This is a genomic window from Bradyrhizobium sp. CCGB20, from assembly GCF_024199855.1.
Taxonomy (GTDB): domain Bacteria; phylum Pseudomonadota; class Alphaproteobacteria; order Rhizobiales; family Xanthobacteraceae; genus Bradyrhizobium.
In genome coordinates, this window is record NZ_JANADN010000001.1 from 2,511,264 (window position 1) to 2,620,547 (window position 109,284).

General features: G+C 60.6%; 124 protein-coding genes, 1 tRNA gene and 6 pseudogenes (1 of these 131 cut by a window edge). 64 read left to right on the forward strand and 67 right to left on the reverse strand.

Going from position 1 to position 109,284, the window contains the following annotated elements; translation table 11 throughout:
- Positions 1-587: 587 nt before the first annotated feature.
- Both NLM15_RS11530 and NLM15_RS11535 read right to left on the reverse strand, forming a co-directional pair.
- On the reverse strand, positions 588-1,310 hold the full coding sequence (locus tag NLM15_RS11530) for a helix-turn-helix domain-containing protein (protein ID WP_254117071.1): 723 nt from the start codon (positions 1,308-1,310) through the stop codon (positions 588-590).
- Positions 1,311-2,087: 777 nt separating this feature from the next.
- Positions 2,088-2,273, reverse strand: a complete 186-nt coding sequence (locus NLM15_RS11535; protein ID WP_254117072.1) for a hypothetical protein — start codon at positions 2,271-2,273, stop codon at positions 2,088-2,090.
- Between the two features lie 542 nt (positions 2,274-2,815).
- Between NLM15_RS11535 and NLM15_RS11540 the strand changes: the two genes are divergently transcribed.
- Both NLM15_RS11540 and NLM15_RS11545 read left to right on the forward strand, forming a co-directional pair.
- On the forward strand, positions 2,816-3,019 hold the full coding sequence (locus tag NLM15_RS11540; protein WP_309143592.1) for a hypothetical protein: 204 nt from the start codon (positions 2,816-2,818) through the stop codon (positions 3,017-3,019).
- A 690-nt stretch (positions 3,020-3,709) separates the two neighbouring features.
- Positions 3,710-3,913 carry a hypothetical protein gene (locus tag NLM15_RS11545; protein WP_254117073.1) on the forward strand — a complete coding sequence of 68 codons (204 nt, stop codon included), beginning with the start codon at positions 3,710-3,712 and terminating at the stop codon, positions 3,911-3,913.
- A 45-nt stretch (positions 3,914-3,958) separates the two neighbouring features.
- On the opposite strand, the gene NLM15_RS11550 is transcribed toward NLM15_RS11545, so the two are convergent.
- Both NLM15_RS11550 and NLM15_RS11555 read right to left on the reverse strand, forming a co-directional pair.
- A complete protein-coding gene (locus NLM15_RS11550) occupies positions 3,959-4,225 on the reverse strand; it encodes a hypothetical protein (RefSeq protein ID WP_254124211.1) in 267 nt (88 codons plus the stop codon).
- Positions 4,222-4,386 (reverse strand): hypothetical protein, encoded by a 165-nt coding sequence (locus tag NLM15_RS11555; RefSeq protein WP_254117074.1) that lies wholly within the window; start codon positions 4,384-4,386, stop codon positions 4,222-4,224. The genes NLM15_RS11550 and NLM15_RS11555 overlap by 4 nt, the downstream gene beginning before the upstream one ends.
- 704 nt (positions 4,387-5,090) lie before the next feature.
- On the opposite strand from NLM15_RS11555, the gene NLM15_RS11560 reads away from it, so the two are divergent.
- From NLM15_RS11560 to NLM15_RS11570, 3 genes are all read left to right on the forward strand, one after another.
- Positions 5,091-5,414 (forward strand): hypothetical protein, encoded by a 324-nt coding sequence (locus tag NLM15_RS11560; protein WP_254117075.1) that lies wholly within the window; start codon positions 5,091-5,093, stop codon positions 5,412-5,414.
- Between the two features lie 164 nt (positions 5,415-5,578).
- The gene (locus NLM15_RS11565; RefSeq protein WP_254117076.1) at positions 5,579-5,752 is read left to right on the forward strand and encodes a ribbon-helix-helix domain-containing protein; all 174 of its coding nucleotides are present in this window, start codon (positions 5,579-5,581) and stop codon (positions 5,750-5,752) included.
- 572 nt (positions 5,753-6,324) lie between these two features.
- Complete coding sequence (locus NLM15_RS11570; RefSeq protein WP_254117077.1) at positions 6,325-6,576, forward strand: DNA-binding protein; 252 nt, start codon at positions 6,325-6,327, stop codon at positions 6,574-6,576.
- Positions 6,577-6,643: 67 nt separating this feature from the next.
- Here NLM15_RS11570 and NLM15_RS11575 read toward each other — a convergent pair whose 3' ends face one another.
- From NLM15_RS11575 to NLM15_RS11585, 3 genes are all read right to left on the reverse strand, one after another.
- Positions 6,644-7,801 (reverse strand): sensor histidine kinase, encoded by a 1,158-nt coding sequence (locus tag NLM15_RS11575; protein ID WP_254117078.1) that lies wholly within the window; start codon positions 7,799-7,801, stop codon positions 6,644-6,646.
- A gap of 841 nt (positions 7,802-8,642) precedes the next feature.
- Positions 8,643-8,849 (reverse strand): hypothetical protein, encoded by a 207-nt coding sequence (locus NLM15_RS11580; protein WP_254117079.1) that lies wholly within the window; start codon positions 8,847-8,849, stop codon positions 8,643-8,645.
- Positions 8,846-9,409 carry a cysteine hydrolase family protein gene (locus tag NLM15_RS11585; protein WP_375166835.1) on the reverse strand — a complete coding sequence of 188 codons (564 nt, stop codon included), beginning with the start codon at positions 9,407-9,409 and terminating at the stop codon, positions 8,846-8,848. Before NLM15_RS11585 ends, NLM15_RS11580 begins: the two co-directional genes overlap by 4 nt.
- Before the next feature lie 650 nt (positions 9,410-10,059).
- On the opposite strand from NLM15_RS11585, the gene NLM15_RS11595 reads away from it, so the two are divergent.
- Positions 10,060-10,590, forward strand: a complete 531-nt coding sequence (locus NLM15_RS11595; protein WP_254124212.1) for an alpha-ketoglutarate-dependent dioxygenase AlkB — start codon at positions 10,060-10,062, stop codon at positions 10,588-10,590.
- Complete coding sequence (gene ligD, locus NLM15_RS11600; RefSeq protein ID WP_254117082.1) at positions 10,590-11,525, forward strand: non-homologous end-joining DNA ligase; 936 nt, start codon at positions 10,590-10,592, stop codon at positions 11,523-11,525. The genes NLM15_RS11595 and ligD (NLM15_RS11600) overlap by 1 nt, the downstream gene beginning before the upstream one ends.
- A gap of 354 nt (positions 11,526-11,879) precedes the next feature.
- On the opposite strand, the gene NLM15_RS11605 is transcribed toward ligD (NLM15_RS11600), so the two are convergent.
- Positions 11,880-12,416 carry a DUF4142 domain-containing protein gene (locus NLM15_RS11605; protein ID WP_254117083.1) on the reverse strand — a complete coding sequence of 179 codons (537 nt, stop codon included), beginning with the start codon at positions 12,414-12,416 and terminating at the stop codon, positions 11,880-11,882.
- Positions 12,417-13,298: 882 nt separating this feature from the next.
- On the opposite strand from NLM15_RS11605, the gene NLM15_RS11610 reads away from it, so the two are divergent.
- The 4 genes from NLM15_RS11610 to NLM15_RS11625 all read left to right on the forward strand — a co-directional run bounded on the left by NLM15_RS11610 (position 13,299) and on the right by NLM15_RS11625 (position 16,302).
- Complete coding sequence (locus tag NLM15_RS11610; protein ID WP_254117084.1) at positions 13,299-13,811, forward strand: ferritin-like domain-containing protein; 513 nt, start codon at positions 13,299-13,301, stop codon at positions 13,809-13,811.
- Positions 13,812-14,850: 1,039 nt separating this feature from the next.
- A complete protein-coding gene (locus tag NLM15_RS11615; protein ID WP_254117085.1) occupies positions 14,851-15,165 on the forward strand; it encodes a hypothetical protein in 315 nt (104 codons plus the stop codon).
- 12 nt (positions 15,166-15,177) lie between these two features.
- Positions 15,178-15,804, forward strand: coding sequence for a hypothetical protein (locus NLM15_RS11620; RefSeq protein ID WP_254117086.1), 627 nt, complete (start codon positions 15,178-15,180; stop codon positions 15,802-15,804).
- A gap of 264 nt (positions 15,805-16,068) precedes the next feature.
- A complete protein-coding gene (locus NLM15_RS11625) occupies positions 16,069-16,302 on the forward strand; it encodes a hypothetical protein (protein ID WP_254117087.1) in 234 nt (77 codons plus the stop codon).
- A 1,158-nt stretch (positions 16,303-17,460) separates the two neighbouring features.
- Here the strand turns inward: NLM15_RS11625 and NLM15_RS43485 are convergent.
- From NLM15_RS43485 to NLM15_RS11645, 5 genes and pseudogenes are all read right to left on the reverse strand, one after another.
- Positions 17,461-17,583, reverse strand: a complete 123-nt coding sequence (locus NLM15_RS43485) for a hypothetical protein (protein WP_256565426.1) — start codon at positions 17,581-17,583, stop codon at positions 17,461-17,463.
- A gap of 13 nt (positions 17,584-17,596) precedes the next feature.
- Positions 17,597-17,919: pseudogene (locus NLM15_RS11630) on the reverse strand (hypothetical protein).
- A gap of 71 nt (positions 17,920-17,990) precedes the next feature.
- Positions 17,991-18,449, reverse strand: coding sequence for an Hsp20 family protein (locus tag NLM15_RS11635; RefSeq protein ID WP_254117088.1), 459 nt, complete (start codon positions 18,447-18,449; stop codon positions 17,991-17,993).
- 178 nt (positions 18,450-18,627) lie between these two features.
- The gene (ligD, locus tag NLM15_RS11640; RefSeq protein WP_254124213.1) at positions 18,628-19,548 is read right to left on the reverse strand and encodes a non-homologous end-joining DNA ligase; all 921 of its coding nucleotides are present in this window, start codon (positions 19,546-19,548) and stop codon (positions 18,628-18,630) included.
- A gap of 2 nt (positions 19,549-19,550) precedes the next feature.
- Positions 19,551-19,895: a hypothetical protein gene (locus NLM15_RS11645; RefSeq protein WP_254117089.1), complete on the reverse strand. Its 345-nt coding sequence runs from the start codon at positions 19,893-19,895 to the stop codon at positions 19,551-19,553.
- A gap of 265 nt (positions 19,896-20,160) precedes the next feature.
- On the opposite strand from NLM15_RS11645, the gene NLM15_RS11650 reads away from it, so the two are divergent.
- The 3 genes from NLM15_RS11650 to NLM15_RS11660 all read left to right on the forward strand — a co-directional run bounded on the left by NLM15_RS11650 (position 20,161) and on the right by NLM15_RS11660 (position 21,285).
- Positions 20,161-20,346, forward strand: a complete 186-nt coding sequence (locus NLM15_RS11650) for a hypothetical protein (RefSeq protein WP_254117090.1) — start codon at positions 20,161-20,163, stop codon at positions 20,344-20,346.
- 84 nt (positions 20,347-20,430) lie between these two features.
- Positions 20,431-20,718 carry a hypothetical protein gene (locus NLM15_RS11655; protein ID WP_254117091.1) on the forward strand — a complete coding sequence of 96 codons (288 nt, stop codon included), beginning with the start codon at positions 20,431-20,433 and terminating at the stop codon, positions 20,716-20,718.
- 339 nt (positions 20,719-21,057) lie between these two features.
- Positions 21,058-21,285 carry a hypothetical protein gene (locus tag NLM15_RS11660; RefSeq protein WP_254117092.1) on the forward strand — a complete coding sequence of 76 codons (228 nt, stop codon included), beginning with the start codon at positions 21,058-21,060 and terminating at the stop codon, positions 21,283-21,285.
- 183 nt (positions 21,286-21,468) lie between these two features.
- Here the strand turns inward: NLM15_RS11660 and NLM15_RS11665 are convergent, their stop codons facing one another.
- From NLM15_RS11665 to NLM15_RS11675, 3 genes are all read right to left on the reverse strand, one after another.
- Positions 21,469-21,684, reverse strand: a complete 216-nt coding sequence (locus tag NLM15_RS11665; RefSeq protein ID WP_254117093.1) for a hypothetical protein — start codon at positions 21,682-21,684, stop codon at positions 21,469-21,471.
- A gap of 336 nt (positions 21,685-22,020) precedes the next feature.
- Positions 22,021-22,287 carry a hypothetical protein gene (locus tag NLM15_RS11670; protein WP_254117094.1) on the reverse strand — a complete coding sequence of 89 codons (267 nt, stop codon included), beginning with the start codon at positions 22,285-22,287 and terminating at the stop codon, positions 22,021-22,023.
- A 486-nt stretch (positions 22,288-22,773) separates the two neighbouring features.
- The gene (locus NLM15_RS11675; RefSeq protein ID WP_254117095.1) at positions 22,774-23,112 is read right to left on the reverse strand and encodes a hypothetical protein; all 339 of its coding nucleotides are present in this window, start codon (positions 23,110-23,112) and stop codon (positions 22,774-22,776) included.
- A gap of 373 nt (positions 23,113-23,485) precedes the next feature.
- On the opposite strand from NLM15_RS11675, the gene NLM15_RS11680 reads away from it, so the two are divergent.
- The 3 genes and pseudogenes from NLM15_RS11680 (at position 23,486) to NLM15_RS11690 (ending at position 24,344) form a co-directional block, all read left to right on the forward strand.
- Positions 23,486-23,746 (forward strand): hypothetical protein, encoded by a 261-nt coding sequence (locus NLM15_RS11680; RefSeq protein WP_254117096.1) that lies wholly within the window; start codon positions 23,486-23,488, stop codon positions 23,744-23,746.
- The gene (locus NLM15_RS11685; RefSeq protein WP_254117097.1) at positions 23,743-24,048 is read left to right on the forward strand and encodes a hypothetical protein; all 306 of its coding nucleotides are present in this window, start codon (positions 23,743-23,745) and stop codon (positions 24,046-24,048) included. Before NLM15_RS11680 ends, NLM15_RS11685 begins: the two co-directional genes overlap by 4 nt.
- Before the next feature lie 18 nt (positions 24,049-24,066).
- Positions 24,067-24,344, forward strand: a pseudogene (locus tag NLM15_RS11690) (DUF1488 family protein).
- A gap of 18 nt (positions 24,345-24,362) precedes the next feature.
- Here the strand turns inward: NLM15_RS11690 and NLM15_RS11695 are convergent.
- The 3 genes from NLM15_RS11695 to NLM15_RS11710 all read right to left on the reverse strand — a co-directional run bounded on the left by NLM15_RS11695 (position 24,363) and on the right by NLM15_RS11710 (position 25,649).
- On the reverse strand, positions 24,363-24,518 hold the full coding sequence (locus tag NLM15_RS11695) for a hypothetical protein (protein ID WP_254117098.1): 156 nt from the start codon (positions 24,516-24,518) through the stop codon (positions 24,363-24,365).
- A 311-nt stretch (positions 24,519-24,829) separates the two neighbouring features.
- Positions 24,830-25,000: a hypothetical protein gene (locus tag NLM15_RS11700; protein ID WP_254117099.1), complete on the reverse strand. Its 171-nt coding sequence runs from the start codon at positions 24,998-25,000 to the stop codon at positions 24,830-24,832.
- Between the two features lie 439 nt (positions 25,001-25,439).
- Positions 25,440-25,649 carry a cold-shock protein gene (locus NLM15_RS11710; protein WP_254117100.1) on the reverse strand — a complete coding sequence of 70 codons (210 nt, stop codon included), beginning with the start codon at positions 25,647-25,649 and terminating at the stop codon, positions 25,440-25,442.
- Positions 25,650-26,074: 425 nt separating this feature from the next.
- Between NLM15_RS11710 and rpsU the strand changes: the two genes are divergently transcribed.
- The 3 genes from rpsU (at position 26,075) to NLM15_RS11725 (ending at position 29,836) form a co-directional block, all read left to right on the forward strand.
- Positions 26,075-26,350, forward strand: a complete 276-nt coding sequence (rpsU, locus tag NLM15_RS11715) for a 30S ribosomal protein S21 (protein WP_254124215.1) — start codon at positions 26,075-26,077, stop codon at positions 26,348-26,350.
- Between the two features lie 435 nt (positions 26,351-26,785).
- Entirely contained in the window at positions 26,786-27,850 is a 1,065-nt protein-coding gene (locus tag NLM15_RS11720) for an IS110 family transposase (RefSeq protein WP_254117101.1), read from the forward strand.
- Positions 27,851-29,587: 1,737 nt separating this feature from the next.
- Positions 29,588-29,836, forward strand: a complete 249-nt coding sequence (locus tag NLM15_RS11725; protein ID WP_254117102.1) for a hypothetical protein — start codon at positions 29,588-29,590, stop codon at positions 29,834-29,836.
- Here NLM15_RS11725 and NLM15_RS11730 read toward each other — a convergent pair.
- On the reverse strand, positions 29,833-30,195 hold the full coding sequence (locus NLM15_RS11730) for a hypothetical protein (RefSeq protein WP_254124748.1): 363 nt from the start codon (positions 30,193-30,195) through the stop codon (positions 29,833-29,835). The two genes, NLM15_RS11725 and NLM15_RS11730, sit on opposite strands and share 4 nt — an antisense overlap.
- A gap of 412 nt (positions 30,196-30,607) precedes the next feature.
- Positions 30,608-31,870 carry a site-specific integrase gene (locus NLM15_RS11740; protein ID WP_254117104.1) on the reverse strand — a complete coding sequence of 421 codons (1,263 nt, stop codon included), beginning with the start codon at positions 31,868-31,870 and terminating at the stop codon, positions 30,608-30,610.
- A 493-nt stretch (positions 31,871-32,363) separates the two neighbouring features.
- On the opposite strand from NLM15_RS11740, the gene NLM15_RS11745 reads away from it, so the two are divergent.
- From NLM15_RS11745 to NLM15_RS11760, 4 genes are all read left to right on the forward strand, one after another.
- Complete coding sequence (locus NLM15_RS11745) at positions 32,364-32,540, forward strand: hypothetical protein (protein ID WP_254117105.1); 177 nt, start codon at positions 32,364-32,366, stop codon at positions 32,538-32,540.
- A 1,162-nt stretch (positions 32,541-33,702) separates the two neighbouring features.
- A complete protein-coding gene (locus NLM15_RS11750) occupies positions 33,703-33,921 on the forward strand; it encodes a hypothetical protein (protein ID WP_254117106.1) in 219 nt (72 codons plus the stop codon).
- A gap of 124 nt (positions 33,922-34,045) precedes the next feature.
- Positions 34,046-34,291: a hypothetical protein gene (locus NLM15_RS11755; RefSeq protein ID WP_254117107.1), complete on the forward strand. Its 246-nt coding sequence runs from the start codon at positions 34,046-34,048 to the stop codon at positions 34,289-34,291.
- Positions 34,292-34,700: 409 nt separating this feature from the next.
- Positions 34,701-34,940: a hypothetical protein gene (locus tag NLM15_RS11760; protein WP_254117108.1), complete on the forward strand. Its 240-nt coding sequence runs from the start codon at positions 34,701-34,703 to the stop codon at positions 34,938-34,940.
- A gap of 46 nt (positions 34,941-34,986) precedes the next feature.
- On the opposite strand, the gene NLM15_RS11765 is transcribed toward NLM15_RS11760, so the two are convergent.
- Together NLM15_RS11765 and NLM15_RS11770 are read right to left on the reverse strand one after the other, a co-directional pair.
- Positions 34,987-35,409 (reverse strand): hypothetical protein, encoded by a 423-nt coding sequence (locus tag NLM15_RS11765; RefSeq protein ID WP_254117109.1) that lies wholly within the window; start codon positions 35,407-35,409, stop codon positions 34,987-34,989.
- 21 nt (positions 35,410-35,430) lie between these two features.
- A pseudogene (locus tag NLM15_RS11770) lies at positions 35,431-35,649 on the reverse strand (hypothetical protein).
- Between the two features lie 525 nt (positions 35,650-36,174).
- Here NLM15_RS11770 and NLM15_RS11775 point away from each other — a divergent pair.
- Both NLM15_RS11775 and NLM15_RS11780 read left to right on the forward strand, forming a co-directional pair.
- The gene (locus tag NLM15_RS11775) at positions 36,175-36,399 is read left to right on the forward strand and encodes a hypothetical protein (RefSeq protein ID WP_254117111.1); all 225 of its coding nucleotides are present in this window, start codon (positions 36,175-36,177) and stop codon (positions 36,397-36,399) included.
- Positions 36,400-36,594: 195 nt separating this feature from the next.
- The gene (locus NLM15_RS11780) at positions 36,595-36,807 is read left to right on the forward strand and encodes a hypothetical protein (RefSeq protein WP_254117112.1); all 213 of its coding nucleotides are present in this window, start codon (positions 36,595-36,597) and stop codon (positions 36,805-36,807) included.
- 180 nt (positions 36,808-36,987) lie between these two features.
- Here the strand turns inward: NLM15_RS11780 and NLM15_RS11785 are convergent, their stop codons facing one another.
- The gene (locus NLM15_RS11785) at positions 36,988-37,902 is read right to left on the reverse strand and encodes a LysR family transcriptional regulator (RefSeq protein ID WP_254117113.1); all 915 of its coding nucleotides are present in this window, start codon (positions 37,900-37,902) and stop codon (positions 36,988-36,990) included.
- A 296-nt stretch (positions 37,903-38,198) separates the two neighbouring features.
- Between NLM15_RS11785 and NLM15_RS11790 the strand changes: the two genes are divergently transcribed.
- The 5 genes from NLM15_RS11790 to NLM15_RS11810 all read left to right on the forward strand — a co-directional run bounded on the left by NLM15_RS11790 (position 38,199) and on the right by NLM15_RS11810 (position 42,321).
- A complete protein-coding gene (locus NLM15_RS11790) occupies positions 38,199-38,756 on the forward strand; it encodes a flavin reductase family protein (RefSeq protein ID WP_254117114.1) in 558 nt (185 codons plus the stop codon).
- On the forward strand, positions 38,753-39,157 hold the full coding sequence (locus NLM15_RS11795; RefSeq protein ID WP_254117115.1) for a nuclear transport factor 2 family protein: 405 nt from the start codon (positions 38,753-38,755) through the stop codon (positions 39,155-39,157). Before NLM15_RS11790 ends, NLM15_RS11795 begins: the two co-directional genes overlap by 4 nt.
- Positions 39,158-39,178: 21 nt before the next feature.
- Positions 39,179-40,759, forward strand: coding sequence for a 4-hydroxyphenylacetate 3-hydroxylase family protein (locus NLM15_RS11800; RefSeq protein ID WP_254117116.1), 1,581 nt, complete (start codon positions 39,179-39,181; stop codon positions 40,757-40,759).
- Between the two features lie 233 nt (positions 40,760-40,992).
- Positions 40,993-41,856, forward strand: coding sequence for an intradiol ring-cleavage dioxygenase (locus tag NLM15_RS11805; protein WP_254117117.1), 864 nt, complete (start codon positions 40,993-40,995; stop codon positions 41,854-41,856).
- Between the two features lie 398 nt (positions 41,857-42,254).
- Positions 42,255-42,321: transfer RNA gene (locus tag NLM15_RS11810), tRNA-Glu, on the forward strand.
- A gap of 9 nt (positions 42,322-42,330) precedes the next feature.
- Here the strand turns inward: NLM15_RS11810 and NLM15_RS11815 are convergent.
- Both NLM15_RS11815 and NLM15_RS11820 read right to left on the reverse strand, forming a co-directional pair.
- On the reverse strand, positions 42,331-43,410 hold the full coding sequence (locus NLM15_RS11815) for a tyrosine-type recombinase/integrase (RefSeq protein WP_254117118.1): 1,080 nt from the start codon (positions 43,408-43,410) through the stop codon (positions 42,331-42,333).
- A 447-nt stretch (positions 43,411-43,857) separates the two neighbouring features.
- Positions 43,858-44,061, reverse strand: a complete 204-nt coding sequence (locus NLM15_RS11820; protein WP_254117119.1) for a hypothetical protein — start codon at positions 44,059-44,061, stop codon at positions 43,858-43,860.
- Between the two features lie 334 nt (positions 44,062-44,395).
- On the opposite strand from NLM15_RS11820, the gene NLM15_RS11825 reads away from it, so the two are divergent.
- The 3 genes from NLM15_RS11825 to NLM15_RS11835 are packed head-to-tail and all read left to right on the forward strand — an operon-like array spanning position 44,396 to position 45,721.
- On the forward strand, positions 44,396-44,668 hold the full coding sequence (locus tag NLM15_RS11825) for a hypothetical protein (RefSeq protein ID WP_254117120.1): 273 nt from the start codon (positions 44,396-44,398) through the stop codon (positions 44,666-44,668).
- A 25-nt stretch (positions 44,669-44,693) separates the two neighbouring features.
- Positions 44,694-44,873, forward strand: coding sequence for a hypothetical protein (locus NLM15_RS11830; RefSeq protein ID WP_254117121.1), 180 nt, complete (start codon positions 44,694-44,696; stop codon positions 44,871-44,873).
- The gene (locus NLM15_RS11835; protein ID WP_254117122.1) at positions 44,873-45,721 is read left to right on the forward strand and encodes a nucleotide-binding protein; all 849 of its coding nucleotides are present in this window, start codon (positions 44,873-44,875) and stop codon (positions 45,719-45,721) included. Before NLM15_RS11830 ends, NLM15_RS11835 begins: the two co-directional genes overlap by 1 nt.
- A gap of 69 nt (positions 45,722-45,790) precedes the next feature.
- Here NLM15_RS11835 and NLM15_RS11840 read toward each other — a convergent pair whose 3' ends face one another.
- Complete coding sequence (locus NLM15_RS11840; RefSeq protein ID WP_254117123.1) at positions 45,791-46,042, reverse strand: hypothetical protein; 252 nt, start codon at positions 46,040-46,042, stop codon at positions 45,791-45,793.
- 551 nt (positions 46,043-46,593) lie between these two features.
- Between NLM15_RS11840 and NLM15_RS11845 the strand changes: the two genes are divergently transcribed.
- Entirely contained in the window at positions 46,594-48,243 is a 1,650-nt protein-coding gene (locus NLM15_RS11845; protein ID WP_254117124.1) for an arylsulfatase, read from the forward strand.
- Between the two features lie 161 nt (positions 48,244-48,404).
- On the opposite strand, the gene NLM15_RS11850 is transcribed toward NLM15_RS11845, so the two are convergent.
- Genes NLM15_RS11850 through NLM15_RS11885 form a run of 8 tightly spaced genes read right to left on the reverse strand, consistent with a single transcriptional unit; the run spans position 48,405 to position 53,704 of the window.
- The gene (locus NLM15_RS11850) at positions 48,405-48,932 is read right to left on the reverse strand and encodes a hypothetical protein (protein ID WP_254117125.1); all 528 of its coding nucleotides are present in this window, start codon (positions 48,930-48,932) and stop codon (positions 48,405-48,407) included.
- Entirely contained in the window at positions 48,929-49,393 is a 465-nt protein-coding gene (locus NLM15_RS11855; RefSeq protein ID WP_254117126.1) for a hypothetical protein, read from the reverse strand. Before NLM15_RS11855 ends, NLM15_RS11850 begins: the two co-directional genes overlap by 4 nt.
- Positions 49,390-50,862 (reverse strand): phage portal protein, encoded by a 1,473-nt coding sequence (locus NLM15_RS11860; protein WP_254117127.1) that lies wholly within the window; start codon positions 50,860-50,862, stop codon positions 49,390-49,392. The genes NLM15_RS11855 and NLM15_RS11860 overlap by 4 nt, the downstream gene beginning before the upstream one ends.
- Positions 50,859-51,245 carry a hypothetical protein gene (locus NLM15_RS11865; protein WP_254117128.1) on the reverse strand — a complete coding sequence of 129 codons (387 nt, stop codon included), beginning with the start codon at positions 51,243-51,245 and terminating at the stop codon, positions 50,859-50,861. Before NLM15_RS11865 ends, NLM15_RS11860 begins: the two co-directional genes overlap by 4 nt.
- Positions 51,245-52,651, reverse strand: a complete 1,407-nt coding sequence (locus NLM15_RS11870) for a hypothetical protein (protein ID WP_254117129.1) — start codon at positions 52,649-52,651, stop codon at positions 51,245-51,247. The genes NLM15_RS11865 and NLM15_RS11870 overlap by 1 nt, the downstream gene beginning before the upstream one ends.
- On the reverse strand, positions 52,552-53,037 hold the full coding sequence (locus NLM15_RS11875; RefSeq protein WP_254117130.1) for a hypothetical protein: 486 nt from the start codon (positions 53,035-53,037) through the stop codon (positions 52,552-52,554). Before NLM15_RS11875 ends, NLM15_RS11870 begins: the two co-directional genes overlap by 100 nt.
- The gene (locus NLM15_RS11880; RefSeq protein WP_254117131.1) at positions 53,037-53,345 is read right to left on the reverse strand and encodes a hypothetical protein; all 309 of its coding nucleotides are present in this window, start codon (positions 53,343-53,345) and stop codon (positions 53,037-53,039) included. Before NLM15_RS11880 ends, NLM15_RS11875 begins: the two co-directional genes overlap by 1 nt.
- Positions 53,342-53,704 (reverse strand): hypothetical protein, encoded by a 363-nt coding sequence (locus tag NLM15_RS11885; protein ID WP_254117132.1) that lies wholly within the window; start codon positions 53,702-53,704, stop codon positions 53,342-53,344. The genes NLM15_RS11880 and NLM15_RS11885 overlap by 4 nt, the downstream gene beginning before the upstream one ends.
- A 121-nt stretch (positions 53,705-53,825) precedes the next feature.
- On the opposite strand from NLM15_RS11885, the gene NLM15_RS11890 reads away from it, so the two are divergent.
- Positions 53,826-54,143, forward strand: a complete 318-nt coding sequence (locus NLM15_RS11890) for a hypothetical protein (RefSeq protein ID WP_254117133.1) — start codon at positions 53,826-53,828, stop codon at positions 54,141-54,143.
- A 9-nt stretch (positions 54,144-54,152) separates the two neighbouring features.
- On the opposite strand, the gene NLM15_RS11895 is transcribed toward NLM15_RS11890, so the two are convergent.
- The gene (locus NLM15_RS11895; RefSeq protein ID WP_254117134.1) at positions 54,153-54,836 is read right to left on the reverse strand and encodes a recombinase family protein; all 684 of its coding nucleotides are present in this window, start codon (positions 54,834-54,836) and stop codon (positions 54,153-54,155) included.
- A 1,340-nt stretch (positions 54,837-56,176) separates the two neighbouring features.
- On the opposite strand from NLM15_RS11895, the gene NLM15_RS11900 reads away from it, so the two are divergent.
- Complete coding sequence (locus NLM15_RS11900) at positions 56,177-56,335, forward strand: hypothetical protein (protein ID WP_254117135.1); 159 nt, start codon at positions 56,177-56,179, stop codon at positions 56,333-56,335.
- A 25-nt stretch (positions 56,336-56,360) separates the two neighbouring features.
- On the opposite strand, the gene NLM15_RS11905 is transcribed toward NLM15_RS11900, so the two are convergent.
- From NLM15_RS11905 to NLM15_RS11925, 5 genes are all read right to left on the reverse strand, one after another.
- A complete protein-coding gene (locus tag NLM15_RS11905; RefSeq protein WP_254117136.1) occupies positions 56,361-57,095 on the reverse strand; it encodes a hypothetical protein in 735 nt (244 codons plus the stop codon).
- Positions 57,092-57,550 carry a hypothetical protein gene (locus NLM15_RS11910; RefSeq protein ID WP_254117137.1) on the reverse strand — a complete coding sequence of 153 codons (459 nt, stop codon included), beginning with the start codon at positions 57,548-57,550 and terminating at the stop codon, positions 57,092-57,094. The genes NLM15_RS11905 and NLM15_RS11910 overlap by 4 nt, the downstream gene beginning before the upstream one ends.
- Before the next feature lie 947 nt (positions 57,551-58,497).
- A complete protein-coding gene (locus NLM15_RS11915) occupies positions 58,498-58,965 on the reverse strand; it encodes a DUF2971 domain-containing protein (protein WP_254117138.1) in 468 nt (155 codons plus the stop codon).
- Between the two features lie 53 nt (positions 58,966-59,018).
- On the reverse strand, positions 59,019-61,382 hold the full coding sequence (locus NLM15_RS11920) for a PAS domain S-box protein (RefSeq protein WP_254117139.1): 2,364 nt from the start codon (positions 61,380-61,382) through the stop codon (positions 59,019-59,021).
- A gap of 284 nt (positions 61,383-61,666) precedes the next feature.
- Positions 61,667-62,014 carry a response regulator gene (locus NLM15_RS11925; RefSeq protein WP_309143593.1) on the reverse strand — a complete coding sequence of 116 codons (348 nt, stop codon included), beginning with the start codon at positions 62,012-62,014 and terminating at the stop codon, positions 61,667-61,669.
- A 126-nt stretch (positions 62,015-62,140) separates the two neighbouring features.
- Between NLM15_RS11925 and NLM15_RS11930 the strand changes: the two genes are divergently transcribed.
- The 3 genes from NLM15_RS11930 (at position 62,141) to NLM15_RS11940 (ending at position 64,519) form a co-directional block, all read left to right on the forward strand.
- Positions 62,141-63,394: a GAF domain-containing sensor histidine kinase gene (locus NLM15_RS11930; protein WP_254117140.1), complete on the forward strand. Its 1,254-nt coding sequence runs from the start codon at positions 62,141-62,143 to the stop codon at positions 63,392-63,394.
- A 447-nt stretch (positions 63,395-63,841) separates the two neighbouring features.
- Positions 63,842-64,051, forward strand: coding sequence for a cold-shock protein (locus NLM15_RS11935; RefSeq protein ID WP_254117141.1), 210 nt, complete (start codon positions 63,842-63,844; stop codon positions 64,049-64,051).
- 228 nt (positions 64,052-64,279) lie between these two features.
- Entirely contained in the window at positions 64,280-64,519 is a 240-nt protein-coding gene (locus NLM15_RS11940; protein WP_254117142.1) for a hypothetical protein, read from the forward strand.
- A gap of 1,109 nt (positions 64,520-65,628) precedes the next feature.
- Here NLM15_RS11940 and NLM15_RS11945 read toward each other — a convergent pair.
- From NLM15_RS11945 to NLM15_RS11965, 5 genes are all read right to left on the reverse strand, one after another.
- On the reverse strand, positions 65,629-66,159 hold the full coding sequence (locus NLM15_RS11945) for a VOC family protein (protein ID WP_254117143.1): 531 nt from the start codon (positions 66,157-66,159) through the stop codon (positions 65,629-65,631).
- Between the two features lie 102 nt (positions 66,160-66,261).
- Positions 66,262-67,110 (reverse strand): alpha/beta fold hydrolase, encoded by an 849-nt coding sequence (locus NLM15_RS11950; protein ID WP_254117144.1) that lies wholly within the window; start codon positions 67,108-67,110, stop codon positions 66,262-66,264.
- A 46-nt stretch (positions 67,111-67,156) separates the two neighbouring features.
- Positions 67,157-67,981 carry an oxidoreductase gene (locus NLM15_RS11955; protein ID WP_254117145.1) on the reverse strand — a complete coding sequence of 275 codons (825 nt, stop codon included), beginning with the start codon at positions 67,979-67,981 and terminating at the stop codon, positions 67,157-67,159.
- Positions 67,982-68,017: 36 nt separating this feature from the next.
- On the reverse strand, positions 68,018-68,350 hold the full coding sequence (locus NLM15_RS11960; protein ID WP_254117146.1) for an NAD-binding protein: 333 nt from the start codon (positions 68,348-68,350) through the stop codon (positions 68,018-68,020).
- The gene (locus NLM15_RS11965; protein WP_254117147.1) at positions 68,328-68,876 is read right to left on the reverse strand and encodes an NAD(P)-dependent oxidoreductase; all 549 of its coding nucleotides are present in this window, start codon (positions 68,874-68,876) and stop codon (positions 68,328-68,330) included. The genes NLM15_RS11960 and NLM15_RS11965 overlap by 23 nt, the downstream gene beginning before the upstream one ends.
- Positions 68,877-69,014: 138 nt before the next feature.
- Between NLM15_RS11965 and NLM15_RS11970 the strand changes: the two genes are divergently transcribed.
- The 3 genes and pseudogenes from NLM15_RS11970 (at position 69,015) to NLM15_RS11985 (ending at position 71,322) form a co-directional block, all read left to right on the forward strand.
- Positions 69,015-69,875 (forward strand): LysR family transcriptional regulator, encoded by an 861-nt coding sequence (locus NLM15_RS11970; protein ID WP_254117148.1) that lies wholly within the window; start codon positions 69,015-69,017, stop codon positions 69,873-69,875.
- A gap of 426 nt (positions 69,876-70,301) precedes the next feature.
- A pseudogene (locus tag NLM15_RS11975) lies at positions 70,302-71,095 on the forward strand (Ku protein); the annotation flags it as partial.
- A 38-nt stretch (positions 71,096-71,133) separates the two neighbouring features.
- The gene (locus NLM15_RS11985) at positions 71,134-71,322 is read left to right on the forward strand and encodes a hypothetical protein (protein WP_254124750.1); all 189 of its coding nucleotides are present in this window, start codon (positions 71,134-71,136) and stop codon (positions 71,320-71,322) included.
- A 277-nt stretch (positions 71,323-71,599) separates the two neighbouring features.
- Here the strand turns inward: NLM15_RS11985 and NLM15_RS11990 are convergent, their stop codons facing one another.
- The 4 genes and pseudogenes from NLM15_RS11990 to NLM15_RS12005 form a co-directional block, all read right to left on the reverse strand.
- Positions 71,600-71,923 (reverse strand): hypothetical protein, encoded by a 324-nt coding sequence (locus tag NLM15_RS11990; protein ID WP_254117149.1) that lies wholly within the window; start codon positions 71,921-71,923, stop codon positions 71,600-71,602.
- Positions 71,924-71,996: 73 nt separating this feature from the next.
- Entirely contained in the window at positions 71,997-72,455 is a 459-nt protein-coding gene (locus NLM15_RS11995) for an Hsp20 family protein (RefSeq protein ID WP_254117150.1), read from the reverse strand.
- Positions 72,456-72,635: 180 nt separating this feature from the next.
- A pseudogene (gene ligD, locus NLM15_RS44020) lies at positions 72,636-73,553 on the reverse strand (non-homologous end-joining DNA ligase).
- Between the two features lie 3 nt (positions 73,554-73,556).
- Positions 73,557-73,907: a hypothetical protein gene (locus NLM15_RS12005; protein WP_254117151.1), complete on the reverse strand. Its 351-nt coding sequence runs from the start codon at positions 73,905-73,907 to the stop codon at positions 73,557-73,559.
- A 114-nt stretch (positions 73,908-74,021) separates the two neighbouring features.
- On the opposite strand from NLM15_RS12005, the gene NLM15_RS12010 reads away from it, so the two are divergent.
- Positions 74,022-74,246: a hypothetical protein gene (locus NLM15_RS12010; RefSeq protein WP_254117152.1), complete on the forward strand. Its 225-nt coding sequence runs from the start codon at positions 74,022-74,024 to the stop codon at positions 74,244-74,246.
- A 750-nt stretch (positions 74,247-74,996) separates the two neighbouring features.
- Here NLM15_RS12010 and NLM15_RS12015 read toward each other — a convergent pair.
- The 5 genes and pseudogenes from NLM15_RS12015 to NLM15_RS12035 all read right to left on the reverse strand — a co-directional run bounded on the left by NLM15_RS12015 (position 74,997) and on the right by NLM15_RS12035 (position 78,205).
- Complete coding sequence (locus NLM15_RS12015) at positions 74,997-75,200, reverse strand: hypothetical protein (protein WP_254117153.1); 204 nt, start codon at positions 75,198-75,200, stop codon at positions 74,997-74,999.
- A gap of 926 nt (positions 75,201-76,126) precedes the next feature.
- Positions 76,127-76,393, reverse strand: a complete 267-nt coding sequence (locus NLM15_RS12025; RefSeq protein ID WP_254117094.1) for a hypothetical protein — start codon at positions 76,391-76,393, stop codon at positions 76,127-76,129.
- 438 nt (positions 76,394-76,831) lie between these two features.
- Positions 76,832-77,182: a hypothetical protein gene (locus NLM15_RS44025; RefSeq protein ID WP_375166836.1), complete on the reverse strand. Its 351-nt coding sequence runs from the start codon at positions 77,180-77,182 to the stop codon at positions 76,832-76,834.
- 214 nt (positions 77,183-77,396) lie between these two features.
- Positions 77,397-77,654, reverse strand: a pseudogene (locus NLM15_RS44030) (glutathione S-transferase N-terminal domain-containing protein); the annotation flags it as partial.
- Positions 77,651-78,205 (reverse strand): DUF4440 domain-containing protein, encoded by a 555-nt coding sequence (locus NLM15_RS12035; protein ID WP_254117156.1) that lies wholly within the window; start codon positions 78,203-78,205, stop codon positions 77,651-77,653. The gene NLM15_RS12035 and the pseudogene NLM15_RS44030, both read right to left, overlap by 4 nt.
- A 134-nt stretch (positions 78,206-78,339) precedes the next feature.
- On the opposite strand from NLM15_RS12035, the gene NLM15_RS12040 reads away from it, so the two are divergent.
- Positions 78,340-79,326 carry a LysR family transcriptional regulator gene (locus NLM15_RS12040; RefSeq protein WP_309143594.1) on the forward strand — a complete coding sequence of 329 codons (987 nt, stop codon included), beginning with the start codon at positions 78,340-78,342 and terminating at the stop codon, positions 79,324-79,326.
- Positions 79,327-80,193: 867 nt separating this feature from the next.
- On the opposite strand, the gene NLM15_RS12045 is transcribed toward NLM15_RS12040, so the two are convergent.
- Entirely contained in the window at positions 80,194-81,477 is a 1,284-nt protein-coding gene (locus NLM15_RS12045; protein WP_254117158.1) for a hypothetical protein, read from the reverse strand.
- A 710-nt stretch (positions 81,478-82,187) separates the two neighbouring features.
- Between NLM15_RS12045 and NLM15_RS12050 the strand changes: the two genes are divergently transcribed.
- Entirely contained in the window at positions 82,188-82,451 is a 264-nt protein-coding gene (locus NLM15_RS12050; protein ID WP_254117159.1) for a hypothetical protein, read from the forward strand.
- A gap of 683 nt (positions 82,452-83,134) precedes the next feature.
- Here NLM15_RS12050 and NLM15_RS12055 read toward each other — a convergent pair.
- The 5 genes from NLM15_RS12055 to NLM15_RS12075 all read right to left on the reverse strand — a co-directional run bounded on the left by NLM15_RS12055 (position 83,135) and on the right by NLM15_RS12075 (position 86,334).
- Positions 83,135-83,386 (reverse strand): hypothetical protein, encoded by a 252-nt coding sequence (locus NLM15_RS12055; protein ID WP_254117160.1) that lies wholly within the window; start codon positions 83,384-83,386, stop codon positions 83,135-83,137.
- Positions 83,387-83,932: 546 nt separating this feature from the next.
- The gene (locus NLM15_RS12060) at positions 83,933-84,103 is read right to left on the reverse strand and encodes a hypothetical protein (protein WP_254117161.1); all 171 of its coding nucleotides are present in this window, start codon (positions 84,101-84,103) and stop codon (positions 83,933-83,935) included.
- Positions 84,104-84,142: 39 nt separating this feature from the next.
- Positions 84,143-84,310, reverse strand: a complete 168-nt coding sequence (locus NLM15_RS43730) for a hypothetical protein (protein WP_309143595.1) — start codon at positions 84,308-84,310, stop codon at positions 84,143-84,145.
- An 86-nt stretch (positions 84,311-84,396) separates the two neighbouring features.
- Entirely contained in the window at positions 84,397-85,044 is a 648-nt protein-coding gene (locus tag NLM15_RS12070) for a hypothetical protein (protein WP_254117162.1), read from the reverse strand.
- A gap of 402 nt (positions 85,045-85,446) precedes the next feature.
- On the reverse strand, positions 85,447-86,334 hold the full coding sequence (locus NLM15_RS12075; RefSeq protein ID WP_254117163.1) for a VOC family protein: 888 nt from the start codon (positions 86,332-86,334) through the stop codon (positions 85,447-85,449).
- 180 nt (positions 86,335-86,514) lie between these two features.
- Between NLM15_RS12075 and NLM15_RS12080 the strand changes: the two genes are divergently transcribed.
- A complete protein-coding gene (locus NLM15_RS12080; RefSeq protein WP_254117164.1) occupies positions 86,515-87,702 on the forward strand; it encodes a CaiB/BaiF CoA-transferase family protein in 1,188 nt (395 codons plus the stop codon).
- 10 nt (positions 87,703-87,712) lie between these two features.
- Here NLM15_RS12080 and NLM15_RS12085 read toward each other — a convergent pair whose 3' ends face one another.
- Entirely contained in the window at positions 87,713-88,963 is a 1,251-nt protein-coding gene (locus NLM15_RS12085) for an MFS transporter (protein ID WP_254117165.1), read from the reverse strand.
- Positions 88,964-89,051: 88 nt separating this feature from the next.
- Positions 89,052-90,404, reverse strand: a complete 1,353-nt coding sequence (locus NLM15_RS12090; RefSeq protein ID WP_254117166.1) for a glycosyltransferase — start codon at positions 90,402-90,404, stop codon at positions 89,052-89,054.
- 412 nt (positions 90,405-90,816) lie between these two features.
- On the opposite strand from NLM15_RS12090, the gene NLM15_RS12095 reads away from it, so the two are divergent.
- The 17 genes from NLM15_RS12095 (at position 90,817) to NLM15_RS12175 (ending at position 105,122) form a co-directional block, all read left to right on the forward strand.
- On the forward strand, positions 90,817-91,767 hold the full coding sequence (locus NLM15_RS12095) for a c-type cytochrome (protein ID WP_254117167.1): 951 nt from the start codon (positions 90,817-90,819) through the stop codon (positions 91,765-91,767).
- A 437-nt stretch (positions 91,768-92,204) separates the two neighbouring features.
- Positions 92,205-92,930, forward strand: coding sequence for a response regulator (locus NLM15_RS12100; RefSeq protein WP_254117168.1), 726 nt, complete (start codon positions 92,205-92,207; stop codon positions 92,928-92,930).
- Positions 92,931-93,036: 106 nt separating this feature from the next.
- A complete protein-coding gene (locus NLM15_RS12105; protein WP_254117169.1) occupies positions 93,037-93,678 on the forward strand; it encodes a DUF1127 domain-containing protein in 642 nt (213 codons plus the stop codon).
- A 256-nt stretch (positions 93,679-93,934) separates the two neighbouring features.
- The gene (locus tag NLM15_RS12110; protein ID WP_254117170.1) at positions 93,935-94,861 is read left to right on the forward strand and encodes a cytochrome-c peroxidase; all 927 of its coding nucleotides are present in this window, start codon (positions 93,935-93,937) and stop codon (positions 94,859-94,861) included.
- Positions 94,858-97,359 (forward strand): two-component system VirA-like sensor kinase, encoded by a 2,502-nt coding sequence (locus tag NLM15_RS12115; protein ID WP_254117171.1) that lies wholly within the window; start codon positions 94,858-94,860, stop codon positions 97,357-97,359. Before NLM15_RS12110 ends, NLM15_RS12115 begins: the two co-directional genes overlap by 4 nt.
- A 128-nt stretch (positions 97,360-97,487) precedes the next feature.
- Positions 97,488-97,772, forward strand: coding sequence for a hypothetical protein (locus NLM15_RS12120; protein WP_254117172.1), 285 nt, complete (start codon positions 97,488-97,490; stop codon positions 97,770-97,772).
- A gap of 96 nt (positions 97,773-97,868) precedes the next feature.
- Positions 97,869-98,057 carry a hypothetical protein gene (locus tag NLM15_RS12125; RefSeq protein WP_254117173.1) on the forward strand — a complete coding sequence of 63 codons (189 nt, stop codon included), beginning with the start codon at positions 97,869-97,871 and terminating at the stop codon, positions 98,055-98,057.
- Between the two features lie 15 nt (positions 98,058-98,072).
- Positions 98,073-98,240: a DUF2934 domain-containing protein gene (locus NLM15_RS12130; RefSeq protein ID WP_254117174.1), complete on the forward strand. Its 168-nt coding sequence runs from the start codon at positions 98,073-98,075 to the stop codon at positions 98,238-98,240.
- A gap of 130 nt (positions 98,241-98,370) precedes the next feature.
- On the forward strand, positions 98,371-98,673 hold the full coding sequence (locus tag NLM15_RS12135) for a hypothetical protein (RefSeq protein WP_254117175.1): 303 nt from the start codon (positions 98,371-98,373) through the stop codon (positions 98,671-98,673).
- 9 nt (positions 98,674-98,682) lie between these two features.
- The gene (locus tag NLM15_RS12140) at positions 98,683-99,297 is read left to right on the forward strand and encodes an isochorismatase family cysteine hydrolase (RefSeq protein WP_309144965.1); all 615 of its coding nucleotides are present in this window, start codon (positions 98,683-98,685) and stop codon (positions 99,295-99,297) included.
- 88 nt (positions 99,298-99,385) lie between these two features.
- A complete protein-coding gene (locus NLM15_RS12145) occupies positions 99,386-100,462 on the forward strand; it encodes a flavodoxin family protein (RefSeq protein ID WP_254117177.1) in 1,077 nt (358 codons plus the stop codon).
- An 81-nt stretch (positions 100,463-100,543) separates the two neighbouring features.
- Complete coding sequence (locus NLM15_RS12150; RefSeq protein ID WP_254117178.1) at positions 100,544-100,873, forward strand: four-helix bundle copper-binding protein; 330 nt, start codon at positions 100,544-100,546, stop codon at positions 100,871-100,873.
- Positions 100,874-100,895: 22 nt separating this feature from the next.
- Complete coding sequence (locus tag NLM15_RS12155) at positions 100,896-101,069, forward strand: hypothetical protein (protein ID WP_254117179.1); 174 nt, start codon at positions 100,896-100,898, stop codon at positions 101,067-101,069.
- 36 nt (positions 101,070-101,105) lie between these two features.
- On the forward strand, positions 101,106-101,321 hold the full coding sequence (locus tag NLM15_RS12160) for a hypothetical protein (protein WP_254117180.1): 216 nt from the start codon (positions 101,106-101,108) through the stop codon (positions 101,319-101,321).
- Positions 101,322-101,480: 159 nt separating this feature from the next.
- Entirely contained in the window at positions 101,481-102,536 is a 1,056-nt protein-coding gene (locus NLM15_RS12165; protein ID WP_254117181.1) for a LacI family DNA-binding transcriptional regulator, read from the forward strand.
- Positions 102,537-102,735: 199 nt separating this feature from the next.
- Complete coding sequence (locus tag NLM15_RS12170) at positions 102,736-104,094, forward strand: ABC transporter substrate-binding protein (RefSeq protein WP_254117182.1); 1,359 nt, start codon at positions 102,736-102,738, stop codon at positions 104,092-104,094.
- Positions 104,095-104,186: 92 nt separating this feature from the next.
- Positions 104,187-105,122, forward strand: a complete 936-nt coding sequence (locus tag NLM15_RS12175) for a dihydrodipicolinate synthase family protein (RefSeq protein WP_254117183.1) — start codon at positions 104,187-104,189, stop codon at positions 105,120-105,122.
- Here NLM15_RS12175 and NLM15_RS12180 read toward each other — a convergent pair.
- From NLM15_RS12180 to NLM15_RS12195, 4 genes are all read right to left on the reverse strand, one after another.
- Positions 105,119-106,267 carry an amidohydrolase gene (locus tag NLM15_RS12180; protein WP_254124217.1) on the reverse strand — a complete coding sequence of 383 codons (1,149 nt, stop codon included), beginning with the start codon at positions 106,265-106,267 and terminating at the stop codon, positions 105,119-105,121. The two genes, NLM15_RS12175 and NLM15_RS12180, sit on opposite strands and share 4 nt — an antisense overlap.
- A 168-nt stretch (positions 106,268-106,435) precedes the next feature.
- Complete coding sequence (locus tag NLM15_RS12185; RefSeq protein ID WP_254117184.1) at positions 106,436-107,524, reverse strand: mandelate racemase/muconate lactonizing enzyme family protein; 1,089 nt, start codon at positions 107,522-107,524, stop codon at positions 106,436-106,438.
- A 101-nt stretch (positions 107,525-107,625) separates the two neighbouring features.
- Positions 107,626-108,819 (reverse strand): M20/M25/M40 family metallo-hydrolase, encoded by a 1,194-nt coding sequence (locus NLM15_RS12190; protein WP_254117185.1) that lies wholly within the window; start codon positions 108,817-108,819, stop codon positions 107,626-107,628.
- Positions 108,820-108,851: 32 nt separating this feature from the next.
- On the reverse strand, positions 108,852-109,284 hold the end of the coding sequence (locus NLM15_RS12195; RefSeq protein ID WP_254117186.1) for an MFS transporter. It continues 815 nt past the right edge of the window; 433 of the gene's 1,248 nt are visible here — the last part of the coding sequence; the start codon falls outside the window, past its right edge — the gene reads right to left on this strand; the stop codon is at positions 108,852-108,854.

Sequence of the window (109,284 nt, forward strand, 5' to 3'; positions counted from 1 at the left end):
ACGCGGTGGCATCCTCACGGATAGGAACAAGGTAGAAGCCAGCCGCTTGAAATACGTCCGTCGTCCTCGCATGCCGGCGGCAAGTCCAGCTCGGCTGGAGCCGTCGAAAGCCCATACGAAAAGTCGGTATCAATGCCACGCTTGACAGCTGTGTCCTGGACCCCTGAACAACTCGAACAGTTGCAGAAGCTGGCTGGCGAAGGGGCATCGGCCGCGAGAGCAGCGGTGGCGCTCCGACGATCTATGCAATCCGTAAAGAGCAAGGCGCGCGACCTGGGAACACCGTTCCCTAGGCAGAAAGCGTTCCGAGCGCGTCAGCAAATACCACAGGCAGATGCCCCCAACTGAGGTGGCCTCAATTCATCTTGCGGCGTAGCTTTAGGATGATCTCGCGAAGGTCATTCGCGTACTCCTCAATGATCCGGCGAGCCTCCTCCAAGCGCGTTGGCTTGGGCTCGGGCTGATCGGTTTCCGACGGCTTGCTCATGGCAGAGCCTTGAACCCAGATCGCCGGAAAACCAATGATCTACATCAACGGACTAATCGCTTTAGCTCGCTCAATAAGCAGTCGCGGTCATGTGGAGGAGCTAGGTAGTCATGTCGTCGCTGAACGATAATCCGGATTGTGCCGGTCCTTGCGGATCGTAATCGGCAAGCCGCTGCCTGTCGTTTAAGATGATTTCTCGCTGGTAGTGGTCGAGGAACGTAAGGACGCCCGCTTTACGCAAATGAGATAGCGCGCGAGAAACCGTCTCGAGTGTCAAGCCGAGATAGTCCGCTATGTCGCGGCGGCTCATGGGGAGCGACATCTTGTCTGCTCCAGTCCGGCAATCCATTTCAAGCAGGAAGGCAGCGACCCGTTCTACCGCGGTCTTGCGGCCCAGGAGCAGCATATGGTTTTCTGCGTGCTCTAGGTTGCGCGTCGTCATACTAAGCAGGTTGCGCGAGACAACCACGTCTTTTGCGGCCATCAATTGAAGGCTCTCGCGCTTAATCAGGCGCACGATGGTTTCGACGACCGCCTCTGCGGTAAAGCGATGCTTGTCGCTGTTCTCAAGTCCGAAAATATCGCCCGCTAAATGAAAGGCGCCGATTTGGCGCCGACCGTCTAAAAGCAACTTATAACTTCGCACCGCACCAAGCTTAACTTGGTAGACGTACATAGCCGGTTCTTCTTCGCCGAAGATTTCGGTGCCTTTCCGATATGTGAATTCATTTAGGCTGATAAATGGGTCAGATGCACCCGATAAACCAAATTCATCGATCGTATGAGGCCGAGGTCGTTGATCCGTCGTGATACGCACGTACATGGGTCATTCCTCTTCCGTATTCAAGTTTCTTGAATAATCCTCTCGTGCCTCACGTCGTTCGACCGACCAACGTAATCAATGCTTGTCTCTTTGGTCATTGTACTAAGGGACAATGTTAGGTTGCAACAGCGTCGCAGAAGCCGACACTTCACGAAGTCCCCAAGGGCCCAACAAGCGACATCCGCGCGGCAGACAGCATGGCCTTCCTCATCTTCTCAGGCCCGTCCACTTCTTACATGCACGATCACTGGCAGCTTCTCCATTGCCTTCGCAAGCACGCTGCCGGTGGTCCGGTCCAGCTCTGCAGCAATCTTCATGAGTGGCATGGTGCCAGCCAGAGACCTCAGCTTTTCAACTTCTTCTGTGGTCCAATCCTGCCTCCAGCGCGCCATGTTCGTCCCAACGATGAAGCTTCCCCATAGTATGACTGAAATTTTGCAAGTTTCGCTGACTCTGATGATTTCAGCAGCGGCAAGGGGCTTTCCGTTTACGCCACATCGAATGGCACAAACTGCACTTGTCTGTGACGGGGCTCGTCTCAGTGTCGTCGGTTCATCCGTCCGACGATGTCATTCCTCCAGAAGCTGCTCGGTACCGGGGGAGCGACGGCTCTGGCGCTCTATCAGCCCCCAGCCCCAGCGCCGGGGCCGTTCTTCTGAAAAGTTGGTCAGCCAGGACGATGGACGGAGAGCGCTCGCAGGCGCGCGATGTGCGGGTGGAAAAAGCCAAGAGAGCCGACAAGCGGGCGCCGCCAGTGGGGGGTGATCGTCGGTTGGATTACTTCCTCTTGAGCAGATCGGCCAAGTCCATCTCGAATATTTGCTGTGTCTGTTCGAACAGTTTTAGGAGGTCGATTGAGGCTGACGTCCGGTGGCAAGCAACAATCGCTTGCTGGTGCTCAATGATGATCCTGCCCCGATCAACGTGGCGCTGTGCCAGAGCGATCTTTTCATCCAGCGTCATTGGCGGTTTCTACCGGAACCAGCCTGCACCAAGAAATCAAAACAGGCCAGTTACAAAGAGGGCGGCCCCGGCTGCAGGTGGGGGTCCAAGGGGTGGCCGGGGCCGCTCCGCCAGCTCGGCGGCGAGCCAGCGACGTCTCAAATATTCTCCCGCCCTTGCGGTTCCTTTGTGCTAGCGCAGAGGGCGTGTCGCACCGATCGTGCGGATTGTCGCAGCACAGGCCGCAGGAGCTGTCTTAGGGGCGGCGCCTGCGGCTTCTAACTTGGCACCTTCCATTGGCGGCCGCATTGTACGCGATGGACGACGCCGATTTTGCGAGATACCTGCGTCAAGCGAAGAATTGCCTGGACGAGGCTGAGAAGGCGACGAGCGAGGTCGACAAGGAGGCGTGGCTGAAGCTTGGGAAAGAGTGGATAGACATGGCCCGCAAGGCTCGGAGAGAAAGGCCCTCGGAACACTAGCTCTTGTGGTGTCGGTTCAATTTTAGGAACGGAACTTACCTAGGGGCCGTTAGGTGAGTCTTCCCGGCTTAGGAGTTTGCCGTGACCCTGAAACGCCGCAGAGTGAAACAGACCCGCTCCCTTGAAGACCGAATGGCCGAACAGGCCACCAAGCTCAAAGCACTGGCCGATCAGATGCCCGCAGGCGCCGAGCGCGAGACGCTGCTTAAGCGAGCCAGGATCGCCGAGACCGGCGCGCATCTCAGCGACTGGCTACGCTCGCCCGGCTTGCAGCCGCCGAAGTAAGTCTGATTTTTCAATGTTTCCTGATGACGTGATTTTAGATCGGCTTTAAAATCGTTCCTGCTTTGGAACGCGGCGGGTTTTGGAGCTGGGTCATGCGAGGCTTTCGTGCTTATCTAATCGGCGAAGACGGTCACATAGTGTCTCGAGTTGACATTGAGGCGCAGGACGAAGCGGTTGCGAGAGAGCGAGCCAAGCAGCTGGTGGACGGGCACGCCGTAGAGCTTTGGGAAGGTGCGACCAGGCTCGCTAGGTTTGAGCCCATTACGAAGCACTAAATGCGTTAAGGCCGCCAGTTGGCCCGGAGGGACTACCGCCGAATCTTCCAGTGCGGATTTTACGGGTTGGGTGTAATTACACGGGATGGAGCGGACACCGGAAGAGCGTTGGGAACTACAGTTCTCTCTGATCACGAAAGTGGAGCAGTGCCGAAGGCTTGCGCGCCAAATCAACGATCCGGTTATTGCCCAGCGCCTACTTGCTCTCGCTGACCAATACGTTCGCCAAATCAAAATCGGTAGCGACGAGTAAGCCGCTGTTGGCGGCTGTTCCCGCGGAGAGGCCCTCTTTATCTCACGAGAAGAACGTCGCCAGGCGGAAGCAGCTTCAGGTAGTGGCCTGTTTCCGACGCTAGTGGCCAATTTTAATTTTGCAGTGGCCTGTTTTGACTTAGCTTAGGTCATGGACAGGGTAATGAAGCTTCGCCATCTGGAACTAGCCGAGCGGCACATTGCCCAAGGCGAGCGTCACATTGCAGAGCAGGAAGAGCGGATCGCGCACCTTGCCCGCCTCGGAGCCGACACGACCGAGGCGCAAAGGCTTCTAAACAGCTTCTTCGCGACTCAGATGCAGCACATTCAGCACCGCGAGCGCATTTTGAACGAGCTAGAAAAGTAAAAAAGTTTGCCCAGTTTGGCGGCCATGACCGGCGCGAGAGACAAGCTACCGAGCGAGAAGATCCTCGCCAAGTGGAAGCAGCTTCACATATGTGCCGCTCTCGTGGAGCATCAGCCAGCCGCGATCGACGGCGTACCGAATGCCGGCGCCGAACTCGCTGCCGCTGGCGTTCAGCGTGAATAGAAAGGGCGCGTTGATGCGCTCGATATAGATGCGGCCGTCCTGCACCGGCTCGATGCTCGCGGCAAGTTCGACGAGCTTTCGCGCGGCCGCTTCCGGGTCGGCGTAGGGGCGGGCCTCGACGTGCTTCACCAACGAACCTTTCCTTCAGCGTGCGCGGCATAGATGTGCCCGCGATGCGGATAGCTCTCTTGCGGCTTCCAGCTGTCGAACAGGGTGCCGCAAACGCAGTGCATCAGCGTGTTCGGGATCTCGCTGTCGAGCTTCTCACCCCGGGCGCGTTTGGCTGCCATTCGGCGCGCCAGTCGCGGTCGTGGCGCCACTCGGCGAAGGCGCTGTCCGGGATCGTCGGTGACAGCTGGGACCAAGCGGTCTCGAAGGCCTCCCGGGCGGTTTCGAAGGTCTCGGCCGCTCCGTTTCGGTGCTGGCCGGGCTCCAGACCAGGATAGAATCCGCACGACCAAGCCCACTGACCGGCGGTTGTAGGCACGCCGGCGCGCGTGCCGATCGGGCCGACACGCACGTCACCGAAGTAGATCTGCCACCCCTTCTGGTGTGGATTGTCGCTGCGGCGGCGGGTGAGGGTGGGCTCTGTCATGGGGCGGCTTATGGCACGTGAACGCAGCGAGAACAAACATTGCGGCGGACTGTGACACCAACTGTGTAACAGCGATTCTTCGCCATTCTTAACCAATTGAACTTGCATTGATATTTTTTGGGCTTTGGCGCGGTGGCGCTCCTTAGCGGAATCGAAACCATCGGCGTTGTGCCTCCTGAATAGCTGGTAGAGCGAGCTAGCGGGTCGTGTTCGACTGGAGCGGCGGCGAACTACAGTTTTCGTATGCTCGGCCAGAAATCAACTCTGCGGTCTATCTTCCGTGTAGGATGCTGGCTGTCGGTAAGATTTAACCGAATTGCGCGTTGACTGCGAAGTAAGCTTGCGCGGCCTCAAAGAGAGGGCTTAGCTCACCTTTTGGCATTTTTTGCGCGCGGTTATATGAAGGCTTTTTTTGTCATCATCGGCATTTGGCTACTGATCAACGTCCTGTTTGTCGTTGTGATGACCCCGCCTCGGAAACCGCGGAGAGCGGAGGGGTCTAACTCCGCAGGTCTCTCTCCTGTACAAGTTGATCAGAACAGCCATCATTTCGCCGACGATGACCGAGTTTCGATCCGTCACACCATCATAGCCGTTGCACTAGGCGCATTCTTCTCATTGACGCCGCCCCTGATCGAGGCCGTTGATCAGATCAAGCGACTGACGAAGAAGCGTCGGAAGGCGGCCGGTACTAGAAACCATGACGGCGAAGACCAGACCTAAATCGAGCGCGCGAGCTACTGCCGGTCGTGGAGTGGAGAACTGATGCTGGCGGGCGTCCCTGCTTCTTGAAGCAACTCTTATCGTGCTCTCCATGAGAAAGAGGCCGCCAACTGAGGCGGCCTTACTCATCGGAACTTTGACGATATATTTCGCATTTCGTTCACATGGGACAGCGCAGCCTCACCATCCGCCTTCAAGTCGAGCTATCGAAAGAGGAGCTGCAAGCCATTGATGACTTCTGGTTTGCGGAGCGGCTTCCGAGCCGCGCGGCGGCAGTTAGGGAGTTGCTACGACGCGGGCTGACTGTCCAAAAGTGCACCGCGAATGTGGACAGTTGAGGCGGCCTTACTCGTCGCTGAGGGTTTTGATTTGGCGAACGTATTGGTCAGCGAGAGCAAGTAGACGCTGGCCAATAACCGGATCGTTGATTTGGCGTGCAAGCCTTCGGCATTGCTCCACCTTCGCGACAAGGGCGAACTGTAGTTCCCAACGCTCTACTGTTTCCGGCGACATTCCCGTATCATTACACCCACCCCGTAGAAACCGCATTAAGAGCGTCGTCGGCCGGAATGGCTAGGCCACTTCGAGATGCGTCCTGGCGATCGCATCGAGTGCGTACGCGATGCAGATGGACACGTGGTCGACGTCCTTAGTGTGTGGTGAGGGCGGCGCGGTACCCCGTGGGGTGTTCGATGGCTCTAAAATAATCGTTTCTAGGACACCGGCGGTCCCCAAAAATGCGCGCATCTGCAATTCAGAATATGAGGGCTATCCGCCAAGACGTCGACATGGGCCTCGTGCGCGTGAACTTTCGTTGGGGCGGCCCGACCATCGCGAGTTACTGAGTGGCTTCATCAAAAGAACAAGGGCCGGCTCAAAGAGCCGGCCTTCTTCTTTGCGAGGCTTGAAAATGACAAAAGCTTACAGGCCGGTCATTTCCTCGCGGCTCGCTGATGAGCTAAACGACGCGTTCGCTTCGGCTGAACCAAATACCATATGCAAGGCCGTCGGTGAGGCACGCGGCGACTTCAACATTTCGGAAATCGCAAGGCAAACCGGCTTGCAACGCACGAGCATCTATCGTGCTTTCGGCGACGAACAGCTTCCGAAGTTTTCAACTGTTCTCAGTGTGCTCCCGCCATGGGCTTTCAGCTCAGGATAGTTGCAAAAAAGACGACGCCCTAGAACCGCGCCGCGGGTAGCCGGCTTCCTTCAGCAGTCCCCCTTTATCATGTTATCAGCGGAAATGTGAGCGTTGTTGTTGTGCCGGCGTCGCCGCTGTTCTGGTCGACGGTCCCGCCAATCTGTCTCGCAAGAGAGGCAATCAACTTAAGGCCCGACCCGTTTTCGTTAGGGTTTTGAATGCCGCGTCCGTTGTCGGACACTGTCAAACGGGCTTCGCCAAAGCCGACGCCTCCTACCAAGTTCACTTTAATCCTGCCGCTCTTTGCGCCGAACGCATGCTTAATGCTGTTCATCGCAGTCTCATTCAAGATGAGGCCAACCGGCAAGGCGCGGTCGATGGTCAATTCGAGTTCATCGCACTCAACATCGATTTCGATTTCCTCAACTTGATTGCGGATCGCGCTGCACAGAGCCCGGATGTAATGGGAGAGTCTGACAATCTGTCCTTCTTGACGAGGAGCAAGCTGATCATGTGCCAACGAGATGGCGTTGATGCGGCTCGCCACGTGGTCCAGAGCGCGGTGGGACTCTGGATCAGGATAGCGGCGCTTTTGGATGGAGATCGACGACAGAACAAGCTGAAAGTTGTTTTTGACCCGATGTTGCATTTCCCGAAGCAGAATCTGCCCCTTTTGAGCTTCGGCGATCGCAGCCATAAGGCGCGCATGTTCATCCGGCCGCGCGTCGCGGCGCAGCGCCGCTCCGATCAGCGCGGCGGCGGCGGTCAGAAACTCGGTCGTATCCTGCGAGAAGTCTCTCGGTTTGGTGCTATCGACCTCCAACACGCCCCATGCCGCGCCGCCGATCAGCACCGGGACATTGCTGACGGCGACAATGCCGTGCTCCGCCAAAAGCTCGGAGCGAACGAACTCCTCCTGCTCGCCGAAATCTCTGATGCTGACAGGTTCAGCCGTTTGGAATGCGCGACCAGGCGGCGACCGAAAGTCAACCGAGAGGGTCGCGGTGCGGACGACACCCTTTTTCCAGCCGACACCCGCCATCAACAGTAGGTCGGACGTGTCTGGACGATATTGAAGAATTTTTACGTGATGGATTTCCACGGCCCGGGCAATTTGGAGCACAGCTTTGTCCAAAAAGCGCTCGATATCGGCGTCTTCCATTGAAAGACGACCAATATCGACCAAAATGCGGATGTGGCGCCGGAGTTTATCCAGGACGTCGCTCTTCGATTGAGCGCTCATCCATTGGCTTCTAGCTTGCAATGGTGCCTAAGGGGCTGACAGGGCTAAGGCCACTTGGTGACGCTGCTCCAGGAGCGGGACCGGTCAGAGAGACAGGCCGGCGAGCCATGGCTAACGAGTTGGTCTCTTCTGCCAGTCATCCCGGCGCTGCGCTGCCTCCGTATTTCGGTCGAGCTGCGCACTCTCGCTCCGACTCAACCTTCCCGTCCTCAGGACACCGCCACCCAAAATGAAGGCACCGATAAACTGTATCCAAAGAGCTGTTACCGACGTATCGCCGAGCAGCATTCCGACGCCGCTGTTTCCCATTTTCGCTCTCGCTATTTTCTTGTCGATAACTAAACCCAGATCATAGGGTAGGTTCCTCCCATGCATCCCTCCCTGCTATTTTTCGGTGACGGCACAACCTCACTTGCAGGCAAGACGGGTGACCGTCTGCGATAGGAACGAAACAACAAGAGGCTGCTTGGTCGCTAAAGGAATCGCGATATGAAGTCTCCCGCTTCGCTCTTGCTTTGGCAATTTTCCTTCCCTGCACTGCTTTAGCTCAAGGCGGAGGTGGCGGTGGGGGAGGAGGAAGTGGTGGAGGTGGAGGCGGCGGGTCTGCCGGTGGAAGCGCCGGGGGCGCGGCCTCGTCTGGGGCGGGAGGCACCTCCGCAATGTCTCCTTCAACCGCGGGCTCTGCGGGAGCTGCCGGCACCGGCGTAAATTCAAACTCGAACGGCGGAATGTCTGGTGCGACCGACAGCCCAACCAGCACCGCGACCGCACCTGGAGCAGCCCCCTCCGGCGCTAACTCTCTCGCGCATCGTGCGCCAGAAAGCGGGGCGAAGACGCTCCGTCATGACCTCGACGACGGCGATCGCATCGCGCTCTGTGCCGCCGTCGCCGCGCCACAACCTTCTCCGGGTGCCCGCACGAAGCTCGTCGCTCCGCCGAACTCATCGGTCAGCTCCTTGAAAAGCTTATCGAACCAATCCTTCGTTATCTTCTCGCCATCGCCCGCCTCTTTCGGGACGAGTATTTGCACAAGATAGGCGGCACTCATCGCAGGACCCACGCACGGGCGCTTGCCGACCAGTGGGCTAGAAGCGTTTCCGTCGCCACGCACTCCACCTGCTGTCCGAACCGGTTCATGTAGATGTTCATCATGGAATCGTGGGTCTCGTCGGCGGAGCTGCAGAGCGCATCGGTGACGAGGATGACCCGGAAGCCCCAGTCGACGGCTCCCAGCACGGTGGCCAGGACGCAGACGTCCGTCTCGCCGCCGGTGACGATGATCGTATCGACGCGCGCCGCGCGCAGCTGCTCGTGAAGATCGCTTCCCGTCCAGGGGGAGTAGACATGCTTGTCGAAGACGCGTGCGGGTGGAACGAACTGCGCAAGCTCCGGGACAAGCCCGATCATCTTCGAGCCGAGCGCATCGATGGTCATCGATCCCCAGCGCTTGTAATAACGCCGCCACATGCCGGCGCCCTGGCCGGGCTTCTGCGCCGGGATGAAGCGCGTGAAGAGCGTCCTCTCGGGCTGGGCCGCCGTCACGGCAACAATATTGGGCAGGACGCGCGGTAGCCACGGCATCTGCCATGCCGTGCTTTCCGCGAACATCCTCTGCATATCGACGCAGATATGAACCGCGTTCTCTCCGGGCGCCCCATAGCGGAGCTCAGCGTTCTTTGACATCGGCGCCGTCCTCGAAAGTGAGCTCCAACGGAGCGATCCGGCCTTGGTTCCTGTCCTGAAAAGGGTTGCAACCAGCAACCCGGCTAGCGACGCGGCATCGAGCGGGGAAAGGCGGTCAATGGTGCGGCGACGCACCGCGCTCGCGCGGGCTTTGCCCTTGACGGCTGAAGGGGCGGCAGCCCCTTTTTCGCGCGAGAAGCCCGGGCGCCGGACTGCAGGGGACGGGCTAGAGGCCGGTCGGCTGCGCAGCAGGCGGACGCGCCCGAAACGGAACCGTGCGCCTTTGCGGAAAGTTGGGATACCAGCAGACCAAACCGGGAGACCTCATGAAGCGAATTACGAAATGGCGGGCGGGCGATATGTTCGCCGCGATGCGAAAGGCCGTATCAAGGAAAGCGATAATGTGAGCCGGTCGCTTTCTCAGGATCGCCGCAAGACGGCGAAGATAAAAGTGAAAGCGGGGCAGGGTGGCCGGGGCGACCGCAAGCCCGTCAACTCCAAGGCGCGGAGACAATCGAGTGCCCGCAAGTAACGCCACACTTGATCTCTTCGGAGGCGGTTTCCTTCCGGAAGGTATGAAGTATGAGGCGGAGTTTCTCTCTGCCGAGGAGGAGCGTCAGTTATTAACTGATGTCGAAAAGCTCCCCTTCCGGGAGTTTGAATTCCGCGGTTTCACGGGAAAGCGTCGCACCGTTTCTTTCGGGTGGCGCTATGATTTCAATGGCGGCGGCCTCACAAGAACCGAAGACATGCCCGAATTCCTGACGGCGCTCCGCGCCCGTGCCGAAGCCTTTGCCGGCCTTGCGCCTCACGGCTTCCAGCAGGCCCTCGTGACCGAATACGCGCCTGGGGCCGGGATCGGCTGGCATAAAGACCGCTCCGTCTTCGGCGATGTTGCGGGCGTTTCCCTGTTGTCGCCTTGCACCTTAAGGTTGCGCAGGCGGACTGAAAAGGGCTTCGAGAGGAACACTCTCGTTGCCGAGCCGCGCTCTGTTTACCTTCTCCGCGGTCCATCGCGCACCGAATGGCAGCACAGCATTCCCCGATTCGAAACCCTGCGCTACTCGGTCACTTTTCGGAACGTCCTCGAAGGGGGTGCATCGTAATGGCGTTGCCAAAGCGGCTCCAGCCGATGCTTGCAACGCTGACCGACGCGCCGTTCGACGATAAGGGCTGGATATTTGAGGACAAGTATGACGGCTTCCGCATGGTCGCTAAAATCGACTGCGGCAAGGTGACGCTGTATAGCCGCAACGGCAAGATCATCAGCCATAGCTATATCGAAGTCGCACAGGCGCTCGAAGGTGTCAGAGGCGATGCCGTCATCGACGGAGAACTCGTCGCGATCGGCAAGGATGGCGTGTCGCATTTCCAGCTTCTGCAGAATGCCCTTCGCCATGAAGCAAAACTGCAGTACTTCGCGTTCGACCTGATGTTTCAAGATGGCGAAGATCTTCGTGGCCTGCCGCTCACGGAGCGTAAGCAGCGCCTTAATGCTATCCTGCCGAAAAATAAGCTCATCGGGTACAGCCGCAACCGGAAGACTTTTGGTGTGCAATTCTTCGAGGAGGCCGAACGCAAAGGACTTGAAGGCATCATGGCAAAACGCGCCGACAGCAAATACCTGTCAGGCGCGCGAACCCACGACTGGCTGAAAATTAAAACCTCGAAACGCCAGGAAGTGGTGATCGCGGGATTTACGGCGCCGCGGAGGACGAGACCGTTTTTCGGAGCGCTTACACTTGCGTTGCGGGAAGGAAATGGCTGGCGCTATATCGGGCATGTCGGGACGGGCTTCAGCCACGATACTCTCGAAGAGCTCCACAAAAAGATGATCAGGCTCAAAGCCGCCAAATCTCCCTTCGGCAAAAAGGTAAAGGACGAAGCAGTCACCACCTGGGTGAAGCCGCAACTCGTTGCCGAGGTGAAATTTACCGAGTGGACGAGCTCCGGCGAGATGCGGCACCCCGTTTATCTCGGCCTGAGAAAAGACAAGGACGCAAAAGACATCGTCATGGAACGCGAAAAGCCGCGCCGGTGACGACTGCATGTCAGCCCCGGCTGACTGGTGAGCATCTTGGCCTCGTTAAGCCCAGTGAATAGGTGAGCACCTTCGCGCATGATTGTCATCATCCACGAAGTGAAAGGACGTCGTTCACATGGCAGACGAGCAGAATCCCAACAAGCAACAGGCCCTTGGACAGCAGAACCGGCAGGGCAACCAGGGTGGCCAGTAAGGTCACAACCCGAATCAGAAGCCAGGCCAGCAAAAACCAGGACCCTGGCCAAAACAAGCAAGATGGCGAACAGGGCCGGCAGCAGGGCGGCCAGAAGCCGTAAAGTAAAAACAAAAGCCCGGCTTCGGCCGGGCTTTCTTTTGCATGCGAATGCTGGACTACTTACGATTCTTGTCGAGTGCCTGCGCCATTTCGAGATGGTGCTTGAGCGCCGGCAGGGTTTTACCCGCCCAGTCCTTCAGCTTGGCATCGTCGCCGCCATTCGCGTAACGCTCGAACAGCGACACTGCATCCTTATGAGCGCTTACCTGCATGGGGTCGTATTCCGACGCGAAATCCTCGGGCTTGGCGTCGCGCAACTTTGCAATCTTCTTCTGTGACGCGTCATCAAGCGAGGCGGGGATCGCCGCTTTCAGATTTTCGGGGACCATGGATTTGAGTTCGCTGCTGGTCTTCGTGTGATCCGCGACCATCATCTCGGCAAACTTCTTCTCGTCGGCATTGCCCTTCTCCTGCGCGATCTTGGCCGCCTCGATCTCGGTCTGGTCGCTCATGGCGGCTTCCTTGATGAAGTCTTCCGTTTTGGGCGCGATACCCAGTGCCGAGTTGACGCCCGTCTTTTCGCCGACCGACTGTGCGAAGGACGGTGCGGTAAATAGGGCGAGTATAGCGAACGCGAGAGCTGCTTTTTTCATGAGACGTTTCCTTGGGTGAAAATCGCGCGGTCAACCGTCCGTCAGGATCAAAGTTCCTGCGCCCCCTAGATGTCGGACACGGCACGGCCCCGGCCTGAGAGGAGGTAGACCGGGACCGCTTTGCCGGGGCAACGGCGTGCCGGAGTGCACCGGCACGAGAAGAAAGCACGCCGGATGTCGGCCGTTCATACGCTTCGTGAAAGCATCGGCTATGTACACTTTTACACGGTCATGCCCGGGCGGATCGATCATCTTGTGTCGGTGATTCTGCGAGCGATGACATTCCGTGCCTACGCCGCCCTCTGCGAAGTGCGTGCGCATAATGACACATGCGCGGTGGGATGGAGTGGGTGGAAGGAGGCAACGCTGGATCGGCACGCCCTCGAGGATGCGGCAGCTCTTGAACGGCCGCCTGCGCCACGCGATAGCGCCGTCCGGCAGCGGCCTCGCATTGGCGCGATAGTCAGCTTCTTCCTCGCCCGTCCAGGTTTCAATCGCGTCCGTCAGGCGGTCGTGGAGGATAGCCGGTTCTGCCGGGTCGAAGCCGGACATCGGTCTGAGAGAATTCGTCAGCATTAAAGATCCTCCCGTATGCCTAGATCGGATGCCGGACATTTCCTCCGTGACGCGTAAAAAATTTGACTGATTGGTTGGCGATGTGAACCTGCGCCAGGTATCGGCAGGTTCTGCAAATCCGGGATAGGGAGCTTTGATGCCCTGCGCCGGCCTGTTTACTCCGTAACGCTACCGCAACTCCTACTACCGAAAATATCGGGGAAATGCCCGTTTGTCCCATGCGGCCAGAGCCACGGCGAAAACGTTCCGCTTAGGACCGGCCTGTTCATCAATTGTTGTTGTGCGCATTCAACGAAGGGATAAGCCGTGGCAAAAAAAACCAAGAAGCTCGAAGACCTTTTTCATGAGACGCTCAAGGACATATACTACGCCGAAAACAAAATCTTGAAGACACTTCCGAAAATGGCCAAAGCGGCCCAGTCCCAGGAGCTGAGGGCGGCGTTCACGCTGCATGAGAAAGAGACCAGAGGGCAGGTAAAGCGCCTCGACCGTGTGTTCAGGATTATCGGTAAGCCGGCAAAGGGCAAGTCCTGCGCAGCCATCAACGGTATCACCGAAGAAGGCTCGGAGATTATGAAGGACTTCAAGGGAGCGCCTGCGCTCGATGCCGGCCTTCTCGCTGCGGCTCAGGCAGTGGAGCACTACGAGATCTCCCGGTACGGGACGCTATCTACCTGGGCGGAAGAACTGGGTTATGATGAAGCTGTGACGCTGCTGGATGCGACGCTGGCCGAAGAAAAGAACACCGACAAGACTTTGACGGGCATCGCAAAGCTAGTCGTGAATGTCAAGACAGAGTCTGAGGACGAAGAGGAATAGCGCCGCAGGAGCTGTGAACCTGCCCCGTTGGATATCCATGAACTCGACGTACTCCTTGCTCCCTTCCACCGGGGCCTCGCCGACCAGCGCATCGAAGCCGCGAAGTGCCGCCTCTACCGTATTCCTTCTCGCCATCGTAGGCGGCTGGACCGCGACACGTGGTACTTCGTCGCTTCGCTCCATAAAGAGCGCTTGCATCAGGGAGCGCTCGTTGCCGGCGCGAGAGCTTCTGGCCCATAGCAGACGCGTGACAGCTGTCTGCACCGACGTCGCCTCATGGCCTATGGCAGGCCGCCTCAGTTGGCAGGCGCGTTAACGGGTGGAATTGGCTTGGTCGGGTGGATGACCAGCTGATGCGGTCGTGAGAACGCGACCGCCAGCCCCAACAATCCGATTGTGATTATGATCATGCCCCGCATCGGGTGATTTTATAGCAAACCCAGCCAGAACAATATGGAAATGCGTCGGTTTCAAACCATTTCCTTATTCCGATGTTTTGTTGACGTCGGTAGGAAACATGCACGATTGCGAGGATTCCCGGACTTCAAGCGCCCCTAAATCGTTGTCGGGAGCTTTCACAGCAATTCCGTACAGGCCTTACGCCGCCATGGTCGGTGATCTGGAGTAGCAATACCGGAGCAAATCCACTGCTGCCAAGGGTTACTCGTGTGTAGTGCTGAGGAGTGTCGGAAACTCGCCCGGCAGTAGCAGAAACAAGCTGACCAGATCGGCAAATTGCCAAAGGATGGCACGGAACTTTGTCGAACTCGCCAACGACTCTGCAGTGCAGTCACTCATGAGGGGCGGCGCCAGCCGATGCAGTAAGGCCACTTCGGTCCGGCGGCTTCGTTCAACGCCAGCGCTTTGGCTTTGGCCCGATCGCCCGATGATGTGGGTCAACAGCTGGAGGGCAAACGGGTCATCGGGCAATCGTTCCTAACTGCATTTAAAGCCCGCCAGCTGCCGCACTTCCCCGCCGTAGCAACCAGTTCGACTGTCAATTGTTGTCGCCAGCACAACCACTTGGAGGAAACAAGGCATGTCACGTCTAACTTTGCTGGCGGCAACGTTGTTGCTGCTCGCATCTGCGGCCGCGCAGTCGCAGCCCGCGCAAAGCGGTCCTGGCAACAACGCCGTGAACAGCTCCGAAAAGAACAATTCAAACGCGCCAGTCTCGGGCCGCAACAGCTTCACCGAGGGCCAAGCGAAATCGCGGATCGAGGAGGCAGGATATTCCAACGTCTCCGGCCTGCAGAAGGACAATGAAGGCGTCTGGCGCGGCAAGGCCGACAAGGCGGGCACCAAGACCGACGTCAGCGTCGACTTCCAGGGCAACGTCAATCCCACAAAATAAGGAGCAGATCGCATGACGACCACCATCTCTCGGCTCTACGACAATTATTCCGATGCAGAGCGGGCCGTCACTCGGCTCGAGAGCGCCGGTGTGCCGCACTCCGACATCAGCATCGTCGCCAACAATTCTGACAGCTGGTACGGCTCGCAGAGGGGCACAGTCGACCGTGACCGCGACGGCGTCGACGATCGCGCCGAAGGGGCCGGCGCGGGTGCCGGCATTGGCGCCGGCCTCGGCGGCGCGGCAGGCCTTCTCGCCGGCCTCGGCCTGTTGGCCATTCCCGGTCTCGGGCCGGTCGTGGCTGCGGGATGGCTCGCGTCGACGGCCGCCGGCGCGGCCGCAGGTGCGGCCACAGGCGGCATCGTCGGCGCGCTCACCCAAGCCGGCGTCTCCAGGGAAGACGCATCTCGCTATGCGGAAGGGGTTCGCCGTGGCGGCACCCTCGTGTCCGCGAAGGTGCCTGACAACGATCGCACACGCTTCGATGCGCTTCTCCATGAGAGGTCTGTCAACCTTCAGGAGCGCAGCTCCGCTTGGCAAAAGGCTGGCTGGACCGACTTCGATGCCGCAAGCCCGCCATTGTCTCCCGAGGACATCGGCCGCGAGCGCGAGCTTTACGGCGCGGGAGGGAGGCGATAGGTCTCGTCCGCCTCACAAGGGCCCCGCACTGCGGGGCCTTTTTTGATAGCAAACCGGTACACTTGGCAGGGGCCTCGGCGAACCCAAGCGAGATGACGTCAACTTCTGGCCCGAAGCGGAACAGCCGTTAAGTAGTTGTCACGTTGCCAATAGAAGCAAACAGATCGTCGGTCCATGCTCAGCCTCTTGCCGCTCCTGTCCCTGAGTGGGCTTTTACCAGGTGCATCGGGAACGTGATATGGTCGGTGCCAAGCAGGAGATCAAATGAGCATTGTAAAACTTCATCTGGCGGAGCAAGAAGAGCGTCTGGTTTTAATCGAGGAAATTTGCATCGATAAGGGAGCGCTTGTCCTGGATACGGCCACAGACGAAGTCTACTTTTCTGCAGACGAGGCGGCCTACAAGAGCGCCTACGTCACGGCGTTTCAGGCCTGGACCAAGGGCACGATCAAGGGCAACAGCGGAACAGATATTCGAGGCTACGAAATCCATTCTTGAGTACTAGAGGCAGCCGCTAGAGCCGAAAACGTCGAGGTAATAACATGTCATATGCCTATAAGCTAAATGAAGAGGTTCGCCACCAACCTCAAGGCCCACAAGGACGTGCTGCAACTGAACCGCAGATGATCTACACGATCGTACAGCACATGCGATCGAGTCCGATGGACGAGTAAGATACCGTATCAAGTGCAAGTCCGAGAACATCGAGCGGATCGTTACGGAAGATCAGCTTTCGTATTTTCAGTGAGTTCTCGTGTCCTTCGCAAGCGTCCATCAGCATTCCGCAGTTTGGGAGGCAGCTAGGAGGAGAAGTGTCAGACCGGCGGGAGCTCTATCGGAGCCCAAATGGCGACACGTGGTTCATCGCACGCGAGCCTGCTAACGGTTACGCTTTTATCTTTCACCAGCCCAATGCGCCCTCTGGTGGCCGGCTATCTCACATCGAGTTGGGCGAGTTATTGCGTGATGGGAAGGGACCCGAACAGCAAGCATTGTTGCGACTGATCGGAACCCTGCTCGAGATACCGCCGTTTGCGTAGGAGCCTTACACCCATCGACCATCACGGCACTACTTTATAGCGCAAAAGGCCTTTGAAATCGGGTTGAAAAATTCTTTCTTTGTATGCCGACAAGTCGGACTTCGGGTCGCGAGAGCTTTCCGCTAGGGGCGGTTGTTGGCATTACGAGCAATCCGGCTGGCGTGTCATTACGCGTGAGTGCTTGGGGTCACTTGCGAACATCGCTGCCACTAGCACCCAAATGCCCACACCGGCGAGTTACGGAAACCGGGAGAGCCCCTCAGGGAGTGGCGCCTACCTGGGTGCCCCGGGCCGGTCAGGAAGGACATTATGGCGCCAACGGCCCCGGATCGATTAATCGGGCTCCGGTTGCGACTAATAGAAACATCGCCTGATAGCTGCGATATCTCGCGGCCATTCGCGTCCTTTCACGGCCCTTATCCAGGACATTGCCAGACTGGTCGCAAACTCGCCATTCCCAACCACGACGATTGCGATCGATCAACATAATCTCCAGCATTGAAGCTAAGCTACCCTGTATGCTGCACCGGCGGTGGACTGTCGAGATTCAAGGAAAATGGGAAAGTCGTCGTCGATAGCGCATCAATAGCGATTTGCTCCTCCGAGAGTCGCTTAATCAAGAACGCGCGCTCGAGATCTGAGAGCCGATGCTCAGCAGGCGGCGGTAGCGGTGGAGCGGTAGCGGTGGAGATTTGTCGTGATGGAAGCGAAGCCGCGCCAGTTTTTCGTCCATCATCATCTGACCTCCGAAACTACGCCGCCGCAGCCGCACGTTCGGTCGAGCGGAGACGGTAAAGCTTTCCGCCGGGTGGCGTCCGGGGGCCACCGTCCAAGGCGCACACGCGTCCAAGATCTCGTCGATTGACACCGGCTTCTCGAGGCCGGCAGCGGCGCGCAAGGACGGGCAAAAAGCGATCGCGGACGCGTCGGACGCCCATGATGCCAGGATTGCGCGCTTCTCGGCCAACGTCAGGGCCGGATGATCCAGCACGTCTCTCGGTGCTTCAAACACCGTGCCGGGATGAAGAAGAGCGTTGAAGTCGAAAACATTGTCGTCAGCGGTCGTCGGCCGCATGGTCTTCTCCTTTTCATTGACGAATGGGTGGGAGCCGCACGATTTGTCGCACGGCTCCAAGGGCGCCAGCGCTATGCGGCAGCTTTGGCTTCCAGCCTACGCATGTTGCCGGCCGAGACATCGCCGATCGCAATCCGGCGGGGCTTCATGGCTTCCGGGATCTCGCGAACGAGTTCGATGGTCAGCAAGCCGTTGTCGAACGCGGCGCCTTTCACCTGGACATATTCTGCGAGGTTGAACTGCCGCTTGAAACTGCGGGTCGAGATACCGCGATAGAGGAAATCACGCTCAGTCTTGTCGGATTTGCTGCCTTCGACCGTCACCACGTTCTGCTCGGCGGTGATGACGATGTCGTCGGGCGAGAAACCCGCCACCGCGAGCGAGATCTGATAGCGATCATCCACCAGCCGTTCGATGTTGTAAGGCGGGTAATTGTCCTCGCTGGCCCGCTGAGCGGTTTCTGCGAGGTCGAAAAGGCGGTCGAAACCAACGGTCGAGCGCCAGAGCGGGGCGAAATCGTAGGTGCGCATAGCAAATCCTCCTAAGAGCAAGATGTCTACGAGCCGACCCGGACACAATCGGTGCCCGATTCTTGGCCCGGGCCCCATCAGGCGCCCGGATGCCATCGTCTGATGGCGACAAAAAAATTAGCAAAGCCGGCTTTGGTTTCAAGAGGGGTTGAAAAAATCTTGCCACCGATCACCGCCGTTACAGGTCCTCGCGCAACCCCTTGAAGAAAGGATGCCGTACTTTCCCCTCGGCCGACTTAGCGCGGTACTCTATCTCGGCAAGCAGCTTCGGCTCGACCCATATGCCTTTGAGTGCGATCCGCTTGGCGTAGGGCTGTGTCTTTCGGACGAGCGGTTGAAGCTTCTTACGCAACTCGGCGGCTGACGTTTTGTCGAAGCCGTGGTCGACCTTGCCGGCATAAACCAGGTCCTCGCCCTTGCGCCTACCGAGATATATGCAGTCCCATTTGCCCTCATCGAGGGCGAAGCCGGCGATGGTGAGCGTCTCGCGCTGGGAGCATGTTTTCTTGACCCAATTATTGCTGCGGCCGACCGGGTAGACGCTGTCGCGCACCTTGGAGACGACGCCTTCCAGCCCGACTTTGCAGGCATGGGCGAACATCTCGCCCCCGTCGATCTCAAAACTCTCGCTAAATTGGACGTCGCTGCCGGCGATAATCTTCTTCAGCGCGGCCTTGCGCTGGAGCAGGGGGACTTTCCGTAGATCCCGGCCGTTGAGGTAGAGCAGGTCGAAGGCGACGAGTACGATCTTGGTCGAGCGGCCCTTTAGCTCGTTCTGCAGGACGGAGAAATCGGTGCTGCCATCGGCGGCCGGTACCACGACTTCGCCGTCGATGATGGCCGAGCTCGCCTTAATGTGCCAGGCGTCGTCGGCGACCTTCTTGAAGCGTTTGGTCCAGTCGTGCCCCCGGCGGGTGAATACGGTGACGGCTTCGTTAGCGAGATGCACCTGGACGCGATACCCGTCGAACTTGATCTCATGAAACCAGCGCTCGCCGGATGGCACGCGATCGATCGAGGCTGCCAGGGCCGGCGCGATGAAGCCGGGAAAGGGCGCCTTGATGCCCAGCGTTTCGTGCTTTTTCCGTTGAAATGCCACGGCTAGACCAAGCGCGAGCTGTATTGCCGCGTGTCTTGGGCAGCGTAGCGATCGACGAATTCCTGGAGATTCGAAGGAATGTCGGTGAGCTGCAGATTGCACTGATGCTGGATCTCGCGAGCAACGTCCTCGGAAACGTCTTCTGACCAGCGCTCCGACGTGTTGAAGGCAACCCTGCTCGGCCGTCGATACTCGCCGGCGAGAAGATCTTGAAGGACCGTCTCGAGGTCTGCCGATTCCATGTCGGTTTCGCGCCAAGCGCTCCCTGCGCGCCCGAAGTCGTCCGCCACCAGATAGATGTCGCGGTCGAGGCGGTCGGCCGGCACGATTGAGGGCGAGGAACGCATAGGCTACTCCGATACAGCAACGGCGGAGAGACGGCCCCGGCTCGCAGAGGCTTGGGGTTAAGGCCGGGGCCGCTCCGTCAGCTCTGCAGGGAGCTGGCGACGATTCAACTGTCCGCGCGCCGCTGTCGTTCCTTTGGCGCGACTGGGAGGCCTTGGCGGTATGGGGATCGTCAGGCGCCGCGAGCCTAGGAAAAACTGGCAATCTGTTCTGTTCACTCGTGAACATTGGCTATAGAGTTCGGTTGGCGGGACTGGAGTAGCTGCAATGAAAGATATGCGGGCTCAGTTGGAAAAGCTCCGCACGGATGCGGCCGAGTGTGCGCTGATCCGAGATCTGGCAAGCGATCCAAAGAAGCGAGAACTATTTACCCGGCTGGCAGATCATCTGAGCGTGCTTGCTGCCGAGGTCGAGCATGCGATTGCGGAAGGTATGAAGCGCAGCGACGGGTAACACCACTGGCAGTAGCTCGCGCGCGCATCCCGCCGCTAGGAATCGATAATTTGACTCTGCCTTGCGCCGCGTTTCGATGTCGGCATGCCTCGCCCTGTCCGCCGCCATACGCCCACGCACCCCGACGGCCGGCCGATGAAGATCACGTTCGGCGAGATGCGCGAGATGGGCCTGCGCGGCGTCCTGGTCTATTGCCACTGTGGCCATCACGTCGCCCTGGACGCTGACTGCTGGCACGACAGCGTCGGGCTCTCGGATCTTGAGCCGCGGTTCGTCTGCCGGGTTTGCGGTAATCGCGGCGCCGAGATTCGGCCAGACTTCGAGCGGGGCAACCAGCGGCTTGCAATCAATGGCTCTCGAAACGCCCGATAGCCGCGCCAAAGACAAGGCCCCAGCCAGGGGGGCGGCTGGGCCTCTCGACCGTCCGGCACGCAGGGGGGAGCATGGGTGCCGAAGCAGAGCACCAATCCAGACGCTTGCCACTTGTTCCTAAGGAAGAGGCTGAGGCGCCTTGCGAGAACCGGCCCATCGCCAAACGCGCGTCCGGACGATGGGCCGTCCCGGGTGGATGTCGCGAAGCTGGAGTCTGGAGTGATCCAGGTATCGCGCCACAGACCGAAATCTTAATCCTCTCCGCTGGAGACTCGTTCCTTGTGCCAGCAGAGGCGGGCTACGTTTTGGAACATCAGCAAGTCGTGCGCATAATGCGTTATGGCAAGTGTGTCGGAAATCCACCTGGTACGGGTCACGACCGACGACCGGGAGCATAAGCTTTGGGTTGTGGCGGCCCCTCGCGACGAAGCGGTTGAGGCGGTCTTGGATATCATTCCGGAAGGATGGAGTGCGGCCCTGCTCGACAATCAGTTGAGCAAGCAGGAGGCGGAGGCCCTGAACCTCCGGCCGGGTGACGTTCGCGAGATCACGTCGCAATCAAATTAGCAAAGAGGCCGCCAATTGAGGGGGGCCTTAAAGCGCGAACAAGGCTACGGCAGTTAGCACAACCGGCAAAGTGCCCAACACAATCACAGCGATCTTGTACGCGACATCTAGACCCATGGTTGATTATAACATCGGTTGGTGCCGTTGTGATGTGCAGCTTGTGCCAAACCGCCAGCGGAGGCCTTACTTCGGGGGACGTAGCTCACCCTTGAGCCAACCAGCCACCCGTTCATTTTTTAAGGGGTCGGGTTTGAACGTTCCGATCTTGCGACCGAATTGCCACAGTTCGATAACTCGATCATCTGCTAGTACTTTAGCCCGCTCTTTTGCGGCGTCATCGTTTGCACACATCAAGTCGAGGCGCAGGCTAATGTTGCCATCTTCGCCGATCGCGTACACCCGATACTCTGGCATCTGGCGGCCCTCAGCCGCAGTCGATGGAACCCATTAAGCGCTCAAAGCCGTGCTAAGGCAAGAAAGTTCCGCTAGGTTCCTCTGGGGCCGTGGCGAAATTCAACTTCGGCCACTGACGGAAACAGGCCAGGGTGAGCCGACGGGGGTGTCACACACCTGTGGCACGGCCATTGCAAAGTTGAAGCCAACTGGGATTTCAGAGCTCAGTTAGAGAATAAGACGCTGCCGGGACGTGTATTTCGAGCCCGGCAGCGTTCTAATTTGGGACCAGTGGGACACCCGCCGCCTCGGTCGGAGCGCGTTCGCGCCGGAGAGGCCCTCCTATCGCGCGAGAAGATCCTCGCCAGGCGGGAGCAGCTTCACATATGTGCCGCTCTCGTGAAGCATCAGCCAGCCGCGTTCGACGGCGTACCGAATCCCAGCGCCGAACTCGCTGCCGCTGGCCTTCAGCTTGAATAGGAATGGCGCGTTGATCCGCTCGATGTAGATGCGGCCGTCCTGCACCGGCTCGATACTGGCCGCGAGTTCGACGAGCTTTCGGGCAGCCAACTCCCGGTCCGCATAGGGTCGTCCTTCGGCGTGCTTCATGCGCAGCTTTCCATATTTGATCCAGTCTTCCTAACTCCAAATTTGGAGTTCTGCCTAATTCAGCTAGGGTTGCCATGCAACCAACGCGCATTGTTGTGCTTGTAGGCCCATGAAGGGTTCATTTGGTGCGGGTGATAACTGACAGCGGCGAGCGCCAGATCTGGCTTGCAGCGACGGAGCGCGACAACGCTGTCGACTACGTGCTCGATGCGATCCCCGAGGGCTGGAGGGCCAGCCTAGTCCAGCGGGAGTTGAGCGCCGAGGATGCGGCGGCCTTGCAAATGAAGCCAGGAGAAGTCCGCCAGCATCGACTGTCTTGATAGCCTTGCGGGTGCGCTAGGGTGTACTCATAAACCCGAATCAGCCTTGCGCGGAGGTAGGGCCCGTGTCCGTTTAGTCTTCAAGACCGGACATCGCCAGTTGGCACCAGCTAGTGACGATCGACAGGATGCACCAAAGGTAGGCTATTGGCCGGACAGCCCTTCATTATTTTTTCTTCAACGGCCCGAAATCCGGCTGCCGAGCGGCCTCCTTACGGCTTGGCGCCGCAGCGATCACCGTAGCCTTCTCTTTCTTCGGTTTATTGACTTCGCGATTGCCGCGTTGCTCTCCCTTGGCCATGTAAATCTCGTCTTGAGGCTTCGCTTGGGGTTTGAGTTCGTCTAGTTCGTCAGATTGCAGCACGCGGCCGCGCGGCGTGCAGACGCGCACGTCAATGTAACCGTCGCGCAGCAGTTTTCGCGCAAGCCGCAGCGCGAGGGTCGCGCTGCCGCGCCCGTGATTGGCGCAGCCGTATTCGTTCGTTCCAGAGACGAGGTAGAGCACGCGGATTGGCCTAGCCATGGAAGAGCGCCGCTGCAGCGACAAGCAGTAGAAGTAACAGCGGAACGATGACGGGCGGAACGACCCACTCCGAGGCTCGAAAACGCGGCATTGCATGCTCCTGCACGAGCACGACGAAGTCGTGCTTCAGTGACTGGTTTCTCGGCGGGAGCGCACGTGACCCTCAGTCACCGGTCGATGCCGTAGTGGAACATGCGGTGATGCGGATGACCTTATGCCTGCATCACGCCGATAGCGAGGACTAAAACGCCGCGCGCCCGGTGGCCTCGATAGTGCTGGCTATTGCCCTGCTTAAGGCGCATGGTCGTGATCGCCGGTGTCGGTTGAGGCCGTTCTCACAAGAAGGCAGGCGCACATGACCATCCGTTCGCGGCAGGAAACCGTCACATTCAAGCATCCGTTCCACATCCGCGGCATCGCGCGCAAATTGCCGGCAGGCCCCTACGAAGTCGTCACCGATGAGGAAATGATCGATGGGCTGTCGTTTGCGGTCTGGCGCCGTGTCGCCACCCTGATCACGGTGCCGTCGGAAGCCGTCCAGGGCGCGACGGAGGTGCGCTCGATTGGTTCGGTCGACCTCGCGGACGCCCGACGCGCCGATATGAACCACCGATGACCGATATTCCCGTCGATCTCGACAAGCACCGCGGCATGGCCGCTCAGAAGGCGACCGATTTGCGCCGCGCGCTGGCCGAGGTCGAGAACAATGTCAGGGAATTGCGCGAACGCGAGTCCGATCTCGAAAACCGCCTGATGACGGTGCCCGCCACCTCATGGCCTGAGGCGGCAGTGAAAGCGCGCTATCTGCTCAACCTTTACGTTGCAAGCCTACCCGCCGAGGACACGCGCCACCGCGCCCTGGTATCGGCACTGTTTGATGATTTCCTCCGGCTCGGCGGAGAGGGTTGTGGCGACTAATGCGTACTGGAGCAGGCTATGACATTGACCCGCGGCCGCTTTATCGGTCACGAGTATGACCGGATGATCGTACGGTTCTCGATGCACGACGGTGCCAAGGAGATTCCTTGTGCGATAACCACCTCTGCGATGGACTATTTGAGCGCCTCCCGCAAGTCAGGCCCGAGCAGCGAGAAGCCAAGTTCATCCGCCTGCCGGGCCGCATTGAAGCAAGCACGGCAATTAAATATCGCGCGACGGAGTTCGAAGGCACCCCGCCCGGCATCGTGCTGCGAGGCATCGATTTTAGGACTTAGGGGAGTAAGCGGTCGCGCTTAGGTATGCGGGCAGCCTTGCCGCCTAAGGGTCGCCTTGTCGGCTTCCAGCAATTCGATGGCGCACTGGATCATCGCCAGGCTTAGGGCGTCCATCCCAGATAATGTCAACACGCGAAGATTTTTGATCTCGTTGTTTATCAGCACTTTTTTCACTTGTGCATCCCGCGGTTTCGAGCGGGAGCAACAAGCTCTCGGTCACCGATCGTGCCCAGGGATTCGGAAAGGTGATTAAACCCAAAGTTGGTCTTCGAGCGGCGTTCCTGGAAATATGCAGAAAATACTCTCGACTGCTGGACGACCCCTCCAATGGCTTACTAGCTCAAAGCAAAAACTCCGCCCGCTTAAATCAAGCGCAGGCGGCGGCTTACCAGCCCCGGGAGGGTGAGAGTAAAATCCCGATAGAGGTTTGTCTCCAATTGGCAGGCTGAAGGTCAACACGTCGGACAAGAACGAGACCACAAAATTCAAGATGGCGGTCGTAAGCCCGGTGAGAACAGCCAATTGTTGATCTCCCCGGCGACGTCGATCTGCCGCGCCTTGCGCAAAAGTTCCGAACGACGGATGCCTGCGGGCATGCCCTTCGCCTGTAAGCGGAGATTGATCGCCTCTTGCGCCAGGCGGTATTCGAAGGTCATAGGTTGTACTGGAGAACGTCTAGCAACTTGCGTTCACATCACCGATAGATGCTAAGGGCCGCTCGGTGGTAGCAGACAGTGCGCCTTTATGTGCCGATAGCGAGCGCTTTGTTCGGATCTCGCTCGCTTCTTGGCCGCTGGTGTCGGCAATGTCGCCGCAAGGGCCGCGTCCGCGGCTTCTTTGGCCTCGCGCAGCTCGCGGAGCCGTCTCATGTTCTTGCGAACGTCGATCGCATGCTTTTCGACATCTGCGATTGCCCGCACGCCTTCTTCGGCAGCCAAGCGCTGACGATCAGCGCGAGCTATTGCTTCAGGTGAAAGTATGGCCGATTTTCTCGTGCTCATCATTCATCCGTTCAAAACCGGCAAACCCGCTCAATCCGGGGATCGAGCGGGCAGCATCGCCGCTCCAGTACATCCGTGAAACGGCGCTTCGAGATTAGGCCAGCGAGAGATTCTCTGCGCTGACCTTGCCCCGCATCTTGTCGGTCTTGAGCTCGTAATTGACCTTCTGGCCTTCGGCGAGACCCGAAAGACCAGCACGTTCAACCGCGCTGATGTGCACGAACACATCGCTGCTGCCGTCGTTCGGCTGGATGAATCCGAAGCCCTTTTGGCCGTTGAACCACTTCACTGTACCTGCCGTCATGTTTCTTCTCCAAAGCGCGCAAGCGCATGCCGCGCGACAATCACGCGGTCGTTTCAACTTCGTCGATGTCTTTGGAAAAGGAGCCCGCGGGCGCGTTCAACAAGGCACAGCGGCTGATCGAATACGCCCAATATACATATCTTTCGGTTTTTTGCAAGGCAGGCACCCACATTGTTCTCGGCGCATGGATTCAGGCAGTTCCGGAGAGGCCATCTGGGAACGAAAGGGCGTTATCGATTGACTTGGCCGAGCTGGGGTGTTCACCTCGCATCCACTGTGCCGCGCATCGCCGCGATGAGTCAACGCTCGTTCGAGACAGGCGAAGACTCCGCAGTCGCGCTCACTTTATCCCATTCGCAACGAACTCCCTGCGCATTTGGCTGCGTGTAGGATCGTCGTATTTCGCAGCCAGCAAGGAGTTTCAATTGCAGGTTCTTGTCCGCGACAACAATGTCGATCAAGCGCTGCGTGTTCTGAAGAAGAAGATGCAGCGCGAAGGCGTCTTTCGTGAAATGAAGCAGCGTCGCGCCTATGAGAAGCCTTCCGAAAGAAAGACGCGCGAAAGGGGCGAAGCCATTCGCAGGGCCCGCAAGCTCGCACGCAAGCAGGCAATCAGGGAAGGTTTGCTGCCAGCGCCGCCAAAAAAGAAACTTCCTGAGCGCAAGCCTCCCCTCCCGCAGACGTCCGCTACCGCTCGCTGAAGTGTCCAAACTCAAGCAAGCGACAGGCGTGCTGTCCCGATCGGAGCGCCAAAGGCAACAAGGCGCCCAGTGACGCGCTATAATTTCAGACATCTGGGACGATACGGGGCTCTATTCCGGCGAGGAGGGGATGGAGTTCCGAACTCAGCTCGAAGCCGAGCTGGAAGCGATCGAATCGCTGGCCAGTCTGGCGCGCGACGTTTGACCCAGGGATGAACTGAAAGACGTCGCCATTGAGGTGCAAATCGTTCTTAATCGAGTTTTCGAAGCAGCGCTATCTTCAGCAGGAGCAGAACGGGTCAAGAAAGCCGGCTGGCTGTGGCGTAGCCCTCTCGCGTGGATCCAACTCACTTCCGCTAGTGGGATGGTCCGGCCGTGCTCCCGCCCAGCCAGCGATGGAAGCTGGTAAGGGGCGCCAAAGACGAGGAGCACGTCATGTCCCAACAGATCAATGCTCGAACTGCCATTGTTGGTATCGATATCGGTAAAAACTCCTTCCACATTGTCGGTCAGGACACGCGCGGGGAGATTGTCCTGCGGCAAAAGTGGTCGCGGGGCCAGGTGGCAGCACGGTTCGCGAATATGCTGCCCTGCCTGATTGGCATGGAGGCCTGCGTCGGGGCGCATCATCTCAGTCGCAAGCTCCAAATACTTGGCCACGACGCCCGCCTGATGCCGGCGAAATACGTGCGCCACTATTCGAAGGGACAGAAGAATGACTTCCGAGATGCGGAAGCCATCGCCGAGGCGGTTCAACGCCCGACCATGAAGTTCGTCGCGACCAAGACCGACGATCAGCTCGACCTTCAGGCGCTGCACCGCGTCCGCGATCGATTGGTCGGTCAGCGTACCAGCGTCATCAATCAGATCTGTGCGTTCCTGCTGGAGCGGGGCATCGCCGTGCGGCAAGGCCTGCATGCCCTACGGTCCGAGTTGCCGGGTATCTTGGCGACACGCACCGATGTGCTCTCGCCTCGCATGTTGCGCATCATCGAGGGTCTGGCGGAAGATTGGCGCCGGCTGGATGAGCGTATCGAGGGACTATCGAGCGAGATCGAAACGCTGGCCCGTCAAGATCAGGCCTGCCAGCGATTAATGACGGTGCCTGGCATTGGCCCGATCATCTCGAGCGCAATGGTGGCCGCAATCGGCGCGGGAGACGTGTTCTCGAAAGGCCGCGACTTCGGCGCCTGGCTTGGACTGGTGCCGAAGCAGATATCGACTGGCGACCGCACGATCCTCGGCAGCATCTCAAGGCGCGGCAATCGCTACCTGCGTGCGCTGTTCGTGCAAGCCGCGTGGGTTGTGCTGGTCAAGGTCAAGTGCTGGGAGCGCTACGGCCTCAAATCTCGGATCGAAGCCGCCAAGAAACGATTGCACCACAATGTGCTGGCGATTGCGCTCGCCAACAAGCTCGCCCGGATCGCCTGGGCGGTCCTCAACAAGGAACGCGCCTTCGCGTGCGTCCAGACGGAGGAGACTTCGTCCCGACCTGCTTGATCCTCGCGCCGTGCTCCGGGGGGCCCTCAAGGCGCGGCCTGGCAGCAGGGAGCGCATGACGCCGGGGCAGCACGACGGCCGGCCCTTGACGGCCCCTTGCGCGCGGCGCGTCTGCGCGCGCAGGCCGGGACGAAGGAACGACCGCCAGGCACGAACAAAGGAACAGCGCGAACTGAGGAGCTATCGATGACGTAACCAACATCCTTTACCCGCCAAGGTCTGCGAGACGACGAGACGAAATGGAGGATCGGTCTTCCCGGCGCATGCGAACACTGGTGACCCGAATGGCCCGGTCGAGGCCTGTCCGCTAATCAGCTCGCACGCGCGCTGATATCCATGATGGCCCGGAGTACTGCGTTCCAAGCAGAGGCCGGATACATTGATGCAAGACCGCATCTGCTGATCGTCGAAATCTTCTTGCACCGCACGGCCGGACCATACATTGGGTCACAAGCCGCCGACCACGCTCAAGCTGGCAGACTTCCCCTTTGTGTTGGTAAGCGGACGTTTATGAATCGCGCACCTTGCCCGCCTCGGAGCCGACACGACGGAGGCGCAAAGGCTTCTAAACAACTTCTTCGCCACTCAGATGCAGCACATCCGGCCTCGCGAGCGCATCAAAAAAGAGCTGGAAGTGTAAGGCGGACTGGCACTGTCCGCATTAACCCCAATGTCCTAACTGGATTTGGAAACGGCCTAATTTGTAGCAACCCACGTGCCCCGGCGCGGTTTCCACCTCATGTCACCCAAGGTGGACGAATATCGTCGCAAAGCGCGAGAATCAGCTCTCGGCGCTAGGGTATCTTGACGCGCAGGGCAGCGAGCTAAGCCGAGGCGGCTTGCGGGTGTGCGTTCGATGAACGCGAAGCGAGAGCTTCAACTTCGAAGCTTCCACCATGACAGCACCTTCGCTCCGGCTCAGTTTAGCGGCAATCTGACCAACTGGCATCTTCCCCGCCAGGCTCTTGAGCTCGGAGATATCTTCTTCACTCCACCGCCGATGTGACTCGGGCATCTGCGATACTCCTCCTGCAATACCTCCCTGAAAACTCCTTAAAATGGACTTTAAGAAAGGTTCCGTGCGGAGGCATGCCACCGTAGCGCGTCACCCACGAGGGTGGGGCGCATGCTCTTTTTTTTTGAGTTACCAGCCAGCGTAAATTGGACGTCCCCATCCGCCATAGTACCGAGGACCGTAGTACCCGCCCCATGCGTAAGGCCGGTAAAAAATGCGGGGGCGGTAATAGCGGGGGCCATAATAGCCATACGGCGGGCCGTAGTAGCCTGGATAATAGCCTGACCCATAGTAGTAGGGAGATGCCGCAGCGGCGGCGCCAAAGGCCAGTGCTCCAGCGGCAAGGCCAAAGCCAATTCCTGGACCCCAGCCGCCATGCCATCCGCCATGCCACCGGGCTTCGGCCGGAGCGACAGCGGTGAGGGAGATCGCGCCGGCAGCCAAGGCTGCAAGTGCAATTTTTCGCATTCATACCTCCATGTTCGAGTAGGCCGACAAAGAAATGCAATGCGATGATGGCTCGTTCCTACGACTTTCGCCTGCGGCGGGTGGGAGCGCCGGTCGCGCTATAATCGCGCGAGCGCGAGCCGAGCGCGCAGCATGCCGCAGCGCAAGTTGAGGCGGGCTGCCGCTTTCCCAAGAGCCTTTCATTTACGGAACCGTGATTTCGATTGTCCCTTTTGAGTAGGGCGCGCTAAGCGTGTCCCAACAGGGGGCGTCACATGTCAGACAAGGCCCGCGAGTTCATCGATTTCTGGGCGGAGAACTGCATTCATGCGGTCGAGCAGTACCAGGCAGCGGGCGCGTCGCAGGATGTAGCAGAACTCACGCGTCGTCTCATCGAGGCTGCCAAGGGGCAGGGCATTTCGGAGGCCGACTTGCGGGCTGCGATTGGCGACATCGCCGCGTACATCGAGGAGCTTCTGAGAGCCGCGAACATGGCTGAAAGCGAAAGGCGGAAGACAACTTAAGCTTGGTCCAGCCTGTAAACATCCCCGGGCGCGAGGCGAAGCTCCTCAAAGGTCCGCTGTTGCGTTGGCGTCAGAGCCACATCCAACACTTCGGCCGTCCAGCCCTCAGGCACGGCTGCCAGCACCAAAGTCAGCGCCTGGCTTGGTTTGGCTAGCGCAACCCAAATTTGCGTTGTTGTGTCGTCACCTGTCGCTTGAACGACGGTAAATGAACTGCCGAACGACTCTGCCATTTCGTTCAATGCGGCAACTAGCGCACGGGTTTCTAATCTGAGCCGACTCGATCTCGCTTTGCCGGTCTTCCTTCCTGCATATTCTCCAGCGCGGTCGGCGGTTGTAAGCCCGGCGATGTCAGCCATTCATTGATGTGAGCGGCGGTATCGGCCTGGCGGGCTCGTCTAAGATATAGCTCGCGCTGGGTGCCGGGCGGCGATTGGGCTGCAGCCTCCCTGAACCGCGCAGCCTCCTCGGCCAATCTCTCTTCAAATGTTTTCGTATGCTTGGTTCGGTTGCGACGCTTGATCATGCGCTGCACCTTTCCGTCAGAGGAAGGCGGGAGCGCATTGTCGCGTTCTCATCACCGATGTTTGCCACATACCGCGCGGTGATGGCAATTAAACTAACCAGGGTCCTGGTTGCTTTCTATATCCTTTGTTAAGCCATTGATTTATTTTGAGAACTACTCAATTGTGCTAACTGCTCATTTTACTGCAACACAACATTACCGCGGCCCCCGCGCCCTGGCCCGCTCACGAAAGAGGGGCGGGCGCTCTACTTCCCGCCATTCATGGCGTCGGAGATCTGCCCAGCGATAAGATCCGCTGCCCGCTTGGCAGGATCGATCGCAACGTGCGAATAGCGCGCGGTGGTGGCGGCCTGAGTGTGTCCCAGCAGGCGGCCGATGATTGGTAGTCCGAGACCGGAGCCCGCGCCAATGGCGCCAAATGAATGCCTCAGGTCGTGTATGTGGACGTCCTCGATGCCGGCGTGCCTGCGGATCGCGCGCCATGGCCGGTTGAGATCGTGGCGTGGACGCTCGTCTTTCTGGCCGGCAGACTCGGAGGCAACCACATAGGCGCCAATCCGAGGTAGTGTATCTAATATGGTTATTGCGGGCGCGGACAGCACAACAGTCTTTCGTCCGGTTTTGCTGGTGGGCAAGAAGAGCAGCCCGCGACCTGCGTCATACTCGGACCAGCGGACGTGCAGGATTTCCCGTAGTCGACAGCCGGTGAAGAGCAATAGGCGGATTGCCGCTGCCGCATGCTGATCAATCTTGGTGAAACGGTTTTCCGTCTTCCGGGCGTGCTTCGACTGCTTGGTCTGGTCGACAACATGGGGGAGGCCAGTCGTTTCGGCTTCTCGGAGCGTATCACCCAAGCGTTGCAGTTCTTCCTCCGTGAGGTACCGTTCTCGCGGTTGCTCGTCGAACATCTTGATGCCTGCGGCGGGGTTTTTGATCGTCTCCGGAATGCTGCCGTGCTCGATCGCGTGGTTATAGGCGGCCTTGAGCGCGACAATCGCCCGGTTTGCCGTTACTGGCAGCGTCTTACCGATCGCTCGGTGAAGGTTGGCGACGTCGCCCTTGGCAATCGTTGTCGACTTTTTGTGTCCAATTGCCGGCCGGATGTGCTTGTCGAAATAGATCTTCAGCAAGTCGGTGCTAGACGCCTTGAGATGCGGCGTGGCGTGCTCTCTGATGTACGCATCGAGAATATCGTTGACGGTATCCGCGCGGCGGGCCTTGGCGCGCTCGGCCGCCGGATCGCCTCCCAGCTTGACTTCCGCGAGTAGCCTCTCCGCGGCCTCGCGGGCCTTCTCTGGGGATAGGGTAGACGGCGTTCCGATGACCATGCGGCGCTTTTGAACGCCCCTGCCGCCCTCGCCAGGGCGATACTCGACGATCCAGGACTGGGCGCCCGTGGGCATCGCCTTGATGCCAAACCCTTTAAGGTCAGAATCGTAAAAAATGGTTGGCTTGCTGACGGCCGGCAGGCTTGAGACCGATCGGCGGCCCAGCTTCAATATCGGCATCGCTTTCTCCCATGAGTAGCCACCGAGTAGCCACGGGATTATCTATTCAGCGGAACCGATTGGAAAGCAATGGAAATGAGAATACAGATTTTTCTGTACATTTTCAAGCAGTTATATATATGACGAAATCCAGCGGAAGCCTGCGGCATCAATTGGAAAATAGTCAGATCAGTCTGGGAGACTAGGGGTCGGAGGTTCAAATCCTCTCGCTCCGACCATTATTCCAAATCATCTGTCGGGTGGATTGATCGTGGCGTGTCTCGCCCGCCTTCGCCTGAGCGCTCGCTGAGCGGCACGTACGTGACGCTGCTGACGCTGGGCAAGGAATTACCGACGAGATAGGAGCGCGCCACAGATCGGTTTGGTTGCGATGCGAAAACGGAAATCGCCCCTGAGCAAAAAGATATTATGGTCCATAACGATGTTCGCACCGACCTAATTCGGCGAATATCTTTCGCGTCCCTTTTAGTAACGAGTTTTGGGGGAACGCCACATGATTGGTTTTCAAGCCAAACTGGAACGTTTTGAAAGCCTCGCAGCTGAATGCGAATTGATCGCCAAACAATCGGATGGAAGTAATCGCGAGTTTTATCTGCGTGCAAGCGAACACTATCGCGGGTTGGCCAAAGACCTACGTACCCTGATCGCATCGTTCGACGTCGCCGCGTAAGTGCCGGCCAATCTTTGAAAGCTTCGCATTCTCGCGGTGAAGCAAAAAGCGGCCGCCAACTGAGGCGGCCTGCATGTCTGTCAGGCCATGGTGATTTCCAAATTAGGCCGCTGACGCCGGAATTACCGCTTGTCGAACGCCTTCGCATGCGGGAAGAGCACGGTTTGAAGTCTGGTGATGATCAACTTGTTCAACGTCTCACAATTGTTCGGTGACAGGTGAGGAAGCTGGCGCGAAGTCTTCCACGGCGGCGGTGACCGCGGAGCAACTCGTCATCAATCGGGCTTGTCATCAGACGATCCCAATGCGATGGCTCAGCTTGGCGCCTTTTGCAAGGGTTGCCTCAGCGCGGGCGGCAACTGAGCAAATGACTTCCCACTCTTCCTACTCGCTCGCCCCCGCTGTTTTTGAAAGCGCTGCAAGCGAGCGTAAACAGCTTGTCGGGTGCGGCGCAGCCGCTCGCCGACCTCCTCAGCAGTGGCACCAGCGGCAAAGAGCGAGAGCAATTCCGCCTCTTCGTCAACCGACCACGGACGCGTCGATGTACGATCGTTCGTCATTCGCGATCTACAACAGCTAAATACGCGGCGGCACAGGCCGCCGCGGTGGGTCGGGAAAGCGAGCCGGCCGCTCTGAGCGCGGCGGCGAGCGTAGCTTCGCCTGAGAGCTGGAACTAACCAAGCCGCCGATGCGTCCTCGTGATCCATGCCGCAGAACAATATCCATGAACCATTTAGAAAAGATTTCCGGGCCGTTCCCGATCCGTAACTGCTCGTAAACGATGCGATGGCAACAAGCGGCCATGGAAACCGAACGCCCGCTTGAAACGATACGTCAAGACATCGCGAAGGCGTCGAATATCTTATGATCGAAGCTGGTCTGACAGAACTTAGCCGCCTCCGATAACCAAGGGTGGGAACGACGAACGTGTCAAAGGCCATGGAACTAATCGTCGCCGGCTACGTGAAAGTACAGGACCGACGCGCTCTGGCCGACTTGCTGGCACATCGTCGCAAGGTGCTCGCCCAGCTGCAATCCGTGTCGGTATCAACCCAGAGAACGCGGCCAAAGCAATCCAAGAAGAATTGGCGTTGATCGAAGCCGGCCTCGAAGAACTTAAACCCCCGCCCGGTTCGCTGCCTGAGAACGAGTGGAGCTAGCGATGCGCGTTAACAAGATCAATTGGGACAAAATCGGCCGAGCGACCGAGCCTGGTCGATACAAGTGCTTTTTCGGATATCTGACGGTCACTTCAGAAGACATTCAGGTTTGGACGCGCTACCCCGATGCGACGTTCACTTTGATCGCGCAGCCGACGACTGAGCAATCGGTCGCTGAAGACTACCGCCTTGGCGCGTTCGACATCGGCGGTCTTCAATAATAGGCCCGTTGTGCGACTCGGCCTAAGGACTGAAGCATTGCAGCCCCCATAGGAACTTTGCCACGCAGGGTCGGTTGGTTAGGGTGTACCGTTCGGCGGCCCTTTGCCAACTCAGGAGATGAAGATGGCAAAAGCTTTAATTTCAAAGGGGGACCTCGAACGCATTGCGCTTCAGGACATCCGTAGTTTCCCCGGCTCCGAACATGTCGTCTCAGTAGAAGTCGAATACGAGGCCCGGCAAGCACAGGACACCAACTGGCAATTGTGTGTCATAGCGAACGACGGAGGCGATCTCGACCGCATTCAATATGCCGCCAAGGTCACAAGCGATCGGTTGAAGCGCCGATACGATCTTCGGCTGGCCTCCTAGGCAGCACGATCAGCCGTAGCCTCCAGTTGGAAATCGGCTTGCGAAAAGGCGCCCCCGCAACGGTTGCGATGATTGAAGTCAATGGCACGCTAATGCCGGAAGTCCCTCGGCGCACCTTCTACTTCTTTGATGATCCCCTCGGCGTCGGCCGATCGGCCATATTGCACTTGCAAGGCATGCCGGCGCCACGCTGGCATGCTGCCGCGCGACAGCAGCGCTTGTTCCAGATTTAACTTTCCGCGACGACATCAAGCTTAATCCGGGTCTTTGATTGCACCAAAGCTGCGGAGCGCTAACCTCTCTGCACCGGACATTGCCCCCGCCCGGGGTCACCATGGCGAGGTCGTCGGGCCACGATACTCGGGGCGGCGGCTTCGTAAAACTTCTAGCCACGAACGCGAGTTTTCATTTGAAAGAGCAGCCGCATCATGAGACCATCGATCTGATTGAGATGCGTCGGCAACTCACGGCTTTGCGTTCGCAACATTCCGACAATCTTCAAATTGCGTCTTTGCTGAACCGCTTTCTCGTGACGATTGCATTCCTGGCAGCGCCAACAGACCTCGCCCATGAGCAGTATCTCCGATCGGAATTCGAGCGAGCGCTGCAAAGGGTCAAAGAGATCAGTGCGCGGACCAAGTCCGATTGAGCCACACAGCCGCCGCCCTAAGCGGCCGCCCCGCCCATGAGCAGGACTAATAGGCGCGCCGCACCATTCGGGGCCGCGAGGGCGGTCTCGGAGAAACCCGGTTTGCAAGCGCGATCACTGCGGCCTCGTCGGTTTCAAGCGCGATCTTCTGGGCGAGCATCACGTCGCAAGTTCCTAGGGGCCGTTCAGGAACGAAACACCACCCCGTCTTGGGCTCCATTTTTTCATCAAGCTCCCAAACATTGCTCATGGTGCCCGGATGAATTCGGTATCGTCGGCCGGTGTGGGATCCAGTGACATCGAAGAAGCCTTCGGCATCAAATTGCGCACGCTGCTCTGGAGATAACCATTCTCGCAAAAGGCGGCGCGCACGCGCTTCCGGCCCATTTTCCTCGATGAAGCTCCGATAAAGCGCACGCATAGCGCGCAAACGCGCACTGCCGGCACCGTTTCGTCTGAACAAAAACATTTTGCGCGCGGCGAACGCCGTCTATCCGCTGACAAGGCGCGGATAGGAAAGCGTTTCCTCCGCCGTCGGATCAAATGTCCGCACGACGTTTAGATCGCCAGTCGCCATCCGCATGGCGGCGGTAAATCCTTGGTCGATCAGCTTCTTTAAACGCCACTCAGCCTCGGCAAGCCGCTTGGATCGGTTTGCTCGAAGAAGTGTCTGCTGTCGCCTGTGGTCCATCACGATCTGGGTAGCCATGAAAGAGAACTCCGCAATGCCTGCCTCCGATTAGGACCGAACATCGCGACGATGAATAGCGTTCCTAGGCCTCGGTAAATCTCGCGTGCTCCCGGAACAATCTCGCAACGTCGAAAGCCTTATCTGCCGCGATCTGACGGCGGCGCAACGTGCGAAGCTGATAGCGAAGCGGAAGGCGACTTATGAAGCGGTGCATCCGGAGACGCCGACAAGGTGGCCGCCCGGGCAAGGCCGGCGGCGGCAAGGCGAAGGTGGCCAACTTGGGCCAGCTTCGTCGCCGGTACGTCAGGGAAGACCGGCAAGCCGGAGCGGACCATCCGACGCGTGACCCGCCCGAAGGCGTTAGGCCCTGATCTGGACCGCGTCGCCGGGACGTCGTTGGACAAGGGCGCCGAACTGGATGCGCTGGCAGCAATGCCGGCAGATGCCAAGCGCGCCGCTGATCCGGCGCGCTGTCGCTTGCCTTGACGCATCCTTTGCGGTTGAGTTCTCGCATCAAAGATGGAGCGATCCACGGGGGCGCGAATGAACCGATTGCAAAAATACGTCGAACAAGGGTCAGACGGCGAACGGCCGGGACGGACTGCCTACGCTTTCAACGCAACAGTGCTGCCCGAACCCAAGAATGGCTTCGATTGGCGCCCGGTACGGGACTTCAGCTCAGCTGATGAAGTTTTGCGCAATGCGGGTCTAAAGGAAGTGTTCGAAGCTGCGATCAAGCATGGCTATGCCGTTGTGAACCCGGCATAAAGACCATGTAGCATCCCCGTTTGGCAGCGATCACAGATTTCGGTCACTCAGGGACGCCGGGAAACGAGACCCGGGCGTCGTTCGGAGAACCCGGGCCTTAAGATTGTCGCCGGATCACGGCCGTTTAAGGTCGCGCTTCTTCCAAGATGCTCCCAAGTTCGCTGGCTGATGTGGCTTCGATATTTGGGTCTCGCCGTGGATACCGTATTCGCGATCGAAGAACGCGCGGACAGCGCGCGTATATCGCCCGCCCATCAGCCCGTCGAATTTGGGAAAACAGCGGCCTTCGAGCAGAGTAACGACGGCGCGCCAGTGAGTGTACCCATGCTCACTCAGGTTGGCGTGCTGGCCGCAAGGCCGCGGGAGAAGCCCTACAAGCTCCCGACGGGAATGGCCTCCACCTTTTGATTGAAACCAATGGGAGTAAGCTCTGGCGCTTCCCGTAACCGCTTGAAATTAAAACGAATGCGACCTCCCTCCGAGCGCACCATAACCCACAGACATCACATTAGCCTGGCGAGGTGGAAGCACGCTCGCCGAAAAGATCGCGCAAAGTCAGTCGCGATGCAGAATGTGAGTGGATGAGGCTCAATCCAGTTGCTGCGCGACGTTAAGCAGCTTCTCTCTTAGCCACTTGTGTGCTGGATCGGTCGTATGGCGTGGGTGCCAGTACATGGCCTCGTGGATGTCCGGGACAGATATTGGGGACTCCAGCAGCTTGATATCGACCGTGCCAATCAGTCTTCTGGCCGCCCGTTCCAGCACGAGGCTGATGAGCCGCGTCCCTTTGATAAGAAATGGGCTCAACAGGAAGCTTTCGACCGTCACCTCAATACGCCGTTGAACGCCAGCATTGGCAAGATGTTGGTCGGCGAGGTTCAGCTGCCGATCGTCTCCGATGCCGTAGACGAGATGCGGGAGCTCGAGAAACTGCGTCTCGCTCAATATATCGCCTGTGACGTCGGGGTGATTTGCATCGACGGCGCAGAGCCAGCGATCGCTTAGCAGCGAGGCCGTCGGATAGTCGTTCGGTCCGAAGAGTTCGATCGGCTCGATGACAATGTCCGCCTGGTTCGTCTGCAGCACGCGCGCGGCGTCGCGAGCACGAGGCAGTAGATGAATCGTCACGTTCGGAGCCTCGTTGGAGATCATCCTCACGAGCGGCGTGAGCAGGACCAACCCCGCATAGTCGGACGCACTGATCGAGAACGTCCGCGCATCGGTCGCAGGGTCGAATCCAGGACGACGCAGCAGGAGATGTTCGACCTTGCTAAGCGATTCTTTCAGCGGGACGATGAGGTCTTCCGCATTTCGCGTTAGAGCCAGATCGCGCCCAACGCGCACGAGTAATGGGTCGTGGAAGACTTCGCGCAGTCGCGCGAGAGCCGCGCTCATCGCCGATTGGCTGAGACCGATGCGCTCGCCAGCCCGGCTCACGTTGCGCTCCGTGAGGAGCGCGTCGAGTATCACAAGCAGGTTGAGGTCAATACTTCGTAGGTTCACCCCAGGCCTCCCGGTGAATGCAGCCTCGGACCGTAACAATTTGTATCGTCGTGCACTATCGGAATGAGCTCGTCCTTGCCGTATTTCGATCGGCGGCATTTCGCATGTTGCGGTTGCGAGATGTTGCCGGCGATGTGTTGGCTCTCGGCTTTTCGGCGTCCCTCGAATGGTGTCTTAAGGCGCATGAGACGGATGGATCGATCCGGCAGATAGTTGGAATACTTATTATCGATTAGACGTCGGCCAGGCGCGCCACCTAGCTTCTGTGACACGAATAAGTCGCTACGAGGCGCACCATGAATAACAACTCGGGAATTGGAAACGACCTCGGAGTTTCGCCTTCGCAGACGACTGCGGATGCGGCGGAATTCCGGGCGGCAATGCGGCACTTCGTCGGAAGCGTGAGCGTCGTGACAACTTGGCATGGCGCTAGACCCTGGGGGATGACGATCAATTCGTTTACCTCGGTCTGCACCGAGCCGCCGACGATCCTGATCTGTTTGAACAGCAAGACCGTGACCGCCGCGCACGTCCGGGAGGGCGGGCGCTTCGCGGTGAACCTCCTCACTCAGGATCAGCTTCACCTTTCGGAGCTCTGCTCGCGTCCTAGCGTCGACAAATTCATTGACGAACACGTCTTGCTATCGGCCGGCGTTTTCGGCGGAAGCGGAGTTCCGCGGCTACGCGAGGCATCGGTTGTGTTCGAATGTCGGGCAGTCGAGCAACTTGTGGTCGGAAGCCATCGCATCGCCATCGCCGCGATCGAGTGCATTCATGCGCCGGCCGCTGGTCCGCCGTTACTCTACGGACAGGGGCGCTACATGCATGGCGTCGATCTGGAGGCGCGCGCATGACGTCCGCGTCGTCCCCGAAGGAAGTCGCCAACGCGCTCTACGACGCCTACTGCAGGCACGATCACCGCGCGATCCTCGCGCTCTATTGCGATGATGCGACGCACGACGAAGTCTCGCAACTCAAGACGAAGCAAGGCCCCGCCGAGATCGCGGTGGGCATGCAGAAGCTGTTCAGCTGGCTCCCGGACGTCCGATGGGAGGTGAAGTCCATGATTGTGGGAGGGGATGGAACGGTCGCCGTCGCCTACGTCATGCGCGCGACCGCTCCGCAGAAGAACGGCACGGCTGAAGCCAAGACCATTTCGTTGCGAGGTGTTCAACTGGTTCAAGTCGAGGACGGCCGGATACGCCACAGCGAAGACTACTGGGATGCAGCGACGTTCCAGCGGCAAGTTTCCTAAGAACATGAGAAGGAGTGAGCTATGAGAACCGGTGCCGAGTATCTTCAATCTCTACGAGATGGTCGCCGCGTCTACGTCGGTGGTGAGCTAATCGAGGACGTGACCACGCATCCCATGACGAAGGGGTATGCGAATGCCATCGCCGAATACTACGATCTTCATCTTGACCCGAAGCATCAAGACATCGCGACCTTCATCGATGAGAGTGGCAAGCGTCAGTCGATGCACTGGTTCCTTCCGCGGTCAAAGGAAGATGTAGTCAAGCGCCGCCAGTACTGCGACTTCCTCTGCCGTCACTTCAAGGGCGGCATCTTCACACGGCCGCCAGCCGGCATGAACGTGGTCATGTTCACCCAGGTGGACGACCAGAAGCCTTGGTCGGACAATTCGCGCTTCAGTGGCAAGAAGCGCGATCTCTCCGGAAATATTCAGCGTCAGTGGGAGGAGGTGACGTCTCAGGATCTGGCTATCTCGCCCATGTTCCTCGACGTCCAGTTCGATCGCGGCCGTGACAATGCGATGGCCGAGACGCCAATGCTGAAGATCATCGAAGAACGCGACGACGGCATCCTTGTCCGCGGCTGGAAGGCGATCGGCACGTCCGTTCCGTTCGTCAATCATCTTCTTATTGGAAACTTGTGGCGTCCCGGCCAGACCGCGGAGCAGACTGTCTACGCGCTGGTGCCGATCGCTACCAAGGGCATCTCGGTCGTGGCCCGCAAGTCGAACGCGCAGCCGGACGCAGATCCGTACGATCGCCCGTTGGCCAGCATCGGTGACGAACTCGACGCGATGGTCTATTTCGATGACGTCCTCATTCCATGGGACCGGGTTCAGCACGTCGGCAATCCTGACCACGCGAAATGGTATCCGCAACGTCAATTCGACTGGGTGCATCTCGAAACCCAGATCCGTCACTGCGTCCATGCCGAACTGATGGTCGGCCTCGCTCTGCTCTTGACGCAGTCGCTGGGCACCAGCACCAACCCGGTCGTGGCGGCGCAGCTCGCTGAGCTCATTCGCTTCCGCGAGACCTGTCGGGCCTTCATGATCGCCGCTGAAGAGACGGGATTCGCGACGCCCGGGGGGCTGTTCAAACCGAACAATATCTACATCGACTTCGGCCGCGCCTACTATCTCGAGAACCAGGCCAAGATGGTGAACACCCTGATCGATTTCTGCGGTCGCGGTGTTGTTATCCAGCCGTCGAAGCGCGAGATGGAGGATCCATATATCGGCCCGAAACTCGCAGAGGCCCTCCGCGGTGCTGAGATCAGTGCCTACGACCGTATCAAGATCTTCCGCCAAATCAGCGAGCGATTCCTGAGCGAGTGGGGCAACCGCCATGAGATGTTCGAGAAGTTCAATGGCACGCCTCTCTATCTCATCAACTTGCTGACGATGCAGCGCACAGAGTATCAGGTCGATGGACCGCTGACCGAGCTGGCGCGGCAGGTCCTCGGCTTCGGCGACACGGCGGAACTAGGGAAGCGTGCGCAGGAAGCTGAGCAGAAGTCCCACTACGCCAGCGTCCGCTTCCAGCCTGACTACGCGAAGGCCCAGGACGTTAAGAAATCCTACATGAACGACGCGGCCGAGTAGGTGAAGCATCACCCAAGATCGCGGAAGCCCCCAGTCGGCTTTCGCGGTCCCTTCAGCAGTTTCGAAGGTGAATGATACAAGCACTTCACTTTTCTCGGCCTGCCGACACGCGTGGTGCTTGGTTCTCGGACCATCGGGTCGATCGGCTGCGAGGGCCGTCCGCCGAAGGTAATCCTGGTGGACGATGCCAGGATTTGACGTGACTTCACCAAAGATGAATTGGACAGGGAACTATGCGAAACTTTGACGAGATCACGATCACTGACGCGGTCGTCGACCGTCTTTCAGGTGCGAGCGACCGGCGAGCGGCTGAGGTCAGCGTCGCCTTGGTCCGGCATCTCCATGCTTTCGTGAGGGAGGTACGGCCGACGATCGAGGAATGGGAAAAGGGGATCGCGTTCCTGACGGATACCGGCAAAATGTGCAGTGACACCCGCCAAGAGTTCGTGCTCCTGTCAGATACGCTCGGCGTCTCGATGCTCGTGGATGCCATTAATCACGGAGCAGCCCAGGGCGTCACCGAGTCGACGGTGCTTGGGCCCTTTTACGTCGAGGGGCCACCCGAGAAAGGGCGTGGGGATAACATCTCTGGCGGTCTCGAAGGTGACCCGCTCATTGTCACAGGAACGGTGAATGCTCCGGACGGCACGCCGATCAACGGCGCCGTCGTCGATGTCTGGCATTCGGACGGCGATGGCTACTACGATGTCCAGCAACTCGGGGAGACTGGTGGCCTAGCAATGAGGGCCCGGTTCTCGACGGACGGAGATGGGAGGTTCAGTTTCTGGAGTATTAAGCCGGCGGCATATCCCATTCCTCACGATGGTCCTGTCGGAGCCATGTTAGAGAAGCAGGGACGGCATCCGTGGCGACCGGCGCACATCCACTTCATGATTTCGGCGCCTGGCTATCAGAAGCTGGTGACGCACATATTCGCGGAAGGCGACGCGTATCTCGACACCGACGTCGTCTTCGGCGTCAAGGACAGCCTGGTGCGCAAATTTGTCGAGATGCCGGCGGGGCAGGCGCCGGACGGCCTTATCCAAAACTCGCCCTTTTTCCACCTGCACTACGACTTCGGCTTGCACTTATCTTGAGGCTCGATTTTCGATAGGCGATGCCCACCAAAATGGGCACCAGCGATCAGCTCGTTCACCTTCTCCCCGTCAGGCGAAATCCAGGCGGAGCGCGAACCGCCCACGAACGAAGAGGGCACGTATCTGGTGCGGTTACTGGTGCGGCGGCGGCGCGGAAGGCAACGAGAACGAAGTAAGCTATTGATCCCGTTGGTGGGCCCGGCAGGACTCGAACCTGCAACCAGACCGTTATGAGCGGCAGACTATCGGTCAGCTTCGTTGATTTTGCTGCGGTTTCATCTGCGTTCGATCGCGTTTGTTGCGTTTTGGTGAGGTCGTTTCTGGTGCTAAACTGGTGCGGCCACGCCTACACGCGCAGACGGGCCGGCTTTGACATCTATAGGACTGTTTCAGGACGATTATTGAGCGGATCGACTTGGTCCTCTCAAGGCTGAAACAGGGGTTCGATTCCCCTAGGGAGCGCCAGCCGGGAAGTCATGGCGTTGTTTTCCCATCGCTTTTTACGGCTTTTCCCAAACCTTCCGGTGTGGTTTGGGAAGGTTTGTTCTTCCGATGTTCATTGAGCTGCGTCACCGCGCGCTTGCCGCCGCGCTTCCGATCGGCCTCGCGGGTGTAGCGTTCGGCCTCGGCCAAGGTCGTATGGCCCAGCGCGGCCATTATGTCGTGAGCGCTGCAGCCGGCGTCGGCGAGCAGGCGGCCGAGCGTCTTGCGCAGGCCGTGCGGCTGGCAGGATAGAGGCAAGCCGGCGGCGGTGATGGCATCGCGCATGAACCGGCTGAAACCATCGACCGTAAATGGCTTGCCGTAGGCCGTGGTGATGACCACGAAATGCTTGCGCGGCGTCGCCGCCAGCGCCTTCTCCAGATCCTCGGACACGGCCATGTCGACGGCGACTCCGGTCTTGTGGCGCCGGTAACAGGCACCATCGTCGACCTGGGGCCACGTCAGCGCGTGGGTGTCGATGCGCGCGGTGCCCATGTTCAACATGAGCGCATAGGCGGTGCGCTGCTTCGTGCCGATCGGCCAGCGCCGTTCATAGGCGGCAAGCTCACGATCGGTCCAGGCCCTGATCTCGCCTCCCTTGGGCCGCTTGATGCCAGCCGTGGGGTCTGGCGTCAGCTTGAAATGGTTGATCAGGATGCGCAGCTTCTTCAGCGTGTCGAGCGCGGCGCCGGGCTTGTTGGCGAGCGGTGCCAGAATGAATGTTTCGATTCGCTCTTTCGTGAGCCCTGAGAATGCGCGGTGGCCGTGATCGGTTCTGATCTGCTCGAGGCGTGAGCTGTAGCCGTCCTTCGAGGAGTCGCTTAGTGCGCGATACGCCGGACTCGCCATGTAGGCGGCGATCTTCGCGCTAATACTGTCGGGCGAATCCTTCTTCAGCACCACCTTGGTGGTGCCGCCCATTGCCGCGATATACGCTAGACGAAACTCTTCCGACGTCGGATCGTCGGGCAGACGGATGCGTGGCCCGTTCTGACTGCGTATCCTGAATGACAGGTACGTGTTGCCTTTGACAGTGTTGCGTTCGACATGCAGCGGGAGCTTGCGGGGCATCAGGTCCATCCCACGTCGCTGGCGGCCAAGGCCTCACCCTCATGGGGCAACGCCTCAACGGCCAAGTCAAGCTCTCTCACGTCCCACGCTTTGCGTTTGTCCCCTAGAACACGGGCGCGTGGCATGCGCCCGTCCAACACCATGCAGTCGAAGGTATTCGGACAGACGCACACATAGGCCGCGGCCCCGTCGCGCCCGATCAGGCGCGGCGGAAGGGAAGGTGGAAGCGCGGCCTGCTTCGGCATCACTGCAGCTTCTCGATTATCGGATCAACTTCGCGATCAGGGCCCAACAGGATTAGCCGCTGGTTCTCCCAGGACTCAGCCTCAGTCTCGGACGGTCCATGCACGACATCAGGTTCGTGCTGGGCGCACCAATAGTGCCGACCAAGAGCGTCGACGCCGTTTCGGGTGCAGATGGTGTCACCGATTTTCATGCGCTTTGACGTCACCGCACCGCCTCGCGCTGCTCGCGCTGCATGCGATCGCGCAGCGTTCTGATGATCTCTGCGGTTTGCGAGGAGATGTTGCGCTTCGCCTGGGCCGCCAGCCAGGTCTTCACATCGAGAGGCACGCGAACAGAGATGACGACCGATTCCCGTTTAGGTAGAATACCAAATGCTCCAGACGCATTCACGATGCGTGTGTGCAATATGGATTGCGCACATATGGCGAACCAAGGGCAGCCGTTCCGATGGGCGACCCGAAACCGGTATGCTGCTACAGAAATTTCCTCCCCAAGATTTTCTCCCAACTATGTGATACTGAAAAACGGAAGGGCCGACCTGATGGGCGGCCAGCCTTGTCGGTGATGCCGGCGCGATCAGCGAGCGGGCGTCGAGGTTGACCTCGGACTATTGCCGAGCTGCGCTCCACTTCCCGATCTTTTTTGATGGATAAGTGCCCGGATGACTACGGCACTAGCTTGTTTGCGGGAACCGTGAGCGGCAGCATGCCCCCTGCGATTCGCAACCGCAGGTAAAAGCATGGCTGAGGACACCCCCGATTACGCTACCTGGCTGCCGGTGATCGGCCGCTCGCTCGCGAGGCTTGCCTTGTCAAAGGCTTGGGAGGAGGCGCCGGACAAATATGGCGAGGTGCTCGAGCGGGTGAAATTCCTCGAAGGACTCGGGCTGCCGACAAGGGACGCCGCAGAGGCGGCAGGATCGACCGCCGCATCCGTGCAGGTGATGCGAAGCCGCAGTAGGACCAGGAAAGCCAATGGCAAAAAAGGCAAGAAAGCGCGCGTCCGCCGGTGATACCGCTGCCGAGCAGGGGATTCCCGTGCTCGACAAGATCGCTGGGCTGCTGGCGCTGCTCTACGTGAAGGACATCGAGGACAAGGATGCGGCGGCGCTCAAGCTCGATGCGATCGGGTTCACGTCGCGCGAGATTGCGGCCCTCCTTGATGTCGGGCCGAACTACGTCAACGTCGCCCGCCACCGTAAGAGCAAGAAGCGGTAGTGCCGAAAATCAACCAGGAGCTGCTTGAACGCCTCGCCGACAAGATGGGGATCACCATTAAGGCGGTCTACAATCACGTCCAGAAGGTCATGCGAGAGACGCGGCTGGAGCGAAATCTGGCTGCTCTGGAGCTCGCCCATCGTGTTGGGGTGAACATCAGCCGGTATTCGACGGCAGAGGAGCGAGCCGAGCTCCGCGGCGGCGTTTCGTCTAACAGCCGCCGGCACCGGGATGATGCGCCAGTGGAAGCCGTCGAGCGCCCGGTGCGCCGTGCGCAATCGCGTGCGAAGAAGCCGGCGAAGCGTACCAAGGGCAATACCGTCTTTGTGGTCCATGGCCGTGATGATGCGCTGCGCAGGTCAATGTTCGAATTCCTGCGCGCGCTGGGATTGCATCCGCTAGAATGGGAACATGCGATCGACGAGGCAAATGAGGGGAATCCCTACGTCGGAAAGATCCTGAACGTTGTTATGGAGAAGGCCGAGGCCATCGTCGTGCTGTTCTCGCCCGATGACCTCGTGGAGCTCAAGCCGCACTTCGTCAAGGCCGCGGAGCGGTCCACCGAGGGCAAGCAGCAGGGCCAGGCGCGACCAAACGTTCTGTTCGAGGCTGGCTTGGCGCTCGGCGCCTATCCTGACAAGACCGTGATGGTCAGCATCGGCAGGGTGAAGGACTTCTCGGACATTGGCGGTCGCCACATGGTGCGTCTGAACGATAGCACACAGAGCCGCAACAGCTTCGCCAGTCGTCTGGCGAGGAAATGCCAAGTCAATCGGATCGGTAATGACTGGATGACTGCAGGCAAGTTCGAGCCAACCGAGTCTAAGCCGGCGAAGAAGCGAGCTTAGGATTGTGTCTAGATAAGGAAGGCCGCCCTCGCGGGCGGCCTCATCGTCGTCTCGGCAGTGCAGACGTGATCAGCGCGCCGCGACGCGCTTGGCGTCGAGCTCGAGGATTGCGGCTATGATCCCGTCGTCGTCATCGAACTCGGCATGACGCACGATCCTTAGTTTGGCGTCCAGGCCCTTTGATGTGAAGGCGCAGGTTGCGATGATCTTACGCTGCAAGTCGGACGTCTTTTGGATGAGATTCGTAGGGGCGCCGTTCATGGGGTCACGTTTGACCGCGAGATCCCACTGCGCCGAAAGGATATCATGGTGCTTGATCATCGCGAGCAGTGCGGCGTCGGGGTTCTACTTGGACGTGGTAGAATGGTCGGTAGCCTGGGCCATGTGTAACCTCCAAGGTGGCTCGGGTTAGGCTCGGCAGGCATTTCACAGATGTCGGCCGGGCCGCTGTACTCGACGGCATCGCCATGCTGCTCCTTCGCCTGACTCAACGTCAACGTTCCGGATTTCACAACCTGGTGTTGCACCATTTGAGTGCATTCGTCAGCGCACCAGGATCGCGCGCTTCGGCCGGTAGCAACTCGATGACGATCTCGCGCGCGGCCCGCACCCAATGGGGCAGCGGCAGAATCGCATCAGCATGAGGCTCGGCGGCCCGACCATAAAGGCGCAGATGTCGGCTTTCGGGAGCTAAGCAGAAATTCTCTGCTCAATCAGAGCATTTGCCGGTTTTGACCCATTGCGGACTCCGCTGAGTGCTAGTCACCTTTGGCACAAACTGCACATCACATATTTCTTCATGTTCACTAGCATGCAGACATCGCTAAGGCGCGATTTTGCAGTGCAGTATCCAGGTGAATGCGGAGTGAAGCATGATCAACACAGACGCGCGCGAACGAACAGCGTCGCCAAGAAAAATTGATCGCCGTACTCTGCTTTTGGGAACGTCCATGCTGGCTGCAGCTGCAGCGATGAGCAGCGCGGCGTTCCCGCAGGACCAAAGAGCTGCGCCCGCTACCGCACAGCCAGCCGTACCCTCGGGCCGCCAGCCCAACATCCTCTTTATCATGGGCGACGACATCGGCTGGTTCAACGTGAGCGCCTACAATATGGGAATTATGGGCTATCGCACGCCCAACATCGACCGAATAGGCAGGGAGGGTGCCGTGTTCACTGACTGGTACGGCCAGCAGAGCTGCACAGCGGGTCGAGCCGCCTTCATCACGGGACAGACGCCGGTGCGCACGGGACTGACCAAGGTCGGCCTGCCCGGCGCCGAGCTTGGCCTCGGCCCACTAGATCCCAGCGTTGCTGATGTCCTGAGGACTTACGGCTATGCCACCGGCCAGTTTGGCAAGAACCATCTCGGCGACCGCGACGAGCACCTGCCGACGGCGCACGGCTTCGACGAATTTTTTGGCAACCTCTATCATCTCAACGCCGAGGAAGAACCGGAGAACCCCGACTACCCGAAGGATCCCGAGTTCCGCAAAAGGTTCGGACCGCGCGGGGTGATCAAGTCCAGCGCAGACGGAAAGATCGAGAACACCGGACCGCTCACCAAAAAGCGGATGGAGATTATCGACGAGGAATTCCTCGACGCGGCCAAGGACTTCATCGGCCGCCAACACCGCGCCAACAAGCCGTGGTTCTGCTACTTCAACTCGACGCGCATGCACGTCTTCACGCATCTCAAGCCGGGATCCCAAGGCAAGACCGGCAAGGGCCTCTATCCGGATGGCATGGTCGAGACCGACGGGCATGTCGGCGAACTCCTGAAACTCGTCGACGATCTCGGCGTCGCCGACGACACCATCATCGTCTACACAACCGACAATGGTGCTGAAGTGTTTACCTGGCCCGACGGCGGCGCGACGCCTTTCAAGGGCGAGAAGGCCACCAACTGGGAAGGCGGCTTCCGCGTGCCGTGTCTGATCAAGTGGCCCGGAGTCATTAAGCCCGGAACCGTCATCAACGACATCTGTGCACATGAAGACTTCATACCGACATTCGCGGCCGCCAACGGGGATGTGGACCTGGTCGAGCGGACGAAGAAGGGCACGACGTTAAACGGCAAGCAGTTCAAAGCGCATTTCGACGGCTTCAACCTGCTGCCGTTCCTCAAAGGCGAAGCAAAGGAGTCGCCGCGCAGCGAATTCCTATACTGGAGCGACGACGGCGATCTGATGGCCATTCGCGTTCGTGATTGGAAAATCGCCTTCATGGAGCAGCATGCTGAAATCAATCCGAAACTTCCAATCGGAGTCTGGCAAGGCCAATTTACGAAGCTCCGCGTGCCCAATTTGTACAATCTGCGGGCCGATCCGTTCGAACGCGCCACAACAAGCATGCTCTATAGCGATTGGCACTCTCACCGTGTCTTTCTACTCGTGCCCGCACAAGCCATTGTTGCGAAGTATATCGAGAGCTTCAAGGAGTTCCCACCGCGCGCAAAAGCGGCGAGCTTCACGATCGGCGATGTCCTGGACAACATCATGACGGCGGGCCCGGGGAAAAATTGATGCTCTGTCCATCGGGGCGGCGAATCGTCCGCTCCTGTCAGTAATTGGCCCTTCGCGGACCTCCTGCAATGTCCGCTTGTGCGCCGCTGTCGGGAGCATTGCGGACATCAAACGCGCCTTGGACGGCACGTAGGATCAGCGTCGCGACGAAGCCAACGAGATCAAATAGTTTGGTCATCGCACGCCGTTGTGAAAAGGTCGCCAAGCGAAGCCGCCGCTACATCCACGGTCGACCTCGCCGGCTCCCCCGAGCGCTCGCAGTTGGATGGGCTGCACGCGCTTGAAGGAATGAAAGTCAGCGGCGGGCGCCACAGGGAGACCAAAACGCCCGCCGCCGGGCGCAACCCGCTGCCCCACGGAGAAAAGCAGCGTCGTGACGGTCGCGGTAACTCATCCCATGTTGCGACAATGCCACCACCGGTGCCGAGCGTGGCTGCGGTCACGCGACGAACTTGCATCTGCAGCTGGAAGACACCGACCGCGAGCGGGATCGAGACCGGCGCCTGATCGGGATCATCAGCAAAGATTACCGTGACCCCAGTGCCGCCGGCCCCGATGGTCACGATCAAACTGGAAGTGACGTCGGAGAGATCGTTGTTAGGATCGGGGGTGATCGCTTTGGCATGGCGCCCCGACGACATCGGGGCGCGCTGGGTTGCGAACAACGGATCGCGCGCGGTCTTCGTCATCGAAATAATCCTAACGGAGTGGGGTTCGTGTGCGATGAAGCCTCAGCGGCCAGCGGGCGAGGCCGGACGGGGTGGATGACGGCAAGTGGCCGCGGCGCGGTGGCGTCCGTCGAGAGGCGCGCCAGGACTGTGGTCCAGCGGCGAAGTGCTTCCATCATCTCATCAGGCGTCGGCTCTGGCCGTGATGCCTCGCTGCATGCCACAGCCGCGCGCTCGCCGGCCCTAAGCCATTTCAGTTTGACCGAGGACCCCGGGCCGGACCGTCCCTGTTCGCCGAACACTGCGGCGATCGCGATAGCATCCGCCTCAGCTTCGACAAGCTGACTACGCGCGGCCTCGCGCCGCGCCAGTGCTGCCGCGTGCTCCTCATGAAGCACAGCGATGAGATCGCCGTCGAGATCGTCCACGCCCGCGGCGATCAGTTTGGCCAGGCGCGCTCTGGCCGGCGATAATATTGTCATGCGGTGATCTCCCTGGTTTTGTCGACTGGCACGTAGCCCGCGGCGGTTTTCACCATCAGCTTGTTCGCGGCCGGAGATGGATCGGGATCGAGGCCTAGACGCTCCCTTACCTGGTTGATCGTCATGACGCCGTTCTCGGCGTAGCTGTTGAGAATGATCGACTGCTTCTCCTGGTCGATCTCGTCTTCTTCGATCCATACGAATTCCAGATCGTCGGAAAGAAACTCATCGGCGATCACGCCGTCTAGCAGGTCCTTCGCCCAATTTTTTACCGGCTCGATTCCCTCTTCCTCCGATTGCCGTTCGTGCTGCTCGGCGATGGAGCGGTTCGAGAGCGTGACGAAGGCCGACGGAGGATACGAGAACGCAAAGCAGATGATCCGCACCAGCCACTCGTCTATCTCCGTCTTGAGCGGCGGTTCCTTGAGTTGCTTATAGTCCCCGCCGCCGGGCATAAACTTCATCTGGCGGCGGCGACCGAGATTGCCAACAAACAGATTGTCCCAGTAGTCTTGGAATTTCTGGATCTGGTCCGACGTCCATGTCGGAGGCAATCCGTACAAACTCTCGGGCTGGTTGCCTTCGCGGTAATATTCCAGTTGATGTGTCGCGCGGCGCATCGCGGTCGACACCGTCTGCACCAATTGCTCGCACGGGCTGAAGCCGTATACGTGGCCGGGCCGGACGTTCATTGGTGCGTAGCGTAGGTCCCACCTTGTGAGTGAGGCCGCCGGAAGCCCGTGCAGAATCTGCTGAAACATGGGCGGAAACATCGTGCCACCGACAAGCCGGAAGCCGAGGGCGCGATGGTTCTCCAGCGTGATGGTCTGGCCGTTCCACTCGAATGGCGCACCGGTCCATCTAATCGGCCGCGGTGCGCGCCCATCTGGTCCGATGATCTTCTTGACGGTGCTGCCGTCGACGATGCGGAGACCGACGAGGTCGCCGCTATAATTGCGGTCGCAGTAGATCGAAGGCGCATCGATGACGAATAGGTCATCGAGTAGAGAACGAAGCCAGGCGCGAAAGTTGACGTCGTGGTCAGGCGTCTTGATGAAGTTGGTGATGTCGGCGATGCGTCCCCTTGTGGCAGGTGATAGCTCACTGGTCTTCGGACGCCGGCCGGTGTCTTCGTGCTTGAGTCGGATTCTCCAGGGTAGTCGGCAGATTTGATCCTTTTGGCGCTCAATGATGAGGCGGACCGGATCGTAGCTGTCAGCGAGCGCCCGCAGCGAGACGAAGTCGATTGACTCGTAGGCGCGGGGCTGAGTGTTGAGATTGTAGCCAGGGACAAAGTCCCAGGCCCGTCCGGCAACCTCCGACGGTGCCAGAGGCCGCATCGGTGCCTGCGGTCCGAACCAGTCCGCACCGGTGCCCGGCGGTGCTGTCGGGTATCCGCCGTTGGCGTCAATCTCAGTCATCAACCGCGCTTCACCGCGTGGGGTTGAGATCTTATCGAGTTCGGTCATTCGGCAAACCTCGCGTGCCGCCGCGCGAAGCGCTTGCTTCGGTCGGCGACCTCATTGTGTTCGGCAAATGCTTGGTTGCGGTATTTCAACCAGGCCGCGATTTTAGCGAGCGTCGCGTTACCGGCTTGCAGTCTAGAAACATGCTCCTCGAGGAGTAGTTTTTGCTCCTCCAGCAGCGCGGTCCGCCGATCCGCTTTCGCCAGTTTGGGTTGGCCTGGTTGGATCGTGGCCTGGGCCTCGGCGTGGTCGGCCAGGATTGTCTCCCATTGGCCATCGAAGCGCCGGCAGATCTGCTCGTAATCACGCCGGAGCACTTCGTTACTTTTGAACAGCACGACGGCGTCCTCCGCATCATTGCTTATGATCGCTACGGTGCTCATCATCACCGATATCCCCGTTCCTGAAGCACCTCGCGCAAAACCGCGCCGGGGCTGTAGCCCCGTAGGGCTTCCCGCGCCATTCTGCCTCGATCGAGCGGATGAATCGGGCGTTGCGCCTCGATCTCGGCGAGTATTGCATTAATGTTGACGCGGGCCGGCTCACGAAGCGGCTCAAGACCAGCGGCAATCTCTTGATTCGCAGCGACGAGATTGGGGGTGGAGAGCGCCCCCTTGAGCAGGCGGCGAGCGTGATCTTTGCTGACGCGAAATACTAACTCGTTTCCATCGAGCTCGACGAGGTAAGCGTGGCCGTCGTCCTCGAGATGGGACGGCGCCTGGTCCTGCGGCGGCCAGACGATGCGCACCTTATCGCTAACCGGCGGCGGCGCGATCGCCGCCTCGACCATGCGCTGGTAGTGCACGAGCATCGACGGCACCGGCGCGCCGAGGTCGGGACAGGCCAGCGTCACGGCGCCGGCTGCACTGGTTGCCCAGTCATCATGTTGCCCAGACGGGTGATCGATGTTCGCACCACGCCGCACCAAGGTCAGAAGCTGGTTTCGCAGCTTGGCGCTGTCCAACAGCTCAACTTGGTCGGCGTTCAGCGCCACCTCGACATTCTCATAAAGATCCGTGCGGGTCGCCTTGTGGACGACGTAGTCGATGCCGCAATCGGCAAAGTCCCGGCGGAAGGTTTCGCCAGCATAAGCATCACCACTGACGGTTTTGATCCGATAGCGGGAACAGGTGGCCGCGAATCTCGCCACGGCGAGTCGGGGATTAAACGGGATCGCTTCGCCCTGATTGATGACCAGGTCGATGACCACCCTACGGCCGTCCCAATGCGCGATCGCGAGTGTCGCATCGTCGCTGCTGCCACCAGACATGTCGACGAAGGCGAGGTAATCGATTCCGTCGACCGGATCGAGCGCATGACGCCCGGTGACGATGGCACGCTCTACTATGCCTTGGTCGAAGAAAGCTCCTTGTGGAGCACCCGGCGGATTATGATGAAGGCGCCGAAAGCGCGCCGACGGCAGACGGCGGCGCTGCTGTGCGAGATAGCCGAGACCTTCCGGCCATGACCGCCAGCTAGGATTTGCGCGTTGATCCGGCGGCAAACTGACGGCTGCCGGATCGGTCGTGAAGTCGGCCGAATACCACGAAAACAGCATTCGCGGGTCTTCGCCACTGATGCCGATCTTCTTCAAATCGTGAAGCGGTGCGCCTTCGAAGTCGAGGAGACTGTCATAGCTAGTCACCCACTGCAGGACGTCGCCGCGGGTCGGGTCCGGCTGTAGGGCCTCCATCAGGCTCCAATCGCGGTAGGCGTGGATTTCATCGTAGCCGATGAAGCAGGCTGTTTTGCCGTGCTGGCCCGCGACGTTGTTCGCCGGCAGCACCCGCATGGTACCCTTGCCGTCCTTGCGGCGGATTCGTCGGAGAGGATCTCTAGCTCCTCCGCAATGTCGGGATTGGCCGCAATCAGCTTCTTGGCCAAGTCGAGATCTTGCTCGGCTTGGTCCTTATCATTGGCCACGATCAGGACGTCGGAGCCTTGCGGACTTTCGCGGCACACCAGGCAGTAGAGACCGGCGAGGATAAGGTCGAGACTCTTGTTGTTCTTCTTTCCGCGGCCGCTGACCACCAGGTTGATTGCTGGGATGCTGGTGCCGTCCAGGTAGGTGTCGAGCGCCCTGCGGAAGATTTCACGCCGATACGGTTCGATCACCAGCGGCTTGCCGTCAATCCAGTTCAAGCCGGCGAAGAACTCGATCGACGTGATCGGCGGCATCACGCTCTCCTCGCATGCAAGCCGAGGAGGTCACGAAACAGCGGCGCCTCGTCCGGCCGCGGCATGCGGCCAAGCTTCAGGTCGCCGTTACCGGCAACGTCGAGCACGGCGAGGCCGAGCAGTTTCCGGACCGTCGCGGCGGAGGTTCGCTGCCTGATGGTTACGATCAGCTCGCCATGATGGGGCCTGATCTCGCCAGTCGTGCCCGCGATCATGACGATGGTGCCGTCGTGCACGCGGGTGTGATACTCGTGCACCATCAGTACGTCGGCCAAAGCCCGGAGGCGGCGTGTCGGCGGTGCGCTCACAATGCCTCCTCCGCGGCCTTCCGGGCCGCGCCGATGGCGGCGATGCGCTCCGCGGCGGACGGGCCAGGCGAAGTCTTCGCCGGTGCCGGTGGCGCCGGCTTCTGTCCGCCCGCCCTCATGGATTGGTTGATCAGCCGCCGCAGCTCTGTGGTATCCCCACCGATTGCTTCGATCTGCTCGGCACGCCAGACCAGGACGGCGAGGTTTTGGGCCCAGATCCTGTCGGTCGTGTTTGCCGGCCGATTGAGATCGGTGAGCAAGCCGGTCGCGATCTCATCTCGATGAGCGGCATCGGCTTTCAGCCGCCTCGCCAACTTCGTGCGCCCATCAATTTTGGATAGCGCGGCTATCTCCGCCATTCGAGCACTCATCGCCACTGCATGTTCGCGGTATGTCCACAGTATCCGCCCAGCATTTTGTTTCAAATGACAAGTTCGTAATAGCTGTTAAAAATCAATGGCTTGCACGGGATCGGTGCAGATGTGTTTCGGAGCGTCCGGAGGCGAGGCCGAGGCGATAGGTTGCCGAGTTTTCCCGATTCAGTTACGAAGCCGGGCAAAACAAGAAGAAGACCAGCGCCCTATGAAGCAAGAAAAACAAGAAGAATTCGGAATAATTGAATTTCCCAAAAGCGCTTTCAGCTGCACGGTGCACGATCGGACTGCGACGTTGGCTGTATTGGAACTTCCGTCCTCGGCTGATATCCCGGACGCGTTCGAGCTGTTCATTGATCGCAAGCGGTTCCGGTGCCGCGCGCTATGGCGCGATGAACAGCGCCTCGGAGTTAAGTTCGTGTGAGCGAGGCGATCAGGCCGCGATCATGCGCGAGATCGCAGTCGCCGAGTAGCGCTGGCCATTCTTGGCAACATGGCCCGCGGCCTCCAGCTCGGCGGCGATGTCACGCAGCGACCGCTTGCGCCCGTTGATGGTGTAGCGGTGCAGTTTCTTCGCCAGCTCGACCATCGCGGGATTGCGCTCCTCATAGGTCTTGCGGCCGCCACACTTGCCGGTGGCCTGTAGCTTGCGCTCGCGAGCCACCTTGAGCTTTTTCACGAGACGCTTCTTTTCAAGCTCAGCAAAGGTCGCGGCGACCTGCCGCATTGCTACCTTGAACTCGTCCTCGGTGTTGGTCAGCTCGATGTCGCCGGCCGCGGACCAGCACGAGACCTGCCGCGCGATCAGCGCCACGATGCCAAGCTCTTGCACGAGCACCTTGCGCGCGAAGCGGCTAGCATCCTCTACAATGACCGTACGGGTGCCGTTCGCCTCCAGGGCATCCAACATCGCCGAGAAGCCGGGACGCGATGCAATGTCGTCCTCGCCCCACACAGCGTCATCCGAGAACGTGCCAACGATGGTGAAGCTGTTGCGCTTGGCAAACCGCTCGATCGCGGCGAGCTGGCGCTTCTGGGAGTCCTTGTCCTCGCCGACATTGGTCGCGCTGGAGGTGCGGAGATAGGCGAAAGCCTTGATTAAGTCTTTGCGGAACATAGCGTTATCCTCAAAGCCTGTATCATTTCCCTGAGGAAACGTAACAGAATGGCGCCCGGCATTCAAGGCCGCGCTTGGTCGAGCTCAGGAACGTCGGCCCGCACGTCGCGTTCACAGCGAATGAAGTGGCATCTACAGCTCGGCCTCGCCGCGCTTACGGGCTTACTAATCCTCGGCATGCTGTGGCTTAGGCAGCACGAGATCGAGATGGGCGCGCAGCGGCTCGAGCAATCCGAGCTACGGCATACGTCCAGGTAGCGGGCGCAGCCGCTTGAAAAAAATGGAGGGGCGCGGATGCGCGTGGGGAGAACGCATCCGACAGGAACGCGCGCCGGCTCGAGGGCGTTGCCCGATAGCGCGGTCCTCACGGCGAGGCTGCGTCCGCCGTCGTCGCCCTCCCTCTTCGCAGAAAGGGGCGGCGGCGGTGCGGTTCGGGCGGTTCTCGCGAAAGCCAGATTAGGGCCAGGAAAAATCCGAGCGTCCGGATGCGTCTGCCCAGAGTGTCTGCCAAGCGTGCGGATCACGCGGCGCCGACGTTCGGCCGGATTTGGAGCGAGGTGAGCCGCGGCGCGCGATCATGGGCCACTGCAGCAGCGGCTACTGAGTCAGCGAGACGGCCCCGGCCCGGCGGGGTATTTCGGGGGTGTGGGCCGGGCCGCTGCGCTTTGGTGTCGGTTGCACCAAGCAGGGGCGCGCCCACGCACACAGCGAAAGGCCGCTCTGTTCGCTTTCGCACAGTTCTGTTGCCTATTTTTCCCGAATTGATTCACATAGGCAAATGCAGTCGGGACATAAGCGGCGTACTCGCCACCTCTGCAGGTGATTGAGAGGCGATGGTGAGTGAAAGCGCGCGGGCAGCGACCAGATTTCTCATTCGCATTGGCGGCGTTGGTTGGATGGTTTACGATCGAGAACGCCGGGGTCCAGCACTGATCGGCACCGACTGGGCAGCCAGTTTGACGCGGGAGCAGGCCGAGCGAGCGTACGAAATCCTTGTTGGCTCAGCGCCCGAGTCTGAATTACCTCGCGGGCACTAGTCGTCCCAAATGCGCTCGCCACACTTACATTGGTAGAGCCGAACGGTCTTGCCCTTGCGGGTATCGAGTATGGATTGAGCCAGACGGGGGAAGGCTGCGCAGGTTGGGCAACGTGGGCCATCCTGCGTCTGTTGTTTTGGCAGTTCCGCCTTCGTCTCCTCCACCACTGACTTCGTTCCTGATCCGTAGATGAGTCACATAAGTTAATAACGGCGCTTTTGTTCCTTTCCTTCGAGCGCATCATTTGGGACATTTGGGACATCTTCCCGGCATGTCCCATTTGTCCCAGATTAGGACTCGGTGGTGACACGCGGAACGGCAGAGCTCGCCGCAGGCGCGGCCGGGTCTCCACGAGTCCAGGTCGGCGAGGTCGGGAGGTGTGCGGCCGCGCATGTGGTCCATCAATCCACGGCGCCCCGCGCGAAGCGCGTCTGGCAGGCCGTCGAGGAGACGGTGTGCTAGCGCGGACGCTTCAGGCGCCGCGCTCTCAGCCTGCGGGCCAATGGCGAACAACACGGTTGTTGCTGATGACATGGATGGCGGTGATGCCGAACCTCGAAAAGTCGGTGCCGGCGAGATCGCTGCTCGGCTGCGTTGGCAATGGCACTTTTATTCCGTGATGCGTTCTATTCTTACTTATGTCGCATCTCGCATTTTTGGTGCCACCCTGAGCGGCCAATGTTCCATTCGCCTTATGGCGTTGATAGGTTCGCTTGCTGTTGTAGCCTGCAACCTTCCATGCCGGGACTTCCAACTTCGGCCGACCTCGCTTGCGGCCGGAGCTACGCTTCGCCCGGTATCGGCGGTTGGCTGCAGCGTTCTTCGCCTTCTTCGCCGCGTCACGCTCTTTGTAGTCGGGATCATCATTGGCGCCGATGAAACGAAATCGAAGGGCTTGGCGGTCGCGCACGGTGATCTCGAGCGTGATGGCGCACTGATCGTGTGACCAGCGTCTGTTTGACGTCTCGGCGTCGGCGACGATCTGGTTGAGCTTGGCATCGGTCAGCCACGGAGCCCAGCGGCGGCACCAGCGGCGGACCGACCGCTCAGGGTTGGCGGCGGATGCCAGGTATGCATGGTCGGCGCCCCATTTTAGGATGCTCCAGCCGCGCTTGTTCCGTGGCAGCACTTCCCAGCCGCGGTGGGCGAACCATTGCTTGGCCTCTTTGAGGCGCCCCCGGGCGAGCAGCGTCTGCTTGTCGCCCGCGTTCTCCGAGATCATGGCCGCGCCTCCGCGAGAGCGGCCCGCACGCTCACGACGATTGCACGCAGCTCGCTAATGGCCCAGCGGCAAATCTGGCCATTAGCGAAACCCTCGCCGCGACCTAAGAGCAGGTCCTCGACTAGCTCGCGCTGATGAACGGGCACACGGTAGCGGTGATGGAAGCACCACCACGCCATGCTATTCCAGTCGTCGAGAGACGGCTCAGGCGGGCCCCATGATCCACGCTGGCGTGGCTGCTGCTGCTGATACTGTGGCTGCAGGCCGCGTTCCGCGGCGCCTGCGAGATCATGCAGGTCCAGGCCGGCAGCTCCAAGCGTGCGCTTCAGCGCCGCGATCGCAGCGACAGCTTCGCCGGTCTGGTTCGAGCTTAGCGCCAGCCGGAGCAGTTGGCCGATCCGTGTCGGATCGACCTCGCTTGCCTTCTTTCGAGAGCGGCGCGGCTGACGGTTCATCGGCGCGCCTCCATGTTTTTTGAGGCGAGGCGATGCAGTGGCCCTTGCGCGAGCGAGAGCGACGATCTATTTTTGTCGGCGATAGCTTTCGTGATGGTGAGCTGTCGAGACGAGCTTCTCAGGGCCTGGTCATGTCGGTGACCGGGCCCTTCCATTATGGGCTTCATGTCGTTTGTCTTTCATTCGATGTTTCGGCGTCATAGTGGTGGTCTCCTTGGTGGTGTGCTGGTCGAAAAGGTGCTGCGGGTGCCGGCGCTGCGAACGCCGAATATCATGTAGGTATCGTGCCCCGCGGCGCTACTCGCGCGCGGTGTGCGGACCTTCCCCCTCGGCATGGGGTGATGTTTGGGAATCGATCTTGAAACCCTTTGCAATTCAATGCAGCGAGTGATTCCCAAACTTTTCAAGATTTGCCGTTTTTTATAGAGTTTCCTCGCTTCCCTAGGGAGCGCCAGCAATCTCAGGCACTTAGGTGGCCTTAAGCCGAACTCGTTGAATAATGGTTGAATAAGTCGCTGGTGAACAGCGGCGGACGCCTGCGAAATTTTCTCCCGATATTGGCAGACCAGCCTCGGCCCGATGCCCCACTGTGGCTGGCGGACTCGCGAAAAATTTCCTCGTCGCCTTTGGTATCCGGAAACATTCAAACCGCCGCTGTCGTGCGCTGTCGTACGCAAGTGCCTTCGGATGTTCGCATTGACGTTGCTCATCGCACAATCAACTCTTGCCCTGTTGACCTTTGTGCGAATTGGAGGGCCACGTGAGCTACAAGCGACGAGAGAAAACTGGCGAACGACAGTCACACGCCAGTCTATCCGCTCGGGAAACCGCAGAGCAGTACACGATGCCATTTGCACAACGGATCGCCTGCACGATTGACGAAGCTCGCGAAGCGACCGGCCTGGGACGCACGAAGCTCTACGAGTTGATAGGCGATGGGCGTATCGTCACGACAACGATTGGACAATCGCCGGATTGAGTGCCTTGGCGGTAGCGACAATCTCCTGCTTGTCGGCGTCCGTCATGGCGGCACCGAGATAGAGCTCGGTGATCTCTTCGGGATGGAAAGGCTGCGTCCGGTAATCCTCTTCCCCTTCGCCGAGCGGAATAGCGAGCCGGTACTCGTTTTCGAATCTATAAGCGTTGGTCTTGGTGTAGATGATCCCTTCGAGGACTGTGCGCGCCCGTTCGGTTTGATTGCCGAATAGGGACTCCGCCGCGAAATCGGCCACCTTAGCGAAGATCGGTGGGCGCTTCTCTTGATAGGTCACGGGCGCGAATTTCAGGTACTTCGAAGCCTTCTCGACGCTTGGCGTGATGCGCAGGGCGATACCTTGGTGTTCTTTGGCATAATCCTTCCACATGCGTTCGGAGGCCTTGTCGGTTGTGACACAAAACACGCGATAGTTCTGCATGAACGCATTCGTCTCGTTCACAAACGCTTCAGACCGCGTCTTCCTACACCTATTCAGCGACGTTTCTTCATCGCGTCTTCCAACCCCTGACGAAGAGACTCCGCGGTATAGGGTTTCACGATGAGTATCGCGCCCACTTGAGCGGCTTCGGTTTGCACTGCGCTGTCACCTGTCGCGAGAACCAAGCGTAGATTGAGCCGGCGCGCTTGGACCTCCCTTGCGAGCTGCAGACCTGAAACCCCGGGCAGACCGACATCCGTGAGTAGAATGTCAACAGGGTGCTCATCCAGGAGCTTCAGGGCCTCTTGAGCCGTTCTGGCTTCTCTCACTTGGCATCCGATATCGCTCAGCATCTCCGTCGTCGTAAGGCGGATGAGGTCGTCATCTTCGACCAGCAACACGGTTGCGTTCTTGAAAGTCTTTTCATTGTCCAAGTGCCGCGATCCCAGAGCCGCGCGCCTTTGAGCTTGATTGGCCAACACGTGTCTGATTTTCCGAGCGAGCGCCTCGCGCGTATAAGGTTTGGCCAGAAGCTCTACCCCGGGATCAAGCCGCCCGCCGTGCACGATGGCGTTCTGGGTATAGCCGGATGTGAAAAGTACAGCGACATTAGGCAATCGTTCCTTGGCTTTTCGCGCAAAGTCCGGGCTCCGTAGGCTGCCAGGCATCATTACGTCGGTGAAGATCAGATCTATCGGGATGCCGCTATCGACCACAACGAGTGCACTCGCCGCATCTCGCGCCTTGACGACGCGGTAGCCGAGTTCGGTCAGCATAGAGACCGCGACTTCGCGAACCTCATCGTCATCCTCTACCACGAGAACGGTTTCCTCCCCACCTTGCACCTCGCCTGACGCAGGCCCGACCAGAGTATCTTCGCTTGCTACCGATCGCGGGAAGTACAGTTTCACCGTGGTCCCGGCACCTACCTCGCTGTAGATTTTGACGTGTCCGCCAGACTGCTTGAGAAAACCGTAAACCATGGCGAGGCCCAGGCCCGTGCCCTTGTCCTCGGCCTTGGTGGTGAAGAATGGCTCATAAACCCGTTCCAGAATGTCAGGCGGAATGCCGGTGCCCGTATCAGTCACAGCGATCATCACGTATTGTCCCGCAGACAATTCGTCATGCTGCCTGACGTATTCGTCGTCCAAGAAGGCATTGCTTGCTTCGATCGTCAGTCGGCCTTCGCCATTCATCGCGTCGCGGGCGTTGATCGCGAGGTTCAAGACGGCATTCTCAAATTGATCCGGGTCAACTAGGCTATTCCATAGCCCGCCCGCGACTACCGTCTCGACTTCGATCTCCCCGCCGAGGGCGCGACGGAGCATCTCGTCCATGTTTTTGATCAGGCGCCCGGCGTTCACCACTCTTGGCTCCAGCGGCTGCCGCCTTGCGAAGGCAAGCAATTGAGCAGCAAGTTTCGAACCGCGGGCAACACCTGCGAGGGCGCTTTGGACCCTCATCTCAGCCCGGACGTTGCCGGCGATGTCTTTGCTCAGTAGCTGCAGATTTCCACTGATCACCTGCAACAAGTTGTTGAAGTCGTGCGCAACGCCACCGGTGAGTTGCCCGATCGCCTCAAGCTTCTGCGAACGGATCATGGTCGCCTGCGCCGTCTGGAGTGCGGCTTCCGCTTCGCGGCGTTCGGTGATATCCCGCGTCACCTTGGCGAAGCCGAGAAGCTTGCCAGCATCGTCCCGGATCGCGTCGATCACCACGTGTGCCCAGAACGTAGTGCCGTCCTTTCGGACCCGTTGACCTTCGTGCTCCCAGCGTCCATCTCGGGTCGCGGTCTCAAGGCCAATCGCGGGAAGCCCGGAGACACGGTCGGCTTCCGTGTAGAAATTAGAGAAATGTCGGCCGATGATCTCTTCGGGGGCATAGCCTTTGATACGCTGCGCGCCGGCGTTCCAGCTTGCCACGTGGCCACCGGCATCCAGCATGTAGATAGCGTAGTCGGTCACGCTTTGAACGAGCAAGCGGAACTGTTCTTCGCTTTCGCGCAGTTTCCTTTCCGCCGCCCTTCGCTCGGTCAAATCGCGGGTGATTTTAGCGAAGCCGACTAGGTGCCCTTCGGGCGAGCGGATCGCGTCGATGACTACATGGGCCCAGAACTGCGTGCCGTCCTTGCGGACACGCCAACCTTCGCGCTCGAAGCGGCCTGTACGCTCGGCCTCTGCCAGCGCTTGCGCAGGGACATCCTGCGACCTCTCGGCATCGGTGTAAAAGGTCGAGAAATGACGACCTATTATCTCATCCGCCTCATAGCCCTTGAAGCGCCTCGCACCTGGATTCCAGCTGGTTACGCGACCTTCGCGATCCAACATGTAGATCGCGTAGTCGGTGATCGCTTCGACGAGCAGCCGATAACGGCCGTCGCTCGTCTGTGCGGCTTCGAAGCGGTTGGAGACTTCCATACAAATCCTATCCCAGCCCCAGTGTGGGTTGGGACACCATTTCGATGAAACGCGGCTCCATCAGTCTTAGTTCCAATGAAAGGCGGCACGGCTCGTATTAAGGATGACGGAGGCCGCCCCCAAAGTCACATTGCAAGCGTAGCCATAAGCCCAGAGGACGGTGTGCGAAGTGCGCCCGCCGAGCCGGCTTTCCAGCTTGAATGCCATTTCGGCCCGCGCAGACTGGGAAAGTTGCCGCCTTGCAAGCTTGCTGTCCGATCGGTCGGCTTAGCCGGGCGGCTAGTTTAGGAGCGCCTCAAAATGAGACTTAAGTTCGTTTTGCAAGTATGGTTTGGACAAGAACCGCGTTCCCGAAGGCATCTGGTCGCTGGGAGGCGTGACTGACCCGAAGTCACAAGGAGCAGAATCGGTGGCCATCGGTCTCTGACGACCGCGATGAGCCTTAGCCCGTTCATCGAGCCCGGCATCTGAATATCAGTGAACAGAATGTCGATGTCGTTCCGCCGCTCGAGCAGCTCTATCGCCTCGTCGGCGTCAGCGGCTTCGATCGCCTCAAAACCCAGCTCCCTCACCATATCGGCTGCGCCAGAACGGAGGAGGAAATCATCCTCGACAATCAAGACGACGGGCATGCTACTCACAATGCGTTTTTAGTTTTCGATCAATCAGCCTTAACAGTCAGCCACTTGATAGGTTCCGGCGAACATTGTTCCGATTGAACCGTTATAACGGGTCGAGGAGCTGAGAGGGCGTTTGCTATGAACACTGGCCTGCGAGCGGATGTTGATGAGGTCCAGCACATCCACGCAGTTCCCAAAATAATTGACTCGGTTGGCCGTATCACCGGGATGCGTTTTGTCGCAATTGCGAGGGTGAGGACCGGCAATTGGGTCTGCTGTGCGGTGCGGGACCTCACCGATTTTGGTTTGCCACTAGGCGGCGAGCTTCGCATTGAGAAGACGACAGGCCGCAAGACCAGCGAACACAGCGAGGTCGTCGTTATCAATGATGTTCAGACCGACGGTGTTTATTGTAATCACCCGTCTCCTGAGCAATACGGCTTTCGGAGCTATATTGCGGCGCCCATCAAGCTAGTTGATGGCGCGGTCTGGGGCATGCTCTGCGCTCTCGATCCCGAGCCTCGCGATCTGGACCGACCTGAAGTGATCAGCACGTTCGAACTGTTTGCTGAGTTGATAGCTGCTCAGCTAAGCATGAACGCGCGCTTTGAGCAGAGCCAATCTGATCTGTCGATCCACGAGTCCAGTCTGCGCAAGAGCGAGCACGATCGCATGTCGGCCGAAGAGAGCCTTAGGCTTAGCCAGGCCGATCTGGTGGATGAGAGGAGAACGGCTGAGTTGCGCGAACAGTTCATCGGAGTGCTGGGCCATGATCTGCGCAATCCGCTGGCCTCGATCGACGCTGGTCTGCGCATCCTCCTGAGGGATATCAATGATGGTCGATCTCAGGCCGTTATCGCTGAAATGCAGAAGTCGGTCCTGCGGATGGCCGGGCTCGTCGATAACATCATGGATTTTGCCCGCGGGCGGTTGGGCGGCGGCTTGACGATCAAGCCCGACGCTCAACAGTCGCTAACCCCGGTTCTGGAGGGAGTGGTGAACGAAGTCAGGTTGGCGTGGCCTGACAGAAAAATCGAGACAGTCATCGAAATCAAAGAACCCGTCCGTTGCGATCGAAGTAAACTCGGTCAGCTCTTCTCCAACCTGTTGGGCAACGCCATCACCTATGGTGACCCGGAGAGAGCGGTCATGGTGACAGCTTGGACCAACGAGGCCGAGTTTACACTCTCCGTGACGAACTACGGTACGCCGATATCTGACAAAGCAATGACGTATCTGTTTCAGCCCTACACGCGCGGCGACAGGCCCAGTCAGAACGGTCTGGGTCTGGGCTTGTATATTTCGTCGGAAATCGCGCGTGCCCACGGTGGTAAGCTGGACGCAGTGTCAACACCGAACGAAACGATTTTCACTTTCAAGATGCCGTTGTAGCACTGGCTGAGCGACGTGGGTCTTGTGTGGCAGACACCCGGTTGGGATGCGCTGCGTCTTTCTGTCCCGCGAAGTCAATTTCGGATTTGCTCGCGAAACGCGTGGTTTCCCGGTGACTGCGCCTGGGGTACTCCACAACAATCACCGAAGGTGGTTATCGTTCTGCGATGCCAACGAGCAATCCTTTACATTTTCGATGAATCAAGTTCGGTTCCGTAATCTGTCGCTGGTTCGAAGAACAATGACCAGAAGCACCGTTCGCTTTTTCTTGAAGTTTGTGAATTGCTGATGTATGATCTGACGTATCGATACTGGCCGAACAACTGTTCCGCTTTCGCCTCAGTTCCTGACGGCGCGCACGTTTCAGACATTCTCCAACATCGACTAACCGCGCACGGACCGCGAGTCCGTGCGCCAACTCCTGCGCGTATACGAAAGAAAGACGTGATGAACACAGGTACAGTGAAGTGGTTTAACAGCCAAAAGGGCTTTGGCTTTATCCAGCCGGCGAACGGTAGCAACGACGTTTTCGTTCATATCAGCGCGGTCGAACGCGCCGGGATGAGCACCCTGAATGAAGGTCAGACGCTGTCGTACGACGTCGTCGCAGACCGTCGTACGGGCAAGTCTGCTGCCGAAAATCTTCGTGCCGCTTAGTTAAGAACACCAGACCTGTCGCTCTAGCCACGGATGTACTGGCAGAGCTTTTGGTCCTGCCCCGCTCCCGGGTTATCGGGGCGGGGTTTTTCATTCAAGCAGGCAGAGAGATCGAAAAGCGGGCGCCCCTACGGCTTCCTTTGACTGTGGCTTGTGTCCGGTGACTACGTCACCATGTTCACCAGCCGCATCGGGAACGTGATTCCTCATTGTTAAGCAGGAGATCAATTGAGCATCGTTAAACGTCATCTAGCCGAGCAAGAAGAACGCTTAGTCCTGATCGAGGAAATCTGTATCGATACAGGCGCGCTTGTCTTGGATACTGCGACAGACGAAGTCTACTTCTCCGCGGACGAAGCGGCACACAAGAACGCATACGTCACGGTATTCCAAGCCTGGGCAAAGGGCACGATCAAGGGCAGCGCGGAACAGATATTCGAGGCGACAAAATCCATTCTCGAAGACTAAGTAAGACCGCCGATAGACCCGTAAACGCCGAGAAAGCAAATATGCCATACGCCTATAAGCTAAATGAAGAGGTTCGCCACCACGCTCAAGGTCCCCAAGGACGCGCCGCAACTGAACTGCCAAGGATCTACACGATCGTACAGTGCATGCCGATCGAGTCCGATGGACGCGTAAAATATCGCATCAAGTGCACGTCCGAGAACATTGAACGCGTGGTTACGGAAGATCAGCTTTCTTATCGCCACTGATCTCCGCATCCCGAAGGGCTCGTCAGGCAGTGCCCGGAGCAGCAGGGAGGGAAAAAATGTCAGACCGGCGCGAGCTATACCGGAGCCTAAACGGGGACGCATGGTTCATCGCACGCGAGCCCACAAACGTGACGGGAAGGAACCCGAACAACAAGCGTTGTTGCGATTGATCGGAACGCTGGTCGAGGTCCCGCCGTTTGCGTACGGTCGACTCAGGCCGCCGACATGCTACGAAAGATCTACGATCCTTCAGCCACTCCAGAAGCACCGGACGCACCGCTCAAGGGGTTCATCGAGTCACTTCGCGTAACCCTGTGATCGGAGCCAAGCGATCCGACGCTCTCCATTCATCCATTCGTCAATTTCGGCTTTGCTCGTGAAGCCCGTAATCTCTCGCGCTTCTGTGCCCGGGTACTCGGCGATGATAGCCCAGTCGCCTTCTGACTTACGAACTGGTTTGAAGTTCACTTTTATTTTTGCCATGCCGAACTATGTAGGAAGGCGGCCGAAAAGGGAACCCCATTTTGCCATGTTCGGCCCAGAGTAAGCACCAGACACCGCCCGCCTACCAGATGATGCCTTATGAGCTCCTCAGCAACGCACTCGACAGAATGATCAACTCGAGAAGAAGGCCAACGGTCAAACGGCAGACAAGCGCTGATCACCGCCCGATCTCGTTGCTCAAGCTTTTTCGGGTACCTAGAACGATGTCAGGTTAGCCACAGGCGAGGTCTGCAATGGTCAATGGCTGCCACGGCTGACCGCATGAACGTGGTCCGGTCACCAGTCGAAAGCGGACAGATTCGTGCTCTTTGCTGACCTCAGCGACAGACTAGAAGCGGTCGGTCCCTTTTCGCGCGATCAGTCTGCGTCCTGCCACCTGCGCAGATCCGTCTGGTTATGATAGGCCATGCGGTCCGGCGTGGTGATGAACTCTATCATCGTGCCCCAGGGCATGCGGCAGTAGCAGACCTTGTTTCCAGGACCTTTCTCGGTTGCGTAGGGAATAGCGCGCGGCGCGGTAAGGGGTGTGCCTCCCGCCTTCTCGAAGCGCTCGACCGATGCATCGATGTCGTCCGTGTAGAGAGCGAAGTGCGTGATGCCGAAGTCGCTCGCCCGAATCGGCTTGGCTTGCTCGGCACCGTGCATTTCGAAGAGCTCGATATCGGGTCCGGTCCCGATCTTGACCATCGCCTGCGCACGCACGACCGTTCCGGGAAAAGCGCCGACGGCCCGCTCGAATTCGGGTCCTTGCCGTGGCGGATCCTGCGGTCCGAAGGACTGGTAGATCACTTGGCCGCCGAAAGCTTCCACCAGGAACGACTTTGCTGCTTCGATGTCGGGCACCGTGATGCCGATATGATTGACGCCGCGAATGACGGGTTTAGTCATGACAGTCTCCTTTGCTAGATTCGATCCATCGCGATCGCCGCGGGCGCAATGCGCCCGCAGCCTCGCGATCCGCCCGGTCGACGACGGCGCGGGCGCCGAGCTTCAATTGGCCTTGAGGAACTCGATCAGGGCGGCTGCGACTTCATCCGGCCGCTCGTCCGCGACATAGTGGCTGCACCGCGCGATCGAGCCGCCCCTCACATTGGTGGCGAACTCCCTGAGCATCGGCACCATCTGCGCACCGAACCGCTGGTCCCCGCCCAGGCCAAGCACCGGTATCGCGAGCGGTTGCTTCTTGTACGCGAGCGCAGTCGCATGATCGGCGGCGAGGGTGCGGTACCATTCCATGCCGCCACGCGTGCGGCCAGGAAGCGCCATCGCCTTGGCGTAGATCTCGATGTCCGCCGGATTGAAGGTGCTGTGATCGTAGAACCGCTCTGCCATGAAGGTCGAAACATAGTCATATTCACGGCCATGAATCAGGCGCTCTGGTAGATCCCGGTTCGTATGGAAGCCGAAGTGCCAGAGCCTTGCGGTCGTCGCCTCCCATCCGGTCCAGCCGGGAAGCGGAACGTCGAGCACAGCCAGGTGGGTAACAACTTCCCGATAGATGGCGGCCTGCGGCAAGGCGACCATTCCGCCGATGTCGTGTCCGCACACGGCGTAGCGTTCATGCCCAAGGGCAATCATCACCTCATGCGCGTCGCGCGCCATCGTCGCCTTGTCATAGCCGTCGAGCGGGCAGTCGGAAAAGCCAGCGCCGCGCAGATCCATGGCCACCACGCTGAAATACTCGGCCAGCAACGGCATCACGTGGTGCCATTCCCACCATGTTTCCGGCCAGCCGTGAAGCAGAAGGATCGGCGGGCCCGAGCCTCCTGTGACGGCGTTGATCTTGATGCCATTCACCGGCACCAGCTGCTGGGTAAACCCCTTCAAAGCTGAGATCATGATCGCTTTCCAGTCAGATGTTGTTCAAACGGAGCTCGTGGCATGTTCACGGCTGCTCGAAATCGGTGGCGATCGCGATGTCGCGCCAGGCGTCGAGATCGCTGCGGAAGGCAGCCAGCTTCCGCTCAGCGATCGCGTGCGCGATCGGGCCGAGCGGCAGATGAAGCGGGGCGTCATCGGCGTCGACTGCCTGCAGGATCACCGCGATCGCCTTGTCGGGATCGCCCGCCTGATTGCCGTTGTTGGTTTCGCGATAGTGCCTGCGGGAGCTCGCGGCGTATTCCGGCATCTCGTTCGCCGCCACCGTGATCGAGCGGCCAAGGAAATCGGTGCGAAACGGCCCAGGTTCGACGATCAGCACGCGAATGCCGAACGGCTCCAGCTCGCCGGCGAGCGCTTCGGAAATCCCCTCCACGGCGAACTTGGCGGCGTTGTAATAACCTCCGCCGGCGCTGCCCGCGATGCCGGCGCCGGACGACATGTTGACGATCGTTCCGCCCGAACGTCGCAGGACGGGCAGGGCGGCTCTGGTGGTTTCGATCAGACCGAAGACATTCACCTCGAACATCGCCCGATATTCCTCGGGCGTGCCTTCCTCGATCGCGCCGAACAGCCCGTAGCCGGCATTGTTCACGAGCACGTCAAACCCGCCAAAGGTCTCGACCGCCTTTGCGACCGCTGCCTTGGCTGCCGTCGCATCGGTCACGTCGAACGGCCAAGTGATCATGCGGCCACCGAAAGGCGCGGCCATTTCCTCGACCATCTTGACATCGCGGGCCGTCGCGATGACCCGATCGCCCCGCTGTGCTGCAGCGAGCGCGAGCCGCTGGCCGAAGCCGCTTGAGCAGCCTGTGATGAGCCAGGTTTTCATGACTTCTTCTCCAAGTTGTTTTCAAACGACGCCACGCTAGCCGCCGCGTACCGTCATATCGGCCATGATCGACCAGTCCTTCTCCCCGAGGCCCGCCGAGACAGCTTGGCTGAGCCCCTCGCGAACAGCTTCAAGCATCGGGAGCGTGCGTCCGATCTCGTTGCTGGCCTCAGTCGCCAGGCGCATGTCCTTGAGAGCGAGCCTGGCTTTGAAACCCGGCTCGAAAGATCGTTCCTTGATCTGCGTGCTGTAGCTCTCATAGGCGCGGCCCGAGAACAGGGTGCCCAAGATGAGTTCAAAGAAATCCGCGCGGCCGAGGCCGACGCTCTCGGTCAGCACGACAGCCTCAGCCATCGCCTCGATGGCCATGGCGATCATCATGTTGCAACCGAGCTTTGCCGCATTCGCCCGCGCGGGGTTCTCCCCCAACTTCCAGACCTTTTTGCTTGAGCGGAGCGAGCAGCGGCTCAATCGCGGCAATTGCATCGGCTTTCCCGGCTGCGAGGATGTTGAGCTGGCCACTCGCCGCTACGTTCGGTCGACCGAGGACCGGCGCGGACACATAGCCAAGGCCCGCCTCTTCGTGCAGGAGCTCCAGTTCCCGCGCGAATGCGACCGAGATCGTCGATGCGACGACATGGGTCAGTCCTGGGCGCGCGCTTGCGAGCAAGCCGGCATCGAGGATTACGTCACGAATGGCAGAGTCGTCGGACAGCATCGTAAAGACAGCGTCAGCCTGGAATGCATCCGCGGCGAGTTCGACGAGCCTCACCCTGGGGACGCTATTCTGGGCGACCTTGCTTCGGTTCCAGGCCCGGACATCATGGCCTGCCTTCACGAGGTTCAGGGCCATTGCCGAGCCCATGCTGCCGAGACCGATAAATCCGATCTGCATGTTCTATCTCCTGTCGATGAGGGCTGTGCGCGGGATCGGACGCAGGCAGCCGGGCGATGGCAGGAACCTAGGTGCTTAGATTTGTTCTTTGAGTGACATAACTGTACTTTCGGTGTTCAGTTTTGTGCGGGTGTCGCGATGGAATGGAGTGACGTCAGAATCTTTCTTGCTGTTGCGCGATCGGGCACGCTCGGCGGCGCCGCGCGTTCTCTTCAGACAAGCCATCCAACCGTAGGCAGGCGCCTTCGCGCACTAGAGCAGGCGATCGGTCACACGCTCTTCCAGCGCACAGCGGACGGGCTTGTTCTGACCGACGAAGGCCACGGGATCATCGCACTGGCGGAGCAAATGGAAGAAGGCGCGCTGGCCATGGAGCGCCGGCTTGCAGGGCAGGAGCAAAATCTCAAAGGCAGTCTGCGCATTACGTCAGCGGACTGGTTCGGGGCCTATGTCCTGCCTCCAATTCTGGCGGATTTCTCGAAAGCCTACCCCAATGTCGATGTCGAAATCCTGACCGGCACGCGCCGAGTCAACCTTTCCCAACGGGAGGCCGACGTCGCTTTTCGTATCGTTCCCTTCGATACTGCCGATGTCGTTCAGCGGCGGCTCTTCAGGCTCGAATACGGCGTCTACATCGCCGAGGAGGCGGCCGATCCCAAATATGGCGATGGGACCGGTTTTCGGCTGATCACCCATGACACATCCACAGGCAATTTCCCCGACATCGTGTGGCTCATCGAGAGTTTCCCCAACGCGAAACCGGTCCTGCGATCGAACAACCGCAACGTTCAGGGGCGCATGTGCAGGCAAGGCGTCGGCATCGCCGTTCTGCCCCGCGTGGTCGGCAATCAGATCCCGGGTATCCGCAGGCTGGAACTACCGACGCCGCCGCCAGCGCGGGACATTTGGATGGGATACCACCGGGACCTGCGGCGTCTTGAGCGTCTTCGCGCGTTCATCTCGACTGTATCGGACCATCTCGTGAATGCGACCGCATGATTCGACAATCTTCGCATGCTGCGTAACGTATCAATTCCATCGTGCTGGAACGACCAACCCGGCAGTTCGGCGTCCTGCCGGAATGGACGATAGGCCCGCGCCGGATGTCGAAGCCGATCAGTCGGGAAGATCAAAGTGCCTGGCATGAAGCGCATGGCAAAGCATAAAGAAATTGCCGAGTTCGCCATTTCCATGGCTTCGCTCGAACTCACTCGTCTGATGGGCGCATCGCCGATAGCGGACGGCGAGCTTGAAGCAGGGTAGTAGCTTCACTAATCGCAGCACGTGGTTTCGGACAGAGCGCGTATGTATTTACCGTAGCCCGGGCCGCCGCGGCCGTGCCGAAATCACACCTGGGCCATGTCGGAACCAAGCGGTGCCGGTCGTCTTGATTCTAGCCGATCGTCCATCCGGAGTACCGCGTTCATGGCCCCCCGCGCCAACTGGAAAGGTTTCCTTCGCCTCTCGCTCGTCACCTGCCCGGTGGCGCTTTCCCTGCAACGTCCGAGTCCGAGAAGATCTCCTTCAACCAGCTGAACCGGGCGACGGGCCACCGCATCAAGTACCTCAAGGTCGACCCCGATACCGGTGACGAGGTCCCGAACGAGGACATCGTGAAGGGCTATAAGGTCGACACCGACACGTTTATCGAGGTTACCAAGGAAGATCTTGAGAACGTCGCTTTGGAATCCACCCGGACCATCGAGATCGACGAATTCGTCGACCGCAGCGGCATCGATCCGCGCTACCTGATCCGCCCCTACTATCTGCGCCCGGACGGCAAGGTCGGCCATGATGCCTTCGCCGTGATTCGAGAGACCATCCGTGAGATGGACAAGGTGGCCATCGGCCGCGTCGTGCTGACGAACCGCGAGCACATCATCGCGCTCGAAGCGCGCGACAAGGGCCTAATCGGAACGTTGTTGCGGTATCCTTACGAGGTGCGGGATCCCGCCGAGTATTTCGACGACATCCAGGACGTCAAAGTCACGAAGGACATGCTCGACCTGGCCAAACACATCGTGAATCAGAAGGCCGGCAACTTCGAGCCGGACAAATTCGAGGACCACTACGAGACGGCCTTGATCGACCTCATCAACCAGAAGCGGGCCGGCAAGGTCATCCGTCCCAAAGCCGACCGCGGACGACGAAGTACCGTCCATCCGGGGTCACCGGGTAACGTGGTCGATCTGATGGAGGCGCTGCGCAAGAGCGTCGGTCCGACGCCTTCTTCGCTGCGGTCTCCTTGACCGCTTTCTTGCCGGCGATCGGCATCAGCATCTCCTTCTGGCCGGCGGACGCCTTCTTCGCCTTCCTGGGCGACTTCTTCGGCGTCGTTGCTATCGGCGAGGAGATCGAGGTCGAGACGGTCGTCGGCGGTGGGCGACGCTTTTTGCTAGATTTCAGGAGTCTCTGCTCACGCGGTAGACCGACCGGCATGCAATAGGGCGACCTCCGGGACGCGAAGAGCTAACCGGAGATCGATCGTGCGATCTGTAGCGCCCGAGGTTCAGGCGCAACTGGGTTGGACGGGTCTATCAACCGTCGGAGGTCTCAAGGGCCCCTCCAGCAGTCGCCGGACTCGCGGAGATCGGAGAGGATCATCGCCAAGCATCGACGACGGTTGGCGAGAAGGAGCCTGCGAGAGCTTGGCCATCCACCGACGCTCGATGCGGTTCAATACGTCTCTCGGCAATGCAATGTTATCCATCGCGACCTCCTCCTCAAGCGGCGAGAAGTCTTGATGTCGAACAGAGACGGTTGGGCTTGCCTCCGGGTGGATTGCGTGGGCCGCCGTCAAGTTCGCACAATGCTTCGAGTATCTCGTCGATGGTGACCGGCGCTTTAAGTCTCGCTGGTGCCCGCAAGGAGGGACAGGAAGCGATTGCCGACGCGTCGGACGCCCAAGACGCCAGAATGGCGCGTTTCTCGGAGACCGAAAGCGAAAGGTCTGCCAGTACGTCCCTCGGGTGGTCAAACACGGTGCCGGGATGCAGAAGCGCGTTAAAGTCGATGACGTTGTCGTCGGAAGCGGTCGTCGGCCGCATGGTATCCTCCATTCTAAGACGAAATCAGCTGCCGCGCGTCGCCCGGACGCGCGGCATTCCTCTGGTGGATGAGTTAGGCCACCTTGGCCTCGATCTGGTGGACGTTGCCGGAAGACGTTGCGCCGGCGATGGAAATTCGGCGCGGCTTCATGGCTTCCGGGATCTCGCGAACGAGTTCGATAGTCAGCAAGCCGTTGTCGAACGCGGCGCCTTTCACCTGGACATATTCTGCGAGGTTGAACTGCCGCTTGAAACCGCGGCTCGAGATACCGCGATAGAGGAAATCACGCTCAGTCTTGTCGGATTTGCTGCCTTCGACCGTCACCACGTTCTGCTCGGCGGTGATGACGATGTCGTCGGGCGAGAAACCCGCCACCGCGAGCGAGATCTGATAGCGATCATCCGCCAGCCGTTCGATGTTGTAAGGCGGGTAATTGTCCTCGCTGGCCCGCTGAGCGGTTTCTGCGAGGTCGAAAAGGCGGTCGAAACCAACGGTCGAGCGCCAGAGGGGGGCGAAATCGTAGGTGCGCATAGCCAAATCCTCCTAAGAGCAAGATGTCTACGAGCGGCACCGGACACAACCGGTGCCCGTCTCTTGGCCGGGCCCGTCAGGCGCCCGGACGCCATCGTCAGATGGCGACAAAAAAATTAGCAAAGCCGATTTTGGTTTCAAGAGGGGGCTGAAAAAATTTTGCCACAGATCGCCGCGCCATTACAGGTCCTCGCGCAGCCCCTTGAAGAACGGATGCCTCACCTTTCCCTCAGCTGATTTGGCGCGGTACTCGATCTCTGCCAGCAGCTTCGGTTCGACCCAGATGCCTTTGCGCAACCCGCTTTGCATAGGGCTGTGTCTTCCGGACCAGGGGCTCGAGGCGCCGCCGCAACTCGGCGGCTGACGTTTTGTCGAAGCCGTGGTCGACCTTGCCGGCATAAACCAGATCCTCGCCCTTGCGCCTACCGAGATATATGCCGTCCCATTTGCCCTCATCGAGGGCGAAGCGGCGATGGTGAGCGTCTCGCGCTGGGAGCATGTTTTCTTGACCCAATTATTGCTGCGGCCGACCGGGTAGACGCTGTCCCGCACCTTGGAGACGACGCCTTCCAGCCCGACTTTGCAGGCATGGGCGAACATCTCGCCTCCGTCGATCTCAAAACTCTCGCTGAACTGGACGTCGCTGCCAGTAACGACCTTCTTCAGTGCGGCCTTGCGCTCGAATAGCGGCACCTTCCGGATGTCCCTGCCGTTGAGATAAAGCAGGTCGAAGGCGACGAGTATGATCTTAGTCGAGGTTCCCTTTAGCTCGTTCTGCAAGACGGAGAAATCGGTGCTGCCATCGGCGGCCGGCACCACGATCTCGCCGTCGATGATGGCCGAGCTCGCCTTGATGTGCCAGGCGTCGTTGGCAACCTTCTTGAAGCGTTTGGTCCAGTCGTGCCCGCGGCGGGTGAATACGGTGACGGCTTCGTTGGCGAGATGCACCTGAACGCGATACCCGTCGAACTTGATCTCGTGGATCCAGCGCTCGCCGGATGGCACGCGGTCGATGGAGGCTGCCAGGGCCGGCTCGATGAAACCGGGAAGGGGCGCCTTGATGCCAAGCGCTTCGGGCTTCATTCGTTGAAAAGCCATGGGCTATGCCAGGCGCAAGCTGAACTGCCGCGAGTCCTCCGCGGCGTAGCGGTTGACAAATTCCTGGAGATGCGAAGGAACATCGGCCCGCTGAAGATTGAAGCGGCGTTGGATCTCGCCTGCTATGTCCTCAGACACATCCTCGCACCAGCGTTCGGCCGTGTTAAAAGCGACCACCTTGATGGGCCGTCTGTACTCGCCGGCCATGAGGTCCTGAATGACCGTCTCTAGGTCGGCCGTCTCCATGTCCGTTTCCCGCCAGGCGCTGCCGGCCCGTCCAAAATCGTCGGCGACCAGATAAACGGTCGGCTCATCGGCGGGGACAATAGACGGGGTCCAACGAGGCGGACGCATACGCAACTCCACTCAAGAACCGGGATTCAATTTGATCCGCGCCGATTCGTTCCCCGGGTTGGAACTGCTAGTTGCGCCAGGATTTTATGAGGAGAGGCAGCTAGCGGAGGAACCATGGCAGTCAATAAACCGACCGGCGACAACGCGCGCAAGGGCGCGGTGAAGAAACGCTCGCAGACCAAAACGACAATTGGCGGCGCTACCGGCTATACAAAGCGCGACAGAACGTCGGGCGAGTTTATGGCTGTGAAGAAGCCGAAAACGGCGAAGAAAGCTGCCAAAAAATTCAAAGGCGTGCGGGTCGAGAGAGCTAAGAAAACCGCCACGCGGAAGCGCTAGGTTTGGTGGCTTAGGTTTGATCGCTGATTGGATGTCGAACGCGCAACTGAGGCGGTTTTACTCGTCGATCTCGCGGAGCTTATCTTCCAGTTCCCGAATTAGCGCCTGGATACGCTCATAGGTCTCCGGGTCGTGAGCAATGCGTCGGACTATTTGCCGATAGCGTAGTATCCGCATTTCCAGTTCAACGCGTTCGTTCTTGGACTGCACGGCACCACTTTCAACACCCTTCTTTAAGTCTACCGAGACACCCGTTTAGTTTCGATTTAGGCCACCGCAAAAATCAAACTAGACCACTGAGCTCGGAAACAGGCCAGCGCCTTTTTCTCCGCCTACGAGCCGCAGTAGCGCTTGCGCTCGTGGTAACAGGTCGAAAAAACGGCCCCAGCACAACTAGATGCCGGAGCCGTTGGAAGCCTTGGCGGTTAAGGGGGCGCCAAGGTCTACTAAGGTCTAGGAAGATTCGGCAATTAGGTCTGTATGCCTTCCGATATAGGCGCCATCAGTCGCGCCTTCTGAGTTCACGGTCGAAGATCGTCAAGTTGCAACTTGGCTTAATGCTCCGATGGCCCGCCGCCACGAGCCTTCCGCGCCATGGCCATCCACTCTTCCGCAAGCTCTAACCAAGCCTGTTTGTCGACTTGGTTCGTGGCCCTCGCGGCTTCATCCAAGCAATTCTGCGCTTGTTGCACGTACCTCGCAAAATCAGCTTCCTTCATCGCGATCAATGCGTGCGCAGACAGAATGTGCCTATTGAGGTCCGCAGGCTGCTTTCCTCTTGAGTAGGTCGGCGAGGTCCATCTCGAACATCTGCTGGGTCTGCTCGAACAGTTTTAGAAGATCGATTGAAGCTGGCGTCCCGTCCTGGTCAACAAGCACTCGTTGGCGCTCTATGATGAGCCTGCCACGATCAACGTGGCGCTGCGCCAAAGCGATTCTTTTATCCAGCGTCATTGCCAGTTCCTACCCGGAACCAGCGTGCGACCAGAAGTCAAAAACGGCCAGTTACAAATTCAAACCGCTGCGATCGGAAGCAGACAATGCTGGCTATTTCGGTGGCTGCAGTCCGGGCGACCGGAGCCATTCGCTCACATGCGAGCCGGTCTCGCACTGGCGGGCCTTCCTCAGAAGGCGCTCCCGCTCAATACCTGGGGAGGCGTTTCTTGCCTCCTCACGCAAGCGCATGGCCTCTGCCGCTAGCCGTGTTTCCAATGTTTCGATTTGTTTGAAACGACGCCGACGCGGGGTCATGGCGCGCTCCTTTCCATGAGAGGAAGGCGGGAGCGCGTGATGGCGTTCTCATCACCGATAAATGCCACGGACCGTGCGGTGATGGACTAACCGTACAATATCGGCACCGCGCGACGACAACTTAGGTTAACGAGCCGGGGACTATATTTTTGCGCGCGGCTCGAACTTTTCGGGAACCGCTCAAAAGGCGGATTTGGCTATTAGGACACTGCCAAAATCAACTTAGGACACTTGGGGTCAAATACGGACAGTACCGCTCTGTTGTCCAAACCTAGATGGGCAGCAGCTCGCGACGTTTCCATTCGAGCCAATTAATGTACATTTGGTCCAAGTATTCCTTGCGAATCTGGCCGCGAGCGGGAAAATATGCAGCGCGCGCCTATTTGTGGGGGGCTGCGCCGAACGGCCTCAGCGTCCGCGCCAGCCCCGGACCTGCTTGAAGCCGTTTTGCTTTGGTCACTAGCCTGTGGCACGCCCATTGCAAAGTTGAAGCCAACTGGGATTTCAGAGCTCAGTTAGAGAATAAGACGCTGCCGGGACGCGTATTTCGAGCCCGGCAGCGTTCTAATTTGGGACGAATGGGGCACCCGCCGCCTCGGTCGGAGCGCGTTCCCGCCGGAGAGGCCCTCCTATCGCGCGAGAAGATCCTCGCCAGGCGGGAGCAGCTTCACATATGTGCCGCTCTCGTGAAGCATCAGCCAGCCGCGTTCGACGGCGTACCGAATCCCAGCGCCGAACTCGCTGCCGCTGGCCTTCAGCTTGAATAGGAATGGCGCGTTGATCCGCTCGATGTAGATGCGGCCGTCCTGCACCGGCTCGATACTGGCCGCGAGTTCGACGAGCTTTCGGGCAGCCAACTCCCGGTCCGCATAGGGTCGTCCTTCGGCGTGCTTCATGCGCAGCTTTCCATATTTGATCCAGTCTTCCTAACTCCAAATTTGGAGTTCTGCCTAATTCAGCTAGGGTTGCCATGCAACCAACGCGCATTGTTGTGCTTGTAGGCCCATGAAGGGTTCATTTGGTGCGGGTGATAACTGACAGCGGCGAGCGCCAGATCTGGCTTGCAGCGACGGAGCGCGACAACGCTGTCGACTACGTGCTCGATGCGATCCCCGAGGGCTGGAGGGCCAGCCTAGTCCAGCGGGAGTTGAGCGCCGAGGATGCGGCGGCCTTGCAAATGAAGCCAGGAGAAGTCCGCCAGCATCGACTGTCTTGATAGCCTTGCGGGTGCGCTAGGGTGTACTCATAAACCCGAATCAGCCTTGCGCGGAGGTAGGGCCAGTGTCCGTTTAGTCTTCAAGACCGGACATCGCCAGTTCGCCCTAGCTAGTCCGCTAAGGACCAGAAGCGGTCGTTCCAATTAAGTGGACAAAGGGCCAAACGGAAACGCACGATCTCTTCTTCAGCAACCATCTTTGCCGGCAACGCGTTTTTGGTTCTAACCAGCAGGCATTTGGCGCTTGATAAGCCTCAGGCGGAAGATAGGCGCGATAATGCTCGACGTACCAATCACTTGTGCGCGCACACTGCTGAACGGCCTTGCGCCCGTTCATCGCCCCTCGCCATTCGGAGAGGCCGACGCAGCCGAGCGGCAGCCGGAATTCGCTCAGCTGCTCCAAGGCGCCCACCTGCTCGAACCAGGGATAAAGCGCAATGTCCGTCAGGGTAAAGCGATCTCCGAACACATAAGGCCCCCCTCCGGGGGCGCTTTGCCATTAACTCGTTCTCGAGAAACCACACGCTATCGACCATCTCGGCAGCAAGCTTCCGTCTCGCTTCCTCTTCCCGCGTGAAGATGAAGCGGTGCGTCGCCGAATAAAGTCGATCATCGACAAACTTGACCCAGATCCGGGCATGCGCCCGATCGGGAAGCGAGGCTGGCATCAATGGCGGGTCAGGGAAGACCTCGTCGAGATATTCGCTGATGACAGCCGATTCCCATAGCTTGGCCTCCCCGTGCAGCAGCAACGGGACCCTGCCACAGGGCGAGATCCGCACGAAGCTAGCGGGCTTGTTCTTGAGATCAATCTCGATCGCTTCCGCCAAAACACCCTTCTCGGCGAGCGCTAGACGCACCCGGTGCGCAAAGGGGCACAGCTTAAAAGAGTAAAACTGAAGCATGGGTCCGGTCATGTCTTTGGCCGCCTGACAGGTCATTCCGTCACGTCCAATCCACGCGCGATCGCGGCGACCTGCTCGAGCTTGACAGGTCGGACCAGTGGATCGGCGTGGCGGTGCGCCAGTTGCAACTCGGAGCCTGCCTTACGGTAGACCTCCGTTACGCGCAGCGACCAGTCTTGCTCGGGCAGCCCTCCCACCTCTGCAGTCTGCCGCTCGATCATGACGAGCACCACCATGTCCTCGCATGCGTAGGTCTGCAAGAGTTCCAGGTCGGTCTTGCCGTTGCGGAAGTACCGAGCCCGCTCCGCCATGCGCCCCGGGCTCATGTCGAAGCCGCGGCTCGGAGGGCCGCCGAAGGGTTGCATCAGGGTGAAGTCGGCGGCGATACGAACGAGATCTGACCAGCGCTGCATGTCGCCTCGCATGAACGCCGCATTCTTCTCGGCAGCCCGGGCCACCAGCTCCGCAACGGGTTCGGCGGCAGCCGCGGAATCGATGGAAAGGGAAGCGACTGCCGCTACCGCGAGCGCGGTACGCCTGGTCATCGCTTGTACCTGCTGGTCCTCATTGCCAATTTGCTCTGACATTGCACTGTCCTGTTCAGTATTCGTGACGGCGATCGCCGTCGTGGGTTCCTGGTCGGTTACCTGTCGATTTGGATTGCAACGGATGAGAGATGGTCTCATCTTGCACATGAAGCCAGTGATAAGAACTCAGGACCGTGCTGAACGCAGCTCAGCTCCTTCGCATCGATCTCCGTCTCCTCGTCTTGTTCAGCACAGTGCTAGAGGAGGGCCATGTGGCGCGCGCGGCGCAGAGGCTCAATCTCACCCCGTCCGCGGTCAGCCATGGCCTGCGCCGACTGCGGCGCCTCCTGCATGACCCGTTGTTTCTAAAGACGCCCAGTGGCGTGAAGCCGACGGACCGGGCGCGGGCGCTCGCGGGTCCCGTTGCCGAGTTGCTCACCCGTGTGGAAGGGATCGTTTCAACGGCAGGACCATTCAATCCGAAAACCGCGCAACGCTGCTTCACGATCGGTGCGCCGGATGCGCTGGCGGCCGTCTTTCTCGGACCATTGGTTGCCTGCCTGGCACGTGAGGCGCCGGGTATCGACGTCCGGCTTCTGCAGCTGATGCCGCAACATCGCGGCAGGCCGACGAGCCAGGTCTGGCAGACCACTCTGACGGAGATCGATGCGCAACGGCTCGATATTGCGGTTCTGCCGATCGGCCCGCCACCGCCTCGCTTCGCCGAGCGGCTGCTCTTCGAGGAGGACTTCGTCATTGCCATGCGAAAGGGGCATCCGCTCGCACGCAAGCCGAGCCTCCCGGCTTATCTAGCTGCGCGGCACATGCTCGTTTCGGCTATCGGCGATGCATTGGGGGTCGTGGATGCCAAGTTGGCCGAGAAAGGACATTCGCGGCGTGTTGCGCTGACGGTACCGAATTTCATGATGGCTCTGGTGCAGCTGGCCGAGAGCGATCTGGTAGCGACCTTGCCCCGTCACCTGGTCGAGCGCCATGCCGCGCATTTTAATTTGGTTACGCGCGCGGTGCCGCTTCCTTGGACGCCTGATCCGGTGCGCATCATCACATCGCAGGCCGCGATGGCCGATGCCGGCATCGCCTGGCTGTTCGAGACCATCGCGCGCTGCATCGGCCTAGGCAAGGCGCCGCGCTCGGGAAAGGCGGCGCGGATTCGCAATTGAGCTCAGGACCTGCTGAGGACGTCGGCCTCCGCTTTCTGAAGACAGGCCTTGCTACCTATGTCGCACCTTGCACCAGCGAGCCGGCGATGAGATTTGCCCTGTGTGCTTTTGGGGGGCGACGGGGAAGATGATCACGATGCTGGTGAGGTCCGGCGTGGGCCCAATAGATCACTATCGCTTACTAGAGCGGGTGCTTCGGATCCGGCACACGCAGGCACCTTCGCCCTCCCACAGAAGTAGAGCGCTAAATTACTGTCCATCGAGCTTAGCGGGCCGAGCTTGGTCCGCTACGGGTCACAAGCCGCCGACCACGCTCAAGCTGGCAGACTTCCCCTTTGTGTTGGTAAGCGGACGTTTATGAGTATGTGCCCTAGTACGATTCTGGAGCTTTTCGGCCGCTTGCGCAGCAAAGATGTGCTGGCGGGGGAGGTAGCTCTCCGCCGGCTTGCAGCTGTCAAATTACGAACCGCAGACGCAGCGCATGAGGCGTGTTTCTGCCTCACTGTCGAGCTTCTCGCCACGCGCCCGACTTGGCCGCAACCTCAGCCCTCCAATCGCGATCTTGGCGCCATTCGGCCTAGACATTGTCGGCGATGCTCGGCTGCGGATCCGATCACACGGTCTCGGCATACCGCGTTTTCATCTGACGTGGTTTTGAGCGATGATCGGTTCTCGACTGGTACGGAGATTTGGGCGTTGAATCTTCGGGTGACGATATCAGCAGTGTTTGTGGTCGTTCTTGGATCGCTTGCTTCGGCTTGCGTGAGCACGTTGGCCCATTCAGCTGCTCCTTGAGCTCGTCGTGACCACCTTCGCGGCGACAGATAAAAATTCCTTCACCGTTTATCTTCTTCCGTGCGCAGGCGGTTACGTGCCACGCGAAATATTTGACAGCTTCAAAATGAAAAGGGGCAGCGTTAGCCATAGCAGTCCGTATGCGTCAAACAGAGCTCCGGTTAGAGACGATTGCGCAATATAGTAGGCAAAGACGCATGCTGCGACTGTGGTCGCGATCGCCGCAGGGTCTTTGCCGCGTCCCAGACTGGAAATGAGGCCAAGCAGTGATCCGGCAACAAAGGTCGCGAACAATGCGTACCAAGGGCCTGCCTCGGCATAGCCGGAGATGTTCACAGGTGCAGGCTGATAGCCTGTCGTGGACGTGACATTTGGAAAGACCTTAGGAAATATTAGTGTTGGCGGGAAGCATCGTTGCTCACCAAAGACTCGACGTAGCCACGATGGATCGATGCCACATCGGCGTTCTGGGTCTGAGAAGGTTTCTACATAGAAGGGAAAGCCGACGGCCATCCTCAATAAGTTGGAGCGAACCATCCGGATCGCGAAGATCCGAAACGTTGACAGGCGATCTGGTCGCGTTCCCTCTGGTCGCGATCCCTCCGCAAAGGGTGCGGGCGATACAACGTGTTCAGCAGCGCAAAACTGAGTGATGCTAAGCGCGAGGAAGAGAGCGGCAGCAATCGGCAGCACGAGAATGCCGCTGCGTAAAACTCCGAATTCTGAGAGTGCGAGCGTCAGCGCCACCATCAAGAGGTAGATGAATGCTGGCGCCTTCTGCATTGTCGCAAGGTCAAGACTGAGAATGACGACGCTTAGAACGAAAAAGGACAGCAACGCCGGTTTGTCTTTACCCATCACGCCGCGTGCAAGCAGATAGCAACTGAGCATCGGGAGGCTCGCAAAGGCGAAGGCAAAGTAGAAGTTTCCAAGCGAACTCTGCAATTCGGCCCGACGCAGGATCTTGGCTTCGTAGCACGAGGTCAGGTCCCATGGGGCTGTCAGAAGGTTGTGGCCGCCAGACAGCGAAAGGCGATAGAGGCAGTAGGCAGTCATCGCCAACGCGGTGGCGATTGGAAACCAAATGGGTACCTTTGATTTTTCAGAGAAGATGGGGCGATCGATCAAGCCTCCTGCCAGCACCGCGGCTGTCGGCAGCGCGACCACAAAGACTAGCAGCAGCATCCAATACGTCAGAGAGCCGAGGGTGGCCCCCGAAATGATATTGGGTTCATGGCCCACGTACGCCATGAGCTGGTCGCGGCCGAATGAGAAAGGGAAGATCGCCGCGCCGACTCCCGTCGTAAGGATATAGGCGCCCACTGCAATAGAAATTGCTAGGTAAGTGCGCTTCACAGCTCTTCCCGCATAGTCTGTGGGCGCGCGCTAAACGCTGCGCTTATTGCTCGAATGTGGCCCGGTTGTTCTGTAAACAGTGTCGCGACCCTTGAGGGTAAAGAAGGCCTTCGAAAGGCGAAGCGGCAACCCTTGGGGAAATCCACGGGGAGCTACGGGACTGCAGCACTGTTGGCGGTATCCTCTAGTCGTCCGCGCTGGTGGTTCTTGGCGCGCAGCGCGGTCCGCTCTCCAGTCATTTCCTCCACGTAGTCCTCAATGGTTAACTGCTTCTCGCGGTTGCCGAAGCGCCCGGGCTTTCGTGCCGACGATGAGGTAGCGCGAAGTCGATCGAGCTCAGCGAGGTCTGCCTTCAAGCGTTCGTCTTCTGCTCCTCATCGATCTTGCGCTTCCGTCCATTATGGTGAGCTTTCGCGGCCGCGCGGTTCTCTGCCCTGGGCATGACGTCATCGAAACGCGGCGCCAGCGAGAGTAAAATTGTCGTTTATAGTGGCTGGAAACCAGCGCGAGCTGCTGTACTTCATGGGTGGGAACAGGTCGCTCGGGCTGCCGATCCGGCTGTGACAAGGAGCGCCGAACGACCGAGATCGGACCTTGCCGCAACCTTGGAACTATATGCACGCTACTCGCACAAGTGTTGTTGCCACAGTTTTGCACCACAGCAGGATCAGCATCTGCCAATGGGCGCACGTGGTCGAATGAAACGAGACGTGGAAGAGCTCTGGCGGCTAGAGCAGATCTGCCTAGCTGAGGCCGCGCTTGCCTCGATGCATTGCGAGCGGATCGGACTACTGAAGGTCGCCGAGGATTGTAGGCGCTCGGCGGCCGAGATCGAGGCGCGGGCCGCCCTTCAGAGTCAAGCTCGCAGTTTTTTTGGGGATATCGTGGATACGCAGACACCAATGGGCCCGGTCGCGTGGGCGTGCGGTTTGATCAGCTTGGCGCTGTTTGTCGCGCTCTATCTTCCTTGGTAAGCCGATCGCGAGTCCATCACAAAGGCCCGCCGGTTCACGCTGGCGAGTTTTTATCGCTGACGCTTAACGAACGAAAACTCGTTAGGACCGGCGATTCCTTTGTTAATATTTTCCCTGATGACGTGATTTTAGATCGGCTTTAAAATCGTTCCTGCTTTGGAACGCGGCGGGTTTTGGAGCTGGGTCATGCGAGGCTTTCGTGCTTATCTAATCGGCGAAGACGGTCACATAGTGTCTCGAGTTGACATTGAGGCGCAGGACGAAGCGGTTGCGAGAGAGCGAGCCAAGCAGCTGGTGGACGGGCACGCCGTAGAGCTTTGGGAAGGTGCGACCAGGCTCGCTAGGTTTGAGCCCATTACGAAGCACTAAATGCGTTAAGGCCGCCAGTTGGCCCGGAGGGACTACCGCCGAATCTTCCAGTGCGGATTTTACGGGTTGGGTGTAATTACACGGGATGGAGCGGACACCGGAAGAGCGTTGGGAACTACAGTTCTCTCTGATCACGAAAGTGGAGCAGTGCCGAAGGCTTGCGCGCCAAATCAACGATCCGGTTATTGCCCAGCGCCTACTTGCTCTCGCTGACCAATACGTTCGCCAAATCCAAACCGGCAGCGACGAGTAATGCCGCCTCAGTTAGCAGCCTAGGTCGCGAAGAGGGAGTGCGTCGCGGGCGACCTTGGGATTCACCTATCTTCCCCCTTATCCGAACCGGCTTCTCCTGCATCCCAACCCTTCTCTGTAGGCTGATAACGTTCTCCCTGTTTCACCAGCCAGCCGCCTTCAACCATCTTCTCTGCCAAAGCCTTCGAGCATGCCAGCTGGTTGCTGCCGGGGTAATACAGGCCGTCTCTGCGCTCGACCATAAAGCCGTAGACGCGCACCAGGCGAAGCGCTTTCAGCATGCCGGGAATGAGAACTACGGTCGTGCTCGTCATTGCTCTCAAAGCAACGCCACCACCGAACGTTCCCGAAGCCACTCGGCAAAACCTGCGTCAAATTTATCGATTTCAGCGGCTCGGAACGAGCGCGAGCCGCTGCGGGTCGTGGGTGTGTAGAAATATTCACCCGTCGCTGCGCTTCACACCCTCCGCAACCGCACGCTCGACCTCAGCGGCGAGCACGCTTAGGTGATCGGCAGCCGGGTGAACAGTTCGCGCTTCTTTGGATCGGTCGCCAGATCGGCGCGCACACGGCTGCATCCGTGCGGAGCTTTTCCAACGGGGCCTGCATGTCTTCCATGCAGCTACTCCGTTCCCCGAGGGATCAATATAGCCACCGTCCGAAAGCTAACAGAACAGATTGCCGCTCTTTCCTAGGCTGTTGCTTGGCCTTCCTCAAGGTCCAAGCACCTCCAACGGCCCGGCCTCCACACCCCAAAAAGCCCCTACGGCCGGGGCCGTCATTAGCAGGCGCCCTCTTGAGAATGGCACCCCGGGGTAGATAAGCCGTTGCGAGTTTGGTGCAGGTTCCGAAGGACAGCCTTACCGTTCCTTCTTGCCTGCCTTCTTTTTACATTTCAGGACGTCGGCCTGGCTTTGGAACGCGCGTGCTAGGGCCTGCAGCTCCTCTGAAACCTCGGCATCTACGGTGGTCTTTGCGGCGCGAGCAGCTTTTTCAGCTTGCTTACGCAACTGTTTGATCTCCTTCGACATAGGTCAGTCCCCATGTGCCCGTTTGTTTGCACTACCCAATTATAGCATTTCGCCCCCGTTGAGCAGCCGGACATACGTGCCGGACTCGTGCAGCTCGAGCCAGCCGCGCTCGATCGCGTATTTGAGCCCGGCGCCGAACTCGCTGCCGCTGCCCTTTAGATTGAACATGAACGGCGCGTTGATGCGCTCGATATAGATATCGGCCAACCTGGACCGGCTCGATGCCAGCGGCGATCTCCACCAGCTTGCGCGCGGCCGCCTCCGGGTTCGCATAGGTCGTCCTTCGGCGTGCTTCATCGGCGTGTCCCATTAGCCGCCTGCGCGGCGGTGATGTGTGCGCGGTGAGGGTAGCTCTCCGCTGGATTGCAGCTGTCAAATTTCGGACGGCAGACGCAGCGCATCAGCGTGCTCGGGATCTCGCTGTCGAGCTTCTCGCCGCGGCCGCGCCTGGCTATCAAATCCGCGCGCCAGTCGCGATCGCGGCGCCATTCGGCAAAGGCGCTATTGGGGATGTCGGGCAACAGTTCGGACCAGGCGGTCTCGAAGGCCTCGCGAGCGGCTTCGAAGGTCTCGGCCGTCCCGCTGCAGTGCTGGCCGGGCTCGAGACCGGGATAAAATCCGCAGGACCAGCCCCACTGATCGGCGGCTGTCAGCACGCCGGCTCGCGTGCCGATCGTGCCGACACGAAGGTCGCCGAAATAGATATGCCAGGTCTTCTGGTGCGTATTGTCGCTACGGCGTCGGGTGAGGGCGGTCATGCCCGAATAATAGGAGTTTGCCAGAATAACAGCCAGCGTCTGCAGCCCTGCGGGCACAAAAGGAGCGAGCCCAAGGGATTGGTCGAGATAGTCGCCACGCGATGTTAGTCTAAGCCGCCTCATAGACTGGTCGCATTTAATCCTATCGATAGTCTGCGAGACAAATGCAGCGTCCACACTCAAACGCGGCAGCTCCTGCGGAAGGATTTTCGGCGGAGATAATCGCCGCTATTTTCTCTCGGTTAGACAAAGCAGGCTTTCGGCAGGCCGCGATCAGCTAGGGAACGTAACGCCAGTGTGTCCGAGCTTGTGGCGGCTCGGGGAAGCTGCGGATCTCCCCCAATCGCGGGGACTTGTCGCGTTTGTCGATAAGATCGGCAGGAGTGGACCCGACCTTGCGCCGTGTTCGCGTACAATCTGCACTGGGGCGAAGCGCTTCCCTGTTTGGAAATGCTAGCTAAGCAATTGATATTGCTAGGGGCGAGTTCGAACGTTTTTTCCAAATGCGCCCTGAAATCACTCACTAATCAAGCAGGTTTTGATTCCGCCATTCGGAGGTTCGATCCCTCCCGCCCCAGCCAGCGCCTATCCCTCGTACTGATCCGGTCCCATGGCCCACAGCGACTGATCGTGGCCGGCCGCGTAGTTGCGGTTGTTGATAGCAGGATTGCGATTGACCATCGGGCGCATGAACATCGGGTGGGTGGCGCTGCGCACCTCGTGCTCGACGGTGAACAGATGCTTGCCGCTGTCGAGATCGACGATGTCGCAGAAGCGGTACTGATATTGATTGTCCTCGCGCGAGATCAGGTCGCGCGCCAGCAGCTTGCGATAAGGGCCGGAGAAATCGGTGATGTACATCTGCACATGGTGGCCGTCATAGCCGCCCTGGGGCCGGTCGGTCTCGCGGAACAGCAGATGCTGGTCGCGGCCGGTCTTCACGGCCGCAATCTGGCCGTCGCCGTTCCGCAAGCTCGCGGGCATGCCCATGATCTCGGGGTAGAAGGCGCAGATCGCCTTTGCGGTGCCGATGGGCACGTCGAACTCGACATAGGGAATGCCGAGCGCGATGCGCCCGAAGCGCGCGGCGTCGGGCTCGTAACAACGCATGCGGTTGCCCCAGGGACAAATCGCCTCGACATGATCATTGTGTTCGGTGAACGCGAACGCCGTGCCTTCGAGCTTCTTGGCGACCGACGCCAGCCGCGCCAGCAGCGCCTCGCGGCCCTCGATGACCAGCCCGGTATGGCCGCGCAGCACCTGCGGCTTGCCGCTCGGCAGATGAAACTGGCTCCGTCCGGCGTTGATCCACATGTTGGTGTCGGAGACCATCAGATAGGGATCGCGGGTGAGCCCGAGTCCCGTGACGTAGAACAGCGTGGCGAGGCGCTGGTCCGGGACCTGGATGTTGACGTGCTCGAAATGAATGGCGTTGCCGAGATCTTCTGCGGATCGATCGAATTGTTGCGGCATGGATGAGCCCTGGCTTGAGGACGGACGGGGGGCATACTAGAGCACAATTTCCGCCCGCCGAAACTGTTCGCCGATCACATCTTGAGAGCAGAGCAGCATGCCCGCTCTGCCGCCTTGCCGTGGCAGCCAGTCCCTGTAATCTGGCCAAAACATGCGGCATGCAATGCAGGGAAGGGATCGATGGGAGGAGTTCTGGAGGGCGTGCGCGTGCTCGATTTCGGGCGCTATATCGCGGGGCCCTATTGCGCGACCTTGCTGGCCGAATTCGGCGCCGAGGTCATCCGCGTCGAGAAGCGCGACGGCAGCGAGGACCGCTTCGTGGCGCCGGTCGGCGAGAACGGCGAAGGCGCGCTGTTTCTCCAGGTCAACCGCAACAAGAAGTGTATCACGCTCGATCCGATGAAGCCGGAGGGCCAGGAGGTGATGCGCCGCCTGATTGCGACCGCGGATGTCGTCGTCGCCAATCTGCCGCCGCAGACCCTGCGCGCGATGAAGCTCGATTACGAGCAGCTGAAGGCGATCAAGCCCGACATCATCCTGACCACGGCGACCGCATTCGGCGGACCGGGCCCCTGGTCAGACCGTGTCGGTTTCGACGGTGTCGGGCAGGTCATGTCGGGCTCGGTGTATATGACCGGTGCCGGCGATCCGCCTTATCGGGCCGCGGTGAACTGGGTCGATTTCGGCACGGCGCTGCATTGCGCATTCGGGACGCTGGCTGCGCTGATCGAGCGCGGCAAATCCGGACGCGGGCAGATCGTCGAGGGCGCGCTGCTCGCAACCGCGCTGTCCTTCACCAACGCGACGCTGATCGAGCAGGCCGTCATCAACGTCAATCGCGTGCCGACAGGCAATCTCGGCCAGACCGCAGCGCCGGCGGATATCTACCGCACCAAGGACGGCTGGGTGCTGTGCCAGGTCACGGGCCATCCGCTGTTCAAGCGCTGGGCGAGGCTGATGGGCGAGGAGGAGCTTTGGCTGAACGATCCGCGTTTTGCCGACGACATCAGCCGCGGCAACAACGGTCCTGTCATCAGCGAGCGGATGGCGCGCTGGTGCGCCGAGCGCACCACGCAGGAGGCGGTCGACACCCTGGGCAAGGCGATGATCCCGACCGGGCCCGTGCTGAGCCCGCAACAGGCGCTCGATCATCCGCACATCCGCGCCGCCGGCTTCATGCAGGACGTCGATTATCCCGGCCTGCCGAAACAGGCCCCGGTCGCCCGGGCCGCGGTGCGGCTGTCGGAAACGCCGGGCGAGATCGCATCGCGCCCGCCGACGCTCGGCGAGCACACCGATCTCGTCCTCACCGAGCTCGGCTATGACGCGGCTGCGATCGCGGCGCTTCGGCAGGGCGGTATCATCTAGTCGGCATAAGTCAGGAATTCCTCGGGCTTCGGATCGCCACGCCGGGTTCGATGGTCAGCGACTCCAGACGACGTTCGGCGGGGCGTGCAACCAACAGATACAGGACCAGGGCGAGAAGCGCTGCCGCCGCCATCACCGCGGTCATTGAGAGCGCGGTCCGACCGTCGAAGCGAACCGCCACCAGCCCGCTGGCTATCGCGCCTGCGGTCAGCTGGATGCTGCCGGCGGCGGCGCTGACGGCGCCGGCGATCTCGGGGAGGCGCTGCATCGTCGCGCTCATCACGTTCGGCAGGCTCAGGCCGAAGCCAAGCGCGACCGCCATCAGAAGCGTGACGACGAGAGCCGTCGGCATCCAGCCGGCCAATGTCATCGCGAGCAAGGCGACGCTGGCTGCGGCCGACAGCGTCAGCCCGGTTGTCAGCATGCGCGCCGAACTTGCACCGCGCCGGCCGAGCTGGCCGTCGAGCAGGGCGCCGCCCATCACGGCCGCCGAGCAGGCACTGAAGATCAGCCCGTATTGTTCGGGGCGCAGCCCGACGGCGCCGACGAAGTACAGCGAGGCGCCGGTGACATAGGCAAACACCGTGGCGCCGCCGGTGGCGCCGACCAGGATGAAGGGCAGCGAAACCGGATGCGTCAGCACGCGCCGATAGCTGTCGATCACGGCGGATGGCACCAGACGGCCGGATGGGGCGATCGTCGCGGTTTCGGTGAAGCGAAACATCACGACCATCAGCAGCATGAAACCGATCCCGGCCTGGGCCGCATAGATCGACTGCCAGCCGGCAGCCGCCAGCAGGGCGGCGCCCGCCGTCGGCGCGATCACGGTGGCGACGTTGACGGCGACCATGACGTTGGCGATCTTGCCGCGTGCGGCGTCGCCGTCGAACAGATCGCGGATGATGGCAAAGGTCGTGGCGGTTGCGGCGGCGCCGATGCCCTGAACGAAGCGGCACAGCAGCAGGACCGGCAGCGAAGGGGCAAGCGCGCAACCGACGCTGGCGGCGACGAACAGCGCGAGGCCGAATGCGAGAACCGGCTTGCGGCCAAGGCGGTCCGAGACCGGTCCGTAGATCAGCGGCGCGATGGCCAGGCTGAGCATGAACGCGCTCATCGTCAGTCCGACATCCGATGCGCTCGCGCCAAGCGTGACGCCGGTGGCGGCGAGTGCCGGCAGATTGATGTCGATGCCGGAATACGGCACGGCCGCAAGAAGGCCGAGCAACAGCGTGAATGCGAGGGATTGAGGCTCGATACGCATGGACGAATACCCGATGAGGTGTGATGAGGTTTCGCGAGGCGATGGAGCGCGGTCGCTCCGCGCTCCATCGCTCCGTTCAGCCGTGCGATCAGGCACGCCGGCCGACACGTCGCCCCTGGCTCGCTGCGGCCGCGCGGAGGCGCGATACCTCGGTCTCGTCGGTCACGAGCTCGCTGAGGACGCGGAGGATTTCCGCCGGCGTATCGATCTCGGCGAACTCGTCCGCGATCTGCGTTGCGCGCAATTGATAGCGCGGCTGGTCGAGCACCGCTCGCACCGCGTCGCGCAAGGCCTCCGGAGTCGGTTCGTTGGTCGCGAGGTTGATGCCGACGCCGGACCAGGCGACCCGCGCGTTGACGTCGGCCTTGTCTTCGGTCATTCCCGCGGTGACCAGCGGGATGCCGAAGCTCATGGCCTGGTTGACGCTGCCATAGCCGCCATTGGTGACGAGTACGTCGACGTTCGGCAGCAGCCATTCGAACGGCAGATAGCTGGCGATGCGCGCGTTCGACGGGACTCTGCCGGGGATGGCGTCGACCGGGCGGCCGCCCGCGGTCGCGATCACCAGGATGTCGGGCTCGTCGGCGAGCGCGGCCAGCGTCGGGGCGATCAGCAGATTGAAATTGTGATTGGCCACCGTCCCCTGCGTCACCAGAACGATCTTGCGTGTACCGTCGAGCTGCTCGGCCCATGACGGCGGCGGGACCTGGTTGGCAATGATCGGAGGCGTGCCGACGAAATGCACCGAGGACGGGATCTCGCGAGGGAATTCGAAGCTCGGCACCGACAATTGCAGGTAGGCGTCCGCGAGAGCGACCACGGAATGGAAGAGCGGCATCGCTATCGGCCCGACGCCGAGGGTCTTCAGGGCCCGGTTCAGTCGCAGTGACACCGGCTGATCGACCGCCGCATCATAGTCCCGCGCCATCGCCGCGTAATGATCGCGCTCCTCGTCGGTCTTTGCAGGCGGCAAGCCGAGGAAATTGGGCGCGCCATCCTCGCGCGCCCAATGCAGGAACGAGGTCCCGCAGAGCGCGATGGGGGGCCGCTGCGAGCGCGGTCCGAGCAACATCGGCAGCACGCCGAACAGCATGTCGTCGCAGACGATGATGTCCGCGGGGAATTGCCGCAACACCTGCAACAGTCCCTGGTGCTGGTGCGGAAGGGCGTCGACGAAAATGCGCTCGCAGGCAACACGGAACCACTCCAGCCCCGGAGGGATGGATTTGAGCTCGGGGACCCGCGAGAAGACGTCGCTCGGATCGAAGTCCGCGCCCTCCGGAAGGGGAAAAAATCTGACGCCGCTGGCTTCGACGCGGGCACGAAAGGCGGTGCCCGTCATGAAAGCAATCTCATGGCCTTCGGCGACCAGGATCTGCGTGATCGCCAGCATCGGATTGAGATGACCCGTCGCAGGCGTCGAAGCGATAAGAATCTTCATGGGAGATGACCTCTTGATGATCGATGCACGGTCGCCGCAAGGCGGCCGCTCGAGTGAGCAGAGGCAATTGAAGGGATCGCCGTTACGCCGAGGCTTCCGATGGCCGCCAAATGGTTACGCCGGCAACGCATCGTGGCGCGGCCAAGGCCGAAGGCCGGAGTCCAGGGCCGGAGCCAGCCCGGCAGCATGCAGGCGGCGACCATGTCGCCGCACAAGGATTACAAATGTAACGCGAGCGGCCGGCCGTGAAACAGAGCGGTAACGCTGCGCTCCTAACCTGCCAAATTATCAGCCTGGAGGACTGCCGGCATTCAGCGGCGATTTTGGCCGGGCGCGATTATTGAAGACCGATATATCGCGCGGATTTGACCGCGCAAAATTCGTTGAGGCGGAATTCTTCGAGGAAGACGCCATGCAGAACATTGTCGCCTTGATTGCGATGGCTGCGCTCATCGCATTCCTGGTTTGGTCAGGCGTTCGCGCCTTGCGGGCAAGGAATCCGCTGGTGAAGTGGGGCGGAGTGGTGCTGGCAGCAACGCTCGCCGTCGCGCTGTCAGGCGTCAGCGCGTTGACCGCAGCTGGCATCGTCAAGCAGCATTCGCGGTCTGCGCCGGTCCCCGATCTCGAGGTCGAGGTGACGCCGGAGCGAATTGCCCGCGGCAGGGCAGTCGCCGACGGCTTTTGCGCCGGATGCCATTCGAAGAGCGGCGTTCTGTCGGGTGGCGGCGATGTCGGCAAAGATCTGCCCCTTCCCATCGGCTCCTTCGTGCCCGCGAATTTGACTCCCGCCGGGGCCCTGAAGCATTGGTCCGACGGCGAGATCTTTCGTGCCATTCGCAATGGCATCGACGCGCGGGGACGATGGCTCGCGATCATGTCCTTTACCAACGCCGGCCGGCTCAGCGACGACGACACCAGGGCCGTCATCGCCTACATCCGCGGCTTGTCCCCGAGCGGCGAACAGACCCCGGATCCTCCGGATCGTTTCAGCCTGCTGGGCTTGGTGATGCTGGGCGCCGGAATGCTGCCGGATGCCAAGCCGGTCTTCACCGGTGTGGTCATCGCGCCGCCGAAGGAACCGACGGCGCGCTACGGCAGGTACTTGCTGTCTTATCAGGACTGCCGTGAATGTCACGGCAAGGATCTCTCCGGTGGGGTGCCCGGCCAGTTGCCGCCGCTCGGACCCGACCTCGCTATCGTCAAGGACTGGAGCCAGGCGCAGTTCGTCGCAACCATGCGCACAGGTGTCGATCCGAACGGACATCGGCTCACCGAGCAAATGCCGTGGCAGCCGATCGGGCGGATGGACGATGACGAACTCGCCGCGATCTACCAGTACCTCGTGAACCTGCCGCGCTTCTGACCCATCCCGGAGAATGACCTGGTGTGGCCGGTCTCGCCCCGGCTGCACTCATCGCTTATGCGTGCGCTCGAACAGCGGCGCCCCGGCAGCGGCGCGCGCAGTTGAAGGCGACGTCGCGCTCCAGGGAAAATTTTCACAGCCTTCTTGCTGCCAGTCGCGCAGCCGTCGTCATCGCCGAACGGTGCTTTCGTCACTGACGAACAATCACGTCGGCGGGCACACTGGAAATCGCCCAAAAGTAGCATTAGCTGGGATCACAATGCTTCACGTCTGCGACATTCAGCGGGATTGGCCGCAGAAATACCGGGTTGCAGCGTCATCGACATGCAATGGACGGCGTCGGCGCATGGCGATGTTTTGGCTGTCCCGGATATCATTTGAGCGATTGCAGATCTTGAACGCGACCCTGTTGGTTACGCCAGATTTGAGAGAGTAGTATGCTTGCAGATGTTGGCCACATCGTCGTTGTCGACGACGACCCCACCTTGCGACAGATGGTGATCAGATATCTGGAGGAGCACAACGTCCCGACCAGGGCGGCCTCCACCAGGTCCGAGTTGAACCACTATCTCGAAGCCGGTCAGCCCAGCCTGATCATTCTCGACCTTCGCCTCGGTCAAGACGACGGTCTGGATCTGTTGCGGGAGATCCGTTCGCATTCCGATGTGCCGGTGATCATCACGACCGGTCACCGTCCCGACGAGATCGATCGTATCGTCGGGCTCGAACTCGGCGCCGACGACTACATCATCAAGCCTTTCTCCCTGCGAGAGCTGCTGGCTCGCGTCCGGGCTGTGTTGCGGCGGCAGGAGATGGGCCGTGCTGCGCGGGCCCGCGATCCCGAGCGCGGAGGCTATCGATTCAGCGGATGGAAACTGGAACGCCGCGGCCGAAAGCTCGTCGATCCCAGCGAAACGCCGGTCCCGCTCAGCAAGGGAGAGTATGCCTTGTTGCTGGCCTTCCTCGAGGCGCCGCAGCGCCCCCTGTCACGCGAGCATCTGCTGCAGGCGACCCGCATCCATGAAGACATTTTCGATCGCAGCATCGACGTCCAGGTGCTGCGGCTGCGGCGCAAGCTGGAGGCCGATCCGAGTGCGCCGCGCGTCATCCAGACCGAGCGCGGCGTCGGCTATGTGTTCGCGGTTCCTGTAGATCCGTTCTAAACGCGGCCGCGGGATTGCAACTGTAACCCCTTTGCCGGTGGCGGTGATCTCGGCGTAACGGCCGGCCCGCACATTTCTCCCATCAACAGCGTGTGGGAGATTTGAGATGAAGACGCATTCTCGCAATGTGGTCCGTGTTGTCCCGGATGCCATGGCGCGCGAGCGGCGCGGCCGTTTCGCGTGGTCTGACGGCCGCGGCGTGGCCGGTCGCCGTACGGACTGCACCGCGAGCCAGCGCTTGGTGGATCAGGGCTTGGCGGATCAGGGCCTCGCGGACATCGGCTCGCGGCCGGCGGCGCCGGCTGCGCAGCCAGACCGGGAGGTCAGCAAGTTCTGGTCTATGGTCTTTGCCCTCATCGAAGGGTTTGCCCTCTATGGTGCCGCGTTGCATCCGACCGCGGCCATGCCGGTTCACGCAATACTGGAGGCCAGGAGGCATTGGCAGCCGCGCCCGGAGGCTGGCGCGCCCGTGGCGCCGGTGCGGAACAGCGGCAGCGACGGGGCAGAGAGCAATGTCGTCGAACTCGATCGCGTCCGGCCGTTCAATGTGCAACGGGAGCGGCGTTGGCGTTGGCTGCGCTCGGCCGGTGGGACGCTGACCGACTTGCTGTCGCATTCGCGGCGGGAGCGCGAGATCGACAGGGCGGTTGCCGCTCTGGCGAAGCTCGACGACCAGACATTGCGCGATCTCGGAATCCAGAGCCGTTCGGATATCGAATGGACGGTGAGGTACTGTCATGATTGCTGACACGATCTATTTCGCCTTCGCCGGGCTGGGCCTATGTCACGCCGCGTGCCGCTCGATGATCCCGAGCGGCCTCAGGGCCGGCATGTTCGGTCTCGTTCCCCGGATCTGGCGATGGCCGCGTTCACGAAATCATCGCGCTTCGATCAAAAGCCCTTGAATTGACGCAGTTGCGTATCGCTTCCACCCCATATCACTGACAGTGCGACAATTGATCGGATTTCGTGGAGCAGGACCAGGCGCCGGCTATCGAGGCGGGTTGATCGCCATTTGCGCGGTGCTGTTGTGCTGCGTGGAAGTCACTCCCGCGCCGTCGCAGTCGCCGCCCCCGCCGGCACTGGACCGCGGCGAGCCAATCACGCCGATTCCTGCGGCTCGCGCCAACGATCCGCTCAAGGTCCAACTTGGCGAGAAGCTGTTTAGCGATCGCCGGATATCGCATGACAATTCCCGCACCTGCCAATATTGCCACGATGTCGCGACGAACGGCGCGAGCCAGAAGCCGCACGATGTTGCCCTCGACGGGATGGAGCTTCCGCTCAACACGCCCACGGTCTTCAACTCGACGCTCAACTTTCGTTTCACCTGGGAAGGGAAATTCCGCACCGTCGAGGCTGATATCAAGGCGTCGCTGGAAAGCCCGCACACCATGGGCAGCAGCGCGGCGGAGGCTGCCGAGAAGCTCGATGCCGATCTTGATATGCGAGGTCGTTTCCTCGCGGCGTATGGCCGCCGCCCGGAGGGTGGCGATGTCATCGACGCGCTTGCGAGCTACCAACGCACGCTGCTCACGCCGGGCGGCAGGTTCGATCGCTGGCTGCAGGGCGACGATGCAGCGCTGTCGGCCGACGAATTGGACGGATACCGCCTGTTCAAATCGCTGGGCTGCTCGGCCTGCCATCAGGGCGTCAACGTCGGCGGCAATCTGTTCGAGCGCCACGGCATATTCCACCCTCTCGCTTCGCCCGAGCCCAAGATCCTGCGCGTGCCGAGCCTGCGCAACGTCGCGACCACGCCGCCGTATTTTCATGACGGTAGCGCGCCGACACTCGACGACGCGGTTCGCAAGATGGCGCTGGCCCAGTTGAACGCGACGTTGACGGACCAGCAGGTCAAGGCGCTCGTCGCCTTTCTCGGCAGCCTGACCGGGACCTATCGCGGCGCGACCGTGGGAGGCGCGCCGTGAGATCCGCTCCACTCGTTGCCTGCGTCGCGTTCGTGCTCGCGCTTCTCACCTGGCTGCTGTTGAACGGGCTGAACATCAATTCGGCGCGTTATGACAGCCAGCTGCAGGCGCTGGGGGATTTCAGCCGGTTCGAACGCGGGATGACCAGGGAGGTCCTTACCGCGCGTGCCGGCCTGTCGCGCAATTACGACGCGCTGGTGCATCTGGTGAATGCCTATGACGATGCCTTGTCGCGGCTGCGCGACACCGCGGGCCTCGACCCCGAGCAGACCATGGCGATCGATGTGCTGTCGGCGCGGGCCGGCCGGCAGGAGAGCCTGATCGAGCGGTTCAAGAGCAGGAACGCGTTGCTGCAAAACTCCTTTGCCTATTTCGGCCTGTTCAGCGACAAGCTGGCCGCGTCGGATGACCGGCGGCTGGTGACGGCCGCCTCCGCACTGGCGGCGGCGATGCTGCGCCTGACGCTCGACACGTCGGACGCCGCCGCGCGCCAGGTCGAGGATCGGCTGGAAGAGCTGGCGCAACTTCAAACGCCGCGGGCGGAAACGGACTCGGTCCGGGCGCTGCTCACCCACGGGCAGATGCTGCACGATCTTCTGCCTGATATCGACACCATCCTGAAGACGCTCGTCGCCGAATCCAACAACCGCGAACAGGATGCCATGATGACGTTGATCCTGAAACGCCAGCTCGCCGCGCGCGCCTCGGCGCGCAAGACGCGCTTGCTGCAGTATATCACCTCGCTGCTGCTACTCTCGGGCATCATCTATTTTGGATTGTTGTTGCGCAAACGGGCCGTGACACTGCGCCGCCGTGCCGGGTTCGAACATGTGATCGCCAACATCTCGATGCTGTTCATCAATTCGAGCAACGAGAGGATCGCCACGGATGTCGAGATGGCGCTTCACCAGCTTGCAGGATGCATCGGTGCGGATCGAGCTTATTTTGCCTGCGTGCTCGGCACGACCATGCACACCTATCGGTGGTCCCGGGATGGCATCGAGTTGGAGCCGGGTTGGCCGGAGCGGGTGCTGAGCCTCGCGCCGCGATTGGACGGCGGCGAGGACGGCATCGTCTATATCCCCAAGGTGAACGCTTCGCATCCCCACGACACGATGAACCTGCTTGCCGAAGCCGACGTCAGCGGCTGGCTCTGCATCATGGCGGCCTACGGAAACCGCGATGGAATTCTCGGCTTCGATGCCGTGCGCGGAGGCGCGCTCACATATTGGCCCGAAGTCTCGCTGTTTCGCATGGCCTTTGACGCCATCGGCAATGCGATCCGACGAGCCCGGCTCGAAGGCGAGAAGGAGCGCCTGCAGAAAAGTCTGCAACACGCGCGTCGCATGGAGACCGTTGGAACCTTTGCCAGCGGCATCGCCCACAACTTCAACAACATCGTCGGTGCAATCCTCGGCTATGCCGAAATGGCCGATGCGCGAGTCCCGTCAGGAAGCGGGCCGGCCGCGAGTCTTGCGGAAATCCGCCGTGCCGGTGAGCGGGCGCGTGAGCTGGTCGAACAGATTCTCAGCTTCGGGCGCCGCGGCGAGGGCAGGCGGGAGCGCGTTTGCGTCAAGACCCTGGTCGACGAAACCAGGTCGCTGCTGGCCGCATCATTGCCGTCGCACGTCAAGGTCGAGGTCGTTGAGATGGCCGAAACGGCCGTCGTGATCGGCGAGCCGGCCCAATTGCAGCAGGTCATCCTGAACCTGTGCAACAACGCGGCGCAGGCGATGAATGAGCCGGGCCGCGTCGAGCTCCGCATCGAGGTGCGCGATCTCGCGAAGCCGTTGTTGGTCGGGCGCAACGAAGTCGGCCGGGGCCGCTTCATCGTCATTTCGATCGCCGATCCCGGGCCAGGCATGGATGAGGCGACGCTGGAGCGGATATTCGAGCCGTTCTTCACGACCCGCCCGGACGGCAACGGCCTTGGACTTGCGACGGTTCGCGAGATCGTCGAGCAACATGGCGGCGCCATCGCCGTGCAGAGCAAGCCGGATGCCGGCGCGCGCTTTGAGATCTGGCTGCCGTCCGGCGAGTCCGACGAGCCGCAAGCGCTTCAACACGGCTCCGATCCGGCGTTGCGCGGCGCCGGCGAAACCGTGCTCGTGATCGACACCGATCGCCGCCGCCTGTTGCGCTACGAGGAAATCCTCGCGGCACTGGGTTATGAACCCGTCGGCTTCACCGGGCTGGCGGCGGCGATTGCCGCCTGCCGCGCCGCGCACACCCGTTTCGACGCGGCGCTGGTGTGTCATCTGCCCGGAGGCTCGTCACTCGATCTCGCGGCGGCGCTGCACGACGCCGCGCCGGCGCTGCCGATCATCCTGGCGGCGCCCTCGACGCGCGATCTGGCGATGCCGTCGCTCAAGACATCCGGCATCACCGAACTCGTTCACCACCCGCTGGCATCGGCGGAGCTCGCCGGCGTCCTGGCGCGGAGCATTGGCTCCCCGGCCACGAGCAGTCGATTGAAGCGAGCCGCCAGCGCGACATAGCGCCCGCGGCGGCTGTGTCCGCCGTTTCAGCGGTAACGCGATATCACCGCGGGCGAAATGGCCGGGTAGCCGCAACCTCCTATCCAGTGCACGCGTGTCCGCAATGTCACCGTTATAGGAGAATGATGATGTCGATCAGACTCGGCGCGACCATGGTCGCAGCTAATTTGTTGTTTTGGCCGGTTTCGAGCCTCAAGGCGGGAGAGAGCGCCGGCGCCCGCACGACGATCGTCTCGCCCGGCGATCTCGCCCCGACAAGGTTCGCGGACTTGTTTCGGCAGGCTCCCATCGGGCACCGCCAGCCGCGGCCCAGCGACCTGTCCGGGCCTCTGCAAGCCTCGGCGATCGACGTCGAGTTGCGACAGATCGACGAGGAGATCGATCGCAAGCTGATGATCTGCCGCGGCTGCTGATCATGCCGGAGGGCGGCTCCGCGACGCCGCGGAGCCGCTCGTGGAACGCCAGCGAGCGTGCGTTGTTCCCTCTTCGATCTGGACAGGAGGATCGACATGGGTGACGAACGCTTTGCCACATTGCTGGGCCGCGCCGCCATGGACGTATGGGGCGACATGCCGCGTGACGTCCAGGAGGCGCTGTTCGAGACCGCGATGAAGGACCGCGCCGAGGATCGCGAAGCTCTGGCGCGGCTGCTGCACGATCGCCATCCGCGCACCGCGCATCCTGCCAAGCCGAACTGACAGGAAGGAGCTGAGATGGTGAAACCGACAGAAGATCTCATCCGGAGCCGCGCGCATGCGCTCTGGGAATTGGCAGGCAGGCCGGAAGGGCGGCAGGACAAGTTTTGGCGCGAAGCGGAGCGGGAGCTTTCGGCCGATCCAGCCAACAACGCCGAAGAAGCCTCCGATACGTTCACGGAATAACGGAGCCTCGAGGTTCCCTTCCGCTTAGGAACAGCCGGTGCCCTGCGCGATTAGGCAAGCAAGAAGCATCGCAAAATGGCGGAACCCGGCTCCGCCAAGCATGAGCCGGCACTTCGGGAAGGAGATTGTCATGCTCAGGAGATCAATGCTGGTTGGCGCCATTCTGGCCGTCAGCTCGACCATTGCTTTGGCAGGTCCCTGCAACACCGCCAACCGCGACGCAGGCTCGGGGCCGGCCACCACCGGTCAGGCGACGGGGACGACTGGCATCGCCTCGCCAAATGCCAAGGAGCATCCGCCGACATCAGCCATGAACAAGGCCAGCGAGAGCACGGCGACTTCGTCGCAGGACGCCCAGCGTCAGATGCAGGGACAGCCGACGGCTGCCGAACAGCCGAAGTCGACGACCGGTACCGCCGACAAGGATTGCTGAGTCATCGGCATTTCCAAACGGGACGCGAAGTCGCCGGAAGGCGAAATCCGGCATGCGATCCACCTCTGCATCGACATGCAGAACATCTTTGCGCCCGGCGGTCTCTGGCAAACGCCGTGGATGGACAAGGTCCTGCCGGCAATCGCGTCGATCGTCTCGCGCCATCAGGCCAGGACGATCTTCACGCGTTTCATCACGCCGCAGGAGCCGGAAGATCGTCCTGGGCAGTGGAAGGCTCATTTCCAACGCTGGCGTCAGGCAACGCGCAACCATCTTCCGCCATCCGCGCTCGATCTCGTGGCGGCGCTGGCACGCTACGTTCCGCCGGCCCGCATCATCGACAAGCCGGCCTATTCCGCCTTCAGCAATCCGCGCCTTGCGGGCCTGCTGGTTGAAAAGAGCGTCAGCACGGTGGTGATGACGGGTGCGGAGACCGATGTCTGCGTGCTCTCGACGGTGCTGAGCGCCGTCGATCTCGGCTTCCGGGTGGTGATCGTCGAGGATGCGCTGTGCAGCTCGTCCGACGTCGGCCACGATGCGCTCATGACGATGTACCGCACCCGCTTCCACGGTCAGGTCGATCTCGTGACCGCGGAAGAGCTGGCGGAGTTCTGGCGCGAATAGGGATCTTGTGGTCCCGCGCGCGCCTGCTTTGGAACTGCGTGCAGCACCTTGGGTTGGTCGGGTTGCACCGATTGATCGAGGAGCCCGCATGACGGAAGTCGACGTTCGCAAGGGGATGCCGCCCGTCAAGCTGTCGCGCGAGGCGTTCGAGAAGCGCTACAGAGACCAGTTCGTCGATCCGGCATTTGCGCCGCTCCAGCGCGAGCTCGACGCCATCGTCGGCGCCGCCTGGGATGCCTACACTCATTCGCGCAAGGCGCCGGTGACGCGGAAGGCGGGGGCAGGTTTCGCCGATCCCGATTACGATCTCGCCGTGGACTGGCTCGCCGCGCGCGCCGCAATTCTGGAGGCGCAGCGCCGGCACGACGACGCAGGCGCGACGCCGCGCATCCTCGTCGTCAACGGCTCGGCGCGCAGCGAGCATACCTGTCCCGGCGAGATGTCCAAGACCTGGCGCCTGGTCAAGCTGGCCGAGCCCGTCTTCATGGAGATGGGCTATGCGGTCGACATCCTCGATCTCTCCCGCCTGACCTCGGAGTTCGGCAGGACCATCCATCCGTGCAAGTCGTGCGTCTCCACCGCGATGCCGCTCTGCCATTGGCCGTGCAGCTGCTATCCGAACCATTCGCTGGGCCAGGCCAGCGACTGGATGAACGAGATCTACCCGCTCTGGGTCGCGGCCCACGGCATAATGATCGTGACGCCGGTGAACTGGTATCACGTGCCGGGCGGGCTGAAAGCGATGATGGATCGCCTCGTCTGCGCGGACGGCGGCAATCCGGATCCGACATCCACGCACGGCAAGAAGGCCGACGAAGCCAAGGCGATGGAGCTGAAGGGCTGGCCCTACCCGCGTCATCTCGCCGGCCGCCATTTCGGCCTCGTCGTTCACGGCGACAGCGTCGGGGCCGAGGGCGTGCGCCGCACCCTGTCCGATTGGCTGACCGACATGCACCTGATCTCGGCGGGCCGCTTCGGCGAGATCGACGGTTACGTCGGCTACATGGAGCCATATGCGATGTCGCATCGCGATCTCGACGAGGACCGCGAGTTTCAGCAGGAGGTGCTGAACGTGGCGCGCGCCCTCGGCAACGCCGTCAGGCTGGCGCGGAGTGGGCGCCTCGACGAGCCCGGGGCCGGCCTCGAAGACCCGAATCCCAAATGACGACGCCAGGAACGAAGCCGGCCGCCTTGGCTTGTCTGGATAGTGCAGAGAAGCGTGGACGCAGCAGTCAGGAGAGACGAGATGCCGAAATCCGAGGACATGACCCGTTGCATCGAGCTGTGTCTGAGCTGCTACCGGACCTGCCTCGGCATGGCCATGAACCATTGCCTCGAGACCGGCGGCAAGCATGTCGAGCCGAAGCATTTCCGCCTGATGATGGCCTGCGCCGAAATGTGCCGGACGTCCGCGCATTTCATGCTGATCAACACGCCGCATCACCGGCACACCTGCGGTGAATGCGCGGAGATCTGCACGGAATGCGCCCGGGATTGCGAGCGGATCGGCGGCATGGAGGAGTGCGTCGCGATGTGCCGCTCGTGCGCCGAATCCTGCCGCGCCATGGCCGCTTAAGAGTCGCTTGAGGAGAAAACTCATGCTGGAAGAGAAGCTCACGGAATCCATTGTCGGCGAACTCAAGCGTCAGGCCGCCAACCGTCCGCAATCGTTGAAAGTCGAGGGCTCTTCCGAGGAGCTGGTCGTCAACGGGAAGATCAATCTTGCCGAGCTGGTGATGGTGATCGCCGGTTCGGTCGCCGGCGGACCGTAGCACTGCTGCAGCACCATCCAGGCGAGGGCCGAACCGATGTACGCGCTGTTCGAAGGCAACAAGCAGATCGGCGATCCCTTCCCTTCCGAGAAGGAGGTGTGGGAAGCCGCATTGATCGAGGGACTGGTCACCGACGTTCCCGTTGCGGACGAGGAGGGCGGCCAGCTTCTCCCCAAGGGGTATCACGTCGCGCGGGTGGAGGAGACCTGCGAGCCGCGACCGGACTGGAAGCTGCCGCGCGAAATCTCGTGAGGGGCTCGCGCCTCCGTGCCCGTTCGACCGTCGGCGCCATGCTGCGCGGCGGTGGCGCGTGAACGCATCCCCGCGCGGAAATTTCCGTTGAGGACTGCGGCGGTCGTCAATACCATGGCAAGGTATTGATCAAACGAGCATTCGACCGAAGTGGCGGGGATGGTAGCAGGTTCAAAGAGGGCGCGCGGAGGCAGCGGCCGCGTCAAGCTCGAGGAGGTTGCCCGGAAGGCCAATGTCTCGACCGCGACCGTCTCGCGCGCCTTCAACGAGCCCGACAAGGTCTCCGAAGAGGTCAGGCTGCGGGTCAAGGACGCCGCCCGCGCGCTGAACTGGATTCCGAATGCGGCCGGACGGGCGCTGGCCTCGAGCCGGACGCATATCGCCGGCGCCATCATCCCGACCCTGGACGACGAAATCTTCGCCCACCAGATCAGCGGCATGCAGACCGTCTTCAGCGAACGCGGCTTCACGCTGTTCCTGGGTTGCTCGAACTATGATCCGGACGCGGGCCTGCGGCAGGCCGAGGCGATGCTTGCGCGCGGTGTGGAAGCACTTGCCGTGGTCGGTGAAAATCATCCACCCGAGCTTTTCGACGCGCTCAACTCGCGCGGCATTCCCTATGTCGTGACCTACTCCTACAACAAGCTGTCGTCGCATCCGTGCATCGGCTTCGACAATCGCGCCGCGTTCAGCCGCATGACCGAGCATCTGCTGTCTCTTCGCCATCGCCGGTTTGCCGCCATCTTTCAGCCGGACACCAACAACGACCGCGTGAAGGAAAGGCTTCGCGGCATCCGCGAAGCGCTCGCGGCTGCGGGATTGGAAATCGCGGCGCAGGACCTGATGATGGGCCCCTCGACGCTGGAGTTCGGCGCGGCCAGTTTTGCCAGATTGATGACGCAGGCGGCCGGCGTTCGGCCGACCGCGATCGTCTGCGGCAACGACAATCTGGCGCTCGGTGCGTTGATGGCTGCGCGGGAGCTTGGCCTCGACGCACCCGGGGATTTTTCGATCACCGGGTTCGACGATCTTGCGATTTCATCGCGCTTTGCTCCCAGGCTCACGACGATGAAGGTCGACAATCAGCAGATCGGCATCCTCGCGGCCAACGAGCTGCTCGCCGTGATCGCGGGCCGGCAAGCGCAGGCGCAGTCCCGGGAAGTCGTGCCTGTTCTCAAGATCCGCGAGAGCGCCGGCGAGGCCAAAGCCCGCTGATTCCTTACGGTAGATGACGGCCGTCCTTCGATAGCGCGCATGGTCGGCGCATGAGGGCTGCTTGACTCCTGTAATGTAAGCGCTTACATAGCGCCCGTTTTAAACGCCATGAGAGCAACCGGCGGGCTCCTCGCCGGGATGGGACGGAGAGGAAACGACAATGCGCGATAGCCTTTTGCGGTGGGCCAGAAACTGTTCGATGGCGGCCTCGCTGCTGTTGCCCGTGATGGGAACGGCGAGCCCAGCGGCCGCCGAGGAGAAGCTGGTCGTCTGGTGGAACAAGGGCTACTACAAGGCCGAGGAAGACGCGCTGCTCGACGTCATCAAGAAGTTCGAGGCCAAGACCGGGGTCAAGGTCGAGCTGTCGCAATATGCGACGCAGGACATGATGCCGAAGCTGGTGGCCGCGCTCGATGCCGGCAGTCCGCCCGATGTCACCTATGCGGACACCTACCATTTCCAGGGCGCCGGCAAGTGGGCGTCCGAAGGCAAGCTGGTCGATCTCACCTCGGTCCTCGCGCCGATCAAGGGCGAGTTCTCCCCGCAGTCGCTCGAAACGGTCATGCTGTACAACGACAAGACCAAGGCGAAGGCCTACTACGCCTTCCCGCTGAAGCAGGCGACGCTGCATCTGCACTATTGGAAGGATATGCTCGAGGAGGGAGGTCTCAAGGAGACCGACATCCCGAAGGACTGGAACGGCTTCTGGTCGTTCTGGTGCGACAAGGCGCAGCCGGCGGTGCGCAAGGCATCCGGCAAGCGCATCTACGGCATCGGCCATCCCATGGGCGTCGACGCCACCGACAGCTTCATCTCGTTCCTGGTGTTCATGGATGCCTACAACGTCGTGCTGGTCGACGACAACGGCAAGCTCCTGGTCGACGATCCCAAGGTGAAGGCGGGCCTCGTCGCCGCCATGAAGGACTATGTCGAGATCGCCGCGAAGGGCTGCACGCCGCAATCGGCGACGAGCTGGAAGGATCCCGACAACAACGTCGCCTTCCACAACAAGACGACCATCATGACGCACAATTCGACGGTCTCGCTTCCCGGCAAATGGCTCGACGATTCCAGCAACGAGACGCTGACCGCCGAGCAGCGCGACGAAGCCAAGAAGAACTATTCCGAGCGCATCCGCACCATGGTCTGGCCCAACAAGCCGGATGGCACACCGGTCCACACCCGCGCGTCGGTGGTGGTCGGCCTGATCTTCGAGCAGGCCAAGAACAAGGATCGCGCCAAGGAGTTCGTTTCGTTCCTGCTGCGCGATGAGAACCTCCAGCCCTATATCGAAGGCGCGCTCGGCCGCTGGTTTCCGGTCAAGACATCGGCACAGAAGTCCGCCTTCTGGGATGGCGACGTTCATCGCCGCGCGGTGCGCGACCAGTTCTTCGCTGGCGTCGGCGGCTACGAGATGAGCAAGAACTACAAGTTCACCACGCTCAACAACGAGAACGTCTGGATGAAAGCCGTCAACGCCATCGTCACCAACAAGGTGCCGGTGGACAAGGCCGTCGACGACATGATCGCGCGCATCAAGGAAGTGGCCGGCAACTGACCGCCAGCCACACATGTTACGCTCACGCGTCGCAGGACGCGTGAGCGGCAGGCTCCTGCCTGTCAATGATTTCAACGCCTGGGAGCCGAGCTGTGACTGCAACCATCAAGGGCATCATTCCGGTGATGCTGACGCCCTTCACCGAAGCCGACGCGATCGACTATGCCGGCCTCGAAAAGCTGATCGAATGGTACATCGCCAACGGCGCGGATGCGCTGTTCGCGGTGGCCCAGTCGAGCGAGATGCAGTTTTTGAGCCTGGATGAGCGCGTCGCGCTGGCGCGCTTCGTGGTGCGGCAGGCGGCGGGCCGGGTGCCTGTCATCGCGTCGGGCCATGTCAGCGAATCCCGCGACGATCAGGTGGCCGAGCTGACATCGATCGCCAAGACCGGCGTGGACGGATTGGTGCTGGTGACCAACCGGTTCGATCCGAAGGGGCAGGGCGGCCCCGTCTTCATGGACAATCTGCGCGGCCTGCTCGCTGCGCTGCCCGCTGATCTCCCGCTTGGCCTTTACGAGTGCCCGGCGCCGTTCCGCCGGCTCCTGTCCGATGACGAGCTGAAGTTCTGCGCCGGAAGCGGACGCTTTGCGATCCTCAAGGACGTGTCGTGCGACCTCGACACCGTGAAGCGTCGCGTGGCGCTGACCAAAGGCTCGTCGCTTGCGATCGTCAACGCCAATGCGGCGATCGCCTTCGACGCCATGAGGTCAGGGTCTGCCGGCTTCACCGGCGTGTTCACGAACTTCCACCCCGACCTCTACAAATGGCTGCTCACCGACAGCTCCAGGCATCCTGCGCTGGCGGACGAGCTCTCCGTCTATCTCGCACTCGCAGCGATGGCCGAGCCGATGGGATACCCCAAGCTGGCAAAGCTGTACCATCAGCGGCTCGGCACGTTCGCGTCCATCCGCAGCCGGGCCGTCGATTTCGATATCCGCGAGCGCTTCTGGGCGCTCGACGCGCTGCTCGACAAGATCGAGCAGGGGCAGGCGAACTTCCGCGCCAGGATTGCGGCCGCGCGCCGTTAGTTCGACGCCAGCGCCGCCTTGGCGACCTCGGCCATCCAGCTCGATGCGACCGGCAAGATCGCGTCGTTGAAATCGTAGCGCGGGCCGTGCAGCTCGGCGCCGTCGCGCAATTCACCGTTGCCGATCCAGACGAAGGCGCCGGGGCGCTGCTTGAGGTAGAAGGCAAAATCCTCGCCGGCCATGCTGGGCGCGAGGTCGCGGCGAACTGGCGCCTGTACCTTCCCCGCGGCGAGGCGCGCGAGGCCCGCCTCATCAGGCGTATTGGTCACCACGCCGACGCCCATCACGATCTCGGGCGTGACCTTGACGCCGAAGGTCGTCGCGATCCCGGCGCAGATCTCGCCGATCCGCTTCACGATCATGTCCTTCACCGCCTCGCGATGGTGGCGCAGCGTGCCGCGGATCGTGACGCGGCCGGCGACCTGGTTCGGCGCGGTGCCGCCGTCGATCGTGCACAGCGACAGCACGGCGGTGTCGAGCGGATCGACGCTGCGCGACACGACCGATTGCATGGCGACGATCAGGTGCCCCGCCGCCATCACCGGATCGCGCGTCAGATGCGGCATGCCGGCGTGACCGGCATGGCCCTCGATGGTGATGGTGACGCGCCCGCCGGAGGCCATGACGACGCCGTCATGGACCGCGATCGTGCCGGCCGCCAGGCCCGGCCAGTTGTGGAAGCCGAACACCTGATCCATCGGAAAGCGCTCGAACAGCCCGGCCGCGACCATCGCGCGCGAGCCGCCATAGCCTTCCTCGGCCGGCTGGAAGATGAAATCGACGGTGCCGCTCCAGCTCGCGTCGGCGGCGAGCAATGCGGCGGCGCCGAGCAGTGAGGCGGTGTGCCCGTCATGGCCGCAGGCATGCATCACGCCGGGCGTTTTCGAGGCGTAGGCAAGGCCCGTATCCTCGGTGATCGGCAGCGCATCCATGTCGGCGCGGAGGCCGACGCGGCTCTGCGCATGGCCGCGCGTCAAGGTCGCGACGACGCCGTGGCCTCCGATACCGGCCTCAAAGGGAATGCCGAGCTCGGTGAGCTTCTCCTGCACGAAGGCCGCAGTGGCCTTTTCCTGGAGCGACAGTTCGGGATGCGCATGCAGATGCCGGCGCCATTGGGTCAGTTTCTGGTGCAGCTCGGGGGTCAAGGCGGGCATCTTTCGCATGGTGTGGGCTTGGCATCACCATAGCCGATTATCCGCCCGCTGCATCAAGCCCCTCGGAATGCCTCGCGTGCAATCAGATCGTCATGACCGGAGATGGCCGAAGGACGGCGTCGCTTCCGCTCGCCTGTGCCCCGGCCATGACGGATTGCCCTACGGCGAAAGCTTTGCCAGCCCGTTCCAGTCGAAGCTGATGCCATGCCCCGGACGGTCCGGCGCGAGGGCCTTGCCATCCTCGAGCACCAGCGGGTGCTCGATATATTTGTCCAGGCCGAAGCCATGGGCTTCCAGATACGACCGGTTCGGGCAGGCCGCGAGCAGGTGCACGGTAATGTCGTGCGCGCCGTGACTGGTCACCGGCAGGTTGAAGGCCTCCGCCAGCCGCGCGATCTTCATGAACGCACTGACGCCGCCGCAATTGGTGACGTCGGGCTCCGGATAGGACACGGCGCCGGCGACGATGTAGTTCTTGAACTCCCACAGCGAGCGCAGATTCTCGCCGGCCGCGATCGGAACGCCGCCGGCCTGCATGATGCGCGCGTGTCCGGCGACATCGTCGGGAATGATCGGCTCCTCGAGCCAGGTGAGATCATGGGGAACGAAGGCGCGGGCGGCGCGGATCGCTTCCTCGACCGTCCATTTCATGTTGGCGTCCGCCATCAGCGGAAAGCCGTCGCCGAGATGCTTTCGCATCGCCGCAACGCGCGCGACGTCGGATTTGAGGTCCGGCCGGCCGACCTTCATCTTGATGGCGCGAAAGCCCTTGGCGAGATTGCCGTCGGTCTGTTTCAGCAGCGCCTCGACCGAGAGATCGAGGTCGATGCCGCCGGCGTAACACGGCACGCGCGCATCGAAGCCGCCGAGCAACTGGTACAGCGGCAGTTTCGCGCGCCGCGCTTTCAGGTCCCACAGCGCGATGTCGAGCGCGGACAGCGCCAGCACCGCCGGTCCGCCGCGTCCGCCATAATGCAGGCCCCACCAGACATGATGCCAGATCGCCTCGGTGTCGTCGGCCTCGCGGCCCTCGACCAGCGGCGGGATCTCACGCTTCAGGATGTCGGCCGTCGCGCCGCCATTGCGCCCCACCGTGTAGGTGTAGCCGACGCCCTCGGCGCCGTCGGCATCGCGGATGCGGCAGGTGATCAGCTCGAATGCCGCGATCTCGCCATGGGTGGAGTCGGAGAGCGTGACGGGGAGGGGGATCCGGTAGAGTGCGGATTCGATCGTCGCGATGCGTGCCATGTGGCCTCCCTGTATTTTCTTTTTTGTTTCGTCGTCCGTAGGGTGGGTTACGCCGAGCCGATGCACTTCGTGCATCTGCAGGGCTAACCCACCCTACGAGATCACCGCATCGTCGCGAGCTGCACGGCGAGCGCGCAGGCGCGGTCGTATTCGTCGAGGTTGATCCACTCGTCGATCGTGTGCGCCTCGTTCTGGCCGGCGCCGAAGGTCACGGTCGGCACGCCGTGGCGCACCATCCAGTTGGCATCGAGGCCGCCATTGGCGGTGCGGACGTTCGGCGTGCCGCCGACCGCGGACACCGCCTCGACCGCGCGCTTGATGACGGGCTGGCTGTCCTTCATGCGGAACGGGAAATAGTCGGTCTCGGCCTTGAACTTGACCTTGCCGGACTTGCCTTGCGCGTTCGTCACCTTCTTGGCCGCCTTCTCGAACGCGGCCTTGTAGGCTTTCGTGATCTCCTTGAAGAACTTTCCGTCATGGCTGCGGCTTTCGCCGCGCACATGCACGTAGTCGGTCACGACGTTGGTGGCATCGCCGGCCGGGCGGCCCTCGCCGCCGGTGACGGGGCCGACATTGCTGGTGCCCTGCCGCTTGCCCTTCACCACCTTGCCGAACCAGCCGCCGGCTTTTACGTCAGCGAGCGCGAGCGCCATGATCATGGTCGAGGAGATGCCGCGCTCCGGCGCGACGCCGGCATGCGAGGCGCGGCCCATGATCTCGACGGTCCAGCGGTCCGCGCCGACGGCGCCGATGATGACGTTGGAGGCCGAGCCGCCGTCATAGTTGAAGGCCATCACCGGTGAGCCCAGCTCATCCAGCTTGACGTGGCGCGCGCCGTAGAGCCCGCTCTCTTCGCGCACGCAGAACAGCAGCGTGATCGGGGGATGGTCGAGCTTCTGCTTTTCGAGCTCGGCCGCCAGCGTCACCAGCACGCCACAGCCGCAACGGTTGTCGCCGCCCAGCGCGGTTTTGGCCTCATTGACGATCTTGCGGCCGGATTTCTTCGGCTTGGCGCCGGCGCACAGCGGCACGGTGTCCATGTGGGTCATGAACATGATGCGCGGCTGGTTGTGCAGCGCGCCGCGGCCGGGCAGGTCGACGATGAGGTTGCCGGTCTCGGTCGGCACGGGAATGCGCGTATTGGCGTCGTCGAGCCGGATCGCCTTGGCCGGCACGCCGCTCTCCTTCAGCGCGGCGGTGAGCTCACGCCCGATCGCCGCCTCCTGTCCGGTGACGCCCTCGATGGCGAGGAAGCGCATGAGGCGGTCGGTGGCGGCTTTGGTGTCGACAGGCATGATTCATTCCTTTGGCCAATGGGCCCGCCATCCTATGGGCGTGGCGAGGTGTAAGCCAAGAAGATCAGCGCGCCCAATCCCAGCATGGCAGCCATGAACAGCAACACCGCCGGCAGCCCGGCGAGCGCCGCCACCGCACCGGTGACCGATTGCATCAGCGCCGCGCCGAGGAAGAAGGCGAGGTTGATCGCCGCGAGCGCCTTGCCCGCGGTCTGCGCGTCGACGAGTTGCCGGGACATGCCGAACAGTAGCGGCTGGGCCGAGGTCGCAAGGCCAATGAGCACGAACAGCACGAGATCGTAGTGCGGCGGCATCGCGGGAACGCCGAACAGCATCGAGACCAGATAGTGCGGCGCCCCGAGCGCCATCAGCGCCAGCAGCAGCGCCCCGACCATATGCGTGCTCGCCACCAGCGCGCGGCGGCGGTTGAGCCTGCGGTCGATCATGCCGATGCACAGGGGACCT

Excerpts from the sequence above, each read along its gene's own strand:
- NLM15_RS11915 (WP_254117138.1), bottom strand. The coding sequence starts at position 58,965 with ATGCAGAACTATCGCGTGTTTTGTGTCACAACCGACAAGGCCTCCGAA.
- NLM15_RS11970 (WP_254117148.1), top strand. The coding sequence starts at position 69,015 with ATGGAATGGAGTGACGTCAGAATCTTTCTTGCTGTTGCGCGATCGGGC.
- NLM15_RS11885 (WP_254117132.1), bottom strand. The coding sequence starts at position 53,704 with ATGGCGGAGATAGCCGCGCTATCCAAAATTGATGGGCGCACGAAGTTG.
- NLM15_RS11680 (WP_254117096.1), top strand. The coding sequence starts at position 23,486 with ATGACCATCCGTTCGCGGCAGGAAACCGTCACATTCAAGCATCCGTTC.
- NLM15_RS11825 (WP_254117120.1), top strand. The coding sequence starts at position 44,396 with ATGGCTGAGGACACCCCCGATTACGCTACCTGGCTGCCGGTGATCGGC.
- NLM15_RS11685 (WP_254117097.1), top strand. The coding sequence starts at position 23,743 with ATGACCGATATTCCCGTCGATCTCGACAAGCACCGCGGCATGGCCGCT.
- NLM15_RS11910 (WP_254117137.1), bottom strand. The coding sequence starts at position 57,550 with ATGAACCGTCAGCCGCGCCGCTCTCGAAAGAAGGCAAGCGAGGTCGAT.
- NLM15_RS11650 (WP_254117090.1), top strand. The coding sequence starts at position 20,161 with ATGAAAGATATGCGGGCTCAGTTGGAAAAGCTCCGCACGGATGCGGCC.
- NLM15_RS12170 (WP_254117182.1), top strand. The coding sequence starts at position 102,736 with ATGGCGGCCTCGCTGCTGTTGCCCGTGATGGGAACGGCGAGCCCAGCG.
- NLM15_RS11805 (WP_254117117.1), top strand. The coding sequence starts at position 40,993 with ATGCGAAACTTTGACGAGATCACGATCACTGACGCGGTCGTCGACCGT.
- NLM15_RS11850 (WP_254117125.1), bottom strand. The coding sequence starts at position 48,932 with ATGACGAAGACCGCGCGCGATCCGTTGTTCGCAACCCAGCGCGCCCCG.
- NLM15_RS11935 (WP_254117141.1), top strand. The coding sequence starts at position 63,842 with ATGAACACAGGTACAGTGAAGTGGTTTAACAGCCAAAAGGGCTTTGGC.
- NLM15_RS11855 (WP_254117126.1), bottom strand. The coding sequence starts at position 49,393 with ATGACAATATTATCGCCGGCCAGAGCGCGCCTGGCCAAACTGATCGCC.
- NLM15_RS12090 (WP_254117166.1), bottom strand. The coding sequence starts at position 90,404 with ATGAAGATTCTTATCGCTTCGACGCCTGCGACGGGTCATCTCAATCCG.
- NLM15_RS43485 (WP_256565426.1), bottom strand. The coding sequence starts at position 17,583 with ATGATGATGGACGAAAAACTGGCGCGGCTTCGCTTCCATCACGACAAA.
- NLM15_RS12005 (WP_254117151.1), bottom strand. The coding sequence starts at position 73,907 with ATGCGTCCGCCTCGTTGGACCCCGTCTATTGTCCCCGCCGATGAGCCG.
- NLM15_RS12085 (WP_254117165.1), bottom strand. The coding sequence starts at position 88,963 with ATGCGTATCGAGCCTCAATCCCTCGCATTCACGCTGTTGCTCGGCCTT.
- NLM15_RS11555 (WP_254117074.1), bottom strand. The coding sequence starts at position 4,386 with ATGGCAGCCAAACGCGCCCGGGGTGAGAAGCTCGACAGCGAGATCCCG.
- NLM15_RS11745 (WP_254117105.1), top strand. The coding sequence starts at position 32,364 with ATGATTGGTTTTCAAGCCAAACTGGAACGTTTTGAAAGCCTCGCAGCT.
- NLM15_RS12185 (WP_254117184.1), bottom strand. The coding sequence starts at position 107,524 with ATGGCACGCATCGCGACGATCGAATCCGCACTCTACCGGATCCCCCTC.
- NLM15_RS12095 (WP_254117167.1), top strand. The coding sequence starts at position 90,817 with ATGCAGAACATTGTCGCCTTGATTGCGATGGCTGCGCTCATCGCATTC.
- NLM15_RS11560 (WP_254117075.1), top strand. The coding sequence starts at position 5,091 with ATGAAGGCTTTTTTTGTCATCATCGGCATTTGGCTACTGATCAACGTC.
- NLM15_RS11995 (WP_254117150.1), bottom strand. The coding sequence starts at position 72,455 with ATGCGCACCTACGATTTCGCCCCCCTCTGGCGCTCGACCGTTGGTTTC.
- NLM15_RS12130 (WP_254117174.1), top strand. The coding sequence starts at position 98,073 with ATGGTGAAACCGACAGAAGATCTCATCCGGAGCCGCGCGCATGCGCTC.
- NLM15_RS12125 (WP_254117173.1), top strand. The coding sequence starts at position 97,869 with ATGGGTGACGAACGCTTTGCCACATTGCTGGGCCGCGCCGCCATGGAC.
- NLM15_RS11660 (WP_254117092.1), top strand. The coding sequence starts at position 21,058 with ATGGCAAGTGTGTCGGAAATCCACCTGGTACGGGTCACGACCGACGAC.
- NLM15_RS11635 (WP_254117088.1), bottom strand. The coding sequence starts at position 18,449 with ATGCGCACCTACGATTTCGCCCCGCTCTGGCGCTCGACCGTTGGTTTC.
- NLM15_RS11620 (WP_254117086.1), top strand. The coding sequence starts at position 15,178 with ATGACGACCACCATCTCTCGGCTCTACGACAATTATTCCGATGCAGAG.
- NLM15_RS11755 (WP_254117107.1), top strand. The coding sequence starts at position 34,046 with ATGGCAAAAGCTTTAATTTCAAAGGGGGACCTCGAACGCATTGCGCTT.
- NLM15_RS11625 (WP_254117087.1), top strand. The coding sequence starts at position 16,069 with ATGAGCATTGTAAAACTTCATCTGGCGGAGCAAGAAGAGCGTCTGGTT.
- NLM15_RS11930 (WP_254117140.1), top strand. The coding sequence starts at position 62,141 with ATGAACACTGGCCTGCGAGCGGATGTTGATGAGGTCCAGCACATCCAC.
- NLM15_RS11875 (WP_254117130.1), bottom strand. The coding sequence starts at position 53,037 with ATGCCGCCGATCACGTCGATCGAGTTCTTCGCCGGCTTGAACTGGATT.
- NLM15_RS11800 (WP_254117116.1), top strand. The coding sequence starts at position 39,179 with ATGAGAACCGGTGCCGAGTATCTTCAATCTCTACGAGATGGTCGCCGC.
- NLM15_RS11700 (WP_254117099.1), bottom strand. The coding sequence starts at position 25,000 with ATGACCTTCGAATACCGCCTGGCGCAAGAGGCGATCAATCTCCGCTTA.
- NLM15_RS11905 (WP_254117136.1), bottom strand. The coding sequence starts at position 57,095 with ATGATCTCGGAGAACGCGGGCGACAAGCAGACGCTGCTCGCCCGGGGG.
- NLM15_RS11965 (WP_254117147.1), bottom strand. The coding sequence starts at position 68,876 with ATGCAGATCGGATTTATCGGTCTCGGCAGCATGGGCTCGGCAATGGCC.
- NLM15_RS11920 (WP_254117139.1), bottom strand. The coding sequence starts at position 61,382 with ATGGAAGTCTCCAACCGCTTCGAAGCCGCACAGACGAGCGACGGCCGT.
- NLM15_RS11740 (WP_254117104.1), bottom strand. The coding sequence starts at position 31,870 with ATGCCGATATTGAAGCTGGGCCGCCGATCGGTCTCAAGCCTGCCGGCC.
- NLM15_RS11655 (WP_254117091.1), top strand. The coding sequence starts at position 20,431 with ATGCCTCGCCCTGTCCGCCGCCATACGCCCACGCACCCCGACGGCCGG.
- NLM15_RS11710 (WP_254117100.1), bottom strand. The coding sequence starts at position 25,649 with ATGACGGCAGGTACAGTGAAGTGGTTCAACGGCCAAAAGGGCTTCGGA.
- NLM15_RS11765 (WP_254117109.1), bottom strand. The coding sequence starts at position 35,409 with ATGTTTTTGTTCAGACGAAACGGTGCCGGCAGTGCGCGTTTGCGCGCT.
- NLM15_RS12060 (WP_254117161.1), bottom strand. The coding sequence starts at position 84,103 with ATGTCGAAGGAGATCAAACAGTTGCGTAAGCAAGCTGAAAAAGCTGCT.
- NLM15_RS11775 (WP_254117111.1), top strand. The coding sequence starts at position 36,175 with ATGAACCGATTGCAAAAATACGTCGAACAAGGGTCAGACGGCGAACGG.
- NLM15_RS11605 (WP_254117083.1), bottom strand. The coding sequence starts at position 12,416 with ATGAAAAAAGCAGCTCTCGCGTTCGCTATACTCGCCCTATTTACCGCA.
- NLM15_RS11530 (WP_254117071.1), bottom strand. The coding sequence starts at position 1,310 with ATGTACGTGCGTATCACGACGGATCAACGACCTCGGCCTCATACGATC.
- NLM15_RS12120 (WP_254117172.1), top strand. The coding sequence starts at position 97,488 with ATGTCGATCAGACTCGGCGCGACCATGGTCGCAGCTAATTTGTTGTTT.
- NLM15_RS12075 (WP_254117163.1), bottom strand. The coding sequence starts at position 86,334 with ATGCCGCAACAATTCGATCGATCCGCAGAAGATCTCGGCAACGCCATT.
- NLM15_RS11750 (WP_254117106.1), top strand. The coding sequence starts at position 33,703 with ATGCGCGTTAACAAGATCAATTGGGACAAAATCGGCCGAGCGACCGAG.
- NLM15_RS11670 (WP_254117094.1), bottom strand. The coding sequence starts at position 22,287 with ATGAAGCACGCCGAAGGACGACCCTATGCGGACCGGGAGTTGGCTGCC.
- NLM15_RS11840 (WP_254117123.1), bottom strand. The coding sequence starts at position 46,042 with ATGATCAAGCACCATGATATCCTTTCGGCGCAGTGGGATCTCGCGGTC.
- NLM15_RS11795 (WP_254117115.1), top strand. The coding sequence starts at position 38,753 with ATGACGTCCGCGTCGTCCCCGAAGGAAGTCGCCAACGCGCTCTACGAC.
- NLM15_RS12015 (WP_254117153.1), bottom strand. The coding sequence starts at position 75,200 with ATGACGCTGGATAAAAGAATCGCTTTGGCGCAGCGCCACGTTGATCGT.
- NLM15_RS12155 (WP_254117179.1), top strand. The coding sequence starts at position 100,896 with ATGCTGGAAGAGAAGCTCACGGAATCCATTGTCGGCGAACTCAAGCGT.
- NLM15_RS12010 (WP_254117152.1), top strand. The coding sequence starts at position 74,022 with ATGGCAGTCAATAAACCGACCGGCGACAACGCGCGCAAGGGCGCGGTG.
- NLM15_RS11575 (WP_254117078.1), bottom strand. The coding sequence starts at position 7,801 with ATGAGCGCTCAATCGAAGAGCGACGTCCTGGATAAACTCCGGCGCCAC.
- NLM15_RS12035 (WP_254117156.1), bottom strand. The coding sequence starts at position 78,205 with ATGTCAGAGCAAATTGGCAATGAGGACCAGCAGGTACAAGCGATGACC.
- NLM15_RS12145 (WP_254117177.1), top strand. The coding sequence starts at position 99,386 with ATGACGGAAGTCGACGTTCGCAAGGGGATGCCGCCCGTCAAGCTGTCG.
- NLM15_RS11865 (WP_254117128.1), bottom strand. The coding sequence starts at position 51,245 with ATGATGAGCACCGTAGCGATCATAAGCAATGATGCGGAGGACGCCGTC.
- NLM15_RS11790 (WP_254117114.1), top strand. The coding sequence starts at position 38,199 with ATGAATAACAACTCGGGAATTGGAAACGACCTCGGAGTTTCGCCTTCG.
- NLM15_RS12150 (WP_254117178.1), top strand. The coding sequence starts at position 100,544 with ATGCCGAAATCCGAGGACATGACCCGTTGCATCGAGCTGTGTCTGAGC.
- NLM15_RS11860 (WP_254117127.1), bottom strand. The coding sequence starts at position 50,862 with ATGACCGAACTCGATAAGATCTCAACCCCACGCGGTGAAGCGCGGTTG.
- NLM15_RS11725 (WP_254117102.1), top strand. The coding sequence starts at position 29,588 with ATGTCAGACAAGGCCCGCGAGTTCATCGATTTCTGGGCGGAGAACTGC.
- NLM15_RS11955 (WP_254117145.1), bottom strand. The coding sequence starts at position 67,981 with ATGAAAACCTGGCTCATCACAGGCTGCTCAAGCGGCTTCGGCCAGCGG.
- NLM15_RS11580 (WP_254117079.1), bottom strand. The coding sequence starts at position 8,849 with ATGAGTGCCGCCTATCTTGTGCAAATACTCGTCCCGAAAGAGGCGGGC.
- NLM15_RS12055 (WP_254117160.1), bottom strand. The coding sequence starts at position 83,386 with ATGACGAGCACGACCGTAGTTCTCATTCCCGGCATGCTGAAAGCGCTT.
- NLM15_RS11870 (WP_254117129.1), bottom strand. The coding sequence starts at position 52,651 with ATGCGGGTGCTGCCGGCGAACAACGTCGCGGGCCAGCACGGCAAAACA.
- ligD (WP_254117082.1), top strand. The coding sequence starts at position 10,590 with ATGGCGTTGCCAAAGCGGCTCCAGCCGATGCTTGCAACGCTGACCGAC.
- NLM15_RS11960 (WP_254117146.1), bottom strand. The coding sequence starts at position 68,350 with ATGGCCATCGAGGCGATGGCTGAGGCTGTCGTGCTGACCGAGAGCGTC.
- NLM15_RS12190 (WP_254117185.1), bottom strand. The coding sequence starts at position 108,819 with ATGCCTGTCGACACCAAAGCCGCCACCGACCGCCTCATGCGCTTCCTC.
- NLM15_RS11595 (WP_254124212.1), top strand. The coding sequence starts at position 10,060 with ATGAAGTATGAGGCGGAGTTTCTCTCTGCCGAGGAGGAGCGTCAGTTA.
- NLM15_RS11895 (WP_254117134.1), bottom strand. The coding sequence starts at position 54,836 with ATGTTCCGCAAAGACTTAATCAAGGCTTTCGCCTATCTCCGCACCTCC.
- NLM15_RS11990 (WP_254117149.1), bottom strand. The coding sequence starts at position 71,923 with ATGCGGCCGACGACCGCTTCCGACGACAACGTCATCGACTTTAACGCG.
- NLM15_RS11645 (WP_254117089.1), bottom strand. The coding sequence starts at position 19,895 with ATGCGTTCCTCGCCCTCAATCGTGCCGGCCGACCGCCTCGACCGCGAC.
- NLM15_RS11730 (WP_254124748.1), bottom strand. The coding sequence starts at position 30,195 with ATGGCTGACATCGCCGGGCTTACAACCGCCGACCGCGCTGGAGAATAT.
- NLM15_RS11615 (WP_254117085.1), top strand. The coding sequence starts at position 14,851 with ATGTCACGTCTAACTTTGCTGGCGGCAACGTTGTTGCTGCTCGCATCT.
- NLM15_RS12080 (WP_254117164.1), top strand. The coding sequence starts at position 86,515 with ATGGGAGGAGTTCTGGAGGGCGTGCGCGTGCTCGATTTCGGGCGCTAT.
- NLM15_RS11545 (WP_254117073.1), top strand. The coding sequence starts at position 3,710 with ATGAAGCTTCGCCATCTGGAACTAGCCGAGCGGCACATTGCCCAAGGC.
- NLM15_RS11925 (WP_309143593.1), bottom strand. The coding sequence starts at position 62,014 with ATGCCCGTCGTCTTGATTGTCGAGGATGATTTCCTCCTCCGTTCTGGC.
- NLM15_RS11585 (WP_375166835.1), bottom strand. The coding sequence starts at position 9,409 with ATGTTCGCGGAAAGCACGGCATGGCAGATGCCGTGGCTACCGCGCGTC.
- NLM15_RS12135 (WP_254117175.1), top strand. The coding sequence starts at position 98,371 with ATGCTCAGGAGATCAATGCTGGTTGGCGCCATTCTGGCCGTCAGCTCG.
- NLM15_RS11720 (WP_254117101.1), top strand. The coding sequence starts at position 26,786 with ATGTCCCAACAGATCAATGCTCGAACTGCCATTGTTGGTATCGATATC.
- NLM15_RS11570 (WP_254117077.1), top strand. The coding sequence starts at position 6,325 with ATGACAAAAGCTTACAGGCCGGTCATTTCCTCGCGGCTCGCTGATGAG.
- NLM15_RS12025 (WP_254117094.1), bottom strand. The coding sequence starts at position 76,393 with ATGAAGCACGCCGAAGGACGACCCTATGCGGACCGGGAGTTGGCTGCC.
- NLM15_RS11950 (WP_254117144.1), bottom strand. The coding sequence starts at position 67,110 with ATGATCTCAGCTTTGAAGGGGTTTACCCAGCAGCTGGTGCCGGTGAAT.
- NLM15_RS12100 (WP_254117168.1), top strand. The coding sequence starts at position 92,205 with ATGCTTGCAGATGTTGGCCACATCGTCGTTGTCGACGACGACCCCACC.
- NLM15_RS11945 (WP_254117143.1), bottom strand. The coding sequence starts at position 66,159 with ATGACTAAACCCGTCATTCGCGGCGTCAATCATATCGGCATCACGGTG.
- NLM15_RS11845 (WP_254117124.1), top strand. The coding sequence starts at position 46,594 with ATGATCAACACAGACGCGCGCGAACGAACAGCGTCGCCAAGAAAAATT.
- NLM15_RS11890 (WP_254117133.1), top strand. The coding sequence starts at position 53,826 with ATGTGTTTCGGAGCGTCCGGAGGCGAGGCCGAGGCGATAGGTTGCCGA.
- NLM15_RS12165 (WP_254117181.1), top strand. The coding sequence starts at position 101,481 with ATGGTAGCAGGTTCAAAGAGGGCGCGCGGAGGCAGCGGCCGCGTCAAG.
- NLM15_RS11565 (WP_254117076.1), top strand. The coding sequence starts at position 5,579 with ATGGGACAGCGCAGCCTCACCATCCGCCTTCAAGTCGAGCTATCGAAA.
- NLM15_RS12160 (WP_254117180.1), top strand. The coding sequence starts at position 101,106 with ATGTACGCGCTGTTCGAAGGCAACAAGCAGATCGGCGATCCCTTCCCT.
- NLM15_RS11535 (WP_254117072.1), bottom strand. The coding sequence starts at position 2,273 with ATGACGCTGGATGAAAAGATCGCTCTGGCACAGCGCCACGTTGATCGG.
- NLM15_RS12105 (WP_254117169.1), top strand. The coding sequence starts at position 93,037 with ATGAAGACGCATTCTCGCAATGTGGTCCGTGTTGTCCCGGATGCCATG.
- NLM15_RS11815 (WP_254117118.1), bottom strand. The coding sequence starts at position 43,410 with ATGCCCCGCAAGCTCCCGCTGCATGTCGAACGCAACACTGTCAAAGGC.